This is a genomic window from Anaeromassilibacillus sp. SJQ-5 (genome assembly GCF_054108045.1).
Genome location: NZ_JBPJWQ010000001.1, coordinates 1,672,088 through 1,787,430, shown reverse-complemented (window position 1 = coordinate 1,787,430; position 115,343 = coordinate 1,672,088). Strand labels below are relative to the sequence as shown.

Below are 115,343 nucleotides of genomic sequence, written 5' to 3'. Positions count from 1 at the left end.
GGGGCTGATGAAGACCGTCATCAAGTACACCCCCATCGCCCTGCGGGAGCCGGAAAACTATGAGGCGCGCGCCAACCTGATGTGGACTTCCAGCTGGGCCATCAACGGCTTTGTGAACGGCGGCAAGCAGCAGGCCTGGAGCTGCCATCCCATGGAGCACGAGCTGTCCGCTATCTACGACATCACACACGGTCTGGGACTGGCCATCCTGACGCCCCGTTGGCTGACCTATTGTTTGGACGAGACCACGGTTTCCAAGTATGTGCAGTTCGGCGTGGAGGTATTCGGCATCGACGCCGGACTGCCGCCCATGAACATCGCCAAGCAGGCCATCGATGAGCTCTCCGCGTTTCTTTTCGATACACTGGGACTGGCGCGCACCTTTACCGAGGTGGGCATTCGGGCGGAGGACTTCCCGGTGATGGCAAAGAAAGCCTGCGAGGACGGCGTCCTGGCCGGCTTCAAGCCTCTCCGGCAGAGCGATATTGAAAAAATCTTTACCATGTGCCTGTGAGGTACCGGTTTCTACGACAACGATTTACAAAAAGAGGGGGATAGGCTTGACCATTGCCGAAGTGAGCAGGCGGTATGCCATCAGCGCCGACACTCTGCGCTACTACGAGCGTATCGGCTTGATTCCGCCGGTGCCCCGGAACAAAAGCGGCATCCGTGACTATGATGAGGAGTCCTGCCGCTGGATTGAGCTAATGAAGTGCATGCGCGCCGCCGGCGTGGGGATCGAAGCGCTCATTGAGTATGTGGCGCTGTTCCAGCGGGGAGATGAGACGATAGATGCCCGCAAGGCCCTTTTAATCGAGCAGCGGAATCAGCTGATCGCCCGGATGGAGGACATGCAGGCCTCCCTGGAGCGGCTCAACGATAAGATCGATCGCTACGGCCAGGGGCTGATGGTCAAGGAGCGGCAGCTTCGCCGTCCCAAGGAGGAAAGCGGCGAAGACAAAAAACCCGTTTAGAATGGGGGACGGTTACATGAGTAAAACCTTAGTGGCTTATTTTTCCGCGAGCGGGGAAACCGCCCGGCTGGCAAAGACCTTGGCACAGGCGGCTGGCGGAGACCTCTATGCGATCGTGCCAGAGCAGGCATACACATCCGCCGACCTCAACTGGAACGACAAACACAGTCGCTCCAGCCTCGAAATGAACGACCCCGCTTCCCGCCCGGCGATTGCGGGAAAGGTGCCGGACATGGGCGGCTACGACACCGTTTTTGTGGGCTTTCCCATCTGGTGGTATGTCGCCCCCACCATTGTAAAAACGTTTTTGGAAAGCTATGATTTTTCCGGTAAGACGGTGATTCCTTTTGCCACCTCCGGCGGCAGCGGCATGGGCCGGACAGTTGATGTGCTCAAAGGCGTTTGTCCCGCCGCCCGCTTTCTGCCCGGCAAAAGGATGGACAGCGACGCTTCCGCGGAAGAAGTGACTGCTTGGGTAAAGAGCCTGGGGGTATAAGTCCTAATGGTTCTCTCACGTAAAAAGTAACGCCAACCGTCTGGTTGGCGTTACTTTTTTGTCTGATACACGGCACTAAGGCACGTTTATTTAATGATAACCGCGCTGTCCAGGCGCAGGCAGCGCCAGCTGCTTTTCGGGTTTTGCAGCCGCCAGAGGATTTGCTCGCCCATCATCTGGCCGATTTCGGTGGAATGGATATCCACGGTGGAACAGGAGGGGATGGACGCTATCAGTTCGGAGGTGTTGTCGAAGCCGGTGACCGCCACCTGATCATACAGCCGATACGGCGGTTCCTTTAGCTTGATGACATTGCTGGCGATATAGTCGTTTCCACAGACAAAGGCGGTCGGCAGCTTGGGCATGCTCTTGAGCTGCTCGTAGAACTCGTCCGTCGTATAGTATTCCTTGCCCCGAAAATCCGCGCCCTCGAGATTGAAGTGCAGGGTGATTTCCCCCGCACGGGTGAGAGGAGATTCCTGCATGGCCAGGTGATAACCCTGCCAGCGTTCAAAAAAGCTCTGACACGAATCCTTGTTGCCGGCAAAAGCGATGCGGGTATGCCCGGCTTCTATCAAGTGACGGGTCAGCTGGTAAGAAGCACCTAGGTTTTCCACCATAATCACATCGCACATTCGGTTGCAATGGAACAAGTCGGACGAGATGTCAAAGGTGACGAGGGGAATCCCCAGGGAGCTTATACTCTTATAATATTCGCTTTGAAACAGGCCGGCCATCACGATACCGTCGGGCGGGTTGTTCAAAAGCGCGCCGGGAGGCGACATGGTCTGTTCGTGTTCGAGACCTATGACAACAAAGCGCATGGTGCACCCGTGCTGGCTGAGCGTACGTTCAAGGTTTAAAATAATCGGCATCCAAAAAAAGTCGCTGATGGATTTTTGGTAGCAGACAAAAGCGATATCGTAGCGAAGTTCGGCCGTCGGCCGGGACTCAGTGGATTTGGAGACGGGCGTGTTTTCATCCGGCGGTCCTCCGGCATTGCCGAGGAGGGGATGGGTATACCCGAGCAGCCGCGCTTGCTCCAAGATGCGTTCCCGCGTTTTCTCCTTAACGCCTGGGATCCCATTGAACACTTTGGAGACGGTGTTGCGAGATAGATGCAGCTGCTCCGCTATGGTTTCTTGCGTTACTTTTTCCATGGAATCCTCCTCCGATCCAATTGCTGACCGCGTATGGGAGTGCTACCGCATGCCTTTCTGTGCTTATTATTTTACATTTTTTGTTCCTAAATGTCAATTGTGAGTTTTATGAATGCTTCGAGGAACGTCGATGTTCCAACGAGAGAACTGGAATTTTCTTTGAATTAAAAGTTTACATTTTTTACATTTTCAAAAAACGAAATGTAATATTAAAAGATTTGTTGCAATTTTATTGACAAATTATCGAAATAAAAAGAAGTTATTCTAATTAAATTGAAAAAATAGGTTGACAAAATAGAAAAATGATGTAAAATTAATGTGTAAATCATCATCGAAAGCCAACATGATGTAAAATTTGAGAGGGTGATAAGCTATATGTAAAGTTTCGCAACGCCTCATGTCAAACTATTTGCATAAAACAGGAAAGGGGTTTTGGGTGAAATGAAACGCATGCTAACCATGGCGGCCGCGGCGGCGGTATTGTGCACAACGCTGTGCGGGGGCTTGTCCCTGGGAGCGTCGGCTGCGGACGAACAGGCGCCGGCGCCGATGAAGCTGAGGCTGATGCAGGGCTTTAGCTATGAGGGGAAAGCGGTCGGCGACGACATCGGTGTTTCCGGTGAGTATAAGGTGCAAGTAAACGGCCCGGCGACGGCAAAATTGTCGGAATCCCTGGGGGCGCTCGGCGCGGCCAATGCGGCGACCTTTGATTCTGAAGAGCAGACCGGCTTCTCTGAAAGCAAAGAGACCAGCTTCGAGGTGTTTTATCAAGGCTCCAACGATTTGACGGGTCTGACCGGCTGGATGGCGTATGTAAAGATGCCGGTCAACAAATCCGCCGCTATACCGAACCTCGACGCCGCCAACCATCCCGGCAACCGGGAAGGGGAATACTACTCCCGCCTGTTCATCGGTCAATACGCTATCAAAGACGAGGCGATGGCGTGGCCGAATTTGGGGAGCGCGGACGTTCGGATCCTCGATAAAAACGGCACGGAATGGCAGACACTTAAGGCGAGCGAGGGATTTGTGGATCTGCCCAACGGCTTCGAGGGATACATAAAGGTCAAGCTCAGCGAGTTGGGCAATACAGCCGGCACCGACGGCGGGGGAGCCGCCATGACCGGTCGGTTTGAATCCACGACCTTCAAATACCGCAGCATGGGCGGCGAGGTGTGCGGCCCGGCGGTGGTCAACGCCATTTACGGCATCACCGAGGACAGCGACAGCGTCACCGCCTTGCTCGGCAGCGAGGAGACGCCGCGTTTTCTGACCAATGGAAAAACAGTGGACAAGGTGGACGACACCCTGCTGGACGCGGCTATGAAGGGCCGGGTTCTGCAAAGCTTCAACGCCTATGCCGAGGGCGCGGATCTGATGGAAAGCGGCGGCCTGAAAAGCTATTACCTGAAGGATCTCGACGCCACCATCGCGCCTCAGGTGGGAGGCATCGAGAAAAGCCCGTCGCTGAAGCTGGACGGCCCGACGCAGGGCGGCTTCCGGGACGGCGGCCCGTTTTATGAAATCTATTTTCCTAAGCATACGCAGGCAAAAGGCGTGAAGGGCATCATGTTCTATGTCAAATGCGCCGCCCCGCATAAGGAGGATACCGAACGCTCCCGTCTTCAGATGACGCTGTACAGCGAAGGCGACGGCGGAGTGAAATACACCAAGCTCGGCGACGGAAAAACCGTGAAAATCCTGGAAAAGGGCGCGAAAAAGTGGGCCACGGCGCCCAGTGCCGACGGCAACATTCTGGTTTTGCCTGCCAACTTTGAAGGTTATATCCTTTACGATCTGAAAGATATGACGGTGGCCCCCATCACAGAGGATCTGGAAAACAGGAGCCTGATTAGTGCCCATTTCGCTTTCCACGCGGTGGGCGGAGACGCGGGGGCGTGTTATCTCGACGCCATGTATGCCGTCACCGACATGGGGCAGAAGGACATCCTGATGAGCCTGAACGGCTGCGACGTGTATAATCTGGCCACCGGCGCCCCTGCCACTCGGGAGGATCTCCTGGAGAAGGGGCCGGAAATCGGCGAGGTGTTCGACGACATCCCCGAGGCTACTCTGGACAAAACCGTCCATGAGGTGGGCGAGGCGGATTTGACCGATACGAGCGTGAAGCTGAGCTGGGATGCGGTGGACGGCGCCGCGGCTTACCGGGTGGATGTTTTCCGCACCGAGGCGGCCAGCGACGGCATTTCCATCAAATACGTCTGCGCCGCGAGTCAGAAGACCACCGACACCTCGCTGACTGTCAGCGGCCTGTCCGCTTCCATGCGGTATTACGTTGTGGTCAGTGTATTGGACGCGTTTGACGGCGTGACGGACATCTTCGGCTATCAGCGATTTATGACTGCTGATTCTGCCGACCCGGTCCCCGCGCCGGATCCCGATTCCTCGGAAAGCGGGGGCGGGACGCCCTCTGACGGCGGAGATCCGATCCCGCCCACCGGCGTACCGGCGGCCGCCGGCGCTGTGACCTTGGCGGCCCTGGCTGCCGCGGCGGTCATCCTTCTTCGGAAAAAACAGGACCGATAGTAATTGGAGGAAACATGAAGCCTTACAGGAAATGGCTCGCCGGACTGACGTGCGCCGTGCTGCTGGCTTCCTGCGCTTCCGGATGCAGCCGGCCGGGAACCCCCGTGAGCGGGGGTTCATCGGCCGGCAGCGCCGCGGAGACGGAAGGAACGGCACAGACAACGGCCCCGTCCGCGCAGGAATCCGGCGCGGGCACCACGGCGGAAACCGACACGTCCGCGTCAGGCGGCACCAAAGCGACCACGGCCCGCCCGGCGCCGATTCCCACCAAAACGCTGAACGTCAGCCGGAAGCTGAAGGAGGGGAGCAGCGAGATGGATCGCTCCATGCTCGGCAACCCCGACCGCGGCTTCCGTTATGAAACCTATCTCAACGTTTCCAACCTCAACGATCCGGATCGCCACTGGAGCTCCCAGATGGATCCGACTTCCCGGCTCAAGGCGCAAATGGAAATGTACATGTCGGAAACGCCGCAGCTGGCGCAGATTTATTTTTACCTCTCCGGCTATAACAACACGCCCACCATCCCGGAATACGGGATGAAGCGGATGCAGGAATATTTCGACTATGCTCGCGAGCTGAAAATCCGGCTGCTGGTGCGTTTCGCCTATCAAAATGGCGGAGAGGGGCTGAACGAGGCGCCCGATTCGGTTATGTTCAGCCATATCAAGCAGTTAGGGCCCCTACTGGAAAAGAACAAGGATGTCATCCATGTCGTGCAGATGGGGTTCCTGGGCGCCTGGGCCGAGTGGCACAGCTATAAGATGGAGCACGACCGGGTGCGGCTCATCCGCGAGGTGGCGAACATGACGCCCAAGGGCATCTATCTGCAAATCCGCATACCGGAATACAAAAATTTGATTCCCAAAGCCGACCCCATCTTCAGCCGTCTAGGCTATCACAACGACAGCTTGTTCGGCACCGTCACCGGCAGCCAGGCGGGGCTTGGCACCGGCAATGTGGATGTCGGCAAGCCCGACTGGGATCAGGTGACCCGGGAGGCGGCGTACATCCCGATCGACGGGGAACTGTTCTGGGGCAAATGGTCGATCAACCAGGACGGCAACAGCGACGGCTTTCTGCTCGACGGCTTCAAGGTCATCGAGCAGCTCAGTCAGCACCGGTTCACGTCGCTGAGCATCAACCACAACTATCACGAGGACGGGTTTGAACACAAGTATTCCATGCAGTACTGGCAGGAGACGGCCATCACCGAGCAGTGGCTGAAAAACAACGGCATATTCTACGCGCCCGGCTGGTTTAAGGACAGCGCGGGCCAGGCGGTTTCCCGCACCGTGTTCGATTTCATCCGGGATTATCTCGGCTACCGGCTGGTGGGTACAGACTGGAAGGCCAGCGGCAAGCTGGAGAAAAAGGGCAGCGTCAAGGCGGAGCTGTCGCTGAACAACTACGGTTTCTCCGCCCCCTATAACCTGGAAAGCGGCTTCGCTATCCTGGACGAGAACAACAACCCGGTCAAAACCGTCAAGGCGGGCACGCCCACCGATTGGCACAGCCGCAACCCCACCAATTACAACGACGGGAAGCTGCTCACCCACAAGGTGACGGCAAACTGCCCCCTGCCTGACAAGGCAGGCCGGTATAAGCTGGCGTTTTATCTGAAAAACCCTCTGGGCGTCGGCGCGCAGCTGGCCAACGACATTCCGTTCGAGAACGGGTACAATATCCTGGAAACCATCGAAATCGGCTGACCCGGAGTGGATGCGTCCGGGCGGCAGCGAAAGGAAGAGTGTGCATGAGCAAACGAATAGTGGCGGCCCTGCTGTGCGGTCTGCTGGCAGTCGGCGGGCTGACGAGCTGTGGAGGCCAAAAGTCGCCGGTCGGCAGCGATCTCACCGCCTCCACGGGAGAAACCGGCCCCGTCCCCACGGGGGAGAACAGCGCGGTTTCCTCCGACGGCGATATCCTAGTGCCGGACGACACGCCGACCTCTCCCATCACGCAAAAACCGGAGGACGGGAAAACCAAGGCCACCCAGAAGGTGACCACCACCACGGCCAAGCCCATGACCTATACCAAGACCAAGCAGGACACCATGTTTGAAAGCGCCAGGGGCTCCTCCATCCTGCTGTTCTACGGCGGGAGCCTGTCCGACAACGAGAAAAAGGTGGCGGCGGAGTTCACCAAGCAATACGGCATCACCATCAAGTACGAGACGATGGGATGGGCGGAATACAACGCCAAAATCGCGCAGCGGGTTGCCGCGGGCAATCCGCCCGATTCGGCGGTCATGACCGACGCCTCTGCTCTGAATTTCATGTACGGCAACATCGCCCAGCCCCTGAACAAGTACATGGACACGTCGGATCCGTATTGGAACTGGAATCCCTCGATTCTCAAGCAGTATTCCATCGGGGACAAGATTTACGCGGTGCCCGATTACGGCATTAGCACGTTCTTCATTTATTACAACAAAACGCTGTTCCAGGAAAACGGCATCGAAGACCCTTACAAGCTTTATCAGCAGGGCAAATGGGATTTCGCCAAATTCCGGGAAACCGCCAAAAAAGCCACCCTGTATGAAAAGGACAACACCACCGTCAAGTGCTACGGCTTCGCCACCTGGTACCGCGAGCTGTTCGTGCTGGCCAACGGCGGCAACATCATCGCCCCTGACGGCAAAGGGCGGTATGTCTCGGCTGTGGACACCCCGAACGCTCTGGCGGGGCTTAACCTGCTTAAAGATCTGTGCAAGGACGGCTCCTGCGACGCGTCCATGGGCGGCTACACCGAATTCAAGTCCCGCAAGGTGGCCATGCTGGCAGAGCGGCCCTGGAACGCCATCGGGCAGTACGACTATTACAAAACCATGAAGGATGAAATCGGCGTCGTTCCGGTGCCCAAGGGCCCGAACGCCGACAAGGTATACGCTCCGAGCAACACCACCGCCTCCTATGTGCCGGCCAAATGCAAAAACCCGGTGGGCGGCATGGCCTGGAACTATTTCAGCCTGCGCCGTTCCATCGAGGGGGAGAAGCAGAACCATCCGGATGCGGTGGAATTCCGCCGGAAATCTATGTCCGACGAGCATAAGGCCATCATCGACGCTTATCTGAAAAACGCCACGCAGGTGACCTCCCGCTTGGATTCTCTCAGCGGCTGGAGCAACTACAGCGTGGAATTCTGGGGCGGACTTGTGTCCGAATTCAAGCCTGCGGAGGAAATGGCGGCTTCCATGAAGAGCATACTCGACAGTTCCATCATCCGCACTATCGGCAAATAAGAAAGGCGTGACCGCGATGGAAACCACCATTCTGTTTCATCCCATCACTAGCGAGGGAGACGAGGCCCTGCTGAAAAATCCGGATCGGGGCTTCCGGATGGAAACCTGGTGCAACGTGGGCAACCGGAAGGACGATAAGCAGCGGGAGCATGAGGATCCCGCCGACATGCTGCGGGAGCAGGCCGCGTTTTATGCGCCGGAATCCCCCCAGCTGGCTCAGGTCTATTTTTATCTGACCAACTACAAGACCGTCCCGGTGATCCCGGAAGTCGGCATGAACCGGATACAGCGGTATTTCGACACAGCCCGGGAGCTGGGGTTCAAGCTGCTGGTGCGCTTTGCCTATCAAGGAGATGGGGACGGCACCGGCGAGGCGGCGGACGACATCATGCTGGCGCATATGCGCCAGCTGAAGCCCCTGCTCGAGAAGAACCGGGCTCTCATCCATCTGGTGCAATCGGGTTTTCTGGGCGCCTGGGGCGAATGGCACAGCTACAAGATGGAGCACGACCGGCTCAGGCTGCTTCACGCCATCGGCGAGATGGCGCCCTCCGAACTCTTTTTGCAGATTCGCATACCTACATATAAAAACTTGTTGGATAAGGCCGATCCGCTCTACCGCCGCCTCGGCTTCAACATCGACAGCACCTTCGGCTATGTGGAACCGGAGCAGATGGGACGGGGCACCGACGGCGTGGACCCTGGCAAGCCCGACTGGATGCAGATCACCAGGGAGTCGCCCTATGTCCCGATTGACGGCGAACTGTTTTGGGGCACCTGGTCGCTCAATGAGCATTTCAACGACCGGGACGGCTTTATGATCGACGGGTATGGCGTTATCCGGGAGCTCAGCGAGCATCGCTTCAATTCCCTGAGTGTCCATCACAATTACCGGGAGCTGGGGCCGGAGAAGAAGCTCTCTATGCAGTACTGGAAGGAAGCCGCGCTGACGCCCGAGTGGCTGGACGCTCACGGCCTGCTGTACGCGCCGGGCTGGTTCCAAAAGGCGGACGGCGGCCCGGTCGAGCGCCAGGTGTTCGATTATACGCGGGACTATCTCGGCTATAAGCTGGAGCTGCGGCGGCTGACCCTGACGGGGGAGGCGGTATCCGGCGGCCGCATACACGCGCGGCTGGAACTGGTGAACTATGGCTTCTCGGTTCCGTTCGGTATGGAAGAAAGCGGCTTTGCCCTGCTGGACAGCGAGGGCGGGCTGATTTCCGAAACACCGGCAGGCGCCCCCCTGACCTGGCACAGCCGGAATCCCGAGGATTATGGCGACGCCCGCCTGCTGACCCATACGGTGGAAGCGTCTATCCCTCTGCCGGAGGCAAAAGGAACCTACACTCTGGCGTTTTACCTGCGCAATTCCATGGGAACCGGCGCCCGGATGGGCAACACCGAGCCGTTTGCACACGGCCGTACGCTTTTATGCGAGGTGCCGGTTATCTAATGTCTGCTGAACGCCCAATAAACGCGGCCGCAAGCGGCAGGATACAGTAAGCATTATCTAAATCCGGAAGAGGAGCGGGACGATGAAGCAGAGAACCATTGAGAAAAAGCGGGCGATTGCCGGCTGGGTGTTTATTGCCCCCTGGCTGTGCGGCATCGTGCTGTTCTTTATTCAGCCGCTTATCAGCCTCGTGCGGTATTCGGTGACGGATTTTCAGTTCATGCAGGAGCAGGGCTCCATGTTTGCACCCCTGGAGGGTGGTTGGTGGGAAAACTACCGCACCGCCTTCCAGGGCGACGCCCTGTTTCCGCAGAAGTTCACCGCCACGTTGCTGGATATGCTGTACCGTGTGCCGGTCATCCTGATATTCAGCCTGTTTGTGGCCATTGTCCTCAATCAGAAATTCAAAGGGCGCGGCTTCATGCGCCTGATATTTTTCCTGCCGGTGCTGGTCACCACGGGCGTCATTTCCTCCATCATCAAGACCAGCCTGACCACGGTGGTGGTAGGTGGCGATTCGGCCACCAACATCTTCAGCGCGGCCCTGCTGACCCGGCAGCTGCTGGACGCGGGGCTGCCCGAGGGATTGGTGAATACCGTAGGCGGCATGATCGCCAACGTGTCGGATTTGGTCTGGAGCAGCGGCGTGCAGATTCTGGTATTCCTCATGGGGCTGCTGACCATTCCGCAGAGCCACTACGAGGTGGCGCAGGTGGAGGGGGCCACCGGCTGGGAGGCGTTCTGGAAGGTGACCTTCCCAGCTGTCTCGCCTTACATATTGGTGGGCCTCGTCTATTCGGCCATCGACCATTTTATCGGGTACGACAATGCCGTGATGAAATACATCACGGACAACGCTTACAACAATTTCCGCTATTCCTATGCGGCGGCCATGTCCTGGATTTACTTCGGTGCTATTCTTTTGTGCCTGGCCGTTCTGCTGTTCATTACGTCGCGGTTTATCCGCTATGGGGGGGCGGACGATGCTCCCCGCCGGGAGAGGAGGGCCCGTCATGGTTAAGAACAAGCGGGCGTCCTACGCGAACGCCGATTCCTCGCCCCTGTATTATCTGGGGCGGGCGGTCTGGTCGGCGGTGCGTTTTTTCTTCCTCTTAGGTATGACCTTCGTCATTTTATATCCGCTTTTGTATATGCTCAGCATGTCGCTGCGCGCGGGGGCGGATATGTACGATATGTCGGTTGTCTGGATCCCGAAGCATTTCACGCTCGATAATTTCCGTGTGGTGTTTGAGCAGCTCGGCTTCGGCACCGCCATGCTGAACACGACCGAAATCGCCCTGGGCTGCGCGGTGATACAGGTGTTTGTCTGCGCCCTGACGGGGTACGGCTTCGCCCGTTTTCCGTTCAAGGGCAGGGGGCTGCTGTTCCTGGTGGTAATTTTCACCATCGTGGTGCCGCCTCAGATGACCAACCTGCCGAATTACCTGCTGTTCCACGACTTCGACTTTTTCGGGATTGTCCAGGCCGCAACCGGCCGGGCCACAGAAATCAACCTGCTCGACCGGCGCTCCACCCTGTACCTGCTGGCTCTTCTGGGCCAGGGGATCCGCTCCGGGCTGTTCATCCTGATTTTCCGGCAGTATTTCCGCGGAGTGCCCATGGAGCTGGAACAGGCGGCCATGGTGGACGGCTGCGGCTTCGGGCGCACCTATTTCCGCATCATGCTGCCCAACGCCAAGGGGCCCATGCTTATCACGTTTTTGTTCACGCTGGTGTGGTATTGGAGCGATTTTTACACGTTATCCACCTATCTGAGCAACGTGCGCACCCTGTCGGTGAGTTTGGCGAGTCTGCGCGTTTCTCTGGAAACGGTGCTGTCGGTAGAGGCGTGGGATCCGTATAAAATCATCACGATGGAGCAGGCGGCCTGCATTGCAAGCATCGTGCCGCTGCTCGTGCTGTTCATCGTCCTCCAGCGGCAGTTCACCCGCAGCATCGAAACCACCGGCCTGGTCGGGTAAGAAGGAGACCGTTATGAGAAAAACCAAGCGTCTTTTTTGCTTCGTCGCCGGATTGGCCCTGCTGGGCGCGAGGCTTCCCGCCAGGGCGGCGGACGCCTCCCCGGCCAAGGAGCTGCGGGAAGGGGAAAGCGCCGTGTTTCAGACCGAGGCGCCGGAGGACGGGGCGTATGTGCTGGAAATCGACTACACGCCGGCAAAGGGCCGAACCGCCAGCCCCGAAGCGGATATCACCGTCGAGGGCGCTGGACGCTGGGCCCAGCATCTGGAGTTTCCCCGCACCTGGCGGGATATCCGTCCTGGGACCCGGTTTGCCACCGATTACCGCGGCAATGAGATGACCCCCGAGCAGGAGGAGGTCGCGCGGGAGCAGACCTTGACCGCCGGGTTTTCCGCCGCCCTCGGGCGGCAGGCGGTGCCGCTGACCAAGGGCAGCTACACCATCCGGCTGACGATGACGCGGGAGGCCATGCAGGTGCGGGCCGTCCGGCTGATTTGCCCGGAGCGGCGATCCTATGCCGCGTATCGGGAGGAAACGGCCGGACACCCCCAGACGGCGGACGAGTCCATTTCCGTCGAGGCCGAGCTGCCCGCCGCCAAATCCCATTCCTCCATCCTGCCCACCTACGACAAATCCTCTCCCGCCATCCAGCCGAACGCGCCGGACCGCATCCTGCTCAACCTCATTGGCGGGAGCAGCTATGCCCGCGCCGGCCAGTGGCTGGAATGGAGCATAGAGGTGAAAAAGGCGGGGTACTACAACCTATCCTTCCGGTACACGCAGGACAGCCTGCGCGGCCTCGGCGTGGGGCGGCGGATCCTTCTAGACGGCGCAGTGCCGTTCGAGGAATTCGAGCTTGTCCGCTTTCCTTATGCCGAATCCTTCGCCACCTTTACCCCCGCCGGGAAGGATGGTGCGCCGTTTCGGCTGTATTTGGAGGCAGGAGCGCACACCCTGCGCCTCGAGGTGAACGGCAGCCATCTGGAACAGAGCGCCCTGCGTCTCAAGGAACTGGTCAAGCAGGGAAACGACCTCTACCGTTCCATCGTCAGCGTTACCGGCGTATCCCCCGATCCGTACCGGGACTATTATCTCGACAAAGAACTGCCCGATCTGCTGCCTGGCCTTCGCAGTCTGCGGCAGGGGCTGGAAGAAACCGCCGAGGCGATCGATCGCTATTCCGACGGGACGGGCGGCAGCGAAACAGCGGTGCTTCAGGAGACCGTCCGGCTGCTGGACAGCTTCCTGGCGGCCCCCTATAAAATTCAAAACCGGCTGGACAGCTATAAGGCGCAGGTGGACGCGCTCGCCGAGCTGATGCTCCGCCTCGATCAGCAGCCGGTGACTCTCGATTATCTCACCCTGTCACCCGACGGGGAGGAGCCGGCCGCGGCCTCCGGCGGCTTCTGGCGCACGCTGACCTTCCGGCTGGAAGTGTTCCTGCGTTCCTTCTTGGACGACTATATTGTCAGCGGCGGGGAGGTAAGCGGGCAAAAGCCCCTGAAGGTTTGGATTAATACCGGGGATCTGCTGGTTTCCGGCGTGGCCTCCGGCCGGGATCAGATGCAGCTCATCAAACGGCTGTGCGACGATCGGTTCACCCGTGTTACCCACGTGCCGGTGGAGCTGTCCCTGGTCAGCACGGGGGACGTGCTGATGCAGGCGGTCATCGCGGGCAAAGGGCCGGACGCCGCGCTGTTTGTCCCCGAGCAGCTGGTGGCCAACCTGATGGTGCGCGGGGCTCTGGCCGATATGCGGGAGATGGACGGCTTTGCCGAGAGAGAAAAGGAGTTCTATCCGTCCGCGTTCGTGGCCTACCGCTTCGGCGATGGAATTTATGCGATGCCTGAAACGCAGAATTACAACATGCTGTTTTATCGCACCGATATTCTGCAGGACGAGGGGCTGCGTCCCCCTTCGACCTGGGACGATTTTTACGCCGTGCTCCAGAAGCTGCAGCAAAAGCAGCTGCAGGCGGGCATTCCCGAAAGTCAGGCCGTCTTTGAAATGCTGCTTATGCAGAACGGCGGAGCGGTGTACAACGAGGCGCTGACCGCCACCCGCCTGACCGAGCAGGCGGCCGTGGATGCTTTCACCCAGTGGACAGAGTTTTATATCAAGCATTCCCTGCCCCTGACCTTCGATTTCTTTAACCGGTTCCGCACGGGGGAGATGCCTATCGGCATCGCCGCCTACACGACATATAACCAGCTCACCGCCGCCGCACCGGAAATCGCCGGCCTGTGGGCCATGGCGCCGGTGCCGGGCGTGCAGAAGGACGGACAGATTATCCGCACGCAGAGCAGCACCATGAATGGCGCCGTTATCATCGAGGGGGCCGCGCAGAAGGAGAACGCCTATCGGTTTGTGAACTGGTGGACTTCCGCGGACGCCCAAGCCGCTTTCGGGCAGCAGAGCGAGGTGCTTCTCGGCGCGTCCGCCCGGTACAACACGGCCAACCGGGAGGCCTTCGACCGGCTTGGCTGGACGTCCGGGGAGAAGGAAACCCTGACCGCCGCCTGGGAGCAGGCCTGGGACGTCGAGCAGACGGCCGCCACCTATTACGTCGGCCGCTGCCTGACCAACGCGTTCCGTCGGGTGGTTTACAGCTACGAAGCGCCGCGGGATGTGCTGTACCGCTACAACGCGGATATCGCCGGGGAGCTGGCGCGCAAGCAGCGCCAGCTCGACCGGCCGTGAGGGGAGGAGAGAGCATGGGTAAAGCAAAGGGGCTCTTGGGAAAATACGGCGCCAGCTATTTTCTCCTGTCCTTCTGGCTGATTCTGTTTTTGGTGTTTACGGTCATCCCCATCGCCATTTCGGTGGTGATGAGCTTTACCGATTTCGACATGGTGCGTCTGCCGCGATTCGTGGGGCTGCAGAATTACACAACCCTGTTTTTGGACGACGATATTTTCATCAAATCGCTGGGCAACACCCTGTTTTACGCGCTGGTCACGGGCCCGGCGGGCTACCTGCTGAGCTTCCTGGTGGCCTGGTTGCTCAGCGAGACCTCCCGGGGCGTGCGCGCGGTGCTGATGCTGATTTTTTACGCCCCGACCCTGGCGGGCAACGTCTATATGGTCTGGACGTACATATTCAGCGGCGACTCCTACGGCATGCTCAACAGCCTGCTGCTGCGTTTGGGGCTTATCGCCGACCCGATCCAGTGGCTCAATGACCCGGCGTACAACTCCATTGTGGTGATCGTGGTCATCCTCTGGATGAGCATGGGAGCCGGGTTTCTCTCCTTCGTCGCCGGGTTTCAGCAGCTTAATGTCTCCCTCTTTGAGGCGGGGGCCATCGACGGCGTGCGCAACCGGTGGCAGGAGCTGTGGCATATCACGCTGCCCCAGATGGTGCCGCAGCTGCTCATCGGCGCGGTGCTGTCCATCTCCAGCGCCTTTGCCGTCGGGTATCAGAACGCCCTGCTTACCGGCAACCCCAGCACCGATTATTCGACCCATACGGTGCTGCTGCACATGACCGACTACGGATACACCCGTTTTGAAATGGGCTATGCCTGCGCGGTGGCGGTGGTGCTGTTCGTCCTCATGGTGGGGACGTGGCTTGTCATCAACCGGGGACTGCGCCGCATGTCGTCGGAATAAAGGGAGTCGGCAGCATGGAAGAAAATTGTAAGCGCGCTTGGCAAGCGCCGCCCGCCGGCCGCCCGGAGGGCCGACTGTATGCGGCGGAAAAAGGGGGGATACGATGAATTATACGGCAAAGCTTTCCGCAAAGCGGGTTTCCCGCTCGGCTTGGGGGAATTTTCTGGTGGCGGTTTTCCTGCTGCTGCTGGGCGCCTTTACGATTCTTCCCATCTACTATTCCATCGTCAGTTCTCTGAAGCCGCTCAATGAGCTGTTTTTGTATCCGCCCCGCTTCTTTGTCTATCATCCGACCCTGCGGAACTTCTCGGCTCTCATCAAGCTGCAGGCCCAGTCGCCCGTACCCTTTGAGCGGTATCTGTTCAACAGCGTGTTTGTCGCGGCGATTTCCACCGCGGGGTATGTGCTGGTGGCCTCCATGGCGGCCTACCCGCTGGCCAAGCACCGGTTTCCCATGAAGAAGGTTATCGTGCAGCTGGTGGTGTTCGCCATCCTGTTCCGCCCGGAGGTGACCTCCATCCCGCAGTACATCATCATGGCAAAACTCCAGGTTATCGACACCTATTGGGCGCTGATACTGCCGGCCATGGGTACGTCCTTCGGCGTGTTCCTGCTGATGCAGTTCATGGAGGCGATACCGAACGAGATCATCGAATCCTGCCGCATCGACGGGGCGAAGGAGGTCACCCTGTTTTTCCGCCTGATTCTGCCCATGGTCAAGCCCGCCTGGCTGACGGTGGTGATTTTCACCTTTACCAGCGTGTGGAACACCAACGGGGTGCAATTTATTTACAGCGAGAGCCGGAAGATGCTGCCGGCCATGCTCTCCCAGCTCAGCGGTGCGGGCGTCGCGCGGGCGGGGGTGGCATCGGCGGTGGCGGTGCTGCTGTTGATTCCGCCGGTGGTGATTTTCCTGTTCAGCCAAAAATCGGTGGTGGAAACCATGGCGCATTCCGGACTTAAGGGATAAGGGGGGCTACCAGTTGAATAAGCACATAGGGCCCGCCGCCCTCTCCGTCTGTCTGGCGGCTCTGCTGTCCGGCCCATCCGCCCTGGCGCTGGAGATCGGGAAAAGCTACCAGTACAACCAGCAGGGGGAAGCGGTCTGCGCCCCAGCGGGTTACGTATGCCGTCGGGTGCTTTATGGGGAAGAGCTGGGCATCGGCTCCTTTAAGAATCCCCGGGATATGGCGGTGGACGAGCAGGAGCGCCTGTATATAGCCGACACCGGCAACAACCGGATCGTCGTGCTGCACCGCGATCTGACGCTGGACAGAATCATCGACGCCGTCGTCACACCGGACGGGGAAAAGCAGGCGCTTACCGGACCGGAAGGGCTGTGGACAGCGGGTGACCTGCTGTATATCGGCGACACCGGCGCCGGCCGGGTGGTGGCGGTGGACGCCGACGGCGTTATCCGCCGGACGCTGCTCAAGCCTCAGACCGATCTGCTGACCGACGACGCGGAATTCAAGCCCTCCAAGCTGGCGGTCAACGACACGGGAACGGTATACGTCGCGGCCTCCGGTATCTACCAGGGGCTGCTCCAATACGACGATACCGACGCGTTTCTGGGATTTTTCGGAGCGAACAAGATAGAGGTCACCGCCGGGGTGCTGATCCGGAACTTCTGGAAGAATCTGTTTTCCGACGAACAGCGCGAAGGCATGGTGCGCACCGTTCCCACCGAATATGCCAACGTTTTTATGGACGACCAAGGGATGATCTTCACCGTCACCGCCACGGTGAGCACCGGCCAGGTTCGGCAGCTCAACGCGGCGGGCGAGAACATCCGCAAATATCCCGGACAGGACGCTGGTTTTCTGCAAACCGGCTATGACCGGAGCAATTACGGCGACCAGGAGGTGGACTACCAGAAAGGGCTGACCATCGCGAGCCGCATGACGGACGTGCAGGTGGATGCGGACGGCATCCTGTCGGTGCTCGACAACCAGCGGGGACGCGTGTTCCAGTACGATAAGGAGCAGAACCCGCTGTGCATTTTCGGCGGCAGGGGCGAACAGCAGGGCTTTTTCAAAAACGCCACGGCGCTGGAAAAGCTGGGAAGCGAGTATCTGATTGCCGACGCGGATAAGAACAGCCTTACCGTATTTGCGCCGGTCCCCTATATGGAGACCGTGCGTCTGGCGCTTGCCGCCTATGACGCGGGCGATTATGAAAAGAGCGCGGCTCTGTGGGAAGAGACGCTTCGGCAGAACGGCAGCCTTACGGTCGCTTACCGCGGCATCGGCCGGGCCCGGCTTCAGCAGGGACGCTATGACGAGGCCATGGCGTGCCTCGAAAACGGCGGCGACCGCTATTTTTATTCGCTGGCGGTGCAGCAGGTGCGCCGGCAGTTCACACGGGCCAACCTGTGGTGGCTTCTACCGGCGGCAGCCGCTGCCGTGGCCGCGTTTGTCTGGCTGGTGAAACGCATTAAACGAGCGATACTGCGCTCGGCGAAGAAGGAGGGGCGGCGAACTTGAGCAATCTGATTCGATTTATGCGGGGTGTGCGCATTCAGGCGGCTCATTTCCAGCCAGAGCGTCTGCGATGGCGCAGCCTGGATAAAACCAAGCTGCTGGTGCCCTTCCGCCTGTTTTTCCATCCGGTGGAAACCATGAACGACATCAAGTTCGAGGGACGCGGCTCTCTGGCGCTGGCGAACCTGCTGGCTTTCCTGTATTTTGTCGGGCAGATGATGGCTTTTTCCATGACCGGCTATCTGTTCAACGCCCACGATATCCGGCAATTTAACTTGTTTCTAATCCTGGCACAGACGGTTGTGGTGCTGCTGCTCTGGGCGGTATGCAACTGGTCCTCTTGTACCCTGCTCGAGGGGGAGGGCACTTTCCGGCAGATTTGGATCGCCACCTGCTACTCCCTCATGCCTATGGTTCTCGGTCAGCTGCCCCTGCTGCTGGTCTCCCGGATCCTGAGCCTGTCGGAGTCCATGTTTCTGACTGCCGCCACGGCGGTTTTACAGGGCTGGTCGCTTCTGCTGCTGTTTTTGGGGATGATGGTCATGCACCAGTTCACCGTCGCGCGGACGGTAGGGTCGGTGCTGATAACGCTGGTGCTGTTGGCCGCGGTGGCGTTCCTGGCGCTGCTGTCTTTCTCGATTTTTCAGCAGCTGGTCGCTTTTATTGGCACCGTGGCCGCCGAGCTGGCGGGACGATAGGGGGCGCGGAATGAAAAGACTCACAGCTTTGCTGACAGCCCTTCTGCTGGCGGTGCTCTTGGTGTCCGGCGCGGCTGAACCTGCCGATACGCCGGAACCGGAGAAAGCGGGCCACGCGGTGCAGGGGGAGGAGGTCACGGTGGCCGAGAGCGGTAATCTTCGCCTGTCGGTGAATTTGTCCACCTGTGCCGTCGCCCTCTGGAACGGAGCGGACGGCTCCCGCTGGGATACCAATCCCGTCGACCCGCAGGAGGACGCCTATACCGGCGGCGCGGTGCTCAACGACATTCGCTCTCAGCTGGTGGTCACCTATTACGACCATCAGAAAAATACCGCGACTATCGGCTCGTATCTGGCAAGCGTGCTGCGCCGCTCTTTCGAAATCCGCAAGATAGCGGACGGCGTGCGCGTCACCTATAATTTCTCCCGCGAGACGGAGCAATTCTCTATTCCGTTGGAATACCGCCTGCGGGACGGCGCGCTGGATATCCGTATCCCGGTGAAGGACATAAAGGAGCGGGGCGAGGCCCGCATCAGCGAGATCCAGGTGCTCCCCTATTTCCTGCGGGGCGGAAATGGGGAGGAGGGGTATCTTCTCATCCCCGACGGCAGCGGCGCGCTTATCGATTTCTCCGTCCCGCGCCCTCACGCGGCGCCTTACAAGCAGAAGGTGTACGGCAGGGATTTGGCTACCTCCTACTATTACGACGAGGGGGATAAGCAGGCCGCCCGGCTCCCCGTCTTCGGCGTCAGCCGCGGCGGCAGCGGGCTGCTGGCTGTCATCAGCGGGAACGAGAGCGCGGCCTATGTGGAGGCGAATCCCGTCGGCGCGGTTTCCTCCATGGCCAACGCCTTCGCATCGTTTACATACCGGCAGACCGATACCGCCCTTATTGCGGGAAAGGACTGGAATTACAACGAATACCCGGTGGTCAACGACCGGGCCGCGACGCGGGACTTTGCGCTATGCATTCTCCCACTCGAAGCCGGGCGCGCCGCTTATGGGGACATGGCGGCCCGGTACCGGGACTATCTCATCAAGGCCGGGGCGCTGACACCGCTGCGGGAGGACGAACGCCTGGACGGCGGGGTGGAGTTCTTCGGTAAAACCACCGAGCGCCGCTCCTTTCTGGGCATCCCGTACGATCATGCCGTAACGGCCACCAGCTTCGACGAGGCCGCCGCCATCTTGAACGAGCTGCAGGAGACGGGGAGCCGGCTGGGAGCGTTCCTCTACGGGTTCGGCAAGGGGGGCTACCCGGGAAAAGAAAGCTGGAACAGCGCCGTGGGGGGCCGGAAGGGCTATGACCGTCTGCTGGCCTCGCAGAAGGGAACAGGTGGCGTGATTTATGGGGTGCAGGAGTTCCTGTACGAAACCGATCCCGCTTTTCTGTGGCTGCGGCAGAAGAATTTTGCCCGCGCCCTGAACCGGGATTACCTGATGAAGACCGCGTATTCCCTAAGCACCTACGCCGCCGTCACGGAGGGCGGGGGCCGCTATGGCCTGACCGCCGCCGAGCTGACCAAACGTTTGGGGCGATTCTTCGATAAAACATCCTCCCGCGGCGGGGCGGGGACGTCGCTCGGCAGCATTGGGACCGATTTATACAGCGATTACGCCGAAGGATCTTACACCGAGCGGCAGGCCATGCTGGAGAGCGTGCGCGCCACCCTGGAAAAGGAGGACGGCCGGGCTTTGGCAGCGGAGGGCGGGAACGCTTGGCTGCTTGGAACGGTGCGCACGTTGTATGAGATCCCCACCGTTTCCAGCCGGTTCGACTGCGCGGCGGAATCGGTGCCGTTTTACACGATGGCGCTGCATGGGTATGTGAATCTGGCGGCGGTTCCCTTCAACGCGGAGGAGGACGTGGAAACGGCCTTTCTGCAATGCCTGGAGGCGGGCGCGCTGCCGAACTTCCGCATCACGGCAAAGGACAATACCGTCCTCAAGGATACCGGCTACGCCTTTTTGTACAACACCGGCTATGCGGGGGTCGGCGAGAGGCTGGGGGAGATGCTGAAAGCCTCGGCCGCCCTGTATGACGGGCTGTTTGACCAGCCCATCACCGGCCATGTCCGCCGCGGCGATGTCGCCGTCACCACTTACGCGAACGGCGCGCGCATCGCCGTGAATTACGGGGCGGAACCGGCGGATGCGGACGGCGTGACCGTACCGGCCCGCGGGTTCATCCGGATAGAGGGAACAGGAGAGAGTGTATGAACGTACAGGTTATGAGCGAGAGCATCCTCGGCGTCCAAATCGTCGAGGAGAACAGAAGGGTGCCAGTTATCGGGGGGGACTCCCTGCCCGATATGCCGTGGCAGGAGCGGACTCCGGGGGACAAATCACCCTTGTGGCGGTATAGAGGAAACCCCATCATCAAACGGGACGCCCTGCCCGATTCCAATAGCATTTTCAACAGCGCCGCCGTTCCCTTCCGGGGCGGATTCGCCGGGGTGTTCCGTTGCGACAACACCCGCCGGGTGCCGTGGCTGCACGCCGGTTTCTCCCAGGACGGCATCCACTGGAACATTGAGCCCCGGCCCATCCGCTTTATCGACGGACCGGCGGATCTCGCGTTTGAATACGCCTACGATCCCCGGGTCTGCAAGCTGGAGGATCGGTATTACATCACCTGGTGCAACGGCTATGAAGATCTGCCCACCATTGGGATGGCCTGGACCGAGGATTTTCGGGTGTTCCATCAGATGGAGAACGCGTTTCTGCCATATAACCGCAACGGGGTGCTTTTTCCCCGCAAAATCGGCGGCAACTACGCCATGCTCAGCCGGCCGAGCGACAACGGACACACCGCGTTCGGCGATATTTTCTACAGCGAGAGCCCGGACATGGTCTATTGGGGGAAGCATCGGCGTGTGCTCGAGCCCCGGGAGTCCTGGGAGAAGCTGAAGGTAGGGGCCGGGCCGGTGCCCATTGAAACCGGCGAGGGCTGGCTGCTGATTTACCACGGGGTGCTTCGTTCCTGCAGCGGCTTTGTCTACAGCATCGGCGCCGCTCTGCTCGATCGGGAACAGCCGTGGAAAGTGCTTGGGCGCACCCGCTCTTTCCTGATGGCTCCCCGGGAGGATTACGAATGCGTTGGCGACGTGCCGAACGTGGTGTTTCCCTGCGCAGCCTTGTGCGACAAAGATACGGGCAGGCTGGCCATTTACTACGGCGCCGCCGACACGGTCACGGGCCTGGCGTTCAGCCGGGTAGACGACATCGTGGACGCGATCCGCGCAGACGGCTGAAGGAGGGATCGGTATGCTGAAAATCGGCGTGATTGGCTACGGCGGCCGGACGGGCGATCTCATCAAGGACGTGCTGCTGGAGCTGAAGCTGGATGTGGAGATTGTAGCTTTTACGGATTTGGACGAAGCTGCGGCCCGGGCCCGGATGTCTCATCCCCGTTTGCATCCCGAAACCATTCGGTATTACAAAACCGCGCGGGAGATGCTGGACAGCGAGGAGCTGGACGGATGCATGATCGGCACGCGGTGCAATACGCATACCTCTTATGCCGTGGAGGTGCTGCGCCGGAATATCCCGCTGTTTCTCGAAAAGCCGGTATCCACCACGATAGAGGATTTGCGCGCCTTGGCCGCCGCGGGCAAGGCGACCACGGCTCAGACGGTGGTCTCTTTCCCTCTGCGCACATCGGGCATCGTCCGGAAAGCCAAGGCTATTATCGACAGCGGGGAGATCGGCGAGATACAGCATGTCCAGGCGTATAACAACGTCCCATACGGCGGCTGTTATTACCATTCCTGGTACCGGGACGAAAGCGTCACCGGCGGGCTGTTCCTGCAGAAAGCGACCCACGATCTCGACTATATTCAATACATGCTGGGCCGTCGGCCGGTGGAGCTCTGCGCCATGGAATCCAAGCAGATTTTCAAAGGGGACAAACCGGCGGGACTGCGCTGCTCCGACTGCCCCGAGGAGCGTACCTGCCCGGAAAGCGAGTGGTTCATGACCACCTACAAGGCGGATCATCCTCACGGCGATCTCTGCTGCTTTTCCACCGCCACCGGCAACCATGATTCGGCCAGCGTTCTCGTCCGGTACGACACCGGGATGCATGTATGCTACAGCCAGAACTTTTTTGCCCGCAAGAATGCCCAGCTGCGCGGGGCGCGGTTCCTCGGCTACAAAGGCACGCTGGAATTTGATTGGTATACCGGGGAAATCCATCTGCACAAGCACGACGAGCCGGTGGATGCGTGCTATAAGCTGGATTTGACCGCCTCCTCCCATTTCGGCGGGGATAAACAGCTGATGCTGAATTTCTGCGGCGTGATGGCGGGAACGGAAAACAGTGAGAGTCCGCTGGAGGACGGCATCGCCAGCGCGCTGCTCTGCCTGAAGGCCGCCGAGTCGGCCAGAGAGCATCGCTTTGTGGATATCGCCTTATAGAGGAGTGAGGGTATGCGGAAAATCGGCGTAATCGGCTTCGGCGGCCGACTGGGCGATCTGATTCAGAACGTGCTGCTGGAGTTGGGGATGGATGTCAAAATTGCAGCGGTGGCGGATACGGATTTGACGGCGGTGCGGGGGCGGCTGCGCCATCCCGGCCTGACGGCCGACGGCATCCGCTTTTATACGGATGCACGGGAAATGCTGGACAACGAGGAACTGGACGGGTGCATGATCGGCACGCGGTGCAATACGCATACCCCTTATGCCGTGGAGGTGCTGCGCCGGAATATCCCGCTGTTTCTCGAAAAGCCGGTATCGGTCACTATGGAGCAGCTGCGGGCCCTGGACGCTGCTGGAAAAGCGACCGCGGCCCAGACGGTGGTTTCCTTTCCGCTGCGCGCGTCGCTGCCGGTACGCAAGGCCAAGGCCATTATCGACAGCGGGGAGATCGGCGAAGTGCAGCACGTGCAGGCTTGGAACAACGTCCCCTATGGGGCGGGGTATTACCATACCTGGTGCCGGGACGAAAGCGTCACCGGTGGGTTGTTCCTGCAAAAGGCGACCCACGATCTCGACTATATCCAGTACATACTGGGGCATCGGCCGGTGGAGCTCTGCGCCATGGAATCCAAGCAGATTTATAAAGGGGACAAACCGGCGAGGCTGCGCTGTCCCGACTGCCCCGAGGAGCGCACCTGCCCGGAAAGCGAGTGGTTCATGACCACCTACAAGGCGGATCATCCTCACGGCGATCTCTGCTGCTTTTCCACTGCCACCGGCAACCACGATTCGGCCAGCGTTCTCATCCGGTACGACACCGGGATGCATGTATGCTACAGCCAGAACTTTTTTGCCCGCAAAAACGCCCAGCTGCGCGGAGCGCGGTTCCTTGGCTACAAGGGCACGCTGGAATTTGATTGGTACACCGGGGAGCTGCTTGTGCATAAGCACGACGAGCCGGTGGATGTATGCTACAAGCTGGATTTGACCGCCTCCTCCCATTTCGGCGGGGATAAACAGCTGATGTTGAATTTCTGCGGCGTGATGGCGGGAACGGAAAACAGTGAGAGTTCGCTGGAGGACGGCATCGCCAGCGCGCTGCTCTGCCTGAAGGCCGTCGAGTCGGCTCGGGAGCATCGCTTTGCCGAGGTGCGGCTGGATGGATAGGATTTGCCTGCGCTGCGCCGACGCCGCACTGCTGGAACCCCTGGAGGAGGCGGCGCGGGAGCTGGGCCTGCCGCTGGATATGGACGGCCGGCCAGTATGGCTGGAGCCGGGAGGCGAGGGGCTTCGCATCGATCCCCGGGGAGACGCCGTCCAGGTGTGCTACGGCACCCGCGCCGCCGCCTTCCGCGCCCTGAGCCTGCTGCCCGAGACGCTGGAAAGACAGGACGTCTTCCTCCAGTCGCCCCGCTTTACCTTAAACGGCGTGCTGGTGGATGCCAGCCGAAACGCCGTACCGAAGCCGGAAACGCTGTACCAGCTGATTCGGCGGTGCGCGGCGATGGGACTCAACGCCCTGTTTTTGTATACGGAGGACACGATCGAGCTGCCCGATTATCCCTATTTTGGGTATATGCGGGGGGCCTATACGGCTCAGGAAATCCGGAAGCTGGACGACTACGCCGCCCGATTCGGAGTAGAGCTGATCCCCTGCATACAGACCTTGGCACATTTTACCGCCCCCATGCGGTGGCGGGCCTTCGACGAGCTGCGGGATATCGGGGATATCCTGCTGTTGGATGACGATAAAACCGATCGGTTTCTGGACGCTCTGATTGCGCGGGTGCGGGAGCTGTTCGGCTCCAGGCGTATCCATGTGGGACTGGATGAAGCCCATATGGCAGGGTTGGGGCGATACCTGGACAAACACGGCTGTCCCGATCGGGCCGACTTGCTGCTGCGGCATGTCGAGCGGGTGGACGCCATTTGCCGGCGGCACGGGTTTCGCCCCATGATGTGGAGCGATACCTTTTACCGGATAGGCGGGGGCGGCTATAAGGACGATGTCGTTACGCCGGACATACGCCGCCGCGTTCCGCCCGACATGCAGCTGGTGGCCTGGGACTACTATTCCGCGAAGCCGGAGGACTATGCCGCCACGCTGGAGAGTCACCAGCGGTTCGAGCGGGATATCCTGTTTGCCGGAGGGGCGTGGAAATGGCTGGGCTTTGCTCCGCATATCGGCCACAGCCTGGAGCGGAGCCGGACAGCGCTGACGGTCTGCGCGGCCCACGGCGTGAAGGAAGTGATCCTCACCGCCTGGGGGGACGACGGAGCCGAAGGATCCCTGTGGGGAATTCTGCCGGTCATGCAGCTGTTTGCAGAGGCGTCCTGGGAGCCGGCGGCGGACGAGAACCGTCTGGCGGCCCGCTTTGCGGCCTGTACCGGCCTGTGCTGGACGGATTTTCTCGCCATCGACCAGCTGCATCTGCGCCCGGGAGACGCGCCGGACACGCCGGGACCGGCCAACCCCGCCAAATATCTGCTGTATCAGGACGTGTTGCTGGGCCTGTTTGACGCCCACGTGCCGGAGGAAAGGGACGCCCCGGTTTTTGCGGCGGCGGCGGACGCGATGCGGGCCGCTGCTCTACGGAATCCGCAGACGGCTCTGTTTGAGACGCTGGAGAAGCTGGCCGCCGTTCTGGCGTGTAAGGCGGATTTGGGGGTGCGGCTGCGCCGCGCTTATCAGGAGGGGGACAGGCAGGCGCTTTGCCGCCAGAGGGAGACTCTGCGCCGCCTGCCGGATTTGTGCGAGGCGCTGTACCGGGCGGTGTGCCGCCAGTGGGCAGCGGAAAATAAACCGTTTGGCCGGGAGGTGCTGGATATGCGTTTCGGCACGCTGGCCTTCCGTCTGCGGGCGGCGCTGGAAACGCTGGACGCCTATCTGGCGGGGGCCGCTGCTTCCATTCCAGAGTTGGAGATGACCCTGCTGCCGTACGATGCGCGGGAGGACAGCCGCGGCCTTCCCATAGAGGAGAGCGCCTGGCTAAAAATCGCGTCCGCCGGTGTTCTGCAAATTTAAGAGAGAGGGAGATGCCCTATGCGTTTTGTGCGAAAGTCGCGCGCCTTGGCGCTTTGCCTGCTGTTCCCGTTGACGGCCGCCGGCTGCTCCGGGGCGCCAAGTCCATCCTCGTCGGCCGCCGCGCCGACTGCCAGCGCGGTTTCCTCCGCCTGGTCATCCGCTCAGATGACCACAACCGCCGTAACAAGCGCTGTCACGACCTCCGGCAAGGCTTCCACCACCCAGGCATCCCCTGCGTCCGCCCGGAAAACGACGACCAGCCGGCATGCCGCATCCGCCACCAAGGCCGCGCTCGCGACCACAGGCAAGCAGTCAACCGATTCGGGGTTCCTGAACGCGGCGCTTTTTAACAAGGGGCGGGACGCTTATGGCGGTAAAAGCATCAACGTTTTGGGGGACAGCATTTCTCACGGGGCCAATGCGCCCAATATCCCGGATCATTCCTATGTGGGGCTGCTCAAAAAAGCGGTCGCCAAAAAGTTCGGTGTCTATAATTATGGCTTTACCTCCCTGCTGTGTACCTTCGATAATCCCGACGGCACGTATCAGGAGCTGCACACCATCGATTTGGCGGCAGGCGAATGGGGGCATGGCGGCGGAGAAGGCGCCGCCGGGCATCTGGGGTTTGAGCTGTACCGTTCGCTGTCCGGCCAGGCCAAAATGACGGTGACGGTGGACCGTAACGCCACCGATGCGGGCCGGCATGTCAAGGGCCTGTACGTGTATTATGAAGCGGGACCGGCTCAGGGCTCCTTCCGTGTAGAGGCCGCCGGCCGGACGCTGGCGACAGTGGACTGCCGCCGGGACAAAACCGATACCTGTGCCCGATCCCCGTATATACCGCTGCCCGCCAATCTGCCCGCTAAGGCGGAGATTTGCGTGGTGAGCAGCGGCGCGGCCCCCGTTGTCATCACGGGCTTTGGCTATGCCGAGGAGCCGAACGGGGTGACGGTGCAGAATTATTCCCGCAGCGGCTTGCAGCTCGTCGAGGTGGGCAACGATGTCATTCAATCGGTCTGCCGAGCCAATGTGGTGGTGCTCGCTTTGGGCTTCAACGACGCGGGGATGCAGGCGGATCACGCGGCCTTCCGCAATAAAATCAATCGGATCATCCGTTCCTGCGAGGCAAGCGGGGCGAAGCTGGCGGTAGTGGACACCCTGTGGACCTTCCAGGCGGAAAAAGAATTCTACCGTGCCGAGCTGAAACGTGCCGCCGACGAGCTGGGCGGCCTATACATATCCTTCACGGATTTGGCGGAACAGAACCCGGGCATGATTCAGGACGGGGCCCATCCCTCGGTGGCGGGGCATCGTCTGGTGGCCCGCCGAATCTGCGAGAAGCTGGGACTGCCTATGTCCGAATAACACAATAGGAGACGAGTATGAAACTGCAACGGTATGCCGATAACCCCATTCTGTCCGCCAATCCGGACAACGATTGGGAATCCCTTTGCGTCTGCAATCCGGCGGTCTGGTATGAAGACGGGATGTTCACCATGCTGTACCGTGCGGCGGGCGGCGACGAAGCCCACCGCATCCATTTGGGACTGGCGACCAGCGCCGACGGCTTTCATTTTGAGCGCCAAGACAGCCGGCCGGTTCTGTCTCCCACGCCGGGGAACTACGACGGCGGCTGTGTGGAGGATCCCCGGGTGGTCAAGCTGAACGGCACGTTTTATGTCACCTACGCCTGCCGGCCCTATCCGCCCGGCCGGTATTGGGAGTTTCCCCCAACCAACCAGCCTCTTTGTCCCGGCGTCGAGACCTGGGGATTCGAGGACAACCTGACTTTTACCGCCCTGGCGGCCACCCGGGATTTCCGTGCCTTTCGGAAGATGGGCCGGATGACCCGGGCGGGCATGGATGACCGGGATGTGCTGCTTTTCCCGGAGAAGGTGGGGGGCCGCTATGTCCGCCTGTCCCGCGGCAAGGAGTGGGTGGGAGAGGCATACGGGTGCCGGTATCCGTCCATCTGGCTGGCGTATTCCGATCAGCTGCTGGAATGGCCGGACGCGGCGGGCTGCCGCCTGCTGGCGGAGGCGCGGGAACCCTGGGAGGAAAAGCTGGGCGCCTGCGCGCCGCCCATCCGCACCGACAAGGGCTGGTTTATGCTCTATCACGCGGTGGACGCGCAGGGGATTTACCGCGTGGGGGCCATGGTGCTGGATCTGGAGCATCCGGAACGGGTGCTGGGCCGCACCCGTACACCGATTCTCGAGCCGGAAGAATTCTATGAAACCGACGGGTATTACAACGGCTGCGTCTTTCCCACCGGCAACGTGGTGAAAGGGGGGATTCTCTATGTCTATTACGGCGGCGCCGATCGCTATTGCTGCGCCGCCACAGCGGATTTTGATTCATTGCTGGAGGCTGTGCTGAAAAACGAATAAAGAGGAGAATGCGGAAATGAAATGGAGTCGAATCTTCGCGGCGGGCACTCTTCTGGTTTCCACGCTGTTTTCCATCCCGGTTCTGCCGGCGGGGGCCGTATCGACGGCGCCTGCCCCTATACAGCTGACCATGCTGCAGGATTTCTCCACCTATTCCACCGGTCAGGAGCTGAACGCTCCCGGCAACATTCCGGTTTCGCCGCCGTCGGCGGCCGCCGGCGCCCGGGCGGTAGATACCTTGGGCGCGCCCGGCGCGGCCCGGGCGGTATCCCTTTACGCGCAGAATGTGGGCGGTTACGCCACGGCGACCGATTTGTTCTATGAGGTGTTCTATCCGCAGAACACCTCCCTGCAGTCGCTGGAGGGCGTGATGGCGTATATCCGCCTGCCCAAGGGAAAGCCCGGCGACCGGTACAGCCTGTTTCATTTCAATCTCTATACCATAAAAAACAACACGCCGGCCTGGACCAACGCGGGGAACGCGCCGGTGCAATACCTGGGGGTGCGCGACACCGCTTGGCACACGGTAACTGCCTTTGACGGCCATATCAAGCTGCCCTATGGGTTTGAGGGCTATGTGAAGCTGCGCTTCGCTGACTTGCCCGCTGGAACGCAGGCGGCGCTTTCCGGTGCGCAGGCCATTAGCTCTACCTTCCGTTTCCGGGAGATCGGCGGCGCGCGGGGCTCCGCCGTCGTAAACGCCTTATACGGCATCACGGCGGACAGCGCCGCCGTGACTGCCCGGCTCGGCGGAACGGGCCGCGACGTGTATTTGGCCACTGGCCGGCCCGACGACGGCTTCAACATCCTGCCTCTGGCGAACGCCGGCGTGGCGGGAGCCCGGCAGGACTTCAGCGGCTTCGACCCGGGCGATGATGTCAAGGCGAGCGGGCTGTTCACCTCCACCAAGAGCGACGTGACAGCCCTGGCCGTGCCGGACATCAGCGGGCTGGACGACGGTCCGGCACTGGAAATCCAATCCCCCACGCTGTCCGGTTTCCGGGACACGGATCCTCAGTATGAGGTGTTTTTCTCTCAGGACACCCGTATGGACGGCACGCAGGGGCTGCTGCTTTATATCAAGTGCGGCGGCCCTCATCCGCAGGACGCTACTTCTAAGGTGTTCTTCAGTCTCTATTCCACCCGGGAAAACGAGGCGAATTTCACCAATCTCGGCAGTGGGACGGCCCAGGTGCTGCCCAAGGGCGGCGACGCCTGGAGCGAGGTGACGGCCAGCGAGGGCATCCTGACCCTGCCGGCGGGCTTCGAAGGCTATATCCTGGCGCCGCTGACGGAAATGCGGCAGGACTCTGTCGCCGGGCGCACGGACAACCGCTATGCCATCAGCGTCAGTTTCCGTTTTCTGGCACTGGGTGGCGCGGCGGGGAGCACGACGCTGGACGGCCTCTATCTCCTCTCCGGGATGGGGAACGATCCCAGGCTGCTGACCCTGAACGGCTGCGATGTGCAGGATTTATCGACAGGCGGACGGATTTCCGATCCGCTAAAGCTGACCATGCTGCAGGATTTTTCCTCTTATGAGGAAGGCGACAATCTGCGCGGCGCGGATAAGGTGGTCATCAGCCCGGAATCGGCCGCATCCGCCACCGCGACAGGGGCCAGGGGCCTGACCGCGCCTGGCTCAGAGGGCGCGGTGGTGCTGAATTCCACTGAACTGGGCGGATTCGCCACGGCCAACAATTTGATTTATGAGGTGTTTTCACCCCCCGATACCCAGATGAACGGGCTGGAAGGGGTCATGCTCTATATCCGGCTTCCCAAGGGGCGGCCCGGCGATCGGTACAGCCTGTTTCACTTCACGCTGTTTAGCTATAAAAACGAAACCCCCGCCTGGACTAACGCGGGAAATGCGCCGGTGCAGATATTGGCCCGCCGGTCGGATCGATGGCAGACCGTCACGGCATCCGACGGCAATATCCGTCTGCCCTACGGGTTTGAGGGCTATGTCAAGCTGCGATTTGTGGATCTGCCCGCCGATAAGCGGGCGGCGCTGTCCGGCGCGCGGCTTATCAGCACCTCTCTGCAATTTCGGGAAATCGGCGGCGATCGCGGCCCGGCGGTACTGCACGCCATTTACGGCGTCCAGCGGGATGGGAACGCGGCAGTGGCCTCTCTGCCCGGCAGCGGGAATCTGTATCTGAACGGCGGCGCTTCGGTGCGCGGCGCCTCGGCGGACGCGGCCGACGCCATACAGGCGGAGCCTCTTCTGCACTTCGACGGCTTCGCGTCAGGGGACGATGTGCTCGCCAGCGGCATGGCCGCTTTTACCAAAAGCGACGTGTCCGCGGCGGCGGTACCCGGGATCAGCGGGCAGGACAACGGGCCGGCTTTGTCCATCCAGTCCTCTACCCTGTCCGGCTTTCGCGATACCGATCCGCATTACGAGGTGTTTTACCGGGATAACGCCCGCTTGGACGGGATGACAGCCCTGCTGCTCTACGTCCGCTGCCCTCAGCCCTATCCGGGCGAAGCGGTGAGCCGGATGAAATTCAATCTCTATTCCACCAGGGGCTCCCAGGCGAACTTTACCCACCTGGGGAATGGCACGGCCCGCATCCTGCCGAAGGGCGGGACGAACTGGACGGACAGCGTGGCCAGCGAGGGTATCCTGTCTCTGCCCGCCGGGTTTGAGGGCTATATTCTCGCCCCATTTGCCGAAATGCGGCAGGATTCCATCGCAGGCCAAACCGCCGGGCGGGTCGCCGTCAGCACGACCTTCCAGTTTTCCGCTCTGGGAGGGGAAGCGGGCGGATTCCTCGTCGATTCCATCTGTGGCGTCCGGGCTTTTGGCAGCGGCGGCACGCAGCTGACGCTCGGCGGCGCACGGACGTTGGATATGACCTCCGGCATCCCTTACGATCCGGTCTCCGGGACGGTGCAGCGGGAGTTCGCGCCGTTCTGCGGAGAGGAGGACGCCCTGCTGCTGAAAAATCCGCAGCGGGGGTTCCGGATGGAAACCTTCGTCAACGTGGCCAATCTGGCGCAGGACTATCAGGTGTTGCAGCCCGATCCAACCATTCGCCTCAAGGACTGCATCGCCCAGTATGTGCCGGAATCCCCACAGCTGGCCCAGGTGTATTTTTATCTGACTGGCTATAAAAACACGCCGGTCATCCCGGACTACGGCATCCAGCGGATTCAGGCGTATTTCGATTATGCTCGGCAGGTACATGTGCAGCTGCTGGTGCGTTTCGCTTATCAGGCGGATATGAACGGCGTCGGCGAGGCGCCGCAGTCGGTGATGCTTAGCCATATGCGGCAGCTTCGGACGCTGCTGGAGGCTAACCGGGATATCATCCACGTGGTTCAGGCGGGGTTCTTGGGTGCCTGGGGCGAGTGGCACAGCTACAAACAGCCCCACGACCAGGTGGAACTGCTGCGGGGCCTAGAGGCGATGACGCCGGCCGGTCTGGCGATTCAGGTGCGGATTCCGGATTACAAGAATTTGATCCCGAAGACCGATCCGCTGTACAGCCGGCTGTCCTTTCATAACGACAGCGTGTTCGGCGAAGCGGCGGGCGGCACCGGGGGCGTGGATCCCGGCACCGCTCAGTGGCAGCAGTTCACCCGGGAGTCCCCTTACCAGCCGGTGGATGGCGAGCTATTCTGGGGCAGCTGGTCCTTGGATCCGAACGAGGGAGGCTATCTGATCGACGGCTATAAGGTCCTCAAGGAGCTCAGCGAGCATCATTTTACCTCTCTGAGCCTGCATCACAATTATCGGGAGGACGGCCCCTCGAAAAGGTATTCCATGCAAATCTGGAAGGAGAACCCGGTGACCGAGAGTTGGCTGCGCGCCAACGGGATTCTGTACGCGCCCGGCTGGTTCCGCAACGACGGGGGACAGACGGCGCAGCGCCAGGTATTTGACTTTGTGCGGGACTATCTGGGATATAAGCTGGAGGCATCGTCCCTGACGGTGACCGGCGGACGAAATCCGGGCGGGACGATGCAGGTCGGGCTGCAGCTAGCCAACTACGGGTTTTCCGTCCCCTTTAATATGGAGAGCGGCTTTGCCATTCTCGACGAGGAAAATCGCGTGGTGTCCACGGTTTCCGCCGGCACCCCGTCTGGGTGGCACAGCCGCAATCCGGCCGACTACACCGACGCAGCCCGGCTGACGCATACCATCTCGGGGAGGGTTTCCCTGCCGAATGAGCACGGCCGTTACCGGTTGGCCTTCTACCTGAAAGACACAGCCGGCAATCCCGCACGGCTAGGAAGCCGGATGCCATTTGCAGGCGGGTATCATATATTGGAGGAGCTGAGTATCTAGGCGGTATAAAGGCATAAGCTGCAACGGCACATAGCAAGGCCGGATGGACGTGGTAATCCCACACCCATCCGGCCTTGTTTGCTATTTTAATCCTTACATTGCGGTTCTCCCGCCGAGAGGTAAGCCATCTGTTTGTCAATCCGCTCCCGCAGCTGCCGGACAAAACGCGCGGGTCCCAGGACGCGCACCACCGGGCCAAAGCCCAGCAGGCGAATCAACACCTCCGTCTCGTCGTCCTTCTGGTACCAGAGCTTGACGAGACAAGCGTTGGTGTCCGCGTCGTACTCGCTTTGTTTTTCAAAGGAGGAGAATTCCACCATAAACCGTTCGATTCCGTTGCGCTCGTCCGTGACCAGAATTTGTAGCGGCTCGGCGCACCGCCGGCTCCGCCGCCAGGCTTCCACATCCAAAGGGCCGGCATACCGCTCCGGAGACGGTTCGATCTGCGTGATGCGGTTCAGGTTCAGGCTGAAATACCCGCGCAGCCTGCCGTGCCGCACCTTGGCGGCAAACACGCGGAATTTATCGTCCTTGGCGGAATACTCCAGCTGCAGGGGGATATACTGGCCGTTGTTCGGGCGGCCCTTCGGCGGCGTATACGCGATCGACAACGCCGCCCGCTCCCGCATGGCGGCGAGAATGGCCTGGAACCGCCGGCGATAGTCCTCGTCGGCATAGGGATCGCCGTCCAGATACCGGTCAAAGCAGAGAAAATCCTCCTGGCGGTACAGCGGTTCTACGTCCGCCAGTTCTTTGGAAAGATGCTGAAACGAATCGTCGGAGAGAAAAAGGCGGATGCGCGCGTCGGCCAGCAGCGCCTTGAGCCAGGAGGCCTCCAGAAGCGTCAGCGGCAGGGTGGGCGATGTGCGCAGCCGGCTGTCATACCGTCCATCCCGCGCGGTCAGCAGGGGCCAGGCGCCCTCGTCAAGCAGCTTGGGAATCAGCTGGAGTGTGCTCTCGCCGTAGCCGCGCTGCGATACCAGCGCCTCGATCTGTCTGCGATCCAGGGGCGCGGCCCGCAACACGGCGGCCACCACCTCGTAGTAACAGCCATATACCTCGGAAAACAGCTCCATTAGCCCTCACCCCCGTACATCTCTGCCAGCCGCCGGATATCGTCATGAAACCGCTGGATCGCCTCCTGACCGTCGCCCTCGAGCGCGACGATCCGCCCGATAAAGGTTTTGACCCAGTTCATCATCTCTCCCGTGTCGGAAACCTGCGTGGTATAGCGCCAACGGCCCGGGGCGATCGGTTCCACGGTTCCGCCCCGCCCCTCCCGCCGCAGGCGCTGAAGAATATACGGCTCCCGTTCCTCGTCCACGGCCAGAATCATGGAAAACCGCTGCCGCCGGCTGCGGCCCGGAATGGCCGCTCCCCAGGATCCGGCGAGGAGCGGCTCGGCCAGCGTTTTGCAGGCCGCGTCCCCTTCCTCTCCCGGCAGAGGCGCCGCTTTCTTGATGTAATCCAGCCGAAAAGACGCGAAACGGCGCGCGTCCAGCCGCCGCGCCGCTAAATAGCGCCGCCCGGTCTGGACGCTGACCAGGATTTTGAGGGGGATCACCGTGCAGACGGTCTCCGCGCTGTTTCGGCCGCTGACGTTGGTAATTGTTAGCCGTTCGCCCCGCCGCATGGCCTGAAGGGCCGTGAGCAGAATCTGATCCTCAAGGGTATGGGCGATAAAATGATGCTTGAAGCGGAACGTGAGGTTTTCGCTTGGAAGGCGGCCCGCCAGGTACGCGCCGACGACGGCCAGCGGCGCGGTTTCTCCGAAAAAGGCCAGCAGTTCCGGCAGATTGGTTTGGTCGGGAAACAGGGTTTCCAGCGAACGGGACGCGCGTGTATAGCACAGCCTGCGGCCCTGCTTCTCCGTATGTAAAATTCCCAGCTGAGCATATTCCTTTAGCTTCCGGCGGACGGTGAGGGGCTCAAAAACCTGATCGTATGCCTCGAGCAGCTCGTCGGTGATCGCTTCCGCGTGCCGGGGCCGGCCGTCCGCCAGGAGATCGAGCAGAAAAAAGTGCAGGAGGATGTCGTTATCGGTGAAGCTTTTGGATTGCCAGGCCCGGTATAGGGGATTGCGGGACAGAGTCCCGGCGTCCAGGGATAAAAAGAGCGCTTTGCCGCCGGCGCGATATTCCCAGCGCAGGCTGTCGCCCAGCCAGCTTTCGATCCGCCGCCGCTCGTTGTCGTAGGTGCGGCCGCTTTTTCGGTCGAAATCCTCCCGGGTCTTAAAGCCGAAAATCAGAAAATCCCGCATATAATCGCGCACCAGATCAAAACGCTTGACAAGCTCGCTGTAGGCCATGTTCTCGCCTCCTCTGTCCTCAAGTTTACGACAAACCCATCTATCTCGCAACTTTTTTGATATGAAAAGTTTTCCAGAGGCGCGTATGATGGAAGCATGAAAGGCGCGCACAGCCATTCTCTTCGATAAGGACGCGGCCTGAGGGCATGACCCGCCGCGTGAAGGCCGGCCTGAAAACCGGCACGCGCCTTGAAAGGGTTGAAAGGCACAGACAGCCATTTTTAGGTGACGCAGCTGCCGACAGGCGAATGCGGCCGGGTCAGATCCGGCGACGTGCCTTGTTTTCCCCATTCGATAGGAGGAAATCGCCATGCTGGATGATTTGAAACAAGAAGCCAATACCACCCGGACGGAAAACGGCGCCGCGGCGTATACCACCACCATGAGCGATTGCCTGGATCTGTTTTCCACCATCGGCGCCCTGCGCGCCGCCCCCGCCGCTGAAATCGAGGGCCGGTTCACCCGCGCCTTTGCGGAAAACCCCGATCTGGCCATGAAAATTGCATTTTTCGCCCGCGATGTGCGGGGCGGCTTGGGGGAGCGCCGGGCCTTCCGGGTGATTCTGAAAACCCTTGCCGCGCTGTCTCCCGCCTCGGTGGTCAAAAATCTGGACGCGATCCCGGAGTGCGGCCGGTACGACGATTTGCTGACCCTGCTGGATACCCCCTGTCAGGACGCGATGCTGGCCTACATACGGACGATGCTGGCCCGCGACCGGGCCGCTTTGGAAACCGGGGAGGGCGAAGTGTCCCTGCTCGCCAAATGGCTGCCTTCGGTGAACGCCAGCCATCCCGGCACGGTGCGCAGCGCCAAACGGGTGGCGCGGGCGCTGGGCATGAACGACGCGCAGTACCGCAAAACCCTGTCCGCACTGCGGGCCCGCATCGCGATTCTGGAAAATTCCCTGCGTGAGCGGGCGTATACCTTCGACTATGCCAAGCAGCCCTCCAAGGCCATGTTCCGATACCGCAAGGCATTCCTGCGCAACGACGGCCCCCGCTATCGGGCGTATCTGGCCCAGGTGGCCGCCGGCAAAGCCGCGCTGCATACCAGCACGCTCTATCCTTACGAGCTGGTGGCCCCGCTGCTGGACGGCGTTCCCTCCGAGGGCGAGCGGCGCGCGTTGGACGCCGCTTGGAAGGCCCTGCCCGACTATACCGGCGGCGAGGACGCCCTGGTGGTGGTGGACGGCTCCGGCTCTATGTATTGGAGCGCCGCGCAGCCCCGGCCCGCTGCGGTGGCCCTGTCTCTGGGCCTCTATTTCGCCCAGCGCAACCAAGGGGCGTTCCGGGGGCACTTCGTCACCTTTTCCGGCCGGCCCCGGCTGATAGAGGTGAAGGGGCGGGATCTCTGTGAACAGGTGCGTTACTGCGCGGGGTTCAACGAATGCGCCAACACCAACGTGCAAGCGGTGTTTGATCTCCTCCTTCGCACCGCCGTCAAGCACCGCCTGGCGCAGAAGGAACTGCCCGCCGCGCTGTACTTCATTTCCGATATGGAATTCGATGCCTGCGCGGAAAACGCGGAGACGACCAACTTCCAGTACGCCCGCCAAGCCTTTGAGGCCAGAGGCTACCGCCTTCCCCGGGTGGTGTTCTGGAACGTGGCCAGCCGGCGGCTCCAGCAGCCTGTCACCAGCAACGAGCAGGGGGTGGCGCTGGTTTCCGGCTGCACGCCCCGTCTGTTCGAGATGGTGGCGGCAGGCCGCCTGTCTCCCTATGCCTATATGCTGGAGGCGCTGAGCGCGCCCCGCTACCGCGACATCGTCGCGTAACAATAGAAAACAAAGGAGAGAGAGCCATGCTGGAGATCACCGGCACCCACAACACCGCCAAGGTGTTTATCGATACGATTGACGAAACCGCGCGGGAACAGATCCGCACCATGTGCAGCCAGGACTATCTGGCGGATTCCCGCATCCGCATCATGCCCGATACCCATGCGGGCAAGGGCTGCACCATCGGCACCACCATGACTCTGCATGGCCGGGTGGCGCCCAATATGGTGGGGGTAGACATCGGCTGCGGCATGGAGGTCGCCGTTCTGGAGGAAAAGCAGCTGGATTTGGAGGCTCTCGATCGCTTGATTTACGCCGCCATTCCCGCCGGGATGGAGGTGCGCGGCCAGCCTCACCCCTATCTGGAGGAGATCGATCTCCGCGCGCTGCGCTGCTTCGGGGAAATCAACGAGCACCGCGCCCGTCACTCCATCGGCACGCTCGGCGGCGGCAACCACTTTATCGAGGTGGATCGGGATGATGAGGGTGTCCTGTATCTGGTCGTCCACTCGGGCAGCCGCCATCTGGGCACCGAGGTGGCGGAGTGGTACCAGCGGGAGGGCTATCGCGCCCTCTCCGGCGGCAGCCAGCGCCAGATCGAGGAGCTAATCGCCGCGCTGAAGTCGGCAGGGCGGTCCGAGGAGATCGAGGGCCGGATCCGGGAGATCAAAACCCGCCGGCCTGCCGGCGCGGTCGCGCCGGAGCTGGCCTATGTGGAGGGGGCGCTGTTTGACGACTATATCCACGATATGAAGCTGACCCAGCGCTTCGCCCTTCTCAACCGCAAGGCCATTGTGGATGAAATCGTCCGGGGCCTGGGCCTCACGGTGCGGGAAAGCTTTACCACCATTCATAACTACATCGATACCGACGCCATGATTCTGCGCAAGGGCGCGGTTTCCGCCTGCCGAGGCGAACGCCTGATCATCCCCATCAATATGCGGGACGGCAGCCTGATTGGCATCGGGAAGGGCAACGAGGACTGGAACTGCTCCGCCCCTCACGGCGCGGGCCGGCTGATGAGCCGCCACGCCGCGGCGGCCGCCTTTACGGTGGAGGAGTTTCAGCGCGCCATGGAGGGCGTTTACACCACCTCTGTCGGCCGCGCCACCCTGGACGAATGCCCCATGGCCTATAAAGGGATGGAGGCCATTGTCGACAACATCGGCCCCACCGCGTCCATTGAAAAAATCATCCGCCCCATCTACAATTTCAAGGCGGGATAAGGGGGAAAATCATGCGGGATCGCATTTTGCATCAGCTGCAGCAGCTGGAAAAAACAGAAGGCATCACCATTCTGCACGCCGTCGAATCGGGCAGCCGCGCTTGGGGCTTTCCCTCGCCCGACAGCGATTACGATGTGCGTTTCATCTACGTCCGGTCCTGTGAGGCCTACCTGAGGCTGGAAAAGCGCCGGGATGTGCTGGAGCTTCCCATCGACGAGGAGCTGGATATCAGCGGCTGGGATTTGGATAAGGCCCTGCGCCTGCTCCATGGATCCAACCCCACCCTCTTCGAATGGTGCCAGTCGCCCATCGTCTACAAAACCACCCCGCTGTTCCAGTCCTTCCTGCCCACGATACACGCCTATTTTGCCGATAAATCCGGCCTGTGGCATTATTTGAGCACCGCCGAGGGCAACTATCGGGAATATTTGAAAGGGGAGAGGGTGCGGGTCAAGAAGTATTTTTACGTCATCCGCCCCCTGCTGGCCTGCCGTTGGATTCTGGAGAACCATACGCCGCCGCCCATGCGCTTTACCGATCTGGCGGATACCCAGCTCGAGCCGGCGCTGCGTCCGGTCGTGCGGGAGCTGCTGCGGATAAAGATGGCCGCGCCGGAGGTGGAGGAGATGCCCCGGATCGACGCGCTCAATACCTTTATTGAAGACAATCTGCCCCGACTGCGCGCGCGGATCGAAGCGCTGCCGCGGGAAAATCCGCCGGACTGGGCGCCGCTCAACGCGTTGTTTCTGTCGGCAGTATACTCGGCTGGCAAACCAACCATCAAGGCCCGTTCATAAAAAGCACCCCGCGTTTCGCTCACAGGCTGAAACGCGGGGTGCTTTACTCTTTTATGGCGGCGTGCCGCTGCTCCAGACAGGCAAGCAGGGCGCTCAGCCCTTCTTCGGTCAAGGGGAATTCCTGCGGCTCGCCCGGTTCGGCCTTCTCGAAGCAGATATCCGTCGTCCATGTCCACAGGCGCAGCGTCTCTCCCTCCGGCGCGACGCGGAACCGCAGGCCGTCCTTGCTGCCGGTATAGACGTTGTCATTTGTAAAAAAATCGAGATGGGTGCATTCGAACATCACATTCAGGCCTTTCCGTTGGTTCTTTTCCTAAGTATAGCGAAAAAATGCGAAATGTGCAAGAAGGAATGAACGCTCCGCCCGTTGGACATACTAGAGCAAAATCGGCAATTGCCCATATCGCGGCAATCCGAATGGGAAGAAGGGGTGTCCATGGATTATCCGTCGATATGGCAGGAGTATAAAATGCCGCCGCTGCCGCCGGAGGCACTTCCAGAGCGGCTGGAGGGGAAAACCAGCGTGCTGATTATCGGCAGCGGCATGTGCGGCCTGCTGACCGCCTGCCGGCTGGTGGAAAAGGGCGTGACCGACATTTGTGTGGTGGACGCGGACGAGCTGTGCGCCGGCGCCACCTCGCATACCACCGCTAAAATTACCGCCCAGCACGAGCTGATTTACGACAAGCTGCTGCGGGGACTGGGCCGGGAGAAAGCTTGGCTGTACGCGCATATCCATCAGGATGCGGTGGAGGAATACGCCGCTTTGGCCGGCCGTCTCGGCGCCGACTGCGAATTCCATCGCTGTTCCTCCGTGCTGTATGCCGCCCACAGCGATAACCGGCGCAAGCTGGAGCAGGAGCGGGACGCCTGTCTGCGCCTGGGGCTTCCGGTCGTCATGGAAAAGCAGACAGAGCTGCCCTTCGCCGTGGCGGGCAGTCTGTGGCTGGCGGATCAAGCCTGCTTCCACCCGCTGAAATTTGTCGGCAGCCTGCTTGTCTGGCTGGCGGAGCAGGGGGTACGCTTTTATCCGCACGCCGAGGCCCTGCACCCTAAGGACGGCTGGCGGGACGGGCTGGTGCATACCAGCCGGGGAGAGGTGAAGGCCGATACCGTGGTGGTGACCACCCGGTTCCCCTTCATGGATAAGCCCGGGTTCTATTTCGCCCGAATCTGGCAGGAGCGCTCCTATGTGCTGGCCCTCAAAAACGTGCCCGCCATGGAGCATATGTACTTGGGTGTGGACGAGCCCGCCTACTCCTTCCGCCCCTGGAGCCAGGGGATTCTGCTGGGCGGCGGAAGCCACAAAGCGGGTCACGAGGGCAAGCGGCGGCATTTTGAAGAGCTGGAGGCGGCCAGCGGCGTCTGGTATCCCCATCGGGAGACGGCGGCCCAGTGGTCGGCCCAGGACTGCATGACCCACGACGGGGTGCCGTATATCGGCCGATACCGCCAGGCGGAAGGGAGTCTTTCCTCCCGGGTGTTCGTGGCCACCGGCTTCAACAAATGGGGGATGAGCGGCAGCATGGTGGCGGCCAACCTGCTCAGCGACGATATTCTGAGCCGGAGCAGCGACGCGGCGGAGGTCTTTTCCCCCTCCCGGTTCAATCCCGGGATGAAAGCCAAAAGCTTCCTGGTGGAGACCACCGATATGCTGGCCAATTTTATCGGCGGCTATGTGGAGCTGGCGGCCGACACCACCGGATCCCTACCGCCCGGTGAGGGCCGTATCCTCACCGTGGACGGCAAACGGGTCGGCGCGTATAAGGACACCGACGGGACGGTGTACACGGTCAATCCCATCTGCAGCCATATGGGCTGCGTGCTGGAATGGAACCGGGACGAGAATTCCTGGGATTGCCCCTGTCACGGCTCCCGGTACGACTACACCGGCCGGCTGCTCAGCGGCCCGGCCATTCAGCCGCTGGAAACCAACGCGGCCGAATAGCGGTTTTCCAAAGCCGGCTGCATGGCACGCGGCTTTGCGGATATACTATGGTAGAAAATACAGAGAGGGGAATGCATCTTGGAGGTAACGGGACAGGAATACCGGCAGATGAACAAAAAGGTGGCGCCCAAGTCACCGGTTTTTACCAACTGCCTGAAAGCGTTTTTGATCGGCGGAGGCATCTGCACCCTGGCAGAGGTCATCGTGCAGCTGCTGCAGACCTATGCGGGCATGGAGCAGAAGGAGGCCCGGCTCGTCGGCTCCATCGCGCTGATCTTCCTGAGCATCCTGCTGACCGGCCTGAACGTCTACGATAACATCGCCAAACATGCGGGCGCGGGCACGCTGGTGCCCATCACCGGCTTTGCCAACGCCGTCGCGGCCCCGGCCATCGAATTCAAAACGGAGGGCCTCGTCCTGGGCCTGGCGGCCAAGATGTTCACCATCGCCGGGCCGGTGCTGGTGTACGGCATCACCACGTCCATCGCGTATGGACTGATCCTGTATATTTTGTCGTTGTTTTAGGAGGGACCGTCATGCCGGAAAGAAAAGGCCAGTTCACCGTTACCCTGTCCAGCCGCCCCACCATCCTGGGCTATGCTTCCGTGGTGGGGAAAAAGGAGGGCGAGGGGCCGCTGGGCCGCTATTTTGACTATATTTTTGAGGACACGACTCTGGGGGAGAAGACCTGGGAGAAGGCGGAGAGCGCCCTGCAGCGGGAGGCGTTCACCCGCGCCCTCGACAAGGCGGGGATGTCCCCCTCCCAGGTCAACTACCTCTTCGCGGGCGATCTGCTGAACCAGAACGTCGCCTCCACCTTCGGGCTGCGGGAATACAATGTCCCGCTGTTCGGCCAGTTCGGGGCCTGCTCCACCATGGCGCAGACGCTCGGCATGTCGGCCATCTTTGTGGACAGCGGGGCGGCGGATGTCTGCTGCGCCGTGACCTCCTCCCACTTCTGTTCGGCAGAGCGGCAGTTCCGCTTCCCACTGGAATATGGCGGGCAACGCCCGCCTACATCCCAGTGGACGGCCACGGCCTCCGGCGCCGCGGTGGTGGGCATGGGCGGCAGCGGCGTGCACATCGCGGCGGTCTGCGGCGGAAGGGTGACCGACTTCGGCATCACCGACGCCAACAACATGGGCGCGGCCATGGCGCCGGCGGCGGCGGACACCATCTTCAATTTCCTGCAGGACACGTCCACCTCCCCCGACGACTACGATCTCATTGTCACCGGCGACCTGTCCAGCGTGGGAGGCGAGCTGCTGTGCGAGCTGCTCAGCCGCAAAGGCGTCAATCTTGGTAAGAATTACACCGACTGCGGGCTGCTGATTTATGACCGCAACAAGCAGGACGTTCACGCCGGCGGTTCGGGCTGCGGCTGTTCGGCGGCGGTGCTCAATTCGTATATTCTCAGCAAAATGGAGCGCAAGGAGCTGAACAGCGTGCTGTTCATCGGCACCGGCGCCCTGATGTCTCCCACCTCCTCCCAGCAGGGAGAGAGCATCCCGGGCATTGCCCATCTGGTGCATCTGGTCACGGCATAAAAAGCGGCCGGCGTACAAAGGTACGCCGGCCGTGCGTGGTTTTAGAGCAGACCCGCGGTGGCGATCCGCGTCCAGATGTTGCAGCTGATGGGATCCGGACTGCCGTCCTCCGTCCGGCAGTCGAAATAAAGACGCTCCTCCTCCAGCTCCTCCAGACGGGGCAGGGACCCCTCGGCGTAGGCGGCCACCCGGGCGGCGGCGGTTTTGCACCGCTGGATCATCCCGCCGACGCGGATGTCCTGCACCTCGAAGCCGAAGGGCTTGTTTTCCCGCATCCACTGCGTCTCGAGCGCCCTGCGGAAGTCTTCGGCGGCGGCCGTCACGGCGGGCAGGGTTTCCCGGGCCAGCCGGGCCAAGGCCGCCTTGTCTCCCGCGTCGTAAGCGGCCTTGAGCTGCAGCCCGATTTCACTCTTCAGGGACAGCACCCGGCATAAAGCGGCCAGCGTGTCGAACAGATAAGCGTAGGCTCCGGCCGCCGCGCCGGCTGCGGCCAGCCGCTCGGCAGTCTCGGCATAATAGGCGTTGTAGCCCGGCTGGACATGCTTGTCGAACAACCCGCAGAGCACATCCTGAAACAGCAGGTATTTACAGGCGTTCAGCCCCATGGCGCGGGAATCGGTGAGCGGGACGTTGGGAGCCTCCAGCAGGCGGAACGCCTCTAGAGCCGCGCCGGTACAGGTTTTCAGCCGCTTGGCCAGCTGTTCGTCGGTCACTTCTCCATGGAAGTTGACCTCTGCGAAAAGCTGCAGCACCGGAAGAATGGCGAACAGGCTGGTTTCCCCGCCGTTGTCTCCCCAGGCGGTGGCAAAAACCTGCCCAATGCCGTTGTCTGCACAGGCGGATAGCGCCATGCGGGACACCCGCAGGCTGTGTTCCAGGCTGGGGGCGTAGCCCGTCCATTTCCACGCGCCGCCCGCAAATAGAACCGGGTTGGGGAACCGGAGATGCTTCTTGCAGTTGGCGTCGTACACCTCCTGGCTGGTGGCGTAGTAATCCCAATAGACCAGCTCCACCCCTTCGGGCACCAGCTGGAGCTTCTCGGGCGGAATGGCCTCCTCGGTGTTGTAGCCGCCGCCTACCAGATGAAAGAACATATCGCTCCACATCATCGGGGTGAAGCCGTTCTCCCGGCAGATGGCGCATACCTTGTCCAGATGGCGGCACATCAGGGAGAAGCTGTCCGCCGGGCCGTGTATGTCCCGGTACCGGCCCCGGCCCAGATGGGCGGCCTCGTCCATGCCGATATGGATGCGCCTGCTGCGGAAGAGCCGCCGGCAGGCGCCGATCATGTCGGCGATTAACGCATAGGTGCGCTCATCGTCGGCCAGCAGAATGTCGTCAATGTCCCGGATGTCCCGATACGCGTCCCACTGCAGGGCCGATTGGAGATGGGCCAGCGTCTGGATGCACGGAACCAGCTCGATCCCGAAGCTGCTGGCATACTCGTCCAGCTCCCGCAGCTCCGTTTCCGTATACCGTCCCCGCATATAGCCGAAATAGGGCTGCCCTTCCACCGTATAGGTGTCCTCGGTGTACAGCATCAGGGTGTTGTGCCCCATCAAGGCCAGCTGCCGGATCAGCGTCTTGAGCGTCGGCAGGGAGGCCACTGCGTTGCGGGAGCAGTCCAGCATCAGGCCGTTGGTGGAAAAGCGGGGCGTTTCCAGCAGGGTGAAGCGGTCGAGATGGCTGTTTTCCACGGCCAAGCCGACACCCCGGTATAGAAAAGCCGGCTCCGAATACCGGATACAGATCCGGTTGCCCGCCTTTTTCACCTCCACCCCGTGTAAATCCTCGATATGCGCGGTGTATACCTCTACGCCGCCTTTGGCGTAGTGGATGCCGAGAGCGTCGTAGATTTCTTGCAGGGGGCGGCTGCCCGCCATGGTGCTGCTGGCGACATGCATAATGGATTCTCCCTTTCGTGTTAACGCAATGCGTCGGCCATGACCCGTACCAGGCCATGATCCTCGTCGTAGCTGTATTCCCAAATCATGATGCCGGCGATGCCGCTTTCCCGGACAAGACGGCACTTCTGCCGGAGGGACTCCTCGTCCTCGTAGGTGATGAACGTGTCCCCGTTGAACAGATAGGGGGCCTTGGCATCGTCGTCCCAATAGCGGGTATAGCCCTGTTTGTCCACATAGTCCCGCATCAGCTGGGTGTAGCCGGGTCCGTAATCGCTCCCTTCTCCGGAAAAGGCGTGCAGGCCGTGATTCTCGTCCTGTACGTGCTTCCATTGACGGGAGTAAAAGGCGGCGCCGATGATGATTTTGTCCAACGGCACGCCGTGGCGGTGAAACACCTCGATGTTTTCCGCCGCGCTGCCCTCGGTTTCCCTGTCCGTGGCCATGGGATAGGCGCAGGCATGGTGCATGGTGTAAGGGTTGTTGGCATTGATGTCGTAGGTCATCAAATTGACGTAATCTAGATAGGCGACCGATTCGCTCAGCTCCGTTATCTGGAAATACCAGGTTTTGCAGCCCGCCGCAATGGACAGGGTACGGTGCCCCTCCAGCTTATCCAGCTCCTCCCGCAGCGCTTTCAGCAGCAGAGTGTGCCGGTGTCTTTCGGTGAGGTCGCCGTTTACCGTGGGGTATTCCCAGTCGATGTCCAGGCCGTCAAAGCCGTAAGCTTTCACGGCACCGGCCAAGTTGACCGCCAGGGCCCGGATGTCCGCCTCGGTGCGGGTGCCCGCCGGAAATCCGCCGTTTTCACCGCTGGCGGTGGTGAGGATCAAACGAATGCCGGGATTCACCCGGCGGATGTCCGCCATTCGTTTTAGGTTGGTCAGTTCGTCCAGGCATACCTGCGTGCCGTCCACCCGACCGAAGCCGATATACACGATGTCCAGCAGCCGGATGTCCTCTTCCGTCAGCATGGGGATCGCCTTGTTCGTGCAGTAGGTAGCGAGAAGGGGCTTGTTCATGGCAATGACCTCATTTCTATTAAAATAAAAAGGGTTCCCGTGCGAAATGTTTTGCGTGTGCAAAGCGCACACGGCTCCCGTCGTTTTAGATAAAGAATAATACAGCCTGGCTGATTCAAGACAAAAAGCGAGATGAATAAACATAATATCCTAAAAAAACGATAGAACAGACGGAAAAATAGGGAGCTATAGGGGAAGACTCTAATGCGAAATGTTTTTCTTTATAGTATCGGATATTTCGCGTCAAGTCAATAGAAAATGCCGAATTTCTCTTGTTCTTTTCACAGAAATGGCTTGGTAAGAGAGAAAATGGTAAAATTTATTTTATTAATTGGTGGAAATACGGTTGACATTCCAATTACATTCGTCTATAATGAACAAGACGAAACATTTCGCGGTAATTTTCGCTGATATCCTTAATTTCCGCGAAGTGCAGGAACTGAACAGGAGAGCGGCAGGGTAGAGTGAAAAACCGTTGTGCGCTTTGACGAAGGAAAGCGTCCGCCCACCGCCGCCGTTTTCGGCCAGAGAGCCATCCGTCCGGCTATCCAGCCAGAACATCATGTAGAGGTGACTGACCATTGAAAAAGTTCCTTTCCGCCCTAAGCGTCCTGGCTATACTGATCACCATGACGGCGGTCGCCGGCGGCTCCGCTTTTGCTGAGGAAGCCGGCGCCGAACAGCCGGATATGGAGGTGTCCGATTCCCTCTCGTATGAGGCGTTTTTGAAAGCGCATGAAAACGACGCCCGCCCCTCCGGCAGCATTCCGGTGGATATCGCCGCTTTTTCTTCTGAAGGCGGCGAGTTTAAAACCCAGGAGGGGTATCTCGGCAAGCCGGGCTTGTCCGTCTACACGGATGAGGATGGTTCCATCACCTTCCATGTGACGGTGCCGGCCGCCGGCCTATACGGCTTGCAGCTGGATTTCGTATCCGAAAACAAGCGGGGCGCCTCGGTGGAACGCAAGATCAAAATCAACGGCGAGTATCCCCACAAGGAAGCAGAGTCCCTGGTGTTTAACCGCTTGTATCGGGACGATCCCGACGGGAAGGGGAAAACCGACGTCCAGGGCAACGACATCCGGCCCTCTCAGCTGGAGGTCAAGCAGTGGCAGGACGACGGCTTTATCCGCGATTCCCAGGGGTATTACATAACACCGCTGCTTTTCTACTTTAAAGAAGGGGACAACACCATCACCTTTGAGGCCACCAGCGAACCGCTGACCATCGCCAACCTGCGGCTGGCCAATGAGGAGGCTCGTCCGTCCTACGCCGAGCTGCAGGAAACTTACCGGCAGCAAGGGTATACGGCGGCCGGGACGGCCCCCATCGTCATCCAGGGGGAGGACGCGGCGCTCAAATCGGATCCGGTTCTGTATCCCGTCACCGACAAGACCACCCCCACCACCGTCCCCTATGAAAAGAACAAGCAGAAGCTCAACGCCATCGGCGGCTACCGATGGCAGAACCCGCGGCAGTTCATTATTTGGAATTTCCATGTGGAAAAGGCGGGGCTGTACACCATTTCCATGAAAGCCCGTCAGAACGTCACCCGCGGCGTCAAATCCAACCGCGCGGTGTATATCGACGGCGTTATCCCCTGCAAGGAGCTGGAGGATTACCAGGTGGCCTTCGACAGCAAGTGGCAGATGCTGGAGTTGGGCGGCGGGGACGGCGCGTTTCAGCTGTATCTGACCGCCGGGGAGCATGAGTTGAAGATGGAGGTCACCCTCGGCGAGATGGCCGGGAAGATCAACGAAGTGCAGGATGTTCTGACCGAGCTCAACGGCATCTACACCAAAATTATGATGATCACCGGATCCAAGCCGGATACCATGCGGGATTATTATCTGGATACCCTCATTCCGGACGACATCGCCCGGATGGGCACGCTGGCCGACCAGCTGCAGGGGGTGGTGGACTGGTTCACCAGCTATACCGGCGGCAAGGGACAGAACGTCTCCACGCTGAACACGGTCATCCGTCAGCTGCGGAAGATGGTGAAAAAGCCGGACAACATCGCCAAAAACCTGGATTATTTCAAAACCAACATCGGTTCCCTGGGGACCTGGCTGAACACCGTGCAGCAGCAGCCTTTGGAAATCGATTATTTCGCCCTGGTTTCGTCGCCGAATCCGGAACTGCCCGCCGTCAACGCCGGGTTCTTCCAGCAAATCGGCTACGATCTGAATCAGTTTGTCCGCTCCTTCATCGACGATTACGCCAGCATCGGCAGCTCGCAGGAGGAGAATGCCGAACGGGAGAGCATCAAGGTGTGGCTGTCCACCGGCCGCGACCAGGCCCAGGCCCTGCGGAAAATCATCGATTCCTCCTTTGTCACCCAGCACAATATCGGCGTCAAGCTGGAGCTGGTGACCGCCGCCGCCCTGCTGCCCGCCACGGTGGCGGGGATCGGGCCGGACGTGGCGCTGAACATGGCGGACACCGAACCGGTCAACTACGCCATCCGCAACGCGGTCATCGATTTGACCCGGTTCCCGGACTATCAAGAGGTGGCCGCGCGGTTCCTCCCGGAACGGCTGGTGCCCATGACCTTTGACGGCAAAGTGTACGCCCTGCCCGAAACCCAGACCTTCAACGTGCTGTTTTACCGCAAGGACGTGCTGGCCGACCTGGGGCTGAGCGTGCCCAAGACCTGGGAGGACATCATCGCTGCCATCCCGGTGCTGCAGAAGAACAATATGAGCTTTGCCATTCCGGTGTCCACCACCGCGCTGCCCCAGGCGGGCGTCTCCAGCTACTACACCATGCTGTATCAGATGGGCGGTCAGCTGTATAAGGATGGGGGCAAGACCTCCGACATGGATTCCGAAACCGGCCTGGCCGCGTTCAAGCAGTGGACCAACCTGTACGTCAATTACGACCTGCCCAAGGAATACAACTTCCTCGACCGGTTCCGCACCGGTGAGTATCCTCTGATCATGGCCGATTTTACCAACTTCAACAGCCTGACGGTTTCCGCGCCGGAAATCCGCGGCCTGTGGGGCTTCACCTTGGTGCCCGGCACGCTGAAAGAGGACGGAACCGTCGATCGCAGCGTGCCCTTCGGCGGCACCGACTGCTTCATCCTCAAGAATTCCTCCAACTACGAGGCGTCCTGGGAATTCCTCAAGTGGTGGACGGATACCGACGCGCAGATTCAGTACGGTACGGAAATGGAAAGCGTGCTGGGCGCCTCCGCCCGGCATCCCACCGCCAACCTGAACGCTTTTGAAAAGATTCCGTGGAGCAACGACCTGTATAAGGTGCTGAAAGCCCAGATGCAGTGGGGGCGCGGCGTGGAGCAGGTTCCCGGCGGGTATTTCACCGGCCGGCATCTGGACAACGCGTTCCGCAAGGTGGTCATCAGCAAGGAGGATCCCAAGGAAACCCTGTTTGATTACATCTATACCATCAACCAGGAATTGGCGGGCAAACGCAAGGAATTCGGTCTGTCCGCGGATTAATGTTTAACTTAATACAGATCGATTTTAACCGATATTGCAAAAATCAATATATCGAGGAAAGGTGCGGTTGACGGATGGCGAGTTCGTTTGCGGCCCGGCAGAAATCCAAATTAAAGTACAACTGCAAACAAGTGCGGCTCAACTGGGACGCCTACCTGTTCCTGCTGCCGTTTGCCCTGGTGTTCTGTCTGTTTACCCTAGCGCCGGTGGTGACCTCCCTGTGGTACAGCTTCACTTACTACAATATTCTGGAGCCGGCGACCTTTATCGGGTTTCAAAACTACATCAATTTGTTTTTGAACGACGAGATTTTTCTCATCGCGCTGAAAAATACCTTCCTCATCGCGGCGATTACCGGCCCGGTGGGATACCTCGCGTCGCTGATGCTGGCCTGGTTCATCAATGAGCTGAAACCCATGCTGCGCTCCATCATGGTGGTGGTGTTTTACGCGCCTTCCATCTCCGGCGCCGCCTATCTCATCTGGACCATCCTGTTCAACGGCGACACGTATGGCTATGTCAACGCGATTCTGCTCAATCTGGGCGTCATCAACGCGCCGATCCAGTGGCTCACCGATGTCAGCTACATGATGTTCGTGGTCATTCTCGTGCAGCTGTGGATGAGCCTGGGCGCCGGGTTCCTGTCCTTTGTGGCTGGATTCCAGACTCTGGATAAATCCCAGTACGAGGCCGGATACATCGACGGCATCTCCAATCGATGGCAGGAGTTGTGGTTCATCACCCTGCCCGCCATGAAACCGCAGCTGATGTTCGGCGCGGTCATGTCCATTACCTCCGCCTTTGCGGTGGGGGACATCACGGTGGCCCTGTGCGGCAACCCCAGCACCGACTACGCGGTGCACACAGTCATCAACCATCTGAACGATTACGGCGGAACGCGGTTTGAGATGGGCTATGCCTGCGCCATCGCCACCATCCTGTTCCTGTCCATGATTGTGCTCAACGAAATCATTCAGAAATTACTGAACAAGGTGGGGAGATAAGGGATGGCAGATACCAAAGTCAAACGGCTCCGGCATGGTTCCCGCGCCCGCCACGCCCGCTCCCTGGGCGGCGATATCTGCAATTTCGTGTTGCTTGCCGTGGTGGGCTTCTTCATGATTATCCCGCTGGTGTATACGGTCTGCAACGCCTTCAAGCCGCTGGATGAGCTGTTCATTTTTCCGCCGCACATCTTGGTGAAAAACCCGACCTTGGATAACTTCGGGGATTTGTCGCTGCTGATGAGCGAGTCGTGGGTGCCCTTCATCCGGTATATATTCAATACGGTTTTTATCACGGCTGTGGCCATCCTGGGCCATGTCATTGTGGCCTCCATGGCGGCCTATGTGCTGGAAAAGCGGCATTTCCCGGGCGGCAGGGCGTTCTTCAAGCTGGTGGTGACCACCCTGATGTTCACCACCGCCGTCACCCAAATCCCCAGCTTCATCATCATGACCAAGCTGGGCTGGGTGGACAGCTATCTGTCCATCATCGTCCCCGCCTTCGGCGCTCCCATCGGGCTGTATCTGATGAAGCAGTTCATGGCCGGCATCCCGGACTCTTTGCTGGAGGCGGCGAAAATCGACGGCTCCAGCGAGTGGCGGACCTTCTGGACTATTGTCATGCCTAACGTCAAGCCCGCCTGGCTGACCCTCATCATCTTCTCCATCCAGACGCTGTGGGGTACCACCGGCGGCGTGTACATTTTCAGCGAGGAAAAGAAGACCCTGTCTTATGCCATGAGTCAGATTGTGGCCGGCGGCGTGGCACGCGCGGGCGCGGGCGCGGCGGTCGGCGTCATCATGATGATCGTGCCCATCGCGGTGTTCATCATCTCCCAGCGGAACATCATTCAGACGATGGCCTCCTCCGGTATGAAGGATTGAGCAGCGTGGTCTTCCGTCGGCGGAACGGTCAAAATATCGGGCAGACACTCTGCCAAAGGGGTTTGGATATGAAGAGCTGGTTCAAAAAGACCGCCGTCCTGACGGCGGCAGCCTTTCTCCTGCTGGGCCTGTCGCTGCAAGCGTTCGCGGCCACTCCATACGACAACTATATCTTTGACGGGAAGGACGCGGTGCCCGCTCCCCCCGCCGCCACCCCCAGCTCCTCCATCGATCACACGGACATGGGTACCACGGCCTTGAAAAATCCGCAGGATTTGTTCGTGGGGGAGGACGGCTGCCTGTATCTGGTGGATACCGGCAACAACCGGGTGCTGCGCCTGAATGCCCAATACAAGCTAGAAAAGGAGTTCTCCGTTTTCCAGAACAACGGCAAAGAGGATGCGTTCGCCAACCCCAACGGCGTGTATGTGGACAAGGACGGCAGTCTGCTGGTGGCGGATACCGACAACGCCCGCCTGGTCAAGCTGGACAAGGACGGCGGCCTTCTGGCAATTTACGCGGCGCCCGCATCCCCGCTGCTCCCCTCCGACTTCGAATATAAGCCCATCAAGGTGACCAGCGACTCCGCCGGCCGGATTTTCGTGGCCTCCCGGGGCTTCAACCGCGGCCTGCTGGAGCTGGATCGGCAGGGGCAGTTCGTCCAGATGCTGGGCGCCTCCAAGGTGACCTACAGCCTGACCGACATGATTTGGCGGCTGTTTTCCACCAAGGCCCAGCGGGATCGGATGCAGGCCTTTGTCCCCGCCGAGTACAACAACATCTCCATGGATCAGGAGGATTTTATTTTCGTCACCACCGGCACCTACGATGAGTCCAATCTGAAGGAAATGACGCCGGTGCGGAAAATCAACGCCAAGGGCGATGACGTGCTCCGGCGGGTGGGCGATCCGGTGGCCGACAACTATTTCACCGATATCGGCACCATCAAGGGCCCATCCCTGGTGGTGGATGTGGTCAATATGGATCACGGCCTGTACGCCATCCTTGACCAGAAGCGGGGCCGGGTCTTCGCTTATAACATGGACGGCGTGATGCTCTTTATGTTCGGCGGGCTGGGGCAGACCTTCGGCACCCTGAACACCCCCACCTCCCTGGTGTATTATAACGGCCAGTTCCTGGTGCTGGACGCGGGGAAAAACCTTATCGTGTCCTACGGCCTGACCGAGTACGGCCGCTTGATTTTCCAGGCAGAGGAATACAAGGACGACAACAACTACGAGAAGGAAAAAGAGACCTGGGAAAAGGTTCTCGGCTTCAATGAAAACAATCCCGTGGTGCTGCAGGAGATGGGCAAAATCGCCTACCGGCAGCGGGATATGAAGCTGGCCATGGAGTATTTCGAGCGGGCCAAGGATCCAAGCTACTATTCCAAGGCGTTTCAGTTCTACCGCCGGGATCTCATCAACCGGTATTTCACCGTCGGCGGCATTGTCCTGATTGTTCTGGCGGTGGCCCTCCTCGCTTTGTATATCTTCATGAAGCAGTACCGCAAGACCCATCCCAAGGAAAAGAAGAAGGGTCCCTTCCGCTATGCCTTTTATGTGATTTTCCGCCCCTTCGACGGTTTTTGGGATTTGAAGAGGGAGAAGAGGGGCAGCCTGAAAACCGGCCTCCTTCTCATTGGTCTGGCGGGTCTGGCCATGGCGTTCCAAACCCGGGTGACCGGCTTCATCTTCAATCCCACCAGCCCGGAAAACGCCAACTTCCTGCTGGATTTGGCCACCCTGTTCGTGCCGCTGCTGCTGTGGGTGGTGAGCAGCTGGTGCGTCACCTCCCTGATGGACGGCGAAGGATCCTTCAAGGATATCGTCATGGCCTCCGGCTATGCCCTGACCCCGATGGTCCTGCTGATCCCCTTTGCCAGCCTCATCAGCAATCTGATGACCCAAACCGAGGGCGCGGTGTATTACCTGTTCGTGACACTGGCCTACGTGTGGATGGTGGGCCTGATGATCGCCAGCGTCAGGCAGATCCATAACTATTCCATGGGCAAAGCGCTGTTCGTCATCCTCATAACGCTGGTGGTCATCCTGATCATCGTGTTTGTGTTGCTGCTGTGCACGGCGCTGCTCCAGCAGATGGTTGCCTTCTTTGCGGACATTTACAGCGAACTGGTCAACCGCGCGTGACGGCGCGTTTCATAACCGGCAGGCCGCCAGAGGCGGCTCTCCAGAAAGGCATGATCGGAATGATGAAGCGAATCGCCTGCGGGTTTCTTTCCTTCCTGCTGATGGTGGGCGTCCTGTCCTCCTGCGCGAAGGATAGCGGGATCACCCCCGTGCAGGAAGGGGACGTTTTGCTCCCGAACTCCGCGGAAAACGACATCAACGGAAAAACCTACGAGCCTATCGCCGAAAACGGGAGCCTCCAGCTCCTGGTCAACCGGGACACGGCGTCCTTCCAGGTGAGGAACAAAAAGGACGGCCGAATTTACCAGGCGGTGCCGGAGAACGCCTCTTCCTCCTCGGACAAATCCCTGCTGGAGTTCACTTATATGGATTCCAAGGGCACCAACGCCTCTATGAACAGCTTTGATGACAGTGTCAAGAAGGGGCAGTTCCAAATCGAGCCGGTGGAAAACGGGATGAAAATCACCTTCACCTTCGGCAATGTGCAGGAAAAGCTGTTCGTGCCCCCCGCCTTCTCGGTGGAGCGCTTTGAGGAAATCACGGGGAAGATTGAAAAGACCTTCGACAAGACCCGGTTCAAATCCCAGTATTACCTGGCGGACGTGAACACGATTACGGACGAAAAAGCGAAGTCCGAGCTGCTTAGCCAATACCCCTCCTTAAAGGAAGCGCCCATGTACCTGCTCAAGCAGGAGGTCCTCTCTCTGAGCGTGCAGCGGGAGATTCACCGAATTCTGGTGGATACCGGCTACACTGAGGCGGACTATGAAAAGGATATGGAAAACGCTAAGGAGCTGGAACAGACGTCCTATCCCGTGTTCAACATGGCGCTGTACGTCACCCTGGACGGCGAGCGGGTGGACGTGCGGGTGCCCATGAGCGAAATCCGGGAATTCAACGGCGGCACCCTGCTGAATCTGACGGTGCTCAAGACTTTCGCCTCGCCGGAGATGGGGGAGACCGGCCGTTTCCTCCTGCCGGACGGCACCGGATCTCTGATGAATTTCTATAACGGCAAGGAATCGCAGCAGGAATTTTCCGTGCCGGTCTATGGCCGGGATTTGTCGGTGCGCCAGGACGAAAAAATTTACAAGGAAAACGTGGCGTATCTGCCCCTGTTCGCCAAAATCATCGACGGCCAGGGCGCGGTGCTCAGCGTTATTACCGAAGGCGATGCTCTTGCGGAGGTGCGGGCCTTCCCCGGATCCGCTGACAGCTACGCCGCGGCCTACCCGGTCTTCCGCGTCCGGGAGGTGGCTAAGAGTTATCTCAGCTCCGCGTCGAAAGAACAGGGCGACTATTTCAGCATCGCGCAGAAAAAGCTCTACGACGGGGACGTGCGCATCCAGATGACGTTCTTCGACAAGGAGCACACCGCCCTGAAGGATTTGGCCGCCGCCTACGCCAGCGATTTGTTCGGCGATAAGGCCGAGGCCGCCCCGGCTCCTCTCTATCTCGAATTCATCGGCGCCGCCGAGCGGGAAACCAGCTTCCTCGGCATCGGCATGAAGCGCACGGCGGTGTACACGACCCTGCAGGATGTGCTGGCCATCGGCCGAGAACTGAAGGAGGCCGGCGTGGAGCGCCTGGTCATCAAGCTTACCGGCTTCCTGAAGGGGGGACTGACCCAGCCCTTCGCCTCCGGCCTGAAACTCCAGTCCGGTGTGGGCAGCCAGGAGGATCTGCGGCAGCTGCAGGCCTGGGCCAAGGAGGCCGGCGTTACGCTCTACCTGGACGCTGATGTGCAGTATGCCTACAGCAATTCCCTGTTCGACAGCCTGAACCTCAGCCGGGACGTTTCCTCCCTGCTGACCAAGGACCGGGGCATTGATTATCCCTACGATCGGGTGACCTACCAGCTGCTGAATACGGCCGATTCCTTCCGGTATATCCTCAACCCCGCCGCCGTGGACACGGCCTTCCAGAAGACAACGGCCCTTCTCGACAACCTGGGCTTCGACGGTGTCTCCCTACGGTACGCAGGCACGAACGCCAACGCCGATTATAAAGAGAACCGCCTGGTGGAACGGCAGACCGCCATGAAGCGGCTGACGGCAAACGTCAAAAGCATGGCGGAGAGCCGCACGGTGTCCACCCTGGGCGCCAACGCCCCCATTCTGCCGGTTGTCCAGGATGTGCTGGATGTTCCGATGAAGGGCTATCAGTACGACATCTGCGACGAGGTGGTGCCCTTCCTCCAGATGGTGATGAACGGCCATGTCCGCTACGGCGACGAGGCTCGCAACCTGTCGGGCAACACCGACGAATCCCTGCTGGATACCCTGCGCACCGGCGGCGGGCTCAGCTTCACCCTGACGGCGAACGAAAGCCTGACCTTCGAAAAGACCGAGTATCTCCAGTATTATTCCACCAAGTACAGCTTCTGGAAAGACGAAATCCTGCGGCAGTACCGTCTGCTCGACGAGTCGGCGGCCGCGGCCGCCTCCGGAATTGCCGCCTACGACAAGTTGGGCGACGGGCTGTATAAGACCACCTTCGGCGACGGCAGCAGCATGCTGACCAACTACAGCGGCACCCAGCAGCAGGCAGAGGGCCGCACGATTCCAGCCGGCGCATGCCTGCTGGTGAAGGGAGGGGCGCAGTAAATGGCCAAACGCATCGTGTCCTGGGAACGCAAACGCAAGCGCCTGGGGTATTTCTTCATCCTGCCTTTCATCATCGGCGCCGTTTTCTTCCTGCTGATCCCCCTCATCACCTCCCTGCGGTACAGCTTTTCCAACCTGACCGTGAACAGCACAGGCACCGGCTATGACCTGGCCTTTGTGGGGATCCAGAATTACTATCAGCTGCTGGCCGTGGATCCCACCTACCGTCAGGTGCTGCTGGAAGCCATTTGGAACATGATCATCAACGTGCCCATCGCTGTGGTGTTCAGCTTCTTCATCGCCAGCATCCTCAACCAGAAATTCCGGGGTCGCGGCCTGGTGCGCGGCATCTTCTTCCTGCCGGTGCTGCTTTCCTCCGGAATCTACCTGCGGCTCGCCTCGGTGGATCAGATGACCAATATGATGCAGCAGGGCGCCTCCTCCTCCGGCGGGGACGGCAGCGTGGCCACCGCCTTCGTCAACATGCTCAACTCCCTGAATTTCGATACCTCCCTCATCAACTTCCTGGTGTCGGCTGTGGATCGGATTTCCACCATCGTGGCCATGAGCGCCATCCCGATTATCATCTTCCTCGCCGCCTTCCAGTCCATTTCGCCCTCCATCTTTGAAGCCTCCTATATCGAGGGGGCCACCGGCTGGGAAGTCTTCTGGAAAATCAGCTTCCCCATGGTCAGCTCCCAGATTTTGGTCTGTGTGGTGTACACCATCATTGACTCCTTCACCAGCTCTTCCAACGTGATGATCAATCTGGTGCATCAAACCTCCTTCACCAGCTTTAATTTCGGGCTGGGCAGCGCCATGGTCTGGATTTACATGGTGATCATCTTCGCCATCATCGGCCTGATCTTCGCCATCCTGAACAAGCACATCTTCTATTACGACTAAAGGAGGGGAAACCGTTATGGCACTGTCTGAAAAAAGCCGGCAGAAGCTGATAAAAAAGGGCGGATCGGCCGGCATGTCCCTGCTGCGGTTTGTCCTGCTGGCCGGTATCAGCTTCGTCATCCTTTATCCGCTGGTGACGAAGATACTGGTGTCCTTTATGCCGGTGTCGGACGTATACGACATGTCCGTGCACTATATCCCCAAAACTTTCACCCTGAGCAATTATCAAAAGGCCTGGGATTTCCTGAACATTCCCGCTCTAGCCTTTAACAGCTTTTTCTATCCCCTGGTGGTGTCTCTGATTCAGACCGTGTCCGCCACTGTCGTGGCCTATGGTTTCGCCCGGTTCGACTTCAAGTTCAAGGGCTTTTTCTTCTTCCTGGTCGTGCTGGGCATGGTGGTGCCGCCGGATCTCATCCTGCTGCCCCTGTACGTGAATTTCCGGTACTTCGACGTTGCCGGGCTGTTCCAGCTGATTTTCGGCCGGCCGCTGAATCTGCTGGATACCGTCACCCCCTTTGCCCTGCTGGGCATCACCTGCACGGGGCTGAAAAACGGTCTGTACATCTTCATGATGCGGCAGTATTTCCGGGGCCTTCCTAAGGAACTGGAGGAGGCGGCCTATGTGGACGGTGCGGGGACTATCAAGGCGTTTGTGCGGGTCTTCCTGGCCAGCGCCCGGCAGATTATGATGACCGTGTTCCTGTTCTCCTTCGTGTGGCAGTGGCTGGATGACATTTTTACCTCGGTGTTCCTGCAGAATGTGCCCATGCTCACCACCGAGCTATTCCGGCTCATCAGCAACAGCGCGGGTGTGGACGCGGGCATCAGCAACCTCACCGAGTTCAGCCTCATGCGCAACTGCGGCATGCTGTTCCTCATCATTCCCATGCTGATACTGTATCTTTTCTGCCAGCGGTATTTCACCGAAAGCATCGAACGGGCCGGCCTGGTCGGCTAAAGGACGGTATTCGCCGTCTTATCGATAGACATCCATTCAATGTATAAGGAGGCTTGTTCAGCAATGAAAATCACCCGATTGGCCGCCCTTTCCCTGGCGGCGCTGATGGCGGCGTTTTCCCTGGCCGGCTGCGGCTCGGAGAAGACCGAATCCGGATCGAACGCGTCCAAATCTCCCGTGTCTGCGGGCAATAGCAAAACCGATCAGCTCAAGGCGGCGCTGAGCTTTGGGGGCGAGACCATCACCATCGTTACCCCGCCCGGATATGGCATGATCAACACCGATGGCAAGGATCCCGCCCTGGTACGCCGCGACGCCCGCATCAAGGAACTGGAAGCCAAATACGACGTCAAAATCGTGCAGAAGGAGGGCCGCGGCACCTACTGGGACGTCATGACCAGCAGCATCGCCTCCGGCTCCCCCGCCGGGCATATCATGGTCACCCAGGAGAACTACTTCATGGAGTGGTACAAGGCCGGCGCCTTTGCCGACCTGAATGCCGCCATGGAGAAAACCGGCATCGACTTTAAGGACAGCCGGTATAGCCAGACAGCCCGGAAATACACCAACATCGACGGCAAGCAGTATGCCTTCAGCGACGTGCCGCTGAACCCCACCGGCACCATCTGGTTCTTCAATAAGCGCATCTTTAAGGAGCAGAACCTGGGTGACCCCTATGAGATGGTGAAGAACAAAACCTGGACATGGGACAAGGTGGAGGAAATCGCCAAGAAGGCCACCAAGAAAAAGTCCGACGGCACCGTGGAGCAGTGGGGCCTGGGCGGCTATATGCACAGCGACTTCCTGTCCAGCCTGGCCGCCTCCAACGGCAGCGCCATCGCCAGCTTCGACAAGGACGGCAACCCGCAGCTGACCCTGGGCGATTCCGCGGCGATGAAGGCCTTTGAAAAAATGTACGACTGGACGGTCAAGCAGAAAATCGCCTATGTCAACGACGGATCCCAGACCTGGGATACCTTCCTGCGGGAGTTCACCAAGTGCAACATGGCCATGATGGCCGGCACCAACAAGCTGCTGCAGTACATCGAGGAGTCGGCCATGCCCGACGATTTCGGCATCGTCTACGCCCCCATGGGCCCCGATGTGCAGGAATACACCATTCCCACCAGCTGCGGCCAGATGTACTTCATTCCCAAAACTTACGAGAGTATGGCCGACAAGCTGCTGCTGCTCATCGACGATTTGTACGCGTATCCCGACGGCCAGACCATCGACGACCTGGTAGCGGAAAAATATGTGTCCAAGCTGCGGGATGAGGAATCCCTGACCATCTATACCGACATGGTGAAAAGCACCGACCGGTTCGTTCACGACGCCTACACCATGACCAAGATCGACTGGACCACCCCCTCCATCCATGAGCTGTGCTCCACGGTGCTCAAGGGCTCCAAGACTCCCGGCGACGCCCTGGAGGCCAACAAGGTGCAGTTCCAGAACGCCATGAACGATATGATGGCGGGTCATAAGGTCACCGGATAGTCCGGTATCCCCCCCCGTATCGGACGCCGCCCCGTCCGGTCGCCCCCACCTGGGCACGGGCGCGCGTTTGGTAAATAGAACGTGATTTTTTGAAGGAGGTACTATCTGGATGAAAAAGCGCATGTTAGGCGCCCTGCTTTCCACGACGATGCTGACATCGCTGCTGGTAGGCGGGCAGGCACTTCCAAGTTCTGCCGATACCGCGGCATCGGCCCCCGCTGTTGGTATGTATGAGGATTTTGAGTACATGACCAACGATACGGCCGCCAGCTACTGGAAATTTAATACCGGCGATAAGCCTGTCTTTTCCATTGAGGACGGCAAAGGAGAAAATGGCAGCAAAGCCCTGAAGCTGGAATTCAAAGGGACCGGTCAGGGCTGGTCTTCCTATAAACTGCCGATCGTTCCCAAGGGGCAGGCTATGACCATCTGGTATCGCATGGAAAAGGATACGCAGTTTGCGCTCGCTTTCCGTAAATGGGAAGGGTCTACCTGGACGGATTTAGGCTTTGTGGGTCTGCATAAGGAGGACGGCAACTGGAGCACCACTTCTGTGAGCGCCGGCGCTCATAAATCCACGGTTAAATACAGCGATTCCAGCGATGTGACGGAAAACAACCAGGACATCATGCTGGGAATGGAGGTCGGCGGAACCCCCGGCGATATTGTCATCTACATCGACAGCATCCAGTTCCACAACGTGGACGGAGAGGGTAACCTGGTGGATCTGCCCGATTCCGATGGAGACCAGACGGCATTGAAGACGGCGCTGGCCGGGAAAAAGGCGCTTTACGACGGGAACAATGCGGATCAGGCGTATACGGTGAAATCCTATGCGGCGTTCAAAACGGCCTATGAGGAAGCCAGCGCGCTGGCCGCTGACGCCAAGCAGTCGGTAGTCGATTACACGCTGAAAAAATTTAATTACTATGTGGATTCGCTGAGACCAACCAATTTTGACTACACAAAAATTGACGAGGCGATTCAGGCGGCGGATGCTTTCTACGCGACTAACCCGGAAAACACCTATACCGCACACGCTCTCGGTCTTCTTAAGGGATACTATGACGCGGCCAAGGATATGCGGACCAATGTGACCGGCGAGACGCAGAAGAATTACGATGATGCCGCCGCTGCGCTGGCCAATTCCCTGGCACAGCTGAAGGCGGACGGCGCCAAGGTTACCGAAACGCCGGTGTATCCGAAGGATGCGCAGGATACGCTGCTGGATGATTTCGAATCCTATGACGGGTTGGCGGATATTCCGGTCGGCGGTGGCGGCGGAAGCACAGACGACGGCTGGGGCTTGGATACCAATGAGAGCTTTAAAAATCGTCTGGATACCACCAACCCCATCAGCGGTCAAAAGAGCCTGAAGATTTCCTGGACAGATTTGCCGGATTCCGTGTGGGGCGCTTTCCGCTTGTATATGTATCATACCGGCAATTATCCCTTGCGCAATCAGGCGATCACATTCACCATCAAGGTGGAATTTGATTACAATATGACCATTGTCCTGTATAACTATTCCGATCCGAATCAGATTTACAGCACGACGGTAGCCATTAAGGGCAGCAAAAATCCGCAGACCATTACGGTGCCGTTTAACCAATTCACCAACAGCAATAAAAACAGCTACGGCTATGGGGAACCCATGACGGCGGAACGATTTGCGTCGTTTAAGAATCAATGGAATTGCCTGAAAATCCAGGTGGATCGCACCTGTGTGCCGGAAAGCGGCGAAATGTGGCTGGACTGCTTCAAGCTGACGGCTAACGAAGGTCCTCAGGAAGCCGCGCCTCCTCCGGACGGACAGGGCGGCGATTCTTCCGACTCGAGCGATTCCAGCGGCGGCGAATCCTCTGGCGAAATCATTGAACCGGACGATCCGCAGCCTGATGAATCCGACGGCTTCCATGTCCTGCAGAATTTTGAGGATATGACGGCGGAAAAGCTGGCCGAGCTGTTCGGCACTCCCTCCGCCGGCACTCTGTCGCTGGATACCTCTAAAAAGCTGTTCGGCAGCAACAGTATGAAGCTGACCTACGATTTTACCGGGGACAGTAAAAGCGCTTCTATACAAGCGGCCTTCCCTGGCCTGCGGGGCGACGGGCTGTATCTAATGGTGCTTTCCGCCAACGACGCTGTTCTAACTTTGAAGCTCAGCGATGGTACTCTGTGGACGGAATATCAGGTGCCTGTCAAAGGCTCGGACAAGGAGCAGATGGTGTTCGTTAACTTTGTGGACACCGTTTCCGGAAAGGGGACCTTCGACGAGTTAAACAAAGCGAAAATCACGCTGAGTATGACCCTGTCCTCTGAGAAAGCAATTGCCGGCGACATTTACTTCGACAACATCGGGTATTTCCTCTATGACGAGATGCTGGAAAACAAGACTCCGGACGGAGGCGACTCCAGCAACGGCGGGAATTCTAGCAACGGCGACGATTCCAGCAATGGCGGCAGTACCAGCAGCGGCGGTTCAGATAGCTCCCCCAGCACCGGGGAGGCCGGCGGCCTGTTGGCGGTGGCCGGTCTGGGCGTCCTTGCGGCCATGGCTGCCATCGTAGTATCCCGTCGGAAAAAGACCGAAAATATCTCATCCGACATGTAATGACAGGAGGAAATCTATGCGTTTACGTGCGGCAGCTCTTGCCTGCATCTTCACTGTTTCCGTGGCGGTGGCCGGACTGCCGATGATGGCCTCGGCCTCTTCCATGGGGACCGACGTGGTGGAAACCTTTGAAAAATTCAATTCATCCGCCGGGTTGGCCGGGCGCTGGAAGCCCACGACTCCGCCGGCTCTGACCATTAACTTGGATACCAAAACCTCCGCGCCCAATCGGGGGGACGGAAAGTCCAATGGCAATTATCGCTCCCTGCGGGCGGACTTCGATTTGAGCAAGCAGGACGGATGGGCGTTTTTCCGTCTGTCCGGTGTGGAGGAACCTCGCTCTTTGGTGGATATCATCAATGCCAATAAAGACGTGTACCTCACCTTTTGGGCCAAGGCGGACAAGGCGATGACTATCCGGGCGGCCGTGGACATCAAGGACGTTCCGTTCTATACCAAGGTGAACCTGACCACCGAATGGAAAGAATATAAACTGAAATTCCGCGATATGATTCCCGAGGTGGCGGACAAGAACGGGAAAATGACGAAAATCTATGAACGCAACGCCGGCAAATCCTGGGGAAACGGTACGGAAGAAGCCTATGTTATCGGCTTTAAGTATGAGATTTTTGCCGAAGATAACGGAGATAAAAAGATTAACGGCAAAATGTGGCTGGACACCGTGGGCTTTTACGGCGACGGCGTGAAGGAAATCAGCCATTATGACGACGGCTATCCCCACGACTACGATCAGCCCGGCAAGGTGCCCAGTGACTTCGTGGCAGAAACCACGACGACCTCTAAAGGAGCGACTACGACCGTGAAGCCTGCCCCCGGCACGACCAAGACGAACAAGCCGGGTGAAACCACTAAGCCGGGCGGTTCCACGGTCGCGGGCGGTACGACAAGCACCGGTGACGCATCCTCCACCGAGGCGACCGGCGATATTTCCGGCGAAACCACCGGCAACACGACGGAGACCATGGCGACAACGGCGGCCTCCAGCGGCGCAGTATCGGACGGCGCATCCTCTCAGCCGGAGGAGGGCGGCGGCAGCATGGTTTGGCTTATCGTCGTCATCGCTGTGGTTGTGGTCCTAGCGGGAGGCGGCGCGGCCTTCTACTTCCTGTACTGGAAAAAGAAGCACTAACCGGCGTTTCCTTTCCTGAAAGACGGACGCCGCCCGCAGGTTGTCGCTGACCGCGGGCGGCCAAGGAAACGACTTTATAAAAAAGGAGTGCAGATAACAGCTATGAATAGAAAGATTCTCCTGTCCGCCGTAGCGGTTGCCGCAGTCGGCTGCATCGGGTTGGGCGCGTTGGCGGCTCCTTCCATCAAGGAATCGGTTTCCAAGCTAATTGCCGGCACCTCTATGGAAGAAACGCTGAATCGGGAAGTGGACATGGGCGACGCTTTCATGGTGGCCAATACCCGTCCCGCCAAAACAACGGATCCCAATGCGCAGAACGTTTTCGACGGCGACGACAGCACCGTGTGGACTGCCCCTGCAACCAAAGACGCTATCCTGCAGATTGACCTGGAGAAAGCGCAGACCATCAACAACATTATTCTCAAGGAAGACGGCAGCAACGTCCGCAAATACCGCATCGATGCCTGGAATGGCGAAAAATGGGTGAAGGTGTACAGCAACGATTTGATTGAGAAGTATCATCTGGCCGTTGTGGATCCCATGAAAACCAACGCCATCCGTCTGGTTATCGAGAACTCTGAGAACCCGGCTTCCATCAAAGAGGTGGAAGTGGTGCATCAGCGCCCGGTGGAACTGGATAACCGGTTCATCAACATGGCCTATATGACCGGGTGCTCCTACGTTCACAGCTGGGATCCCATCGAGCCCAAGAAGATGGATACGTTCACAGACCTGACCCTTATCGGTAACTGGGCCTTTGATAAGGATGGCAATTTCGTCGTTATCAAAGAGGTCTACGGGCCGGGCGGCTTCGATCACGCCATGGAGCCTACCTCAAAGGAAGCCGAGGAAGAGATGGCCAAATGGCTGAAGAATGTGGACAGCTATATGGGCGATAACAAAGTCAACGTATGGATGTCCCTGACCTGCCTGAAGGAAACCAAGAATGCCGATGGCAGCCCGGCCAACGGCGTGGCCGGCGGTCGGACCGCCGCCTTCAAGAACGACGCCGTGCGTGAAAAGTTCGTCAATGATTTGATGGCTTATGTCCAAAAATACGATTTTTATGGCGTCGATATCGACTGGGAATATCCTGTAAGCGCAGATGAGTGGGCCGCCTACGATCTGCTCGTGAAGGATTTGTCTGCGGCGCTTCATGCCGACGGGCGCTATATTTCCACCGCTCAGTCCCGCGGCACCGGCCTTTCTAAGGAGACCTTCGCGAAGTTTGACCGCATTAATATCATGGCCTATGACAACTATAGCACCATGCAGAACCATTCCACCTTCAGCTGGTGTGCGGATGACATTCTGAAATATTTCATCAACACGCTGGGGATCGACCGCAGCAAAATCGTGCTCGGCCTGCCGTGGTACGCGGTGGATAAGAATTCCATCACCAACCAGACGGATTGGAAAGCGATATACGGTCTCCTGTCCGCGGATAATGAGGAAGGCGACATCACCATTGACGAGGGTATCAATACCACCCGTCAGTGGGGCTTCAATGGCCCCAACCTCCTGCGCGACAAAGTGGTGTACGCGATTAAGAACCGGGTTGGCGGCGTGTTTGTTTGGCAGATTAAGAACGATTTCGAATACGATCATCCCTATTCCCTGGCCCGTGTGATGCATGAGGCCATTGAGGAATACACCTATGTAAAAGCGAAGTAAAAAATTATCTAAAAAGGGCGCCCGTCCGGCTGTGGGCGGGCGCCCGTCCGGTTTTCACCGGCCGGCATGACGATGGAAAGGCGCGGATACTTATTATGAAAACAACGACCAACCTGAACCGTGACTGGCTGTACTATCCTGGGGCCTACCAGGCCTCTGTCCGCGCCGAGGATATGCGGCGCGTCTGCCTGCCGCACGCCAACCAGGAGGTGCCGCTGACGTATTTTGATGAGACCGGTTATCAGTTCGCCTCCTTTTATACCCGGACGGTTTCGGCGGACAGGGAACAGGCCGCCAGCCGCTCTTTCCTGCATTTTGAAGGCGTGATGGCCTGCGCCGAGGTATTCCTAAACGGGGAATACCTGGGCGGTCACAAAGGCGGGTATACTCCATTCACCCTGGAGACCACCGGCAAGCTACGAGCGGGAGACAACCTGCTGCTGGTGTGCGTGGATTCCGCCGAACGACCCGACGTGCCGCCCTTTGGCTATTCCATCGACTACCTGACCTTCGGCGGGATTTACCGGGATGTGGAGCTGTATACCGCCGACCGGACATATATCGCCGACCTGTTTGCCAAGCCCAGCGGCTGCGCCGGAGGAACGGCCAGCCTGGAGGCGGAGGTGACCCTGGACGCCCTGCTGCCCGAAGCCGGAGTGCTGACCGTGACCCTGCGGGGCGACGCGCAGAGCCACCGCGTTGCGGTACCCGTCAACGCGGCCGCGGGGCAGACGGCGGTGACCGTCCGCCTGGATGGGCTGACCGATGTGCGGCCCTGGGAGTTGGACGATCCGGCGCTGTATACCCTGACGGCGGAATACGCCTCTGACGCGTCCCAGGACACGCGGGAAACCCGAATAGGCTTTCGTCAGGCGGTGTTCACGCCGGAGGGCTTTTTCCTCAACGGCCGCCCCCTCAAGCTGCGGGGCCTCAACCGGCACCAGTCGTATCCCTACGTGGGCTACGCCATGCCCGCCCGCGTCCAGCGCCGGGATGCCGATATCCTCAAGGACGAGTTGGGCCTCAACCTAGTGCGCACCTCCCATTATCCCCAGTCCCGGGATTTCCTGGACCGCTGCGACGAAATCGGCCTGCTGGTCTTTGAGGAAATCCCCGGCTGGCAGCATGTGGGGGACAAGGCGTGGCAGGACACGGCGGTGGAGAATGTCCGGGAGATGATCCGGCGGGATCGCCATCACCCCTCCATCATTCTGTGGGGCGTGCGTATCAACGAGTCTCAGGATTTCCACGATTTCTACCTTCGCACCAACGCCCTGGCCCACGAACTGGATCCCACCCGCCAGACCGGCGGTGTGCGCTGCATCGAAAACAGCGAGCTGCTCGAAGACGTCTATACCATGAACGACTTTATCTTCACTGGCAGCAACGAAATGAAGCGGGACCAGCGGCGGGTGACCGGCCTTGAGCGGGATGTACCCTATCTTATCACCGAATTCTGTGGTCATATGTGCCCCACCAAGGCTTACGACCACGAGGAACGGGTGATCGAGCAGGCCTGGCGGCATATGGGGATGCACGACGCCGTGGGCCGGGATCCCTCCACCGCGGGGGCCATCGGCTGGTGCGCCTTCGATTATCAGACCCATAACAACTTCGGTTCCGGTGACCGCATCTGCTACCACGGGGTAATGGACATCTTCCGCCTGCCCAAAATGGCGGCTCACTTTTACCGCAGCCAGCTGTCTCCCCAAAAAGAGCCGGTGCTGGAGGCGGCGACCTATTGGTCGGTGGGCGATCGCAACGGCGGCGGCATCACCCCCCTGACGGTATTCACCAACTGCGATTATATCGAGGTGGAGGTGAACGGCAAGGAGCTGGGCCGTTTTTATCCCGATAAAGAACGGTTCCCCGGCTTGGAATACCCGCCTTGCGTCATCGATAATTTCAATGTCTGTTGGGGCGAGGCCTGGGGCGGCGGCGTTTTCCGGGGCTATGTGGACGGCCGGCTGGCCATCCGGCGGGAGTACGCCCACGACCCGGTTCCTTCTTGCCTGGAGGTTCGGGCGGATGACGCGGCCATCGCCGCCGACGGCAGCGATGCCACCCGCGTGACAGTGCGTGCCCTCGACCAGAAAGGCAACGTCCTGCCCTTTTTCTTCAGTCCTCTGGCCATCCGGGTGGAAGGCCCCGGCTTGTGCGTCGGCGATACCTTGGTTTCCACCCAGGCGGGCGTTTACGCCTTCTGGGTGCGCAGCAGCGGGGCGTCGGGAGATATCCGGGTGACGGTGGACAATCCCCGCCTCGGCGCACAGTCGCTCACCATCGCGGCCAAAGGCTGACCATCCAAAATGCAGGACGACTCCATTGCCGATGGGGTTCATCGAAAATAGATAAAGCAAAGCTGTATTTGGATATTTACAAAAGCACCTGCTGGGGGTATAGTATAAGAATAGGAAAGTAGGTGCCGGCATGGGCGAGATCCGCGAGAATGTCAAACAGAATCTGGGATATTTTCTGTCCCTCAGAGGCATGTCTCAGAAGGAACTGGCGATGAAGCTGGGCGTGTCCCAGTCCGCCGTTACGAACTGGATAAAGGGAAAGAATTCCCCCGATATCGAAATGGTCGCGCTTATCTGCCAGCATCTGCATATATCGGTGGCGGAGCTGTTCGGCATGACTGGCGACGAGACGTATTCCGACCGGGAACGGGTTCTCGTGGCGCAGTACCGGAACAAGCCGGACATGCGGCGCGCGGTCGACATTCTGCTGGAAATCGAGGGGCGCGCCGCACCCTGACAGCAGTTTCGGCGGCTCATTGAAGAATAGGGGGACACTGGGTGCCTTTAGGCGTCCGCGTCAGCAGGAGGACAGCATGGCAATCACCATCAAGGACATCGCGGTACAGACGGGCCTGGCTATTTCCACCATTTCCAAATATCTCAACGGGGGCAATGTCCTGCCGGAAAACCAGGAGAAAATCCGCAAGGTGATTGATGAGCTGGGTTTCAGCGCCAATTCCTTCGCCAGGGGCCTGAAAACCAACAAATCTTATCTGATTGGCGTGGTGGTGGATTCTCTGGAGGATATGCTGCAGGCGAAAATCGTCACCGCCATGGAGACGGTGTTCCGCCGCCACGGCTACGCCTGCCTGGTGTCCGACGCGGGCAACGATGTGCTCGCCCAGAAAAGCATTGTGGAGTTTCTCCTGGCCCAAAGCGTGGACGGCATCATTTTTCTGCCCATGCGGGTGAATATGAACGACTTCGAGGCCTATCTGGAAAAAGAAATCCCGGTGGTGGCCCTCTTCGGCAAGCCGGACGAGATGGACTGCGATACCATCACGGTGGACGACTACGCCCCGGTGTATTCCTCGGTTCGCTGCCTGATATCCTCCGGTCGCCGGCGGATCGGCATCGTCGCGGGCATGGAAACGGATCCCATCGCCGCCCAGCGGCTCAAGGGGTATACTGACGCGCTCAAAAATGCCCACTTCGCTCTGGAGCCGGCGCTGATTTCTCATGGGGAATACTCCACCGAAAGCGGGTACGAACGGGCCAAGCAGCTGCTGAGTCTTCCCGAGCCGCCCGATGCCCTGCTGGTCAGTGACAACCTGACCACCGTGGGCGCCTTGATGGCGGTGATGGAAAGGGGACTCAAGGTGCCCCGCCAGCTGGCGATTATCGGCTTCGATAACGTGATGCTGTCCCAGAGCCTGATCCCCAAGCTGAGCGTTATCGTCCACCCGACGGAGAAGATGGCCGCCGTAGCGGCCCAGACCCTCCTCGATCAGCTGTCCGCTGGCGGGAAAAACCCCATCCAGAGTCTGCGCCTGCCCTCGGAATTCATGATGGGGGACTCGATATAAACGGGGGGATACCCCCCGCTGAAAAACGCCGAAGGCGTTTCAGCTTGTCAAAGAAGGAGGGAACAAGCAAGGGGTTGCTCCCTCCTTTTGGAGAAAAAAGCGGGAAAGAAGAAGGAAAAGAAGAAAGGGGAGTAGTGCCGGGAGCGGTATAAAGCCAGCTTTTTAAGATTCATGGCAGCAAACTTAAGCGTGACCCATTGCGTAACGCGGGCCAAGCCTCTGTGGTGAGTATAACGCATGGCGTGTTTGTCTTTCGCATCGGCAAAAACGCGCTCGATGGTTTGCTTGCGCATGGCGTAAATGTCTTTCGCCAATTGGGTTTTGCGCAGTTGCTCCGCTAAATCCAATGCTTCCTGCCAGATGTGACGATATATCACCTTCTGCCCATTGGCATTGACCCCGCACTCCTTTCGGCAAGGACAGTCCCGGCAAACCTTCGGGGTGCTGCGGTATAGCCGTTTGCCCTCTTTGTTGGTGGTGGTATGCCGGAGAACTTGCCCCTGTGGGCAGATCAGCTGGTCGTTTTTTTCGTCATAGGAAAAATCCCATGGCATAAACCCTTCCCGTCGTGTTCCGTGGGGGCGGGTGTACGGAAGAATGGGGAGCCGGCCGTCTTCTAAAATACGCTTCGCGATCCATGGCTGCTTGTAGCCTGCATCCATTGTCACATACTGGATTTCCGGAAATCGACTGGTTACCTGCTCATACACACTGTCCCATGCCACGCTGTCATGGACATTCCCCGCTGTTACCTTTACCCCTAACACCATTCCGTGACGGTCACATACCGTGTGCGCTTCATAGGCAAACTGCTTTTCATGCTCTCCCTTGTGGTACATCCCGCATTCCGGATCCGTTGTCGATACCACCTGTTCCGTTGTTCCGCCGTCCCCGTGACTGTCGTCATCCTCGTCCTCTTCTTCCACTGGCGCTTTCCCCAGCTTCATCCTCTCCTCGTTGACCTCTTCGCGAAGCCGCTTGGCATACACACGGGCAGCCTTTGCCACCTGTTCCTTCTGGTATTTCTTTTTGTTGGCGCTTGCTTTGATATGCGTCCCGTCTATGAATACCATGCTGCTGTCCACCATGTGGTTGTTCAGCGCTTTGTTCAGTATATGCTCGAAGATTTCCGTCGCCAGTTCTTCCGGAAACCGCCGGCAAAACGCATAGCTTACCGTCGCAAAGTGCGGGAGCTTGTCCAACAGCCCATATCCCAGAAACCATCGGTACGATATTGTATCACATGCCCGCTGATATGTCTGCCTCAGCGACGGGATCCCGAACAGGTGCTGGAGCAGCACCATTTTCACCAGTACCACCGGGTCTGTCCCCGGCCTTACATTTTTGGCTGCGCTGTAGTATGGCGCTACCCGCTCATAGATCCACTCGTAGTCCATCACCTTCTCTATTTTCCTTACCAGATGATTCTCCGGCACTAATGCTTCTATATCCGTTACCGCTACTTCCCGCCGTCCGTCTCTTTCTCTCTCGTACATCTTTTCTCACCCTACTCCATTTTACCAAAAAAGCCGCCTTTCGGCGACTTCTTTGACAGGCTGAAACGCCGAAGGCGTTTTTCGCCCCCCATTAAGGAAATATACTTAAGAATTTCTAAATGGGGGATACCCCCGCCGAAAACGCCGGAAGGCGTTTTTCACCCCCCATTAAGGAAATATACTTAAAATTCCTGTGGGGGATCCCTCTCTGCAAAATCAACAGCGGCATATCCTTGTCAAGAAAGATATAGGGGTATAACGATCATGGAACAACGCTATTCGCAGAGCTTTGCGAGCATCCGGGCGGGAGAGCCGGCCGGTGACCTCCTGCGTAAGGCGGCCGGGGTGGCGCCGACGCCCCGCCAACTCGCTTGGCAGCGGCTGGAACTGACCGCCTTTATCCATTTCGGCATGAACACCTTCACCGACCGGGAATGGGGAGACGGCGCCGAATCCCCGCAGCTCTTCAACCCGACGGACTTGGATGCCGATCAGTGGGTTCGGGTGATGAAGGACGCCGGTTTCAAGGGCCTGATCCTGACCTGCAAGCATCACGACGGCTTCTGCCTGTGGCCCTCGGCTCACACCACCCATTCGGTGAAACAGTCCCCCTGGAAAAACGGCGGGGGAGACGTGGTGCGGGAGGTGTCCGATGCCTGCCGCCGGGCGGGGCTGCGGTTTGGTATTTACCTTTCTCCCTGGGATCGGCACGATCCCCGCTACGGGGACTCCCCGGCGTACAACGCCTTTTTTCTCGCCCAGCTGGAAGAGCTGCTCACCGGCTATGGCGAGATATTCGAGGTGTGGTTCGACGGCGCCTGCGCCGAAGGGCCATGCGGCAAACGGCAGGAATACGACTGGGCGGCTTATTTCACCCTCATCCGCCGTCTCCAGCCCGATGCCGTCATCTCCATCGAGGGTCCTGATGTTCGCTGGGTGGGCAACGAGGCGGGCAAGGGCCGGCGGGAGGAGTGGAGCGTTTACCCCTACGGCCGGTGTTTAGACGCCGAGGACGGGACGTTTCTGATGAACGCCGGCGACTGCACGGCGCCCGATCTCGGCAGCGACCGGCTGCTGGCCTCCCTGGACGAGGGGTGGGAGTATCTGTACTGGTATCCCGCCCAGGTCGATACCTCCATCCGCCCCGGCTGGTTCTATCACACCTGGGAGGACGATAAGGTCAAACCCCTGCACGAGCTGGCCGCCATCTACCGGCAGTCGGTGGGGAACAACGCTCAGCTGCTGCTGAACATCCCTCCGGATACCCGGGGCCGGCTAAGCGATAAGGACGCCGCCCGCCTCGAGGAGTTCGGCCGGTACCTGTGCGCCGCCTACGGCCGCAACCTGGCCGAAGGCCGCCCGCTGGAGGTCCGGCGGGACGGGGACGCCTATGTCGTTTCCCTCACTTTGGACGAGCCGGTCGCCTTCAACCAGGTGGTGCTGATGGAGGACATTACGCAGGGCCAGCATGTGGGCGCCTTCACCCTGCGGGCCTATTGCGGGGACGAGCTGACGGCCAGCGCCGACGGCGCCACCGTGGGGTATAAGAAAATCCTTCCCCTGCCCGCGGCCGTTGCCAACCGGGTGGATATCGTCGTCACCGCCTGCCGGGCCGCGCCGGTGTTCACCTTTGTGGGCCTGTATGACGCGCCCACCGTGGCGCAGCCTCCCTCCATTACCCGCAGCCAGGCGGGCCTGGTCTCCATCGCGGCCGGTCCGGACGCGCGCATCCGCTGGTCGGCGGACGGCGGCGCCTGGCGGGACTATACCGGCCCCTTCGCTTTTCCCCGCAGCGGCCGGATCCGGGCCGAAGCCTGGTACGACGCGGCCCGCCTGTTTGGCGAGAACGGCCCGTCCGCCGAAGCGGTGTTCGGCCTGCTCAAGACCTCCTGGACGCTGAAGTCCCATACTGGCCAAACGGCGGCCGGCTTCTCGGCGGATAATCTGACGGACGACGACAAACCCTATGTGTGCTTCGAGGGGGAGCTGCCCCTCGAGGTGACCGTCGACCTCGGACAAAGCGAGACGGTGCGCGGCTTCGCCTACCGGCCGGTGGACGATATCTTTGACTTCTCTGCCAATGTTTACGCCTACGCGCTGTATCTCAGCGCGGACGGCGAAACCTTTTTTCTGGCCGACCGGGGTATGTTTGACAACCTGCGCAACAACCCGGTTCTCCAGGTCAGGGACTTTGGCCGAAGCTATACGGCCCGCGCCTTCCGCTTGGTGGCCGAAAGCGGGTTCGACGCCCGGCGGGTCAGCCTGGGCAAGCTGTCGCTGCTGTAGCCATACGCCCTGCGGGGCCGCACGATAAGGGGGATTTGATTCATGGACATCGAGAAAATCCTGCAAAATCCGGAAATCGTACAGATCCACAGGGAACCGGCCCGCGCCTATTACATCCCGTTTCAGGACGGGGCGATGGCGCTGCAGGCGGACAAGGAGGAGTCTGTCTACTATGCGCCGCTGGGCGGCGACTGGGCCTTTGCGTACTATGGGCGATCCTATGACGTGGACGAGGCGATCTTCGATCCGGATGGCAGCGTGGAGGGCTGGGACACCATTCCCGTCCCCTCTAACTGGCAGATGCACGGCTACGACGTGCCGCATTATACCAATGTCAACTATATCATTCCCATCGATCCGCCTTACGTGCCGGACGACAACCCCTGCGGCGTCTACGTCAAATCCATGAACATCCCCGGGATTTGGAAGGATAAACGGATCTATCTCAATTTTGACGGCATCAATTCCTGCGGCTTCATCTGGGTCAACGGCACCTTCGCTGGATACACCAACGGATCCCGCTGCTCCGCAGAATTCGATATCACCCCCTATGTGCATACGGGGGAAAACCGCCTGCTGGTGCAGGTGTTCAAGTGGTGCAGCGGCACCTATCTGGAGGCCCAGGACAGCTATCGGCTGTCCGGCATCTTCCGGGACGTGTACCTGCTGGCCCGGGAGCCTGACCATATCCGCGACGTCTTTATCCGCGCCCGCTTGGACGATGCCTATACGACGGCCCGGGTGGAGGCGGCGCTGGACTTCCGCGGGAAAGGCGGGCCGGTAACGCTGGACGTGTACGCTCCCGACGGCCGGGCCGTCTACCACCAGGAAAACGAGACTATCGAGCCCTTCACCCTGACCGACATCGCTCTCTGGACGGATGAAACCCCGTCGCTGTATACCTTCCTGTTCCAGTACGGCCAGGAGGCCATCGCCATCCCCTTCGGCCTGCGGGAGGTCCGGTTCAGCGAGAAGGGCGCGTTGCTTGTCAACGGAAAGCCCGTCAAGTTAAAAGGGGTCAACCGGCACGATTCTCATCCCGATTTCGGCCAGTACTGCCCCGATGAGCATATGGAGCAGGACATCCGCCTGATGAAGCAGCACAACATCAACTGCATCCGCACCTCCCACTACCCCAACGCCCCCATTTTCCCCGCTCTGTGCGATCGGTACGGGATTTATCTCATTGAGGAAGCCGACCTGGAATGCCACGGTATGATCTGGGCGGAGGATCACAACTTGCTCAATAACGATCCCCAATGGGCCGCCGCCTATCTCGACCGGGTGTCCCGGATGGTGGAACGGGACAAGAATCATCCCTCCATCATCATGTGGAGCCTGGGCAACGAATCGGGCATCGGCCGCAATCACGAGCTGAACGCCGCCTGGGTGAGGGAGCGGGATGACACCCGCCTGGTTCACTATGAAACGGTGGCCTACCTGACCGAGGCGGGGGTGTTCTATCTGGTGGACAACGGCCAGGGCGAGGTCGGGGACTTCACCAGCCGCATGTATATGGAACCGGCCGAGCTGGAAAAATACGGCCGCTCCGGCAATCCGGTCCCCTTGTTCCTGTGCGAATACTGCCACGCCATGGGCCTCGGCCCGGGGGACGTGACCGATTACTGGGACGTGTTTTATAAGTATCCCAATCTCATCGGCGGCGCCATCTGGGAATGGTGCGATCACAGCGTCCGCCGGCGGGACGAGGCCGGCCGCTCCTTCTTCGTCTACGGCGGCTATTTCGGGGAATACCCTCACGACGACAATTTCTGCGCCGACGGGCTGGTCACCCCCGACCGGGTGCCCTCCTCCGGCCTGCTGGAGGTGAAAAAGGCCTACCAGCCGGTCGCGGTGGAGGCGGTGGATCTGGAAAACCGCCGCCTGCGGATTGTCAACCGGTACCATTTCCTCAATTTGTCCCACCTGGCCCTGCTGTGGAAGGTGACCCGGGACGGCGTCCAGGTGGCCACCGGCGAGATGTACGACCTGGACGTTCCCGCTGGGGACAGCCGGGAGGTAACGCTCGACTATGACATTCCCGCCATGGACATCAGCGAATACCATCTGGATATCCGCTTTGTGCTGCGCGCCGATACGGCTTACGCCGCGCGCGGCTGTGAGGTGGCGTTCGAGCAGTTCCCGCTGCCGGTGGTGGCGGCCCGCCGGGCCCGGCTGCCTCTGACCAAATACGACGCCCTGACGGTGTCCGAGGACAAGCGCTCCTTCACCGTGGCGGGCAGCGGCTTCGCCTACCGGATCGATAAGGGCCGGGGTATGCTGTCGAGCGTGTTCGCCAAAGGGCGGGAATGTCTGGGCGGCGGCGCGCGGCTTTCCATCTGGCGGGCTCCCATCGACAACGACCGGAACGTGGTCGGTGCCTGGAAGGCGGAGGGCTATAACACCGCCGGCGTCAAGGTGTACAAAACCGAGCTGGCCAAGACCTCCGACACGGAGATCGTCGTCCGGGTGGAGTTTTCCATGGCCGGGGTCAGCTATATGCCCATCCTCAGCGGCGTGCTGGAATACCGGGTGACGAGTGACGGCGTTTTGACCGTCCACGCCGGGGTCAACGTGCGGGAAACCGCCATGCCCCTGCCCCGGTTCGGCATGGAATTCATCCTCCCCCGGGGCAGCGAGTGCCTCGAGTATTTCGGCAAGGGGGAGCAGGAGAATTACGAGGACATGTGCCGCAGCGCCCGGATAGGCCTGTACAAATCCACCGTGACCGACCAGTATTTCCCCTATATCCGTCCGCAGGAAACCGGCAACCACACGGCGGCGCGCTGGCTGCGCGTCACCAACAAGGTGGGCGGCGGCCTGCAGTTCACCGGCCGTCCCACCTTCAATTTCAGCGCCCTGCACTTCACGGCGGCGGATTTGGAGACGGCCATGTACACCCGGGATCTCCGCCCGCGTGAGGAGACAATCGTGCGCATCGACTATAAGCAGACCGGCGTCGGCTCGGCCAGCTGCGGGGTCAAGCTCGCGGAAAAGTACCAGTTCAAGGAAAAATTCTTCGACTTTGAGTTCGAGGTCAAGCCTCTGTAAAAATTTTTTGAAAATATTTCGCAGCGGGGCGCTCTTGTCCGGCCTGTTTCAGGCTGTGCAGAGCGCCCTGTAAAATAGAGAAAGGAAACCCGTATGGAGAAGCTGTGTTTTCAGCCGGAGCGGTTCCGGGGTGTCATCGTGGCGCTCAACGCCTGCTACGATAAGGCCGGCGAGGTTTCGCCCGCCGCCTGCCGCGCGCTCTGCCGGTGGTACCAGTCCCTGGGGGTGCGGGGCGTGTATGTGGGCGGCAGCACCGGCGAGGGCCTCCTGCTCAGCCTGGAGGAACGCAAGACCCTGGCCGAAGCCGCCGTGCAGGCGGCGCGGGGGGAGATGACGGTCATCGTCCATGTGGGCTGTCCCGCCACCCGGGACGCCGTCGCCCTTGCCCGGCACGCCGCCGCCATCGGGGCGGACGCTATATCCGCCGTGCCCAGTGTGTTCTACCGCCTGAGCGAGGAGAGCATCGCCCGCCACTGGACGGCCATCGCCGACGCGGCGGAGCTGCCCTTTTTCATCTACAACATCCCCCAGCTCACCGGCTACGATTTGTCCATGGAGCTGTTCCGCCGGATGCTGGCCCATCCCCATGTCAAGGGGATTAAGAATTCCTCCGAAAGCGCCCGGCAGATTCAGCAGTTCAAGGAGGCGGGCGGCCCGGATTTCCTGGTGTTCAACGGCCCGGACGAACAGTTCCTGGCCGGACGGGCCATGGGGGCGGACGCCGGCATCGGCGGCACCTACGGCTGCATGCCCGAGCTGTATCTGCGGCTGGACGCCCTGTTCATGACCGGCCAGCTGGGGGAGGCCCGGCGGCTGCAGGCCATAATCGGCGGCTTTATCGAGCGGCTGTGCGCTTTTCCCTCGATGTACGGGGCCTGTAAGGCGGTTATCGCCCGCCGGGCGGTGGACATCGGCGCGCCCCGCCCGCCCTTCCTGCCGGTGGATCCGCGGGATCCGGCCATCGAACGCCTGACCGCCGACATCGAGGGCCAAATCGCCCTGTGGTGCATGTGAAAGGAGACGGACAGTGAGAGTATCTCCCTATCGTTCCCGCGAGGATCGGCTGCTGTTCAGCGGGATCCGCGCGCAGAATCTGCACCCCTCCCTGGTGGGGGACCCCGCCGATATGGCCGGCACCTGCGGCTTCCGCATCCCGTCCCTGCTGTATCTCGAAGGGGCGGACGTGCTGCTGGCCGCGGCCGACCGATCCCACGAGGGGGCGGACTGGGGCTATACCGGCGTGGCCCTGCGCCGCAGCGCCGATCGGGGCCTGACCTGGAGCAGCCCCCTGAGCATCCCGGTGCTGCCCCCGGTTTCCCGCGCCCCCCAGGCCGTAGACGACTGGCATTCCGCCTTTTACATCGACCCCGTGCTGCTGGAGGATCGCAGCGGGGCCGTCCACCTGTTGCTGGATTTTTTCCCCGAAAGCAAGGGGTTCCACCGCCCAGACTGGCTGGAGCCGGGCAGCGGCTTTGAGCACGGCCGGATCCGGCTGTACGACGGCCCGCCGCCCGCCGAGGGGAAAGGGGCCGCCGGCCCCGTTTATACGGTGGACGAAGCGGGCTGGGTCGTCGCCCCCGGCGGCGTGCGCACCCGGTATTATCTGCCGCCCCTGCACAGCGGGGCGGTTCAGTTTCAGACCCTGGGCGATATGTATTACGCGGTGGGGGAGCCGGACTGGCTGGACGCCCCGCCGCCTCTTCTTCCGCCCGAGCCGGGAGAGGGCCGGGACATCTACGTGGGCAATATCTTTCTGAACATCGGCAAGCCCGTCTTTGACCCGGCGCATCCGGTTTTCGTCCGCAAGCGGCTGGCCGGCCCCGGCCCGGAGGCCGACGTCCCCTCCGCCTACGAGGCGGTAGAGACCTCTCCCGCTCCGCTGCGGGCGGCGGTATGTATGCACCTCGTGCAGCTCACCAGCCGGGACGGCGGCGTCACCTGGTCGCAGCCCCGTTTCCTCACTCCGGCCGTCAAGGACGAGGATTGCCTGTTTCTTGGCACCGGCCCCGGCGTGGGCCTGCGCCTGCGCCATCAGCCGGACGATCGGAAGAACGGCCGGCTGATGGTGCCGGTGTATAAGCCGGGCCAGGCCGGCCTGCTCCTCAGCGATGACGACGGCGTCACCTGGCGGCGCGGCGGCTATATTCCCACCGTGGACGAAGCCCAGGCGGTGGAACTGAACGACGGGACTGTGCTGGTTTTCGGCCGCCAGGACGAGCCGGGGGACACTCCCATGACCGTCAGCCGGGACGGCGGCGACACCTGGGAGCCTATGACCCATACCGGCCTGCAATCCGTCCGCTGCCAGAAATCGGTCGTGGCCTATCCGGCGGGCGATCCCCGCTATCCCTGCGTCCCCGGCATGATACCGGGCCAGCAGTATCTTCTGGCCTCCCACCCCACGGGGCAGCGGCGGGGCGGCGGCGTGGTCACCCTGGGCGAGGTGCTGCCGGACGGAACCCTGCGCTGGCTGGCCGATCGGCCCCTGGGCGGCACGGGACAGTATGACCAGACGGAGCAGCCCGACTTTTTCGCCTATTCCTGTCTGGCGGTGCTGCCAAACGGGCAGGCCGGCGTGCTCTTCGAGCCGCAGCCCACTAACTGTGTGGCCTTCGCCCGCTTCGATATCCGCTGGTTTTTTGACGATAGAAAGGAGCCCTGACGATGCCCGAACGTCCCAACATCCTGTTCATCCTCTCCGACGACCACGGCCATTGGGGGATGGGCTGCGCGGGGAACAGCGAAATCCGCACGCCCAACCTGGATAAGCTGGCCGCCAGAGGCACCCGGTTCGACAGCGCGTTCTGCGCCTCCCCGGTCTGTTCCCCCGCCCGTATGTCCATTTTCACGGGGAAAATCCCCTCCCAGCACGGGGTGCACGACTGGCTGGCCAAGGGCCACCTGGACGAAGCCGTCCTGTCCAAGGAGCTGCGGGACGCGTTCCAGCAGCCCGAGCCCTCCTGGGAATACGCCTGGCCCAAGCGGCAGCTGCAGGGGGACAAGGCCATCCGTTTCTTGGACGGCCACGATACCTTCACGCGGCATCTCGCGGACGGCGGCTATACCTGCGGCCTGTCCGGCAAATGGCATATGGGGGACAGCTACACCCCACAGGCGGGCTTCACCTACTGGAAAACCACCGCCATGGGCGGGGAAAACTACTACTACCCCGTCATGCTGGAGGGGAAGGAGATGACGCTCAAGCGAGGCGTCTACATCACCGACCTCATCACCGATAACGCCCTGCGCTTCTTGGAGGAGCAGAAGGGCGCGGCGAACCCCTTCTATTTAAGCGTGCATTACACCGCGCCCCACGCCCCCTGGCAGCGGGAGCATCACCCGGCGGCGTTTTACGACCTGTACGACGGCTGTCCCTTCGCCTCGATGCCCGACGTGCCGCCCCACCCCTGGAGCGACCTGAAGGATAAGACACCCGAGGAGATGGCGGTCCTCCGCCGCACCTATCTGCAGGGGTATTTCGCGGCCGTCACCGCCATGGACGCGGGCATCGGCCGGATCCTCGACGCCCTGGAGGCCGCGGGCCAGCTGTCCAATACCCTGGTGATTTTCTCCGGCGACAACGGCATGAGCATGGGTCATCACGGCATCTTCGGCAAGGGCAACGGCACCTTCCCCATGAATATGTACGACTCGGCGGTGAAGGTGCCCCTGATCTGGAGCCACCCGGGCCGCGCCCGGGAGGGTGCCGTGTGCGAAGAGCTTGTCAGCCACTACGATTTGTTCCCCACCATCCTCGAATGGGCGGGACTCCCCTGTACCCCCAACCCCGCCCTGCCCGGCGTAAGCTTCGCCCCCCTGCTCACCGGAGAAAAATCCAGCGTGCGGGACGACGTGGTGGTCTTCGACGAATACGGCCCGGTGCGCATGGTGCGTACCAAGGAGTGGAAGTATATCCACCGCTACCCCTACGGCCCTCACGAGCTGTACGACCTCGTGCGCGATCCGGGCGAGGAACGCAACCTCATCGACGACCCCGCCGCGCAGAGCGTGAAGGAGCGGCTGATCGACCGGCTGAACCACTGGTACGCTGCCTACGCCGACCCGGCCTGCGACGGCAAGGGCGAAGCGGTTCACGGCCTTGGCCAGCTGCGCCGCATCGGCCCCGCCAGCGGCGGCAAGCCCGCCTTTATCTGAGGAGAGACGCGTATGAATGTGCTGTTTATCGATATTGACACCCTGCGGCCCGATCACATGGGCTGCTACGGCTATCCCCGGAATACCACCCCCTGCCTGGACCGGGTGGCGCGGGAGGGCCTGCGGTTCGACCGGTGTTATTGCTCGGACGCGCCCTGCCTGCCCTCCCGGGCGGCCCTGACCACCGGCCGTTTCGGCATACATACCGGCGCCGTCGGCCACAGCGGCACCAACGCCGACCGGCGGCTGACCGGGAAAACCCGCGGCTTCTCCGACCCGGCCGATAACCACAATTTTCATAATCTGTTCCGGCAGGCGGGCCTGTTCACCGCCTCCATCAGCACCTTCCCGGAGCGGCATTCCTCCTGGTGGTTTTCCGCCGGTTTCCATGAGACCTATAACGTGGGCGGCCGCGGCGGAGAATCGGGGGAGGAGGTGCTGCCGGTGGCGCTGGACTGGCTCGACCGGCACGGCGACGCGGGGAACTGGTATCTCCACGTCCATCTCTGGGATCCCCACACTCCCTACCGGGCGCCCGAAAGCTTCGGCAACCCCTTCGCCGACGAGCCGCTGTGCACCTTCGTGGATGAAACCGTGCTGCAAACCCATTTAAAGCACGTGGGGCCCCACTGCCTTAATGAGTTCAATATGTACGACGATCAGGAATATCCCCAGTATCCCCGCTATCCGGGCAAAGCCACGGATATGGCGGGGGTACGGAAAATCCTGGACGGCTACGATTGCGGGGTGGCCTACGCCGACTATATCGTGGGGCGGATCCTGGACGATTTGCGCCGCCGGGGCCTGTACGACGACACGGCGATCCTCATCACCTCCGACCATGGGGAAAACATGGGGGAATTCGGCATCTATGGGGAACACGCCACGGCGGATCACCCCACCTGCCACGTCCCTTTGATTCTCAAGTGGCCGGGCGGCCGGCGGGGGATGGACGACGGCCTGCACTACACCCTCGACCTCGTGCCCACCGTGGCCGAGCTGCTCGGCCTTCCCGCCTGGGAGAAGTGGGACGGCGAGAGCTTCGCCCCCGCTGTCGCCGGGAAACAGGACGCGGGCCGGCCTTATCTCGTCCTGTCCCAGATGGCCCACGTCTGCCAGCGGTCGGTGCGGGAGGGCGACTGGCTGTACATCCGCACCTACCACGACGGGTTCCACCTGTTCGACCGGGAGATGCTGTTCAATCTGCGGGAGGATCCGTATGAACAACGGGATCTCAAGGACGAAAACCCCGCCGTGACGGCCCAGCTGGCCAAGCGGCTGCTGGACTGGACGGATGACCAGATGATGGTCTCCGACACCGTGTCTGATCCGCTGTGGGAAGTCATGAAGGAGGGCGGGCCGTCCCATACCCGGGGCTTCCTGCCCAATTATCTGAAGCGCCTGGAGGCCACCGGCCGGGCCGAGGGCGCCCGCCTCCTGCGGCAGCGCCACGGCGATGGGACGCAATAGGCTCGCCCGCCTCTTGACAAGCGGGGCCGTTTGTGCTATGTTGATAACACATATCATAAAGACGTTGACGGAGACACGTCAGCCGGTGGCGAAAGCCGCAGCGAGCCGGGGAGGGTGGAAGCCCGGCGCGAGTAACGCCGGCAGGACATCCCTCCCAAGTCGCAGGCCGAACGCGCCCCGCGCCGGTAGGCCCCGCCGGATTCCCCCGTTATAGGAATAAAGGCTTCATACATGCACTGGGGGCGGAAAAACGCCGTGCCGAGCTTGCTTGGCACGGCGTTTTTTGAGCGGGGGTATCCCCCGCCGGGGAGCGCATATGTTTGTATGCAGTCGCAATGGGTGGTTAAGCGAGATCCTCGTCCTGTTCGCGGGACGAGGATTTTTTATGTGAAGGAGAGACGCGTATGTATCGGAAAACCGGGCAGAACCAGAGCTTTCCCGAGAGGGAAAAGCAGATCTTGCAGTTCTGGAAAGACGAGCACATTTTCGAGAAGAGCGAAGAAATCAACCACGGGAAGGATAGCTACGTCTTCTATGACGGCCCGCCGACGGCCAACGGCAAGCCCCATATCGGCCACGTGCTCACCCGCGTCATCAAGGACACCGTGCCCCGCTACCATGTGATGAAGGGGCAGGACGTGCCCCGCAAGGCGGGCTGGGATACCCACGGCCTGCCGGTGGAGCTGGAGGTGGAAAAGGAGCTGGGCCTGGACGGCAAGGAGCAGATTGAGGAATACGGCATGGCGGAATTCATCGATCGCTGCAAGAAAAGCGTCTGGACCTATAAGGGGATGTGGGAGGATTTCTCCGACACGGTGGGCTTCTGGGCCGATATGGAGCATCCCTACGTGACCTACCACAACGACTATATCGAGTCGGAATGGTGGGCGCTCAAAACCATCTTTGACAAGGGCCTGCTGTATAAGGGATATAAAATCATGCCCTACTGCCCCCGGTGCGGCACCCCTCTGTCCAGCCACGAGGTGGCCCAGGGGTATAAGGACGTCAAGGAGCGGTCGGCCATCGTCCGCTTCCGGCTGAAGGACGAGGAAAACGCCTCCCTCCTGGCCTGGACCACCACCCCCTGGACCCTGCCCTCCAACGTGGCGCTGTGCGTCAATCCGAAGGAGACGTACGCCCGCGTCAAATGCGGGGACGAGATTTTCTACCTGGCCGAGGCGCTGCTGGACGCGGTGCTCGGGGAGGGGAAATACGAGGTGCTTTCCACCTTCTCCGGCCAAGAGCTGGAATACAGGGAATACGAGCCCCTGTATCGGTTTGTCGAGCCGAAGGAAAAATGCTGGTACGTCACCTGCGACGGCTACGTCACCCTGACGGACGGCACCGGCGTGGTGCATATCGCCCCCGCCTTCGGTGAGGACGACGCGAAGGTGGGGCGGAAATACGGCCTGCCCTTCGTGCAGCTGGTGGACGGCAAGGGCGAGATGAAACCCGAAACCGCCTGGCCGGGCGTGTTCGTCAAGAAGGCGGACGCCCCCATTTTGGAGGATTTGAAGGCGCGGGGCCTGCTGTTCGCGGCGCCCAAGTTCGAGCACAGCTATCCTCACTGCTGGCGGTGCGATACGCCGTTGATTTACTACGCCCGAGAGGGCTGGTTCATCCGGATGTCCGCCGTTAAGGATGACCTCATCGCCAACAATAAGACCATCCACTGGATCCCGGAAAGCATGGGTACCGGCCGGTTCGGCGACTGGCTGGAGAACGTGCAGGACTGGGCCATCAGCCGGGATCGGTACTGGGGCACGCCGCTGAACGTCTGGAAATGCGGCTGCGGCCATATGCACGCGGTGGGAAGCATCGCGGAGCTGAGGGAGATGAGCGACAACTGCCCCGCGGATATCGAGCTGCACCGGCCCTATATCGACGCGGTGACCCTCCGCTGCCCGGAATGCGGCGGCGAGATGCGCCGGGTGCCGGAGGTTATCGACTGCTGGTTCGATTCCGGCTCCATGCCCTTTGCGCAGCACCACTATCCCTTCGAAAATCAGGAACTGTTCGAGGCGCAGTTCCCGGCGGACTTCATCTCCGAGGCGGTGGATCAAACCCGCGGCTGGTTCTATTCCCTGCTGGCGATTTCCACCCTGCTGTTCAATAAGGCCCCCTTCAAGAACGTGATTGTGCTCGGCCATGTGCAGGATCAGTTTGGCCAGAAGATGTCCAAATCCAAGGGCAACGCCATCAGCCCCTTCGAGGCGCTGGAGAAGTACGGCGCGGATCCCATCCGGTGGTATTTCTTGTCCAATTCCGCGCCCTGGCTGCCCAATAAATTCTACGATAAGGCGGTGCTCGACGGGCAGCGCCGGTTCCTCGGCACGCTGTACAACACCTATGCCTTCTACGTGCTGTACGCGGATATTTACCAGTTCGATCCAACCAAGCACCCTCTGGAACAAAGCGCGCTGACGGTGATGGATCGGTGGATCCTCTCCCGCCTGAACCATACGGTGGGCGAGGTGGACGACCATATGACGAATTACCGCCTGCCCGAGGCGGCGCGCTCCCTCCAGGATTTCGTGGAGGTGCTCAGCAATTGGTACGTCCGGCGCAGCCGGGAGCGCTTCTGGCGGGATGAGCTGGACGCGGACAGCTTCGCGGCCTTTACGACGCTGTATACCTGCCTGTCCACCCTCTCCCGGGCGGCGGCCCCCATGATCCCCTTCATGACCGAGGAGATTTATCAGAACGTGGTGCGCACAGTGGATACGAACGCGTCGGAAAGCGTGCACCTGTGCGCGTATCCCGCCGTGGACGAAAGCCTGCTCGATCCCGCTTTGGAAGCGGAGATGGAGGAGGTTCTGGCGGTGGTCACCCTGGGCCGGGCGGCCCGCAACGGGGCGGCTATCAAGAACCGCCAGCCCCTGCCCGCCCTGTACGTCAAGGGCGGCCGGCCCCTGACCGAGGAATTCAAGCGGATCGTCATGGACGAGCTGAACGTCAAAGCGGTGCTGGAGGCGGAGGACGCGTCCCAGTATCTGACCTATAGCTTCAAGCCCCAGCTGAAAACCGTGGGGCCGAAATACGGCCGCCAGCTGGGCGACATCAAGGCGGCGCTGTCCTCCCTGGACGGCACGGCTGCCAAAAAGCAGCTGGACGAAACCGGCGTGCTGACGCTGGCGCTGCCCTCCGGCGAGGTGCGCCTGGCTGAGGAGGATCTGCTCATCAGCACCGAGCAGACGGCGGGCTACTACGCCGTGAGCGAGTACGACCGCACGGTGGCGCTGGATACCGCCATCACCCCGGAACTGAAGGAAGAGGGCTTCCTGCGCGAGGTGGTCAGCAAGCTGCAAACCATGCGCAAGGAAGGCGGCATGGAGGTGACCGACCGGATCCGCGTGACCTTTGCGGCCGCCGGCTACGCCGCCGACGTGCTGGCTAAAAACCGCGAGGCGATCATGGGCGAGGTGCTGGCCGTGGCCTTTGACGCCGGGGAGCCGGCGGGCTACGTCAAGGAATGGGATGTCAACGGCGAACCCGTCACCTTCGGCGTGGAAAAAGCCGCGCTTGCCTAAGAAAATATAAAAAGGAACGGCCATCTTGTCCAGCGGCAAGATGGCCGTTCCTTTTTATAACCTATCTCCTCCGCGGCGAGCGAAAGCCTCCCCTCGCGGTCTCCACCAGGATTGCACCAATCCCACGACGAGCGAAAGCCTTCCCCTCGAGGGGAAGGTGGCGGCGTCAGCCGTCGGATGAGGTGTTCCCCATGTCCCCATCCGACGAGCCGTCCCCGTCGCCAACCGCCAAAACAAGCCTGCCAATAGCCTCGCAGACGCCGCTGAAATTCTGATGCACCTCGCGGTTGGAATACCGCAGCACCCGCATGCCCAACCCTCTGAAATACGCGTCTCTCTCAGCGTCCGCTTCCATGGCCCCGTCCTCATAATGCTGTGAGCCGTCGATCTCTATCACCACTTTGGCCTTCGCGCAATAGAAATCCGCGATGTAAGGCCCGATAACCTTCTGCCGGTTGACGGTGACCGGTAAGCCCTTCAGGTAGTCGTACCACAGACGCCGTTCCTCTTTGGTCATCTGTGTGCGCAGCGCCTTGGCCCACCCGGTCAGCCCCGGGTTGTTGGTTGTATTCATCGAGCCCTTATCCCAAATCCGGCGTGTCGGTCAGCAGCACCCGGTTGCCCTCGCTGTGCTCCAGCTCGAAAATCACCAGCTCGTTCTCCCCGGCTCGCAGCAGGGGAGCGGGGAGATACAGGGTCTTCTGCGGCCCGGCCGGGTTCCAGTACCGGCCCAGGTTGAACCCGTTAATAAAGGCCACCCCCTTGGTGAACCCGTCCAGCCGCAGGAAGGTGTCCGCCGGATCCGTCACCGGGAACCGCCCCCGCAGGAAGGTGGGCGCGTCGACGCCCGTCTCCCACGGCGCGTACCGCAGCCCGGCCAAATCGTCCAGGGGCATGGGCGTCATGCTCCACCCGAAATGGTACCGCTGGCCCAGCCGCACCCCGCCGGTCAGCCCCTTTTCGTCCCGCAGCTTCCGGCCGTAGTTGACCCGGCCCATGTTTTCCACCAGAATATCCAGCCGCACGCTCTCGCCGCGCGCCAGCCCGAGCCGGATGTCGTCGTCCCGCCGGCCGTCCCGCTGCTTGACGCCCCGGAACTGCCCGTCGATGTAGATAAGCGCCCGATCATGCACCCCATCCAGCACCAGGGGCAGCTCCTCGAACGGCCCGCGCAGCTCGGTGGTGTACAGCACGAAGCCGAAATCCTGCCCCAGCTCCTCCATGGTCAGGGGCGCGGCCGCGCGGATCGGCGCGCCCAGTGCCTCCTGGCTGTCGAACAGCGTCGCCGCCTCGGTCAGCGCCACCTCGCCGTAGGCCGCCTTGGGCAGGTTGCCCACCGGGATGGCGGGCGCCTTGCCGAAATGCTTCTCCAGCACCTCCTTGACCTCGAAATACTTCGGGGTCAGATCGCCGGCCTCGTTCAGCGGCGCGTCGTAGTCGTAGCTGGTCACCGTGGGCGCGTGCCGATCGTCGTAGTTGGCCCCGTTGGTGAACCCAAAATTGGTGCCCCCGTGGAACATGTAGAAATTCACCGATGCCCCGGCGCTCAGCATCTCGTCCAGCACCTGCGCCGTGTCGGTGGAGGTGCGGGTGTGATGCTCCTCGTACCAGTGATCGAACCAGCCGTTCCAGTATTCCATGCACATCACCGGCTCGCCCGGGCGGAATTCCCGCAGCGCGCCGAAGTTCCCCGCCGGGTTGCTGCCGAAATTGACCGTGGCCAGCACCCCGTCCAGGGTGCCGCCCCCCAGCATGAAGGGGGCCGTCCCGTCGGAGGTAAACAGCAGGCAGTCCACCCCGTTGTCCCGGTAAATGTCCGCGATGGCCCGCAGATAATCCTTATCGTCGCCGTAGCTGCCGTATTCGTTTTCCACCTGCACCGCCACGACGTTCCCCCCGTTGGCGGCCAGCCGGGGCGTCACATGGCGGAACAGCTCCTTGTAATACCGCCCCACCTTCTCGAGAAACAGCGGATCGTTGCACCGCAGCCGCATGTGCCCATAGGTCAGCAGCCAGGAGGGCAGCCCTCCCATGTCCCACTCCGCGCAGATGTAGGGCCCCGGCCGCAGGATGACCATCAGCCCGAGAGAGGCCGCCGTGTCAATGAAGCGGCCGATATCCAGCCCGCCGGAGAAATCGAAAACACCCTCCCGCCGCTCGTGCAGGTTCCAGCAGGTATAGGTCTCCACCGCGTTGAACCCGCAGGCCCGCAGCTTTTTCAGCCGATCCTCCCAGTAGTCCGGCACCACCCGGAAATAATGAATGGTTCCCGACACCAGGGTCGTCTTTTCCCCGTCCCGGTAGAAATCGCCGCCTTTGACCGTCAATCCGCCCATATGTATCCTCCTTGCGCCCTCCCGGGCTTATACTCCGTTTCATTGTAGCAGACTGCTGGTAAGGTGGCAAGCCTTTTCGCGTTGTTAGACGGAACGCGAACGGTAATGTTTGCCCGTCAAATACATGGCTTGTTTCAAAGCGGAAACCGAACGACCCCCGGAGGCAAAAGCCCCGGGGGTTTCGGTTGCCCCCTCCCTCCATTGCGGCCGGCAAATAGGAGCATGAGGGCTGTTTATTGGGGGATAAACAGGCTGTACCCTTGCGCGCCGCCTGTCCCCGTGCTGTACGCACAGCACCATATTATTATAATTCCGATTCTAGTATAATTCAATATGGTAAATTACATAATAATTCCGATAATAATGGATAAATAGGCTGTAAAAATATGTTATATTGAACATATACCTATTATGATATGTTTGAGGGAACAGAATGGAATTTGCCGATAGATTAAAAATGCTGCGCAAGGAACGCGGTATTTCGCAAGAGCAGCTATGCGCGGATTTGAATTTGGGTAAGTCTACTATTTCCAGCTATGAGGCCGAAGGTAGACAGCCGAATTTTAAGACCCTGGTTTCATTGGCGGAATATTTTTATGTGTCGGTGGATTTCCTGCTCGGTGTAACCGATGTACGCGACAGGTATACGGATGTGGAAAGAGCTATTCTTTCCGACGAGACTGGCCGCGCGTTTCTTGATTATTTACGGTCGAGACCGGATGATGATAAACGCAAGCTGAAACAGTTTATCGAATATTTGGCAAGGGTTTTGGATTAACCTTGTATGTGAGAGTCGTGCTGACGCGCGGCTCTTTTTCTATGGATGTTGCTGTCCTTCGGTACGCTGCCTCATGCCCTGCCAGAATCCTGCCATGGCCAAATGTCGAAAAACGGTGTATACTGGTCAAAAAGGAGGCGCCGCTCATGTTTATTGCCGATCTGCATATCCATTCCCACTTTTCCCGCGCCACCAGCCGGGATCTCACCCCGGAGCTGCTGGATTGGTGGGCCCGGCGCAAGGGAATCCAGGTGGTGGGCACCGGCGATTTCACCCACCCCGGCTGGCGGCAGGAGCTGGCAGAGAAGCTGATCCCCGCCGAGGAGGGCCTCTATCGCCTGCGGGAGGACTGCCGCCGCCTGGACGGCCTGCCTGCGGGCGGGGAGATCCCTGTCCGCTTTATGGTCACGGGGGAAATCAGCTCGATTTATAAATGGGACGGTCGGGTGCGCAAGGTGCACAGCCTGATTCTTCTCCCCGGCCTTGAGGAGGCGGAGGCCCTGGCCCTGCGGCTGGAGCAGGTGGGCAACCTTCATTCCGACGGCCGGCCCATCCTGGGGCTGGACGCCCGGGATCTGCTGGAAATCACCCTGGATGTCTGCCCCCGGGCGATGTTCATCCCCGCCCATATCTGGACGCCCCACTTTTCGCTGTTCGGGGCCAATTCCGGCTTCGACCGGATCGAGGACTGCTTCCGGGACTTGACGCCCCATATCCATGCGCTGGAGACCGGCCTGTCCTCCGACCCGCCCATGAACTGGCGGCTTTCCGCCCTGGACAAGTATACTCTGGTGTCCCATTCCGACGCTCATTCCCCCGCCAAGCTGGGGCGGGAGGCGGATTTGTTTACCTGCGAGATGACCTATCCGGCCATCAAACAGGCCCTGGAAAACAAGGGGGCCGGCGGCTTCGGGGGTACCCTGGAGTTTTTCCCCGAGGAGGGGAAATACCACGCCGACGGCCACCGGAACTGCGGGGTCTGCCTGACCCCGGAAGAAACTGAGCGGGCGGGGGGCCTCTGTCCCGTCTGCGGCAAAAAGGTGACGGTGGGGGTGTGGCACCGGGCGGCCCAGCTGGCCGACCGGCCCGAAGGCTTTAAGCCTAAAGACGCGGCCCCCTTTGAAAGTCTGGTGCCCCTGCCGGAGGTCATCGCCGCCTCCACCGGTTTTTCCGCCGCCGGGGTGAAAACCGCCGGGCGGTACGAGGCCATGCTGCGTCAGCTGGGGCCGGAGTTCGTCATCCTGCGGCAGACCCCGCTCGAGGATATCGAGCAGGCGGCGGGGCCCAGCGTGGCCGAGGGGATCCGCCGGCTGCGTCAGGGCGCGGTGGAGGTGTCACCCGGCTACGACGGGGCCTATGGTAAAGTGTCCATCCTCAGCGCCGCCGATATCGACCGTCTGGCGGGGCAGACCCGTCTGTTTGTCGATGAGCCGGGGAAGAAAGCGGCCCGCCCGGCGCAGACGCTGCTGCCCGTCAAGCGGGCGGCCTCCATGGAAACCGCCCGGCTGGATACCCCCTCCGACGGCCTGAATCCTGAGCAGCGTCAGGCCGCGGACGCCCGCGAGCGGACGGTGGCGGTCATCGCCGGGCCGGGTACCGGCAAAACCCGCACCCTTGTCGATCGCATCGCCCGCCTGACGGGGGAGGGGACGCCCCCCTCCCATATCGCCGCCGTCACCTTCACCAACAAAGCCGCCCGCCAGCTGCGGGAGCGGCTGGAAAAACGTCTGGGCAAACGGACGGCCCGGGCCGTGACCGTCGGCACCTTTCACGCCCTCTGCCTGCACCTGCTGGAAGCCTGGCGGGGCCCCGTCGTCCTCCTCGATCCGGTGGAGGCGCAGGAAATTGCGGCGCAGGTATGCCGGGATACGGCGGTTTCCGCCCGGGATCTGCTGGCCGGGGTTTCCCGGCTGAAAAACGGCGGGGAATCCGCCCTGCCGCCCGCCTTGATCGAGGTCTACGCCGCCCGCCTGAAGGAACTGGAGGCCCTGGATTTCGACGATCTGCTGCTGGAAACCCTGGCGCAGCTGGAGGGCGGCCGCAAGCCTCCCGCCGCCTTTTCCCACCTGCTGGTGGACGAGTTTCAGGACATCAATCCCATTCAGTTCCGTCTGGTGCTGGCCCTGAACCGGGCGGGGGAGGGGCTGTTCGTCATCGGCGACCCGGATCAGGCCATTTACGGCTTCCGGGGAGCCGACTCCCGCTGCTTTGAGAAGCTGGAGACGGCCTGTCCCGGCCTGCGGGTGATCCGCCTGACGCGGAATTACCGTTCCACCCCCGAAATTCTGCGCGCCGCCCTGCCGGTCATTTCCGCCGGGGGCGAGCCCCGGCGGCTGGAGGCGGCGCGGCCCGCCGGGCCGAAGCCGGGCCTGCTGCGCGCGCCGGAGCCCTTCGACGAGGCGCTGTACGTGGTCAAGGCCATCAACGCCATGGTGGGGGGCGTGGATATGCTGGACGCCCAAACCATGCACTCGCGCGCCGACAAGCGGAAAGCCCGCTGCCTGTCCGATATCGCCGTTCTCTACCGCACCCACCGGCAGGCGGAGCTGCTGGAATACTGCCTGGTCAAGGAGGGGATCCCCTATACCGTCGCCGGCCGGGAGGACTATCTGTCCGATGGGCAGGTGCGCCGGGCCGCCGCCTTTTTCCGCTGCCTGACCCAGCCGGCCGATCGGGTGTCCCGGCGGGTCTGGCTTCGCGGGGAAGGGGTGGAGGATGTCCCCGAGGCCCCCGGCTGGGAGGGGCTGGCCGCCGCCCTGGAGGGCCCGCATCCCGACCTGGCGCAGCGCCTGCGCGCCTTCGCCCCCCGCGTCCTGGAGGACAAGCCCCTGCCCCTTTTGCGGGACTGGCTGGCGGCCTCGGGCCTCGAGGAGACGGAGCCCCTGTCCCGCCTGTGCGGCGCGGCGGGTCTGGCCGCCTCCATGCCCGATTTGCTGGAAACCCTCTCCCTGGGCCGGGAGGCGGACGTGGTGCGCCAGGGGAAGACCTACACCCCCGACGCGGTGTCTCTGCTGACCCTCCACGGCTCCAAGGGCCTGGAATTTCCCGTGGTCTTTCTCGTCGGGGTGCAGGATGGACGGATCCCCCTGCGCCGCGCCGATACCGATAGGGAGGAGGAGCGGCGGCTGTTCTACGTCGGGCTGACCCGGGCCATGGACGAGCTGATTCTCACCGGCGCGGGGGAGCCCTCCGCCTTTCTCGCGGACATCCCGCCGTATGCTCTCGAAGAGGAAACCGCCCGCCGCCGCCCGGTGGTCAAGCAGCTCAGCCTCTTTGATTGAAAGCGAGCAATTTTGTGTTAAAAAAAGCGATATTCGTCGCTTTACAGGCACTTTGAGACCCTGTATAATGATAAAAAACGCGAAAATATGCGCAAAAGAGGGCGGTTTTATGAAGCTGGCAATCAGTACCTGGAGCTTTCAGCAGCGTCTCGCAAGCGGCGCCATGACGCAAATGGACTGCATTTCCAAGGCCAAGGAGCTGGGCGCGGACGCCATTGAGTTCGTGGACGTCCTCCCCCCGGATGGCGTGTCTCGGGAGGGTTATGCAAGACAGCTTGGAGAAGCCTGCAAGGAGCAGGGCTTAGGCGTCTCGAATTATACCATCGGGGCCGATTTTCTGGCGAACGACGTGCAGGATGAAGTGGAGCGTGTTGCAAAGGAGCTGGAGTTGGCGCTTCTGCTGGGAGCGACCAGCATCCGCCACGACGTGACCGGCGGCATCCCCGGCCCCGCCCGGGCCACCACCGGCTTCGAGCAGGTGGCCGACCGCCTGGCCGCCGCCTGTCGCGCCGTAACCGAGCGCGCCGAAGCCAAAGGCATCGCCACCATGGTGGAAAACCACGGTTTCTTCTTTCAGGACGTTGACCGCGTGGAAAGTCTGGTGACCCGGGTGGGCCATCCGAATTTTGGGCTGTTGTTCGATATGGGCAACTTCCTGTGCGGGGACGTGGAGCCCTCGGCCGCCCTGGGGCGGCTGGCCCCCTTTGTGCGGTATGTCCACGCCAAGGACTTCATCGTCAAGGAGGGGGCGGCGCCCGACCCGGGCCGCGGGTTCTTCCGCAGCCGGGGCGGCCGGTATCTGCGGGGGACCATCATCGGCCACGGCGATGTGCCGGTGGCGGCCTGCCTGGGCATTCTGAAAGAGGCCGGGTACGCGGGGGGCCTGGGCATCGAGTTCGAGGGGATGGAGGACTGCCTGGAGGGCATCGCCATCGGGCTGGAAAACCTGCGCCGCTATCTCGCATAAAAGCGAACAATTTCAAAAAAGACCGCTATCCCGTGAAGGATAGCGGTCTTTTTTCGAACAAAAGCGAATCAAATCAGCCGATCCGCCGTGCAGAGGGGGAGCAGCTCCCGGTAAGTCTCGGGCTGGATGTGGGCGGTTTCGAAGGTCATGGCGTTGGCGGAGGAGAGGGCCACCGCCCGCCGCAGCATCTCGGCAGGAGCCGCCTGTTCGAGCAGGGAGAGCAGCAGGGAGGCCACCATGGTGTCCCCGCAGCCAAGGGTGCTTTTCACCGGCACATCGGGGGCCTTGCAGCGCCACACCCCGTCCCGGCAGGCCAGCAGCGCCCCGTCGCCGCCCAGGGACACCAGCACATAGGGGATACCGTCCGCCACCAGCCGGACGGCGTAGGCGCGAATCGCCTCGTCCGAGGCGCCGGGCTGCCCCATCAGCTCGCACATCTCCGAGCGGTTGGGCTTGATGAGATCGGGCTTTTCGGCCAGCGCCGCCCGCAGCAGGGGGCCGGAGAGATCCGCCGCCGCGATGCCGCCCGCCGCTTTCATGCGGCGCAGCAGCGACTGCGCCATGGCGGGGGAGACACCGCCCGGCGCGCTGCCGCACAGGGCGGCGGCCTCGCAGCGGGGCAGGCGGCTGTCCAGAACATCCAGCAGGGCGTCCCATTCGTCCGACGTGACGGGGGGCCCCTGCTCGAGCAGCTCGGTGCGCGCGCCGTCCCCGCCGAAAATCTGAAGATTGGTGCGGGTGGAGCCCGCGATGGGGACAAAGGCGTTCTCGATGCCCTCCCGGAACAGAAAATCGTTGAAGACGCTGGCCACCGCGCCGCCCAGGAACCCGGTCGCGCAGACCGGGGCCTCCATGTCCCGCAGCACCTTGGCCACGTCGACGCCCTTGCCGGCGGGCTGGGTGGACAGCAGCTCCACCCGGTTGGCTTCCCCCGCCCGCAGGGCCGGAACGGCCACCAGCTTGTCCAGCGCGGGGTTCAGGGTTATGGTGAGAATCAAGGGAACCATCCTTTCTCGAAAGGCCGCGTAAAAGAAAAGCCTTCGGCGCCTTTTCCGTTAGCTTTTCCCGCTGAGACGGAATCATGAGGCGCCGAAGGCTTTTATTTCGCGAACAGGCGGCTGAGCGCCTGCCCCGCCAGCACACCGGCGAGACAGAGCAGCAGGCTCAGCAGTATGTAGAGGCTGCCGGCCAGGTGCCGGCCCTTTTCAAACAGCTGCACAGCCTCCAGGGAGAAGGCGGAAAAGGTGGTGAAGCCGCCGCACACGCCGGTTTTCCAAAACAGGAGGCGCCGATCCGTCAGGCCGCCGCGGGCGAACAGGCCGGCGAGAAACCCGATAATCACCGCGCCCGCCGCGTTGACCAGCAGGGTGAGAAGGGGAAAATCGGTTTTGACGGGAAGAAGGCCGACGGCATAGCGGCCGGCGGCCCCCAGCGCACCGCCGGCCGCGACAATGAGCAGATTGATCATGGACTCCTCCATTCCCGTCGAAGCGCGGCATAGAGCCGTGGCTTTCCGCCGTTCTTTTATCGTCTATCAGACAAACACGATTTGCAGCACGGCGGCGACCAGCAGCAGCACGGCGATCAGCACGCCCACCACGGTGGCGCCGCCCGCCATCATCATGGACAGGATCGTACCGAACACCAGCAGGAAGGCAAGCACCTGGGACACGGTTTCCCGCTTGCCCAGCTCCCGCGGGCGCAGAAGGATCCACAGCAGCAGGAAAAAGACCACCACCGACAGCACGGCGGTCAGGAAGGGAAACACGTTGCCGCTCATTCCCCAGACGCTGAGATCGAAAAAAGCAAAAGTTTTTCTGGTGCGGATATCCGGGCCGGGGGCGAAGGTGAGCGGCACCCCCAGAGGCAGAGCCATCAACAGGATGGCGGCGGCCATCAGGCCAAGGCAGACGACAAGGCCGGCCTTGCGAGTCGAGAGACGATTCATAGACGGTTCCTCCTTACATCATGGATACGAAGCGTGGCACACCGTTTGAACAGTCCTGGCGGGGCCCGTCCCGCCGCTCACCTTGTATTATACCGGATGGTAACGCAAATAGCAAGGACAACAGCCGCCCGCGCCGCGTTAAAAAGCGCGAACTTGAACGGCGGTGTACAGACCGAAAAAAGCGCGTGTTTGCGCCGCTTGACAAAACGCGGATTTCGGCCTATACTGTTGAATATAAGCGATCGGCTGTGAAGGGAAGAACCCGGCTGTTCCGGCACCGCAGAGAGGGGGGCCGCACGATAGCGTGCGCTGCAAGGCCGCCTGTGCCCATGGAATGGTCGGGAGGCCGCCCCGGAGCCCCGCCGCGACGAGCGGCGGCGTTTCCCGCGTTAAGGGATGAGAGCGGCGCGGGGATTTCCCGCGCAATTTGGGTGGTACCACGGAACCTCCGTCCCAGGATTGGACGGGGGTATTTTTTATGTTGGAAAGGAATTGACATCACCATGGAATGGACAGGCCTCAACGAACTGCGCGAAAAATTCTTATCCTTTTATGAAAGCAAGGGGCATCTGCGGCTGCCCAGCTTCCCGCTGGTACCGCAGGAGGACAAATCCCTGCTGCTCATCAACTCGGGCATGGCGCCCATGAAGAAGTTCTTCACCGGCGAGGTGACGCCCCCCCGCAAGCGGGTGACCACCTGCCAGAAGTGCATCCGCACCCCCGACATCGAGCGGGTGGGCAAGACCGCCCGCCACGGCACCTATTTTGAGATGCTGGGCAATTTCAGCTTCGGCGACTATTTCAAGCACGAGGCCACGGCCTGGGCCTGGGAGTTCGTCACCAAGGTGCTGGAGCTGCCGGAGGATCGGGTCTGGGTGAGCATCTACGAGGACGACGATCAGGCCTTCGATATCTGGACGAAGGAAGTGGGAGTGCCGGCGGATCGCATCGTCCGCCTGGGCAAGGAGGATAACTTCTGGGAGCACGGCTCCGGCCCCTGCGGCCCCTGCTCCGAGCTGTATTTTGACCGGGGAGAGGCGTACGGCTGCGGCTCCCCGACCTGCGGCGTGGGCTGCGACTGCGACCGGTACGTGGAGTTCTGGAACCTGGTGTTCACCCAGTTCGACAGTGACGGGGCTGGCCATTACGAGCCGCTGGAGCATCCCAACATCGACACCGGCATGGGCCTGGAGCGGCTGGCCTGCATCATGCAGGGGGTGGGCAACCTCTTTGAGGTGGACACCGTCCAGAACATCATGAAGCACGTCAGCAAAATCGCGGGGGTGACCTACGGAGAGGACGAGAAGCAGGACGTGTCCCTGCGGGTGATCACCGATCACATCCGTTCCACCACCTTCATGATAAGCGACGGCGTCATGCCCTCCAACGAGGGGCGGGGCTACGTGCTGCGGCGGCTGCTGCGCCGGGCGGCGCGGCACGGGCGGCTGCTGGGGATCCACAAGCCCTTCCTGTTCGAGGTGTGCGACACGGTGATCCAGGAAAACCTGGGCGCCTATCCCCAGCTGGCGGAGAAAAAGGCGTTTATCAAAAAGCTGATTTTCATCGAGGAGCAGTCCTTTGAAAAAACCATCGACAGCGGCCTGGCCCTGCTGGACGACATGCTGGCGAATCTGACGGGCACGGTGCTGCCCGGGGCGGACGCGTTCCGTCTGTACGACACGTACGGGTTCCCGGTGGATCTGACCAAGGACATCCTTTCGGAAAAAGGGCTGACGGTGGATGAGGAGGAATTCGACCGCCTGATGAAGGAGCAGCGCGAGCGAGCCCGCGCCGCCCGCAAGGACGCGGGGGCGGACGCCTGGAAGGCCGAGGCCGGCGCGGCCGAGCAGCTGCCCGCCACCCGGTTCACGGGCTACGAGAGCCTGGAGGGGGCCGCGAAGGTGCTGGCCATCCTCAAGGCAGGCGCGCCGGCCGACAGCCTCGCCGAGGGCGAGGAAGGGGTCCTGGTGCTGGACGAAACCCCCTTCTACGCCGAAAGCGGCGGCCAGGCGGGGGACGCGGGCGCGGTGGAAAACGGCGACGGGCTGTTCCTTGTGGGCCAGACCAGCAAGACGGCCGGGGGCGTGTTCCTGCACAGCGGCGTGATGCAGAAGGGGTTGCTGTGCGCGGGGGACACGGTGACGGCCAAGGTGGACCGGATCGGCCGCGCGGCCACCATGCGCAACCACACGGCGGCCCATCTGCTGCAGGCGGCGCTGCGCCGGGTGCTGGGCGATCATGTGGAGCAGGCGGGCCAGCTGGTCACCAGCAGCCGGATGCGGTTCGACTTCACCCATTTCTCCGCCCTGACGGGCGACGAGCTCCGGAAGGTGGAGGGACTGGTCAACCTGTGGATCATGGAGGGGCTGCAGACGGTGGTGCGGGAAATGCCCATCGAGGAGGCCCGCAAGCTGGGCGCCATGGCCCTGTTCGGCGAGAAGTACGGGGACATTGTGCGGGTGGTCAGCGTCGGGAACGTGTCGATGGAATTCTGCGGCGGCACCCATGTGGACAACACGTCTAAGCTGGGGCTGTTCCGCATCGTGTCCGAAAGCTCGGTGGCGGCGGGAGTGCGCCGGATCGAAGCGGTGACGGGCGGCGGGGTGCTGCAGCTGCTGAATGACTATCACAGCATCATGGCACAGGCGGCCGACGCCATGAAAATCGGCAACGTGGAGGATATCGGCCGGCGGGCCGCTCAGCTGACGGCCGAGCTGAAGGCCGTGCAGAAGGAGCTGGAGGCGGCCAAGGCCAAGCTGGCCTCCCAGAAGATCGAGGGCTTGTTCTCCGACGCCAAGGTGGTGGCGGGGATCAAGGTGATCGCCGCGGCCTTCACGGGCACCGGCGGCGACGCGGTGCGGGCCATGTGCGACCGGTGCCGGGACTTCCCCGGGGACATCGTGGTGGTGCTGGCCGGGATTCAGGAGGACGCGGGCAGCGTATCCTTCGCCTGCTACTGCGCGCCGGGGGCGGTGAAGATGGGGGCCCACGCGGGCAACATCGTGCGCCAGGTGGCCCAAATCTGCGGCGGCAAGGGCGGCGGACGGCCCGACATGGCTATGGCGGGCGGCAAGGATCTGACCAAGGTGGACGACGCCATCAACAGCGTGGACGAGATCTTGGCGGCCATGATCGCCTGAGAGAAGATAGCGCCTCCCGCCTGCGCCGCAGGCGGGAGACCGAAAGACGGGAGGAAAAACGGCATGGACTGTATTTTCTGCAAAATCCTGCGGGGGGAAATTCCCTCCAAAAAGGTGTACGAGGACGACGAGATCTACGCGTTCTATGACATCGAGCCCAAGGCACCGGTGCATATCCTGGTCATCCCCAAGGTGCATCTGTCCGGGGCTTCGGCGGTATCGGACGAAAACAGCGGCGTGGTGGCCCGCATCTTCGAGGCCATCCCCAAAATCGCCGCCGGGCTGGGCCTGAGCGACTACCGGATCGTGACCAACAACGGGCCGGACGCGGGACAGACGGTGTCCCACCTGCATTTCCATGTGCTGGCGGGCGGCAAACTGGGAGAGATGGCGTAAGCCAGACGGAAAGGCGGGTCTTACCCCATGCAGTTCATAGTGGCGGATCTGGAATGGAACGGGGCCTATTCCCGCAAGGCCCACGGCTACTTCAACGAAATCATCGAAATCGGCGCGGTAAAGCTGAACGAGGCCATGGAGCTGACCTCAAGGTTCCACGCGCTGATTAAGCCGGTGGTCAGCCGCAAGCTGTCCGAGGTGGTCACCGGGCTGACCAGCATCACAGCGGAGGAGCTGGACGAAGGCGGCACCTTCCAGACGGCGGTGTCCCGGCTGCGCAAATGGATCGGCGGGGAGGACGCGGTGTTCCTGACCTGGAGCACCACGGATCTGCTGGTGCTGATGGAAAACTGCCGGTACTTTTTCGGCAGCGACCGGATTCCCTTCCTCGACCGGTATGCGGATTTGCAGAAATACTGCCAGCTGCGCATCGAGGCGGACACCTCCCAGCAGATGGGGCTGAGCAAGGCCTGCGAGAGGCTCGGCATCAGCGAGGAGGACATGGCGCTGCACCGGGCGCTCGACGACAGCGTGCTGACGGGGCAGGTGCTCCAGAAGGTGTACGATCCGGTGTCCTTCGCCGAGCAGATGGCGGTGGTGGACGACGCGTTCTACGACCGCATCACCTTCAAAAACGTCATCCTCAGCGACATCGACTCCCCCCTCATCAAGCGCAGCGAGCTGCAGTTCCACTGCGAGGACTGCGGACGAAATCTCAAGCGGGTGGGTGACTGGAAGTTCCGCAACCGGGCGTTCCACGCCGACTTCGTCTGCCGCAGCTGCGGGCGGGAATATACCGGACGGGCGCAGTTCAAGCTGCGCTACGAGGGCGTGGAGGTCAAGCGGCGGCTGAGCGAACGGGTGAAGCCCAAGGAGGCGGCCGGGGAAGCCGCGCCGGCGGCGGACAGCGGCGTTCCGGCGGTGCCTGCCGAGTAATAAAGAGCGTGGTTCATAAAGGAAAGAAAGGGGTCGTTCGTATGGCGAAGGAAAAGAAAGGCAGCAAGCTGCTGGGGGAATTTAAAAAGTTCGCCCTGCGCGGTAATGTGATCGATTTGGCCGTCGGCGTGATCATCGGCGGCGCATTCCAGAAAATCGTCACCTCAGTGGTGAACGACTTGATCATGCCGCTGGTGGGCCTGGTGACCGGCGGGGTGAACTTCAACGATCAGTTTGTGGTGCTCAAGCTGCCTGAGGGGGTCACGGCGACGCAGGTGACCTCCCTGCAGGTGGCGAAGGATTTGGGCGTGACCACCTTCAATTATGGGGCGTTCGTTACGGCGGTCATCGATTTTTTGATCATGGCCTTTGTGATTTTCCTGCTGGTCAAGGGGATCAACAAGCTCTCGGACATCCGCAAGAAGCCGGAGGAGCCTGTCACGCCTACCACCAAGCGCTGCCCCTACTGCCTGAGCGATATCCCGCTGGAGGCCACCCGCTGCCCCCACTGCACGTCCCAGCTGGACGATATAGCCGAGGAAGCCGATTAACACGGGAGTTCAGCGGAGAATATGTGTACATAAACAAGGGCGCTGCCAAAACAGGCAGCGCCCTTGTTTGCTCTATAACGGTTTGGTAAAAATGTTGTTGCGCACCCGGGCACGGCTGGAGTAGTAGACGCTCAGGGCCAGGCCGACGCCGAGGTACAGGGTGGCCACCGAACTGCCGCCCGAGCTGAAGAAGGGGAGGGTGATGCCGATGACCGGCAGAAGCCGCAGGGTCATGCCGATGTTAATCAGGGACTGAAACCCGATCATGGACATCAGGCCGATGCACATGAACATCCCCAGGCGATCCCGGGCGGTGATGGCGCAGCGCCAGAGCTCCCACACGATGAGGGCAATGAGGACGAGGACGGCCATGGCGCCGATGAAGCCGAATTCCTCTCCGGCCACGGTGAAGATGAAGTCGTTGTTCCGGGCGTACAGGCCCGTGCCGCCGCCCTCCATGAAGCCGCGGCCCCACAGCTGGCCGGATCCCAGGGCGCGCAGGCCGAGGTATTGCTGCCAGCCGGTTTCCATAATATAGTCGTCCACGTAAATCAGGCACAGGAAGCGATCCAGCTTATCCGCGATCAGGCGATCCCAGAGAAAGGGAATAACCGCGCCCACCAGGGTGGCGCCGCCCAGAAAGTACACAGGCTTAACCCCGGCGGCGAACATCATGCTGACCACCATGAACACGAAAACCAGCATGGTGCCGTCGTCCCCCTGCTTGAAGATCAGGCCGATGGGAACCAAGCCGTGCAGAGCCACCAGCAGGAAGGTTTTGAACTCGTTAATATGTTCCCGGACCATGGACAAATGCTTGGAGAAGGTGATGATAAAGACGATTTTCAGCAGCTCCGACGGCTGAAAGGTCAGCTGGAGGCTGCCGACGGTGATGCCCAGCCACGCGGTATCGTCCGTACCGCCCACGTTGAGCCCCAGGCCGGTATAGGTCAGAGCAACCAGCACCAGGGCGATGACGCCCCAGACAGGCCAGAGGGCGGCGATGAACTCATAGTCGATTTGAGAGATGATGATGGCGACGACCAGGCCCGCGCAAATGCTCGCCAGCTGCACGATGTAGCCGCCCGTCGCGCCTTTGGCGGCGGAATAGACCAGGGCGAGCCCATACAGGGAGGCGGCCGCACACAGGGCGATCAGCACCAAATCGGTGTTTTTCAGGTAGAACCGGATAGATTTTCCGGCCTTGGCAAACAGATTCAACGCGCACCTCCTTTCCAGGGAGTATACTTATAATCTAGTATTATACCGTTTTTTTCGCCTCTAATCAAGATTTCCCTTTTAAGATATGAAAATTTATGATATACTTAAGAAATTGACGACGAAACGGGAGACTGGAGTATGGACAGGGAAGCAGAGGCCCTGCGGGGCCGGACGTGGGTGACCCGCAGCGCGGCGGAGACCGAGGCGCTGGGCGCGGCCGTCGGCCGGGCGCTGACCGGCGGCGCGGTGCTGGCGCTGTTCGGCGGGTTGGGCATGGGCAAGACTGCCTTTGTGCGGGGGCTGGCGGCCGGACGGGGACTGGAGGCCGAGGTATCCAGCCCGACGTTCGCGCTGGTGCATGAATACGGCGGGCAGCCGCCGCTGGTGCATTTCGACATGTACCGGGTGACGGGCTGGGACGACCTGTATTCCACGGGTTTCTTCGATTATATCGACGCCGGGTGCATCCTAGCGGTGGAATGGAGCGAAAACGTGGAGGGGGCGCTGCCCGAGGAAGCGCTGCGTTTTCGGTTGGCCCGCCGGGAGGACGGCGCACGGGAAATCGCGTGCGAATAGGGGCACCGGCGTTCCGCTTAAGCGTGGACGTGCTTCTTTCCAGTCTAAGAAATGAGTGATGACATGAAAATATTAGCGATTGAGAGCTCGGCGGGGCCTGCGTCCTGCGCTATCACACGGGACGGGGACATCCTGGCCGAGGCGGGGGTGAACACCCGGCTGACCCACAGCCAGACCTTGATGCCCATGGTGCAGGACATGCTGCGCAACAGCCAGACGGCCCTCACGGATATCGACGTGCTGGCGGTGGCGGCCGGGCCGGGCTCCTTCACGGGGGTGCGCATCGGGGTGGCGGCGGTCAAGGGGCTGGCGTTCGCTCGCGGCATCCCCTGCGCGGCGGTGTCCACCCTGGCGGCGATGGCGGAAAACCTGCGGGGCGTCCCCTTTGATGGGGTGATCTGTTCCGTCATGGACGCCCGTTGCCGGCAGGTGTACACCGCCTGCTTCGACGGGGCGTCTCTGGATCGGTTAACGCCGGACGAGGCCATTTCCCTGGAGGATCTGAAAATTCGGCTGCTTTCGTACAAAAAACCGATTTTTCTGGTTGGAGACGGGGCGGCGATGTGCTATACTAATCTGGAAGGACAGGTGCCGGAATTGTTGCTGGCGCCTGTGCCGCTTCGGTTCCAGCGGGCAGCCGGGGTGGCGGCCTGCGCGGCCGGACAAGCCCTGCGGGGGGAGCTGTGCGCCGCCGAGGCGCTGCAGCCCGCTTATCTGCGGCTGCCCCAGGCGCAGCGGGAACTGCGTCAGCGGCAGGCGGCGGAATCGCAGCCTACATGAACTTGCGAAAGGAATGGAAATCGCCATGTCAAACACGCCTTTTATCGCCAACCATCCTCTGATTCAGCACAAGGTCACCCTGCTCAGGAACAAAACCACCGGCTCCAAGCAGTTCCGTGAGTTGATTTCGGAGATCACCGAGCTGATGGTCTATGAGGCCACGCGGGATTTGCCCTTGTGCGAGGTGGAGGTGGAAACGCCCATCACCGTGACCAAATCCAGCGTTCTGGCCGGGCGGAAGCTGGCCTTTGTGCCCATTCTGCGGGCCGGGCTGGGCATGGTGGACGGGGCACTGGCCCTGGTGCCCGCGGCGCGGGTGGGGCATATCGGCCTGTACCGGGATCCCGAGACCCTGCACCCGGTGGAATACTACTGCAAGCTGCCGGGGGATATCGACGACCGGGAGGTCATCGTGCTGGATCCGATGCTGGCCACCGGCGGCTCTGCCGTGGACGCGATCTCCCAAATCAAGCAGCGGCACCCCAAGAGCGTCAAATTCATGTGCATCATCGCCGCGCCGGAGGGGCTGAAAGCGCTGACCGAGGCGCATCCGGACGTGCAGGTTTACTGCGCCTCCCTGGACGAGCAGCTCAACGACCACGGTTACATCGTGCCGGGGCTGGGAGACGCGGGCGATCGGATTTTCGGCACCAAATAAGATTCACCGCCCCCGGAAAACGGACAAGCCGCCTTTCCGGGGGATTGTGTTCGTTAGATATTTTTGGCGGGGAATTCCCCGTTGGTTGGACAAGATAAAGGAGACGGCATGGACAAGGAGATGAAAGCGCTGCTTCAGGCGGCGGCTGTGACGGGGCGGCTGCCCATCGTGCGGTTCGAGCTGAGAAGTTCGAAGGACAGGGAGCTGATTTCCACCGCCCTGCGGGACGTGTGGATGACCGGCCCGGACGATGGCATGGCCCTCGTCAAGGCGCGGGCGGCGTGGATCGCCGAGGCGGCGCAGGCGGGATTGGTGCAGGTGACCTATCATCTGCCGGTGACGCTGCGGCGGGACTACGCGTTGTATGAGGAGAGCGGGCTGTTCGCGCAGCTGCGGCAGATGACGGAGGAGGGCGCGAAGCGGCCGGATTTCCTCTTTGACATCCCGCACATCAAGCGGGGCGCTGTCGTACTCACGGACGCGGGGCGCCAGGCCCTGGCGCAGGCGGAATGAGGCGGGGAAGCGCGCCCGCCGGCGCGGCGGAGGAAGGGCAGCGGCTGGCCCCCTACGGGCGGGCGCTGCTGAACTGGTACGACGCGCACAGGCGGCTGCTGCCCTGGCGGCTGGACGCCGCGCCCTACCGGGTATGGGTATCGGAAATCATGCTGCAGCAGACCCGCATCGAGGCGGTGCTGCCCTATTTCGACAGATTTATGCGTCAGCTTCCCACCATTCGGGATCTGGCCGCCTGCGGGGAGGATCGGCTCCTCAAGCTGTGGGAGGGCCTCGGGTATTACAGCCGGGCGCGCAACCTGCAGAAGGCGGCGCGGGTCATTCTGGAGCAATACGGCGGCGAGATGCCCGGGGATTACGAGGCGCTGCTCGGCCTGCCGGGGATCGGGGAATACACGGCGGGGGCGGTGGCGTCCATCTCCTTCGGGATCCCGGTGCCGGCGGTGGACGGGAATGTCATGCGGGTGCTGGCCCGGCTGACGGCCAACGGGGAGGATATCCTTCGTCCCGCGGCCAAGCGGTGGTTTACAGCCGCCGCGGCGGCCATGCTGCCGCCCGAGGCGCCGGGTGCGTTCAACCAGGCCCTGATGGAGCTGGGGGAGACGGTCTGCCTGCCCAATGCGGAGCCGCGCTGCGGGGACTGCCCGCTGGCCGGCGCCTGCCTTGCCCGGGAGCGGGGGATCGCCCGGCAGCTGCCGGTGCGCGCACCGAAAAAGGCGCGGCGAGTCGAGCAGCGGACGATACTGGTCTGCATCGACGAGGGGACGGAGCCTGCGGTGCTGCTTCATCGACGGGAGCCGGCAGGGCTGCTCGGCGGGCTGTGGGAGCTGCCGGGGACGGAGGGCTGGCTGACCGCTGAGGAGGCGGAAGCGCAGGCGCGGGCGTTCGGCCTGAGGACGGCGGCTATCGAGCCTCTGGGCGAGGGCAAACACATTTTCAGCCATATCGAGTGGCGGATGCAGGGCTACCGGCTGACGGTGGAGCGCGGGACGGCGGCCGGAGACGGCTGGGTTTGGGCCACCGGGGCGCAGGTGCTGGGGGTATACGCGCTGCCCAGCGCGTTCCGGGCTTATGCGGCCCGGCTGCCGGAGTGGCTGCGTCCGAAAACGGAGAAAAAGAGGTAGACCGATGAAACGGAAAGATTATCTGTCCTGGGACGCGTATTTTATGGGCATCGCCCTGCTGTCCGCCCAGCGGAGCAAGGATCCGGGCACCCAGGTGGGGGCCTGCATCGTGGGGGCGGACAAGAAAATTCTGTCGGTGGGCTATAACGGGATGCCCATCGGCTGCAGCGACGACGTGATGCCCTGGGAGCGGGAGGGCGCGCCCCGGGACACAAAATATTTATACGTCTGTCACGCGGAACTCAACGCCATTCTCAACTATTCGGGCGGCAGGCTCCAGGGGGCGAGACTGTACACCACCCTGTTCCCCTGCAACGAGTGCGCCAAGGCTATCATCCAGGCGGGGATCCGGGAGGTGGTCTATCTGTCCGACAAGTACGCGGACAGCGACTCGGTGCTGGCCTCCAAGCGGATGATGGAGCTGACTGGCGTGACCTACCGGGCCTATGAGCCGATGGGACAGCATGTCGGCCTGGATTTGTAGGTGACGGCCATGGGAAAAACGGCGCTGATAACCGGGGCGTCCCGGGGAATAGGGCGGGCCACGGCGGAGCTGCTGGCCCGTCAGGGCTTTGCGGTTGCGGTCAACTATGTCCGCTCGCAGCGGGCGGCGGAGGAACTGGCCGCCGCGCTGCGCGCGCAGGGGGCCGACGCGGCGGCCTTTCAGGCGGATGTGGCCGATCTCGGGCAGGTAGAGGCCATGATTTCAGCGGTGGAGAAACGGCTGGGGCCGGTGCGGGTGCTGGTGAACAACGCGGGCGTCGCGGCCCAGCGGCTGTTCACCGACATCACCCCGGCGGAGTGGAACGCCATGCTGGGGGTGCATGTGAACGGGGCCTATCACTGCTGCCGCTGCGTGCTCCCCTCCATGATCCGGGAAAAGCGGGGGAAAATCGTCAACGTGTCTTCCATCTGGGGAATCACCGGCGCTTCCTGCGAGGTGCATTATTCCACCGCCAAGGCGGCGATCATCGGGCTGACCAAAGCGCTGGCCAAAGAGGTGGGGCCGTCGGGCATCCAGGTCAACTGCGTCGCGCCGGGGGTGGTGGACACCGACATGCTCGCCGGCTTCGACGAAACAGCCCGACGGGCGCTGATGGAGGAAACGCCTCTGGGCCGCCTGGGCACCCCGGAGGAGACGGCGGCGGCCATCGCTTTCCTGGCCTCCGACGCGGCGGATTTCATCACCGGCCAGGTGCTGGGGGTCAATGGCGGCTTCCTGATATAAACGCAAACGGGCGGCTGCCATATGTGCAGCCGCCTTTGGTGTTATTCCAGAATGTGCAGGCAGCGGTAGACCGCGCCCTGCCAGTGGCTCAGGGGGCGGTAGTCGCTGCTCTCGGTGTGGGTGGCGCCCAGCACCGTGGCCTCCGAACGGGGGGAGCCCACCTCCACCACGAAGAAGCCGTGCGAAAACCGTACGCCGCCGTCAAAGGAGATTTGCAGCACGTCCCCTGGCTCGATCTCTTCCAGGGAGACGACCGCCGCATAGGGCCGTCCGCCTTGGAGGCCGGTCATGAAATTGAAGAAGGGCTGCACCCCTGTCCAGGCCGGCGCGCGGGATGACAGGCTGTTGTAAAACCAGCCGGTGACCGGCCGGTAGTTCATGGGCAGGCCGCCGGCGTGCAGGCACTGGGACAAAAAGTTGGTGCAGTCGCCGCCCATATCGGTGAAATTTCCGTATGCCGGATTGAAGCCGTAAGCCCAGCGATGGGCGTAGGCCACCGCTTTTTCGCGATTGTACATGATGACGCATCCCCCTTTGCTAGCATCGATTGACAAGGGCGAACACGCCTGCCGTCGGCCAAAAAGGCGGCCTGCGGCGTTTTCGGCTTTGGCGGGCGTCAGCCCGCCCGCAGCCTGCAGCCTTGCTGGCCGCCTTTTTGCTCCGACGGCAGGTCCTTCGGAGCTTTTCGGCAGTGAAAAAGAGGAGATGGCAAGGCGGACGAGACCGCCGGGCTGGCGCCCGGCAACGAGGACAACGCCGCCAGCACCCCTTTTCACGCCGAAAAAACGCGTTTCCCCTTGTCAATCGATGCTATCCCAGTATATGCGGGGGGACGGGCCGTGGTTTCCGGGATGAAAATTTCCCGGGCGGGGACTGGTATCCGGGCAGGGAGGGTGGTATACTAATAAGAAACGGCGCGTACAGATGGGCGGTGAACGTTCCCTGTATGCATGGAAAGGTTGGGACGGTATGGAAACCAAAACACGGGAAGCTATCGCGCCCGCATACAAATGGCGGCTGACCGATATATACGAAACCGACGCGGCTTGGGAAGCCGAGCTGGACAGCCTCGGCGGGCTGACCGATCAGGTGGCGGGCTTTTCCGGCCGGCTGGCGGAGGCCAGGGCCTTCAAGGACTGCCTGGCGGCCTATGTGGCGCTGTCCATGCGGCTGGAGCGGGTGTATATGTACGCCAAGATGGGACAGGACCTGGACAACGCCTCCCCCAAGGCCCAGTCCATGGTGGATCGGGCGACGGCGGCGCTGTTCCGGGTGCAGGAGGCGACAGCCTTCCTGACGCCGGAACTGACGGCCATGGACCCCGCGGCGCTGCGGGCTATGGTGGAGCAGGACGAGGAGCTGGCCGACTACCGCCATATGGTGGACGATATTATCCGCGGGCGGGCCCACGTGCTGTCCACCCGGGAGGAGCAGCTGATGGCCATGGCGGCCCCGGCGATGGAGGCCATGGACAACGCCTTTTCCATGCTGGAGAGCGTGGACCTGCCCCGGGGCGACGTGACCGACGAAAACGGGGCGACGGTGCACTTGACCGACGGCGCGTTCGCCAAATTCCGGGAGAGCCGCGACCGGCGGGTGCGGGCCGAGGCTTTCGAGGTGATGCACACGGCGTTCCAGAAGATGGGCAACACCATCGCGGCTTTATACGCCGGGCAGGTGCGCGCCGACGTGTTCGCGGCCCGGGCCCGGGGCTATGCCGACAGCCTGGAGGCCGCGCTGTTCTCCGACGCGCTGCCCCGGTCGATTTACACCGGCCTCATCGAGGCGGTGCGGGGGGCTTTGCCCGCTTATTACGAGTACCTGGAGCTGCGCCGCCGGATGCTGGGCGTGGAGGAGCTGCACATCTACGACTGCTATGTGCCGGTGATGGAGCTGCCGGAGGAGAGCTATACCTACGAGCAGGCGAGGGATCTGGTTGTCGAGCAGCTGGCCCCTCTGGGGGAAACCTACCGCCGGGATCTCGAGACGCTGCTGGCGGGCGGCTGGGTGGACGTGTACGAGACGGCGGGGAAGACCACCGGCGCATACGCCACCGGGGTTTACGGGGTGCATCCCTACATGCTGCTCAATTTCGTCGGGCAGCTGGGGGACGTGTTCACCCTGGCCCATGAGGCGGGCCACTGCCTGCACACCTATTATTCGGACACCCAGCCCTATATCAACAAGGACTATCCCATTTTCCTGGCGGAAATCGCCTCCACGGTCAATGAAAACCTGCTCATGCGGGGGATGATCGCCGCGTGCGACGCCGGAAGCGAGCAGGGGCGCCAACGCAAAGCGTTCCTCATCAACCGGTATTTGGAGGAATTCCGGGGCACGGTGTTCCGCCAAACCATGTTCGCGGAATTCGAGTTGAAGGCCCACGCCATGGCGGAGGCCGGGGAGCCGCTGACCGCCGAGGCGCTGTGCGGGGTATATCACGGTCTTTTGCGGGAGTATTTCGGCCCGAAGGTGGTCATCGACCCGTATATGGACTGGGAATGGGCGCGGATTCCCCATTTTTACAACGCGTTCTACGTCTTCAAATACGCCACTGGGTTTTCGGCGGCGGCGGCCATCAGCCGAGGGATCCTGAACGGCGGCGGGGTGGAGAGATATCTGCGGTTCCTCCATGCGGGGGGAAGCGACTACCCGGCCGATACCCTGCGGAAGGCGGGTGTGGACATGTCCACCACCGCGCCGGTCCAGGCCGCCCTGGACGAGTTCGCCGATATGGCTGGAGAGCTGGCGGCGCTGGTATAACAAAATCCGATGCGGGCCGCAAACGCGGCCCGCATTTTTCTGCGCCGCCGTCGTCTTCCTGGCCGGAACCTATTTCTACTGGCTCTCATAGAATGGAACGAAGATTGTATCCTATGGGGGTTATTTAATGCGGAACATAGAAACCTTTGCCGTGATTGGCGGCGATCTCCGCTCGGCATATCTGGCGGGGCTGCTGGCGGCGGATGGGTATAAGGTCATCACTTCCGGGTTTGACAGCACCGACCTGCCGCCCTGCGTCACAGGCTGCACCAACCCGGCCCAAGCCACCACCCTGGCGGACTGTGTCATTCTTCCTCTGCCGGTCACGACCGACGGCTCCAACATCAACGCGCCCTTCTCCCGTATGCGCATCACGCTGGATCAGGTACTTAACGCGCTGGCGCCCCATCAGAGCCTGGTGGGTGGGGCGGTCTCGGACATTGTCCGGCGGGAGGTGGAGAGCCGGGGCATGGCGATCCACGATTACTTACAGCGGGAGGAGCTGGCCATCGCGAATTCCGTGCCCACGGCCGAGGGGGCCATCCAGCTGGCCATGGAGGAGCTGCCCATCACCATCAGCGGCGCCCGCTGCCTCATCACCGGCTACGGCCGGGTGGGGCAGGCGCTGGCCCGGCTGCTGGTAGCGCTGGGGGCGAACGTGACGGTGGCGGCCCGCAAATTCTCCGATTTGGCCCGCGCCCAGACTTTGGGCTGCGAGACGCTGGAGATTCAGCATCTGGAAAACGCCGGGGATTTCGACGTGATTTTCAACACCGTGCCGGTGCTGCTGTTTTCCCGGGACATCCTGCAGAGAATGGACAGAAGCACCCTGCTCATCGATCTGGCCTCCAAACCCGGCGGGGTGGACTTCACGGCGGCGGCCGAGCTGCAGCTCAAAACCATCTGGGCCCTGTCCCTGCCGGGGCGGGTAGCGCCCAAAAGCGCTGGATTCATCATCAAAAACGCCATCCTCAATATGCTTAAGGAGGGGATCTGATGGACAGCAAGCTGGGCTTTGCCATTTCCGGATCCTTTTGCACCTTTCAACGGGTGCTCAAGGAAATTCGCGGATTGGTGGAGGCGGGTGCGGACATCGTGCCCATCCTTTCCTTCAACGCCGCCGCGCTGGACACCCGGTTCCAGACGGCGGAGGATTTCCGCCGGGAGCTGACGGCCATCACCGGCCATGAGCCGCTGACCACCCTGGCCGAGGTGGAACCCATCGGGCCCAAAGGGCTGTTCGACGCGCTGGTGGTGGCGCCCTGCACCGGCACGACGCTGGGACGCCTGGCCAACGGGCTGAGCGACAACCCGGTGTCTCTGGCGGTCAAATCTCATCTGCGGCGCAGCCGGCCTGTGATCCTGGCGGTGTCTACCAACGACGCGCTGGGCGCGTCCATGCGGAACATTGCCCTGCTTAAAAATGCCAAAAACATCTATTTCGTGCCCATGCGGCAGGACGACGCGGTCAACAAACCCAATTCCCTGGTGGCGGATTTCGCCCGCCTCGAGGACACGATACAGGCGGCGCTCAAGGGGATGCAGCTCCAGCCGCTGTTCGTTTAACAGCAGCATAGGCTGTCAAAAAAGGGAATCCGCCATTTGGAAAACAAAAAAGCGGAGGCGGGTTACCGATCCGTGTTTGCGAGGACATGTGCCTCGCAAACACACCTTATAGGCGAAAACCGGCGGAAACACACGTGTTTCCGCCGGTTTTCAAGAGCAGGGGTGGCACTGGCGGGGACAGATGGAACAAGGCGAACGTCAGTGAGCCGCCGTGATCAGGCGTCCCCGTCCAGCAGCTTGTCGACTTTATCGACAAGCTGAGCACACCTGGGCTCCGGATTGCATCCGGTGTCCGGGTGTGCTATACTGGAGAAGAGCGAAAGCCTCGCGGCCCATCGGGCGTTTATGGCGAAGGAAAAGCGAAAGGACTGGTAAATGCATGATAGCGCTGGCGTGCGATCACGCGGCTCTGGAAATGAAGCGGGAAATCATCGGCCTGTTGGATGACATGGGTCTGGCCTATAAGGATTTCGGCACCTATGAGGCGGTCAGCTGCCACTATCCCTTGTACGGCGAGCGGGCCGCCCGGGCGGTGGCCTCCGGCGAATGCGACCGGGGCATCCTGATTTGCGGCACCGGCATCGGCATGTCCCTGGTGGCCAACAAGGTCGCTGGGATCCGCTGCGTGGTGTGCAGCGAGCCGTATTCGGCGCAGCTGTCCCGGATGCACAACGACACCAACATGCTGGCGCTGGGCGCCCGTGTGGTGGGGGCCGAATTGGCCAAGATGATCGCCCGGATATGGCTGGAAACCGCCTTCGAGGGCGGACGGCATCAGAACCGGGTGGACATGATTACCGCCATTGAACAGGGCGGAACGGCACAGGACGCCTGAGAGGGAAAGCCGCCAATCGCGAACCCCGCCCCGGACCTTGCATAAAGGTCCGGGGCGTTTTCATGCGGCCGGTTGCTTCCGGCGCATCCCCTCCCGTCCCGAGTGAAAATTTACAGTCCATTCATACCTGCGGCGGGGAAACGGGCTTGTCCTTTGCGCGGCGGCGTGGTATACTAACAGAAAATGTGGAAATCCACCGGAATGAAAAGAGGGCCGGACGCGGCCTGGAAAACGGAGAGGTAGAGACCGATGCCCAACAACAATCTGACCAAGGCGGACATACAAAAAGAAAATTTTAAAATGGCGCTGGGGGTGTTCCTGCGGACCATCTTGTCCGCGGTGCTCTGCTTTTTCGTATACATGTCCCTGTCGGTGCTGTTCAACGGCTTTTTCACCCACGACATAGGGTATCAGATTTATGAAACCACCTCCGACGGCAGCGTGGCGCTGATCGAGGAGCATTACTACGCGGACGATTCCTCCGCCCCGTCCTCCACGCCGCAGGCGGCGGGGCCGGGTACGCCGGCCAATCCCGGCCAGGAGGAAAAAAACGAATCCACCACCGAGACCACGCTGGGCCCGGGGCAGCGCAAGCAGACCATCCGTTCCACCATGCCCGTGGGCGCGGAAATCGCGCTGAACGTCCTGTCCTCCATCCTGATGCTGCTGCTGTTGGCGGCTTTCCCGTATTCCATCGTCTGGTCTAAGGGCGATCGGGACAAGAACAGCGTCAACTTCGGCCATATGCAGGAGGATAAGCTGCGGGGCCTGAAGGTGGGGCTGATGGCGGCGATTCCTTCGGCCATCGGGTATATCGTGCTGGTGCTCAGCAAACTAGGCGTGTGCTTCCCGAAATATATTTTCCTGTACCGGTTCGCCAACGTGCCGTTTATGCCGATTATCAATTCCATGGTCTCCACTGAGATCCAAAACACCGCACAGGTGCCCTGGCCGGCGATTTTGGCTATGCTGATGGTGGTGGCATTCGTCCCACTTGTCTGCCATTTCGCCTATTTCCTCGGCTACAAGCAGATTTCCCTGTCGGAAAAGTTCATCTATATCAACCCCAACAAAAAGAAAAAGCGCCGCCGCTGGTAAGGCCCGGACGCAAAACCGCCCCGCATTCAAAGATGCGGGGCGGTTTTTACATGTTCAGCAGATAAATTCCCAAATTCAGATACCCGGCAAACAGCACCCACAGAAAATACGGCACCAGCAGCCAGTAGGAGGATTTGCGGATATAGCGGAAGCCCGCCATAGTCAGGGACAGCAGCGCCAGCAGGAGCAGCAGCCAGAAGAAGGCGAACAGCCGCCACTGAAGCCGGAAGAAGAACAGCGGCCACAGGATGTTGACCAGCAGCTGGAGAAAATACATCCGCAGGCTGGCCCCCCGATCCAGGTCTCCGCTGCTCCATACCAGATAGGCGGCGATTCCCATGAGCAGGTACAGCGCCGACCACACGATGGGGAACACCGCCGCCGGCGGCGTCAAAGGCGGCTTTTGCAGTGCCTCGAAGCTTTTGAAGCCGCTGGCGCCCCCCAGCAGCCCGCCGAGGGCCCCAAGCAGCAGGGTGAAGCCGATAAAAAACAGCGCCGCTTTCCAATCGAATCTTTGTCTGCGCGAGATAACCACCGTGGACATGCCGTATCCCAGCCTTTCACCGCCGGTTTCCTCCGGCGGACGCATACTCTACCCTAAGAGTATGCGCCCCAATGACCGGATATAATACGGAATCTACAAGTTTTCGTTTTTCAGCGCGTCGATGATGTTTTCCTTGCGGACCTTGGACATGGCATACAGCATGGTGACGAACACCACCAGGAACACCGACAGCACCGCGATGCCCACGCTTAGCCATGGCAGCTCATACGCCGCGACTATCCCCTGATTCAAGGATTGGCGGATGAGCAGGGAGATGAGCAGGGAGATCGGCAGGCCGAAGAGCAGAGCCTTCAGACCGTAGAAGACGCACTCGAAATTCATCATTTTGTTGAAGCCCCGGGTCGTCATACCCACGGATTTGAGCATGGCAAACTCCCGCCGGCGCAAATTGACGTTGGTGGAGATGGTGTTGAACACATTGGCCACCGTAATGAGGGAAATCAACACGATGAAGCCATAGGATAAGACGTTGGCCACCAGCAGGGTGTTGCGGCTTTCCTGGGCGTTGGCGGCGTAGTTGTGATACGAATACCCGGAGCCGTTTTGCTTAATCAGCGTGCGGATGTCGCTGTCTGCTTTGTCGAGATCCGCGGCTTTGACCGCAAAGGCGCCGGTGGGATGCCGGGAGTGAGCGCTGCTGCCGAAGCATTGATCCAGCACGGCGTTGGACACGATGAGCTTGGCGGCCCCGTACAGAGAGTTTTCCTGGGGGAACAAGCCCAGGGGCGCTTTGTCAGTGAAGGTCCCCAGCGTAATGGAAGCGGTCTGGTTTTCCGCCCGGTTGCCGTCGTAAACCGAGTGGGTGTTCAGCTTCAGGGTCAAGGGCGCACCGCGGCGGAAATACTGGCCGCTGATGTATTTGTTCTTCTGATTCTGCTCGACAAAGCTGTCGATGACAATGGCGCGGGGATGGCTGGGATCGGTGTAGTCGGACAGGGACAAACCGAGATCTGCCGCGTAGCGGGCGAAAGTGGCGTCGTCGAGAGCGATGAGCCGCAGGGAGGTTTCCATGTTTTTCTGCCCCTCCTTCCAGCCCATGGCGCGGATCTGAGCCTGGGCCTCCGGCTCGTCGGCGGGCATATCCTCGATCCCCTGACCCGCTTCCTCCATGAGCTGATAGGCTTCGCTTCCGAGGATGGACGCGTCGGCAAAGAAAAAGCCGGTTTGGCTGCGCTGGTACGCGGCCTGCTCCACGCTGCCCAGCTCCCGGAGAGATTTGAGGAACGCGGCGCTCTTCGCCGCGTCAGGCTCGGCGCGGGAATCGCTGACGGCTATGTCATAGTTGGCCATGGCATAGAAGGAACCCACGCTTTCCTTGAGCATATCGGTGTAGGTGGACACCGATATGAACAGCACCACGCTGATGATCAGGGAGAAGACGGTGGCGCGGTACCGGCGGCGGTTGCGTTTGAAATTTTTCAGAGCGAGATCGCCCTCCATGCCGAAGAGCCTGCGGGTCAGCCGGGAGGTTTTTACCTGCCGGGCATTCAGCTTGATATCCGCGGTCTGCCGGATGGCGTCCATGGCCGAGAGCCGGGCCGCCCGACGGGCGGGGATGTAGGCGGAAATGAGCACGGTGGCGAGCCCCACCGCCGCGGCTATCACCATGGCGGGGACGGACACGGACAGCTGGAACTCCACAACCCCTCCCATAATTCCCGAATCCGCGATGAGCCCCCCGATGAGCTTCAGGGTCACGCCGATGCCGCCCACGCCGGACAGCAGCCCGAGCGGGATGCCGACGCCGCTGATGGCCAGAGCCTCGAAAAACACAGAGTTGCGGATTTGCCGGGAGGTGGCCCCGGCGGAGGACAGCATGCCGAACTGTTTGCTCCGCTCGCTGACCGAGATGGCGAAGGCGTTGTAAATCAGGGAGATGGACCCTACCATGATCAGCGCGATAAGGATGCTCGCCATGCTGTAGAGCACGGCGTTAAAATTGTCGTTGCCGCTGATACCCATATACCGCAGCAGGGAGGCATGGTACCGGACGGCGTACTCCTTTTCAAACCCGCTCATGAAATCGAACACGTTTTTCGGGCGGTTCAGCGTCAAGCTGATGGTCACCAGGGCGTCCGCGTCCAGAGAGGCGGGAGTCAGCCGGGTGAACACGCTGTATCCCCCGGCGCTGTATTCCTCTGTGGACGGGCGGGCGCAGATGCCAACGACGGTGTAGGTCTTGGTCTGCCGGACGCGGAAATCCTCGGGCTCCTCAGTGTCGTAGGAGAGATTGCCAACCAGAACCTCCCCGTCCTGCGCCACCCGGTCGCCGATTTCCAGCGTGAGCTGCTGCCCGATGGCGTACTTGACGCCGCCATTTTCGGCGATGTGCGCGCTTATCATCAGCTCCCCGTCATTTTCAGGCAACCGCCCCTCGGTGGGCTGGATCCCCCGCAGGGCGGCGACGTTTGCGTCTATGGCCTGCACGTAAAGGTATGGCTTGGAGGGGTTGACGCTCTCCGGCAGCCGGACGGAGCCGATGTCCCGCAGCAGGCCGGACTCCTTCACCGCGTCGTCCCCGGCGACGGCCTGGGCCTTGGCATACGGGATATTCAGGACGCTTGCCTGCCAGTCGCCCTCGGAGGCCGCGGTGGAGCGCAGCATGAAATCCTGCATGCTGGAAATGAAGGCGGTGATGGCCGTGACCATGGCCACCGAGAGAATAACGCCGATGATGGTCACAATGGTGCGGGATTTGTTTTTGCGCAGAGTCTTGAGGGTCACCCGGTTGAGGACATTCATACGTTCGTCACCTCGTCCCGGGAAATGCGTCCGTCCTCGATGCCGATGATCCGGTCGGCCTGGAGGGCGATTTTTTCATCGTGGGTGATGACGATGAGGGTTTGGTTGTATTTCTTATTGTACAGTCGCAGCAGGTTGATGATATCGGCGCTGTTCTTGCTGTCCAGATTGCCCGTGGGCTCGTCGGCCAGCACCAGGGCCGGGCTGTTGGCCAGGGCGCGGCCGATGGAGACCCGTTGCTGCTGTCCGCCGGACAGCTGGTTGGGCAGATGGCCCAGACGCTTTTCCAGCCCCAAGGTGGCGATGAGGTTCTGCAGGTGCTTGGGATCCACCTTGCGGCCGTCCAGCAGCAGGGGCAGGGTGATGTTCTCCTCCACGTTCAGCACGGGGATGAGATTGAAAAACTGGTAAATCAAACCGATCTGCCGCCGGCGGAAAATGGCCAGGTTGGTCTGGTTCAGCTTGTAGACGTCGGTGCCGTCGATATACACCTTACCGGCGGTGGGGATATCCACGCCGCCCAGAATGTGCAGCAGCGTGGATTTGCCGGAACCGGAGGGCCCGATGATGGCCACAAACTCCCCCTTCTGTACCGAGAACGATACATTGTCCAGTGCTTTGACCGCTGTGTCGCCCTTGCCGTATACCTTGGACAAATGCTCCACACGAAGAATTTCCATGATTGCCTCCCACTGGGATATCCGGCGCCGCCGGACGCTCCCGGATTATTGCGGGGCTGACCCCGTCATGCTTTCAGTATACGGCGGCGGGGTGACGGGCCGGTGACGGCTTCGGTGACAGTTTTGTCACACGACGGTTTTGTAAAAACGCAGGGTGAACCTGCTGCCCCCTTCGGCGGGGCTCTCCGCGAAGATTTTGCCGTTCTGCCGGGCTAAAATGCTTTTGGCCATGGCCAGGCCGATGCCCACCCCCGCGCTCTCGGCCGCATCCGCCTCGCCCGCCTTGCCGCGGTAAAACCGGGTGAAGATATGGGGCAGATCCTCCGGCGCGATGCCGGGCCCGGTGTCGGTCACGGTGATTTCGGTGTAGATGGGGTTGGCCGTCCAGCGAACCGTCACCCGCCCGCCCCGGGGCGTGTGTTCCATGCAGTTTTTCATCACGTTCAGCAGCGCTTCGGCGCTCCAGCGGCGATCTCCGGTGAAGGTCACGGCGGGATCCCCCTGCATGTCCAGCGTCTGCTCCTTGAGCTCCATGGGGATGAGCAGGGGGGCGCTGGCCTCCCGCGCCAGCTCGGCCGCCCGCACCGGCTCGGCCTTCATTTGGATGACCCCCGCGTCCA

At 61.1% G+C, this 115,343-nt stretch carries 88 protein-coding genes (2 of these 88 running past the window's edge); 68 read left to right on the top strand and 20 right to left on the bottom strand.

Features of this window, described 5'->3' with window-relative positions:
• The 3 genes in view from ACSAMM_RS07655 to ACSAMM_RS07645 are tightly spaced (at most 46 nt apart) and all read left to right on the top strand, a layout consistent with a single transcriptional unit that may run on beyond the window.
• Positions 1-514, top strand: partial view of an iron-containing alcohol dehydrogenase gene (locus ACSAMM_RS07655; RefSeq protein ID WP_457790863.1) — the final stretch only. The gene continues 653 nt to the left of window position 1, outside the view; 514 of the gene's 1,167 nt are visible here — the last part of the coding sequence; its start codon lies beyond the left edge, outside the window; the stop codon is at positions 512-514.
• Positions 515-560: 46 nt separating this feature from the next.
• Positions 561-974, top strand: a complete 414-nt coding sequence (locus ACSAMM_RS07650) for a MerR family transcriptional regulator (RefSeq protein WP_178723375.1) — start codon at positions 561-563, stop codon at positions 972-974.
• A 16-nt stretch (positions 975-990) separates the two neighbouring features.
• Positions 991-1,470 carry a flavodoxin gene (locus ACSAMM_RS07645; RefSeq protein ID WP_457790861.1) on the top strand — a complete coding sequence of 160 codons (480 nt, stop codon included), beginning with the start codon at positions 991-993 and terminating at the stop codon, positions 1,468-1,470.
• 86 nt (positions 1,471-1,556) lie between these two features.
• On the opposite strand, the gene ACSAMM_RS07640 is transcribed toward ACSAMM_RS07645, so the two are convergent.
• Positions 1,557-2,630 carry a substrate-binding domain-containing protein gene (locus tag ACSAMM_RS07640; protein ID WP_178723371.1) on the bottom strand — a complete coding sequence of 358 codons (1,074 nt, stop codon included), beginning with the start codon at positions 2,628-2,630 and terminating at the stop codon, positions 1,557-1,559.
• Between the two features lie 441 nt (positions 2,631-3,071).
• Between ACSAMM_RS07640 and ACSAMM_RS07635 the strand changes: the two genes are divergently transcribed.
• Complete coding sequence (locus ACSAMM_RS07635; protein WP_457790859.1) at positions 3,072-5,177, top strand: fibronectin type III domain-containing protein; 2,106 nt, start codon at positions 3,072-3,074, stop codon at positions 5,175-5,177.
• Positions 5,178-5,199: 22 nt separating this feature from the next.
• Here the strand turns inward: ACSAMM_RS07635 and ACSAMM_RS07630 are convergent, their stop codons facing one another.
• Complete coding sequence (locus ACSAMM_RS07630) at positions 5,200-5,505, bottom strand: hypothetical protein (RefSeq protein ID WP_457790857.1); 306 nt, start codon at positions 5,503-5,505, stop codon at positions 5,200-5,202.
• Here ACSAMM_RS07630 and ACSAMM_RS07625 point away from each other — a divergent pair.
• From ACSAMM_RS07625 to ACSAMM_RS07540, 18 genes are all read left to right on the top strand, one after another.
• Positions 5,492-6,889, top strand: coding sequence for a DUF4874 domain-containing protein (locus ACSAMM_RS07625; RefSeq protein ID WP_178723364.1), 1,398 nt, complete (start codon positions 5,492-5,494; stop codon positions 6,887-6,889). The two genes, ACSAMM_RS07630 and ACSAMM_RS07625, sit on opposite strands and share 14 nt — an antisense overlap.
• Before the next feature lie 44 nt (positions 6,890-6,933).
• Positions 6,934-8,421, top strand: coding sequence for an ABC transporter substrate-binding protein (locus tag ACSAMM_RS07620; protein ID WP_457790855.1), 1,488 nt, complete (start codon positions 6,934-6,936; stop codon positions 8,419-8,421).
• Positions 8,422-8,437: 16 nt separating this feature from the next.
• Positions 8,438-9,874: a DUF4874 domain-containing protein gene (locus tag ACSAMM_RS07615; RefSeq protein WP_178723360.1), complete on the top strand. Its 1,437-nt coding sequence runs from the start codon at positions 8,438-8,440 to the stop codon at positions 9,872-9,874.
• 82 nt (positions 9,875-9,956) lie between these two features.
• Positions 9,957-10,895, top strand: a complete 939-nt coding sequence (locus tag ACSAMM_RS07610; protein ID WP_457790853.1) for a carbohydrate ABC transporter permease — start codon at positions 9,957-9,959, stop codon at positions 10,893-10,895.
• The gene (locus tag ACSAMM_RS07605; RefSeq protein ID WP_457790851.1) at positions 10,888-11,856 is read left to right on the top strand and encodes a carbohydrate ABC transporter permease; all 969 of its coding nucleotides are present in this window, start codon (positions 10,888-10,890) and stop codon (positions 11,854-11,856) included. Before ACSAMM_RS07610 ends, ACSAMM_RS07605 begins: the two co-directional genes overlap by 8 nt.
• Positions 11,857-11,869: 13 nt before the next feature.
• Complete coding sequence (locus ACSAMM_RS07600) at positions 11,870-14,554, top strand: extracellular solute-binding protein (protein ID WP_457790849.1); 2,685 nt, start codon at positions 11,870-11,872, stop codon at positions 14,552-14,554.
• A gap of 14 nt (positions 14,555-14,568) precedes the next feature.
• Positions 14,569-15,465: an ABC transporter permease subunit gene (locus ACSAMM_RS07595; RefSeq protein WP_178723353.1), complete on the top strand. Its 897-nt coding sequence runs from the start codon at positions 14,569-14,571 to the stop codon at positions 15,463-15,465.
• A 103-nt stretch (positions 15,466-15,568) separates the two neighbouring features.
• Entirely contained in the window at positions 15,569-16,435 is an 867-nt protein-coding gene (locus tag ACSAMM_RS07590; RefSeq protein WP_178723351.1) for an ABC transporter permease subunit, read from the top strand.
• Between the two features lie 13 nt (positions 16,436-16,448).
• On the top strand, positions 16,449-17,951 hold the full coding sequence (locus ACSAMM_RS07585; RefSeq protein WP_178723349.1) for a hypothetical protein: 1,503 nt from the start codon (positions 16,449-16,451) through the stop codon (positions 17,949-17,951).
• Entirely contained in the window at positions 17,948-18,646 is a 699-nt protein-coding gene (locus ACSAMM_RS07580; protein WP_457790846.1) for a Yip1 family protein, read from the top strand. The genes ACSAMM_RS07585 and ACSAMM_RS07580 overlap by 4 nt, the downstream gene beginning before the upstream one ends.
• Before the next feature lie 10 nt (positions 18,647-18,656).
• Positions 18,657-20,867: a DUF5696 domain-containing protein gene (locus tag ACSAMM_RS07575; protein WP_457790844.1), complete on the top strand. Its 2,211-nt coding sequence runs from the start codon at positions 18,657-18,659 to the stop codon at positions 20,865-20,867.
• Entirely contained in the window at positions 20,864-21,901 is a 1,038-nt protein-coding gene (locus ACSAMM_RS07570) for a glycoside hydrolase family 130 protein (RefSeq protein ID WP_457790842.1), read from the top strand. The genes ACSAMM_RS07575 and ACSAMM_RS07570 overlap by 4 nt, the downstream gene beginning before the upstream one ends.
• A 13-nt stretch (positions 21,902-21,914) precedes the next feature.
• Positions 21,915-23,066 (top strand): Gfo/Idh/MocA family protein, encoded by a 1,152-nt coding sequence (locus tag ACSAMM_RS07565; protein ID WP_457790840.1) that lies wholly within the window; start codon positions 21,915-21,917, stop codon positions 23,064-23,066.
• A 12-nt stretch (positions 23,067-23,078) separates the two neighbouring features.
• Positions 23,079-24,236, top strand: a complete 1,158-nt coding sequence (locus tag ACSAMM_RS07560) for a Gfo/Idh/MocA family protein (RefSeq protein WP_457790838.1) — start codon at positions 23,079-23,081, stop codon at positions 24,234-24,236.
• Complete coding sequence (locus tag ACSAMM_RS07555; RefSeq protein WP_457790836.1) at positions 24,229-26,094, top strand: family 20 glycosylhydrolase; 1,866 nt, start codon at positions 24,229-24,231, stop codon at positions 26,092-26,094. Before ACSAMM_RS07560 ends, ACSAMM_RS07555 begins: the two co-directional genes overlap by 8 nt.
• Before the next feature lie 18 nt (positions 26,095-26,112).
• A complete protein-coding gene (locus tag ACSAMM_RS07550) occupies positions 26,113-27,459 on the top strand; it encodes an SGNH/GDSL hydrolase family protein (protein WP_457790834.1) in 1,347 nt (448 codons plus the stop codon).
• Positions 27,460-27,476: 17 nt separating this feature from the next.
• The gene (locus tag ACSAMM_RS07545; protein WP_457790833.1) at positions 27,477-28,484 is read left to right on the top strand and encodes a glycoside hydrolase family 130 protein; all 1,008 of its coding nucleotides are present in this window, start codon (positions 27,477-27,479) and stop codon (positions 28,482-28,484) included.
• Between the two features lie 16 nt (positions 28,485-28,500).
• Positions 28,501-32,781, top strand: coding sequence for a DUF4874 domain-containing protein (locus tag ACSAMM_RS07540; protein WP_457790832.1), 4,281 nt, complete (start codon positions 28,501-28,503; stop codon positions 32,779-32,781).
• 86 nt (positions 32,782-32,867) lie between these two features.
• Here the strand turns inward: ACSAMM_RS07540 and ACSAMM_RS07535 are convergent, their stop codons facing one another.
• The gene (locus tag ACSAMM_RS07535; RefSeq protein ID WP_457790831.1) at positions 32,868-33,857 is read right to left on the bottom strand and encodes a WYL domain-containing protein; all 990 of its coding nucleotides are present in this window, start codon (positions 33,855-33,857) and stop codon (positions 32,868-32,870) included.
• Complete coding sequence (locus ACSAMM_RS07530) at positions 33,857-35,089, bottom strand: WYL domain-containing protein (protein WP_457790829.1); 1,233 nt, start codon at positions 35,087-35,089, stop codon at positions 33,857-33,859. Before ACSAMM_RS07530 ends, ACSAMM_RS07535 begins: the two co-directional genes overlap by 1 nt.
• Positions 35,090-35,399: 310 nt before the next feature.
• Between ACSAMM_RS07530 and ACSAMM_RS07525 the strand changes: the two genes are divergently transcribed.
• From ACSAMM_RS07525 to ACSAMM_RS07515, 3 genes are read left to right on the top strand one after another with little or no spacing between them, the layout of a single operon-like run.
• On the top strand, positions 35,400-36,863 hold the full coding sequence (locus ACSAMM_RS07525; RefSeq protein WP_178724305.1) for a DUF2828 family protein: 1,464 nt from the start codon (positions 35,400-35,402) through the stop codon (positions 36,861-36,863).
• Between the two features lie 26 nt (positions 36,864-36,889).
• Positions 36,890-38,092, top strand: a complete 1,203-nt coding sequence (locus ACSAMM_RS07520) for an RtcB family protein (RefSeq protein ID WP_457790827.1) — start codon at positions 36,890-36,892, stop codon at positions 38,090-38,092.
• A gap of 11 nt (positions 38,093-38,103) precedes the next feature.
• Positions 38,104-38,889 carry a nucleotidyltransferase domain-containing protein gene (locus tag ACSAMM_RS07515; protein WP_457790825.1) on the top strand — a complete coding sequence of 262 codons (786 nt, stop codon included), beginning with the start codon at positions 38,104-38,106 and terminating at the stop codon, positions 38,887-38,889.
• A 43-nt stretch (positions 38,890-38,932) separates the two neighbouring features.
• On the opposite strand, the gene ACSAMM_RS07510 is transcribed toward ACSAMM_RS07515, so the two are convergent.
• A complete protein-coding gene (locus ACSAMM_RS07510; RefSeq protein WP_457790823.1) occupies positions 38,933-39,172 on the bottom strand; it encodes a hypothetical protein in 240 nt (79 codons plus the stop codon).
• A gap of 153 nt (positions 39,173-39,325) precedes the next feature.
• Between ACSAMM_RS07510 and ACSAMM_RS07505 the strand changes: the two genes are divergently transcribed.
• The 3 genes from ACSAMM_RS07505 to spoVAD all read left to right on the top strand — a co-directional run bounded on the left by ACSAMM_RS07505 (position 39,326) and on the right by spoVAD (position 42,384).
• Positions 39,326-40,837 carry an FAD-dependent oxidoreductase gene (locus ACSAMM_RS07505; protein ID WP_457790821.1) on the top strand — a complete coding sequence of 504 codons (1,512 nt, stop codon included), beginning with the start codon at positions 39,326-39,328 and terminating at the stop codon, positions 40,835-40,837.
• A gap of 78 nt (positions 40,838-40,915) precedes the next feature.
• Positions 40,916-41,362: a stage V sporulation protein AC gene (gene spoVAC / locus ACSAMM_RS07500; RefSeq protein ID WP_457790819.1), complete on the top strand. Its 447-nt coding sequence runs from the start codon at positions 40,916-40,918 to the stop codon at positions 41,360-41,362.
• A gap of 11 nt (positions 41,363-41,373) precedes the next feature.
• Positions 41,374-42,384 carry a stage V sporulation protein AD gene (spoVAD, locus tag ACSAMM_RS07495; RefSeq protein ID WP_177770259.1) on the top strand — a complete coding sequence of 337 codons (1,011 nt, stop codon included), beginning with the start codon at positions 41,374-41,376 and terminating at the stop codon, positions 42,382-42,384.
• 41 nt (positions 42,385-42,425) lie between these two features.
• Here the strand turns inward: spoVAD and ACSAMM_RS07490 are convergent, their stop codons facing one another.
• The 3 genes from ACSAMM_RS07490 to ACSAMM_RS07480 all read right to left on the bottom strand — a co-directional run bounded on the left by ACSAMM_RS07490 (position 42,426) and on the right by ACSAMM_RS07480 (position 45,892).
• On the bottom strand, positions 42,426-44,288 hold the full coding sequence (locus ACSAMM_RS07490; protein ID WP_457790816.1) for a family 20 glycosylhydrolase: 1,863 nt from the start codon (positions 44,286-44,288) through the stop codon (positions 42,426-42,428).
• 20 nt (positions 44,289-44,308) lie between these two features.
• On the bottom strand, positions 44,309-45,310 hold the full coding sequence (locus tag ACSAMM_RS07485; protein WP_457790814.1) for a glycoside hydrolase family 18 protein: 1,002 nt from the start codon (positions 45,308-45,310) through the stop codon (positions 44,309-44,311).
• 327 nt (positions 45,311-45,637) lie between these two features.
• On the bottom strand, positions 45,638-45,892 hold the full coding sequence (locus ACSAMM_RS07480) for a hypothetical protein (protein ID WP_178721473.1): 255 nt from the start codon (positions 45,890-45,892) through the stop codon (positions 45,638-45,640).
• Here ACSAMM_RS07480 and ACSAMM_RS07475 point away from each other — a divergent pair.
• The 14 genes from ACSAMM_RS07475 (at position 45,892) to ACSAMM_RS07410 (ending at position 68,053) form a co-directional block, all read left to right on the top strand.
• A complete protein-coding gene (locus ACSAMM_RS07475; protein WP_457790812.1) occupies positions 45,892-48,777 on the top strand; it encodes an extracellular solute-binding protein in 2,886 nt (961 codons plus the stop codon). The two genes, ACSAMM_RS07480 and ACSAMM_RS07475, sit on opposite strands and share 1 nt — an antisense overlap.
• Positions 48,778-48,851: 74 nt before the next feature.
• The gene (locus ACSAMM_RS07470) at positions 48,852-49,781 is read left to right on the top strand and encodes an ABC transporter permease subunit (protein ID WP_178721477.1); all 930 of its coding nucleotides are present in this window, start codon (positions 48,852-48,854) and stop codon (positions 49,779-49,781) included.
• A 3-nt stretch (positions 49,782-49,784) separates the two neighbouring features.
• Entirely contained in the window at positions 49,785-50,666 is an 882-nt protein-coding gene (locus tag ACSAMM_RS07465) for a carbohydrate ABC transporter permease (RefSeq protein WP_457790810.1), read from the top strand.
• 68 nt (positions 50,667-50,734) lie between these two features.
• Positions 50,735-52,816, top strand: a complete 2,082-nt coding sequence (locus tag ACSAMM_RS07460; protein WP_457790808.1) for a YIP1 family protein — start codon at positions 50,735-50,737, stop codon at positions 52,814-52,816.
• 59 nt (positions 52,817-52,875) lie between these two features.
• Positions 52,876-55,422, top strand: coding sequence for a DUF5696 domain-containing protein (locus ACSAMM_RS07455; RefSeq protein ID WP_178721483.1), 2,547 nt, complete (start codon positions 52,876-52,878; stop codon positions 55,420-55,422).
• Entirely contained in the window at positions 55,423-56,328 is a 906-nt protein-coding gene (locus tag ACSAMM_RS07450; protein ID WP_178721485.1) for a sugar ABC transporter permease, read from the top strand. It begins immediately after the preceding gene.
• A 16-nt stretch (positions 56,329-56,344) separates the two neighbouring features.
• Complete coding sequence (locus tag ACSAMM_RS07445) at positions 56,345-57,289, top strand: carbohydrate ABC transporter permease (protein ID WP_457790805.1); 945 nt, start codon at positions 56,345-56,347, stop codon at positions 57,287-57,289.
• 63 nt (positions 57,290-57,352) lie between these two features.
• Positions 57,353-58,789, top strand: coding sequence for an ABC transporter substrate-binding protein (locus tag ACSAMM_RS07440; protein WP_457790803.1), 1,437 nt, complete (start codon positions 57,353-57,355; stop codon positions 58,787-58,789).
• A gap of 109 nt (positions 58,790-58,898) precedes the next feature.
• Positions 58,899-61,403: an LPXTG cell wall anchor domain-containing protein gene (locus ACSAMM_RS07435; protein WP_457790801.1), complete on the top strand. Its 2,505-nt coding sequence runs from the start codon at positions 58,899-58,901 to the stop codon at positions 61,401-61,403.
• A 16-nt stretch (positions 61,404-61,419) separates the two neighbouring features.
• Complete coding sequence (locus ACSAMM_RS07430) at positions 61,420-62,553, top strand: hypothetical protein (protein WP_457790799.1); 1,134 nt, start codon at positions 61,420-61,422, stop codon at positions 62,551-62,553.
• A 102-nt stretch (positions 62,554-62,655) separates the two neighbouring features.
• Complete coding sequence (locus ACSAMM_RS07425) at positions 62,656-64,227, top strand: glycosyl hydrolase family 18 protein (protein WP_457790797.1); 1,572 nt, start codon at positions 62,656-62,658, stop codon at positions 64,225-64,227.
• A 95-nt stretch (positions 64,228-64,322) separates the two neighbouring features.
• A complete protein-coding gene (locus tag ACSAMM_RS07420; protein ID WP_457790794.1) occupies positions 64,323-66,527 on the top strand; it encodes a glycoside hydrolase family 2 TIM barrel-domain containing protein in 2,205 nt (734 codons plus the stop codon).
• 130 nt (positions 66,528-66,657) lie between these two features.
• Complete coding sequence (locus ACSAMM_RS07415) at positions 66,658-66,984, top strand: helix-turn-helix domain-containing protein (protein ID WP_178721796.1); 327 nt, start codon at positions 66,658-66,660, stop codon at positions 66,982-66,984.
• Between the two features lie 76 nt (positions 66,985-67,060).
• Positions 67,061-68,053 (top strand): LacI family DNA-binding transcriptional regulator, encoded by a 993-nt coding sequence (locus ACSAMM_RS07410; protein ID WP_457790792.1) that lies wholly within the window; start codon positions 67,061-67,063, stop codon positions 68,051-68,053.
• Positions 68,054-68,100: 47 nt separating this feature from the next.
• On the opposite strand, the gene ACSAMM_RS07405 is transcribed toward ACSAMM_RS07410, so the two are convergent.
• The gene (locus ACSAMM_RS07405; protein ID WP_418977484.1) at positions 68,101-69,549 is read right to left on the bottom strand and encodes an IS1182 family transposase; all 1,449 of its coding nucleotides are present in this window, start codon (positions 69,547-69,549) and stop codon (positions 68,101-68,103) included.
• A gap of 264 nt (positions 69,550-69,813) precedes the next feature.
• On the opposite strand from ACSAMM_RS07405, the gene ACSAMM_RS07400 reads away from it, so the two are divergent.
• From ACSAMM_RS07400 to ileS, 7 genes are all read left to right on the top strand, one after another.
• On the top strand, positions 69,814-71,835 hold the full coding sequence (locus ACSAMM_RS07400; RefSeq protein WP_457790790.1) for an alpha-L-fucosidase: 2,022 nt from the start codon (positions 69,814-69,816) through the stop codon (positions 71,833-71,835).
• Positions 71,836-71,877: 42 nt separating this feature from the next.
• Complete coding sequence (locus tag ACSAMM_RS07395; RefSeq protein ID WP_457790788.1) at positions 71,878-74,886, top strand: glycoside hydrolase family 2 TIM barrel-domain containing protein; 3,009 nt, start codon at positions 71,878-71,880, stop codon at positions 74,884-74,886.
• 93 nt (positions 74,887-74,979) lie between these two features.
• Positions 74,980-75,900, top strand: coding sequence for a dihydrodipicolinate synthase family protein (locus tag ACSAMM_RS07390; protein ID WP_457790786.1), 921 nt, complete (start codon positions 74,980-74,982; stop codon positions 75,898-75,900).
• A 13-nt stretch (positions 75,901-75,913) separates the two neighbouring features.
• Entirely contained in the window at positions 75,914-77,548 is a 1,635-nt protein-coding gene (locus ACSAMM_RS07385; protein WP_457790784.1) for an exo-alpha-sialidase, read from the top strand.
• Between the two features lie 2 nt (positions 77,549-77,550).
• A complete protein-coding gene (locus ACSAMM_RS07380) occupies positions 77,551-79,041 on the top strand; it encodes a sulfatase-like hydrolase/transferase (RefSeq protein WP_457790782.1) in 1,491 nt (496 codons plus the stop codon).
• 12 nt (positions 79,042-79,053) lie between these two features.
• Positions 79,054-80,511, top strand: a complete 1,458-nt coding sequence (locus tag ACSAMM_RS07375; RefSeq protein WP_457790780.1) for a sulfatase family protein — start codon at positions 79,054-79,056, stop codon at positions 80,509-80,511.
• Positions 80,512-80,915: 404 nt separating this feature from the next.
• Entirely contained in the window at positions 80,916-84,041 is a 3,126-nt protein-coding gene (ileS, locus tag ACSAMM_RS07370) for an isoleucine--tRNA ligase (protein ID WP_457790778.1), read from the top strand.
• 166 nt (positions 84,042-84,207) lie between these two features.
• On the opposite strand, the gene ACSAMM_RS07365 is transcribed toward ileS, so the two are convergent.
• Positions 84,208-84,615, bottom strand: coding sequence for an endonuclease domain-containing protein (locus ACSAMM_RS07365; protein WP_457790776.1), 408 nt, complete (start codon positions 84,613-84,615; stop codon positions 84,208-84,210).
• Positions 84,616-84,622: 7 nt separating this feature from the next.
• The gene (locus tag ACSAMM_RS07360; RefSeq protein ID WP_457790774.1) at positions 84,623-86,377 is read right to left on the bottom strand and encodes a beta-galactosidase; all 1,755 of its coding nucleotides are present in this window, start codon (positions 86,375-86,377) and stop codon (positions 84,623-84,625) included.
• Between the two features lie 433 nt (positions 86,378-86,810).
• Here ACSAMM_RS07360 and ACSAMM_RS07355 point away from each other — a divergent pair, with 433 nt between their 5' ends.
• The 3 genes from ACSAMM_RS07355 to ACSAMM_RS07345 all read left to right on the top strand — a co-directional run bounded on the left by ACSAMM_RS07355 (position 86,811) and on the right by ACSAMM_RS07345 (position 91,403).
• Positions 86,811-87,155 carry a helix-turn-helix domain-containing protein gene (locus tag ACSAMM_RS07355; protein WP_457790772.1) on the top strand — a complete coding sequence of 115 codons (345 nt, stop codon included), beginning with the start codon at positions 86,811-86,813 and terminating at the stop codon, positions 87,153-87,155.
• A gap of 146 nt (positions 87,156-87,301) precedes the next feature.
• Positions 87,302-90,436 carry a UvrD-helicase domain-containing protein gene (locus ACSAMM_RS07350; RefSeq protein WP_457790770.1) on the top strand — a complete coding sequence of 1,045 codons (3,135 nt, stop codon included), beginning with the start codon at positions 87,302-87,304 and terminating at the stop codon, positions 90,434-90,436.
• A gap of 109 nt (positions 90,437-90,545) precedes the next feature.
• On the top strand, positions 90,546-91,403 hold the full coding sequence (locus tag ACSAMM_RS07345; RefSeq protein WP_457790769.1) for a sugar phosphate isomerase/epimerase family protein: 858 nt from the start codon (positions 90,546-90,548) through the stop codon (positions 91,401-91,403).
• A gap of 68 nt (positions 91,404-91,471) precedes the next feature.
• Here the strand turns inward: ACSAMM_RS07345 and ACSAMM_RS07340 are convergent, their stop codons facing one another.
• From ACSAMM_RS07340 to ACSAMM_RS07330, 3 genes are all read right to left on the bottom strand, one after another.
• A complete protein-coding gene (locus ACSAMM_RS07340; RefSeq protein WP_457790767.1) occupies positions 91,472-92,401 on the bottom strand; it encodes a 1-phosphofructokinase family hexose kinase in 930 nt (309 codons plus the stop codon).
• A gap of 101 nt (positions 92,402-92,502) precedes the next feature.
• Positions 92,503-92,871, bottom strand: coding sequence for a fluoride efflux transporter CrcB (gene crcB / locus ACSAMM_RS07335; RefSeq protein WP_178723663.1), 369 nt, complete (start codon positions 92,869-92,871; stop codon positions 92,503-92,505).
• A gap of 66 nt (positions 92,872-92,937) precedes the next feature.
• On the bottom strand, positions 92,938-93,351 hold the full coding sequence (locus ACSAMM_RS07330; RefSeq protein WP_178723655.1) for a hypothetical protein: 414 nt from the start codon (positions 93,349-93,351) through the stop codon (positions 92,938-92,940).
• A gap of 503 nt (positions 93,352-93,854) precedes the next feature.
• Here ACSAMM_RS07330 and alaS point away from each other — a divergent pair.
• The 4 genes from alaS to mscL all read left to right on the top strand — a co-directional run bounded on the left by alaS (position 93,855) and on the right by mscL (position 98,374).
• Positions 93,855-96,491 carry an alanine--tRNA ligase gene (gene alaS, locus ACSAMM_RS07325; protein WP_457790765.1) on the top strand — a complete coding sequence of 879 codons (2,637 nt, stop codon included), beginning with the start codon at positions 93,855-93,857 and terminating at the stop codon, positions 96,489-96,491.
• A 63-nt stretch (positions 96,492-96,554) separates the two neighbouring features.
• Positions 96,555-96,887 (top strand): HIT domain-containing protein, encoded by a 333-nt coding sequence (locus ACSAMM_RS07320; RefSeq protein ID WP_178723652.1) that lies wholly within the window; start codon positions 96,555-96,557, stop codon positions 96,885-96,887.
• A gap of 27 nt (positions 96,888-96,914) precedes the next feature.
• Positions 96,915-97,823, top strand: coding sequence for an exonuclease domain-containing protein (locus ACSAMM_RS07315; protein ID WP_178723650.1), 909 nt, complete (start codon positions 96,915-96,917; stop codon positions 97,821-97,823).
• A gap of 41 nt (positions 97,824-97,864) precedes the next feature.
• Entirely contained in the window at positions 97,865-98,374 is a 510-nt protein-coding gene (gene mscL, locus ACSAMM_RS07310; protein ID WP_457790762.1) for a large conductance mechanosensitive channel protein MscL, read from the top strand.
• A 72-nt stretch (positions 98,375-98,446) separates the two neighbouring features.
• Here mscL and ACSAMM_RS07305 read toward each other — a convergent pair whose 3' ends face one another.
• A complete protein-coding gene (locus tag ACSAMM_RS07305) occupies positions 98,447-99,595 on the bottom strand; it encodes an FtsW/RodA/SpoVE family cell cycle protein (protein ID WP_178723646.1) in 1,149 nt (382 codons plus the stop codon).
• 138 nt (positions 99,596-99,733) lie between these two features.
• On the opposite strand from ACSAMM_RS07305, the gene tsaE reads away from it, so the two are divergent.
• The 7 genes from tsaE to ymfI all read left to right on the top strand — a co-directional run bounded on the left by tsaE (position 99,734) and on the right by ymfI (position 104,474).
• Positions 99,734-100,171 carry a tRNA (adenosine(37)-N6)-threonylcarbamoyltransferase complex ATPase subunit type 1 TsaE gene (tsaE, locus tag ACSAMM_RS07300; protein WP_457790760.1) on the top strand — a complete coding sequence of 146 codons (438 nt, stop codon included), beginning with the start codon at positions 99,734-99,736 and terminating at the stop codon, positions 100,169-100,171.
• 63 nt (positions 100,172-100,234) lie between these two features.
• On the top strand, positions 100,235-100,951 hold the full coding sequence (gene tsaB / locus ACSAMM_RS07295) for a tRNA (adenosine(37)-N6)-threonylcarbamoyltransferase complex dimerization subunit type 1 TsaB (RefSeq protein ID WP_457790758.1): 717 nt from the start codon (positions 100,235-100,237) through the stop codon (positions 100,949-100,951).
• Between the two features lie 25 nt (positions 100,952-100,976).
• Positions 100,977-101,609 carry a uracil phosphoribosyltransferase gene (upp, locus tag ACSAMM_RS07290; RefSeq protein ID WP_178723640.1) on the top strand — a complete coding sequence of 211 codons (633 nt, stop codon included), beginning with the start codon at positions 100,977-100,979 and terminating at the stop codon, positions 101,607-101,609.
• A 108-nt stretch (positions 101,610-101,717) separates the two neighbouring features.
• Complete coding sequence (locus tag ACSAMM_RS07285) at positions 101,718-102,122, top strand: hypothetical protein (protein WP_457790756.1); 405 nt, start codon at positions 101,718-101,720, stop codon at positions 102,120-102,122.
• Entirely contained in the window at positions 102,119-103,246 is a 1,128-nt protein-coding gene (mutY, locus tag ACSAMM_RS07280) for an A/G-specific adenine glycosylase (protein ID WP_457790754.1), read from the top strand. Before ACSAMM_RS07285 ends, mutY begins: the two co-directional genes overlap by 4 nt.
• Before the next feature lie 4 nt (positions 103,247-103,250).
• Positions 103,251-103,730 carry a deaminase gene (locus ACSAMM_RS07275; protein ID WP_178723636.1) on the top strand — a complete coding sequence of 160 codons (480 nt, stop codon included), beginning with the start codon at positions 103,251-103,253 and terminating at the stop codon, positions 103,728-103,730.
• A gap of 9 nt (positions 103,731-103,739) precedes the next feature.
• On the top strand, positions 103,740-104,474 hold the full coding sequence (gene ymfI, locus ACSAMM_RS07270; protein ID WP_178723635.1) for an elongation factor P 5-aminopentanone reductase: 735 nt from the start codon (positions 103,740-103,742) through the stop codon (positions 104,472-104,474).
• A gap of 41 nt (positions 104,475-104,515) precedes the next feature.
• On the opposite strand, the gene ACSAMM_RS07265 is transcribed toward ymfI, so the two are convergent.
• Entirely contained in the window at positions 104,516-104,992 is a 477-nt protein-coding gene (locus ACSAMM_RS07265; RefSeq protein ID WP_178723634.1) for an amidase domain-containing protein, read from the bottom strand.
• 451 nt (positions 104,993-105,443) lie between these two features.
• On the opposite strand from ACSAMM_RS07265, the gene pepF reads away from it, so the two are divergent.
• The 5 genes from pepF (at position 105,444) to ACSAMM_RS07240 (ending at position 110,736) form a co-directional block, all read left to right on the top strand.
• Entirely contained in the window at positions 105,444-107,237 is a 1,794-nt protein-coding gene (gene pepF, locus ACSAMM_RS07260; protein ID WP_457790751.1) for an oligoendopeptidase F, read from the top strand.
• A 127-nt stretch (positions 107,238-107,364) separates the two neighbouring features.
• Positions 107,365-108,234, top strand: coding sequence for a dipicolinate synthase subunit DpsA (dpsA, locus tag ACSAMM_RS07255; RefSeq protein WP_457790749.1), 870 nt, complete (start codon positions 107,365-107,367; stop codon positions 108,232-108,234).
• On the top strand, positions 108,234-108,803 hold the full coding sequence (locus tag ACSAMM_RS07250; protein WP_178723631.1) for a dipicolinate synthase subunit B: 570 nt from the start codon (positions 108,234-108,236) through the stop codon (positions 108,801-108,803). The genes dpsA and ACSAMM_RS07250 overlap by 1 nt, the downstream gene beginning before the upstream one ends.
• Positions 108,804-109,182: 379 nt before the next feature.
• Positions 109,183-109,638 carry a ribose 5-phosphate isomerase B gene (gene rpiB, locus ACSAMM_RS07245; protein WP_178721636.1) on the top strand — a complete coding sequence of 152 codons (456 nt, stop codon included), beginning with the start codon at positions 109,183-109,185 and terminating at the stop codon, positions 109,636-109,638.
• A gap of 249 nt (positions 109,639-109,887) precedes the next feature.
• The gene (locus tag ACSAMM_RS07240; protein ID WP_457790746.1) at positions 109,888-110,736 is read left to right on the top strand and encodes a hypothetical protein; all 849 of its coding nucleotides are present in this window, start codon (positions 109,888-109,890) and stop codon (positions 110,734-110,736) included.
• A gap of 46 nt (positions 110,737-110,782) precedes the next feature.
• Here the strand turns inward: ACSAMM_RS07240 and ACSAMM_RS07235 are convergent, their stop codons facing one another.
• The 4 genes from ACSAMM_RS07235 to ACSAMM_RS07220 all read right to left on the bottom strand — a co-directional run.
• Positions 110,783-111,280 carry a tryptophan-rich sensory protein gene (locus ACSAMM_RS07235; RefSeq protein ID WP_178721640.1) on the bottom strand — a complete coding sequence of 166 codons (498 nt, stop codon included), beginning with the start codon at positions 111,278-111,280 and terminating at the stop codon, positions 110,783-110,785.
• Between the two features lie 93 nt (positions 111,281-111,373).
• Positions 111,374-114,043, bottom strand: a complete 2,670-nt coding sequence (locus ACSAMM_RS07230) for an FtsX-like permease family protein (protein ID WP_178721642.1) — start codon at positions 114,041-114,043, stop codon at positions 111,374-111,376.
• A complete protein-coding gene (locus ACSAMM_RS07225; RefSeq protein WP_178721645.1) occupies positions 114,040-114,723 on the bottom strand; it encodes an ATP-binding cassette domain-containing protein in 684 nt (227 codons plus the stop codon). Before ACSAMM_RS07225 ends, ACSAMM_RS07230 begins: the two co-directional genes overlap by 4 nt.
• 126 nt (positions 114,724-114,849) lie before the next feature.
• A protein-coding gene (locus ACSAMM_RS07220) for a sensor histidine kinase (protein ID WP_457790743.1) crosses the window boundary here: on the bottom strand, positions 114,850-115,343 show its end. 529 nt of this gene lie beyond the right edge of the window; 494 of the gene's 1,023 nt are visible here — the last part of the coding sequence; the start codon falls outside the window, past its right edge — the gene reads right to left on this strand; it ends in the stop codon at positions 114,850-114,852.

Bases quoted from the DNA above. Each gene is read 5' to 3' on its own strand.
- ACSAMM_RS07430 (WP_457790799.1), top strand. From the start codon at position 61,420: ATGCGTTTACGTGCGGCAGCTCTTGCCTGCATCTTCACTGTTTCCGTG.
- ACSAMM_RS07530 (WP_457790829.1), bottom strand. From the start codon at position 35,089: ATGGCCTACAGCGAGCTTGTCAAGCGTTTTGATCTGGTGCGCGATTAT.
- ACSAMM_RS07595 (WP_178723353.1), top strand. From the start codon at position 14,569: ATGGGTAAAGCAAAGGGGCTCTTGGGAAAATACGGCGCCAGCTATTTT.
- ACSAMM_RS07230 (WP_178721642.1), bottom strand. From the start codon at position 114,043: ATGAATGTCCTCAACCGGGTGACCCTCAAGACTCTGCGCAAAAACAAA.
- ACSAMM_RS07345 (WP_457790769.1), top strand. From the start codon at position 90,546: ATGAAGCTGGCAATCAGTACCTGGAGCTTTCAGCAGCGTCTCGCAAGC.
- ACSAMM_RS07590 (WP_178723351.1), top strand. From the start codon at position 15,569: ATGAATTATACGGCAAAGCTTTCCGCAAAGCGGGTTTCCCGCTCGGCT.
- ACSAMM_RS07355 (WP_457790772.1), top strand. From the start codon at position 86,811: ATGGAATTTGCCGATAGATTAAAAATGCTGCGCAAGGAACGCGGTATT.
- ACSAMM_RS07420 (WP_457790794.1), top strand. From the start codon at position 64,323: ATGAAAACAACGACCAACCTGAACCGTGACTGGCTGTACTATCCTGGG.
- ACSAMM_RS07560 (WP_457790838.1), top strand. From the start codon at position 23,079: ATGCGGAAAATCGGCGTAATCGGCTTCGGCGGCCGACTGGGCGATCTG.
- ACSAMM_RS07435 (WP_457790801.1), top strand. From the start codon at position 58,899: ATGAAAAAGCGCATGTTAGGCGCCCTGCTTTCCACGACGATGCTGACA.
- ACSAMM_RS07390 (WP_457790786.1), top strand. From the start codon at position 74,980: ATGGAGAAGCTGTGTTTTCAGCCGGAGCGGTTCCGGGGTGTCATCGTG.
- ACSAMM_RS07525 (WP_178724305.1), top strand. From the start codon at position 35,400: ATGCTGGATGATTTGAAACAAGAAGCCAATACCACCCGGACGGAAAAC.
- crcB (WP_178723663.1), bottom strand. From the start codon at position 92,871: ATGATCAATCTGCTCATTGTCGCGGCCGGCGGTGCGCTGGGGGCCGCC.
- dpsA (WP_457790749.1), top strand. From the start codon at position 107,365: ATGCGGAACATAGAAACCTTTGCCGTGATTGGCGGCGATCTCCGCTCG.
- ACSAMM_RS07315 (WP_178723650.1), top strand. From the start codon at position 96,915: ATGCAGTTCATAGTGGCGGATCTGGAATGGAACGGGGCCTATTCCCGC.
- ACSAMM_RS07445 (WP_457790805.1), top strand. From the start codon at position 56,345: ATGGCACTGTCTGAAAAAAGCCGGCAGAAGCTGATAAAAAAGGGCGGA.
- ACSAMM_RS07415 (WP_178721796.1), top strand. From the start codon at position 66,658: ATGGGCGAGATCCGCGAGAATGTCAAACAGAATCTGGGATATTTTCTG.
- ACSAMM_RS07395 (WP_457790788.1), top strand. From the start codon at position 71,878: ATGGACATCGAGAAAATCCTGCAAAATCCGGAAATCGTACAGATCCAC.
- ACSAMM_RS07605 (WP_457790851.1), top strand. From the start codon at position 10,888: ATGGTTAAGAACAAGCGGGCGTCCTACGCGAACGCCGATTCCTCGCCC.
- ACSAMM_RS07485 (WP_457790814.1), bottom strand. From the start codon at position 45,310: ATGAACAAGCCCCTTCTCGCTACCTACTGCACGAACAAGGCGATCCCC.
- ACSAMM_RS07535 (WP_457790831.1), bottom strand. From the start codon at position 33,857: ATGGAGCTGTTTTCCGAGGTATATGGCTGTTACTACGAGGTGGTGGCC.
- ACSAMM_RS07455 (WP_178721483.1), top strand. From the start codon at position 52,876: ATGATGAAGCGAATCGCCTGCGGGTTTCTTTCCTTCCTGCTGATGGTG.
- pepF (WP_457790751.1), top strand. From the start codon at position 105,444: ATGGAAACCAAAACACGGGAAGCTATCGCGCCCGCATACAAATGGCGG.
- ACSAMM_RS07225 (WP_178721645.1), bottom strand. From the start codon at position 114,723: ATGGAAATTCTTCGTGTGGAGCATTTGTCCAAGGTATACGGCAAGGGC.
- ACSAMM_RS07410 (WP_457790792.1), top strand. From the start codon at position 67,061: ATGGCAATCACCATCAAGGACATCGCGGTACAGACGGGCCTGGCTATT.
- ACSAMM_RS07460 (WP_457790808.1), top strand. From the start codon at position 50,735: ATGAAGAGCTGGTTCAAAAAGACCGCCGTCCTGACGGCGGCAGCCTTT.
- ACSAMM_RS07320 (WP_178723652.1), top strand. From the start codon at position 96,555: ATGGACTGTATTTTCTGCAAAATCCTGCGGGGGGAAATTCCCTCCAAA.
- ACSAMM_RS07450 (WP_178721485.1), top strand. From the start codon at position 55,423: ATGGCCAAACGCATCGTGTCCTGGGAACGCAAACGCAAGCGCCTGGGG.
- ACSAMM_RS07275 (WP_178723636.1), top strand. From the start codon at position 103,251: ATGAAACGGAAAGATTATCTGTCCTGGGACGCGTATTTTATGGGCATC.
- ileS (WP_457790778.1), top strand. From the start codon at position 80,916: ATGTATCGGAAAACCGGGCAGAACCAGAGCTTTCCCGAGAGGGAAAAG.
- ACSAMM_RS07405 (WP_418977484.1), bottom strand. From the start codon at position 69,549: ATGTACGAGAGAGAAAGAGACGGACGGCGGGAAGTAGCGGTAACGGAT.
- ACSAMM_RS07625 (WP_178723364.1), top strand. From the start codon at position 5,492: ATGGATCGCTCCATGCTCGGCAACCCCGACCGCGGCTTCCGTTATGAA.
- ACSAMM_RS07375 (WP_457790780.1), top strand. From the start codon at position 79,054: ATGAATGTGCTGTTTATCGATATTGACACCCTGCGGCCCGATCACATG.
- tsaB (WP_457790758.1), top strand. From the start codon at position 100,235: ATGAAAATATTAGCGATTGAGAGCTCGGCGGGGCCTGCGTCCTGCGCT.
- ACSAMM_RS07285 (WP_457790756.1), top strand. From the start codon at position 101,718: ATGGACAAGGAGATGAAAGCGCTGCTTCAGGCGGCGGCTGTGACGGGG.
- ACSAMM_RS07440 (WP_457790803.1), top strand. From the start codon at position 57,353: ATGAAAATCACCCGATTGGCCGCCCTTTCCCTGGCGGCGCTGATGGCG.
- ACSAMM_RS07360 (WP_457790774.1), bottom strand. From the start codon at position 86,377: ATGGGCGGATTGACGGTCAAAGGCGGCGATTTCTACCGGGACGGGGAA.
- mutY (WP_457790754.1), top strand. From the start codon at position 102,119: ATGAGGCGGGGAAGCGCGCCCGCCGGCGCGGCGGAGGAAGGGCAGCGG.
- ymfI (WP_178723635.1), top strand. From the start codon at position 103,740: ATGGGAAAAACGGCGCTGATAACCGGGGCGTCCCGGGGAATAGGGCGG.
- ACSAMM_RS07490 (WP_457790816.1), bottom strand. From the start codon at position 44,288: ATGCATGTCGCCAGCAGCACCATGGCGGGCAGCCGCCCCCTGCAAGAA.
- ACSAMM_RS07240 (WP_457790746.1), top strand. From the start codon at position 109,888: ATGCCCAACAACAATCTGACCAAGGCGGACATACAAAAAGAAAATTTT.
- tsaE (WP_457790760.1), top strand. From the start codon at position 99,734: ATGGACAGGGAAGCAGAGGCCCTGCGGGGCCGGACGTGGGTGACCCGC.
- ACSAMM_RS07365 (WP_457790776.1), bottom strand. From the start codon at position 84,615: ATGAATACAACCAACAACCCGGGGCTGACCGGGTGGGCCAAGGCGCTG.
- ACSAMM_RS07575 (WP_457790844.1), top strand. From the start codon at position 18,657: ATGAAAAGACTCACAGCTTTGCTGACAGCCCTTCTGCTGGCGGTGCTC.
- ACSAMM_RS07615 (WP_178723360.1), top strand. From the start codon at position 8,438: ATGGAAACCACCATTCTGTTTCATCCCATCACTAGCGAGGGAGACGAG.
- ACSAMM_RS07550 (WP_457790834.1), top strand. From the start codon at position 26,113: ATGCGTTTTGTGCGAAAGTCGCGCGCCTTGGCGCTTTGCCTGCTGTTC.
- rpiB (WP_178721636.1), top strand. From the start codon at position 109,183: ATGATAGCGCTGGCGTGCGATCACGCGGCTCTGGAAATGAAGCGGGAA.
- ACSAMM_RS07520 (WP_457790827.1), top strand. From the start codon at position 36,890: ATGCTGGAGATCACCGGCACCCACAACACCGCCAAGGTGTTTATCGAT.
- ACSAMM_RS07640 (WP_178723371.1), bottom strand. From the start codon at position 2,630: ATGGAAAAAGTAACGCAAGAAACCATAGCGGAGCAGCTGCATCTATCT.
- ACSAMM_RS07565 (WP_457790840.1), top strand. From the start codon at position 21,915: ATGCTGAAAATCGGCGTGATTGGCTACGGCGGCCGGACGGGCGATCTC.
- ACSAMM_RS07610 (WP_457790853.1), top strand. From the start codon at position 9,957: ATGAAGCAGAGAACCATTGAGAAAAAGCGGGCGATTGCCGGCTGGGTG.
- ACSAMM_RS07250 (WP_178723631.1), top strand. From the start codon at position 108,234: ATGGACAGCAAGCTGGGCTTTGCCATTTCCGGATCCTTTTGCACCTTT.
- ACSAMM_RS07350 (WP_457790770.1), top strand. From the start codon at position 87,302: ATGTTTATTGCCGATCTGCATATCCATTCCCACTTTTCCCGCGCCACC.
- ACSAMM_RS07555 (WP_457790836.1), top strand. From the start codon at position 24,229: ATGGATAGGATTTGCCTGCGCTGCGCCGACGCCGCACTGCTGGAACCC.
- ACSAMM_RS07480 (WP_178721473.1), bottom strand. From the start codon at position 45,892: ATGGTCAGTCACCTCTACATGATGTTCTGGCTGGATAGCCGGACGGAT.
- ACSAMM_RS07630 (WP_457790857.1), bottom strand. From the start codon at position 5,505: ATGGAGCGATCCATCTCGCTGCTCCCCTCCTTCAGCTTCCGGCTGACG.
- ACSAMM_RS07635 (WP_457790859.1), top strand. From the start codon at position 3,072: ATGAAACGCATGCTAACCATGGCGGCCGCGGCGGCGGTATTGTGCACA.
- ACSAMM_RS07600 (WP_457790849.1), top strand. From the start codon at position 11,870: ATGAGAAAAACCAAGCGTCTTTTTTGCTTCGTCGCCGGATTGGCCCTG.
- ACSAMM_RS07330 (WP_178723655.1), bottom strand. From the start codon at position 93,351: ATGAATCGTCTCTCGACTCGCAAGGCCGGCCTTGTCGTCTGCCTTGGC.
- alaS (WP_457790765.1), top strand. From the start codon at position 93,855: ATGGAATGGACAGGCCTCAACGAACTGCGCGAAAAATTCTTATCCTTT.
- ACSAMM_RS07425 (WP_457790797.1), top strand. From the start codon at position 62,656: ATGAATAGAAAGATTCTCCTGTCCGCCGTAGCGGTTGCCGCAGTCGGC.
- ACSAMM_RS07465 (WP_457790810.1), top strand. From the start codon at position 49,785: ATGGCAGATACCAAAGTCAAACGGCTCCGGCATGGTTCCCGCGCCCGC.
- ACSAMM_RS07545 (WP_457790833.1), top strand. From the start codon at position 27,477: ATGAAACTGCAACGGTATGCCGATAACCCCATTCTGTCCGCCAATCCG.
- ACSAMM_RS07235 (WP_178721640.1), bottom strand. From the start codon at position 111,280: ATGTCCACGGTGGTTATCTCGCGCAGACAAAGATTCGATTGGAAAGCG.
- ACSAMM_RS07380 (WP_457790782.1), top strand. From the start codon at position 77,551: ATGCCCGAACGTCCCAACATCCTGTTCATCCTCTCCGACGACCACGGC.
- ACSAMM_RS07265 (WP_178723634.1), bottom strand. From the start codon at position 104,992: ATGTACAATCGCGAAAAAGCGGTGGCCTACGCCCATCGCTGGGCTTAC.
- spoVAD (WP_177770259.1), top strand. From the start codon at position 41,374: ATGCCGGAAAGAAAAGGCCAGTTCACCGTTACCCTGTCCAGCCGCCCC.
- ACSAMM_RS07505 (WP_457790821.1), top strand. From the start codon at position 39,326: ATGGATTATCCGTCGATATGGCAGGAGTATAAAATGCCGCCGCTGCCG.
- mscL (WP_457790762.1), top strand. From the start codon at position 97,865: ATGGCGAAGGAAAAGAAAGGCAGCAAGCTGCTGGGGGAATTTAAAAAG.
- ACSAMM_RS07515 (WP_457790825.1), top strand. From the start codon at position 38,104: ATGCGGGATCGCATTTTGCATCAGCTGCAGCAGCTGGAAAAAACAGAA.
- ACSAMM_RS07540 (WP_457790832.1), top strand. From the start codon at position 28,501: ATGAAATGGAGTCGAATCTTCGCGGCGGGCACTCTTCTGGTTTCCACG.
- ACSAMM_RS07570 (WP_457790842.1), top strand. From the start codon at position 20,864: ATGAACGTACAGGTTATGAGCGAGAGCATCCTCGGCGTCCAAATCGTC.
- ACSAMM_RS07620 (WP_457790855.1), top strand. From the start codon at position 6,934: ATGAGCAAACGAATAGTGGCGGCCCTGCTGTGCGGTCTGCTGGCAGTC.
- ACSAMM_RS07400 (WP_457790790.1), top strand. From the start codon at position 69,814: ATGGAACAACGCTATTCGCAGAGCTTTGCGAGCATCCGGGCGGGAGAG.
- ACSAMM_RS07510 (WP_457790823.1), bottom strand. From the start codon at position 39,172: ATGTTCGAATGCACCCATCTCGATTTTTTTACAAATGACAACGTCTAT.
- ACSAMM_RS07645 (WP_457790861.1), top strand. From the start codon at position 991: ATGAGTAAAACCTTAGTGGCTTATTTTTCCGCGAGCGGGGAAACCGCC.
- upp (WP_178723640.1), top strand. From the start codon at position 100,977: ATGTCAAACACGCCTTTTATCGCCAACCATCCTCTGATTCAGCACAAG.
- ACSAMM_RS07470 (WP_178721477.1), top strand. From the start codon at position 48,852: ATGGCGAGTTCGTTTGCGGCCCGGCAGAAATCCAAATTAAAGTACAAC.